General features: G+C 58.3%; 96 protein-coding genes and 4 pseudogenes (1 of these 100 cut by a window edge). 46 read left to right on the forward strand and 54 right to left on the reverse strand.

Annotated elements, in window-relative coordinates; all coding sequences use genetic code 11:
- On the forward strand, positions 1-629 hold the 3' portion of the coding sequence (locus ACA063_RS13970) for an SDR family oxidoreductase (protein ID WP_497666348.1). The gene continues 118 nt to the left of window position 1, outside the view; the window shows 629 of its 747 coding nt (coding positions 119-747); its start codon lies off the left edge, out of view; it ends in the stop codon at positions 627-629.
- 89 nt (positions 630-718) lie between these two features.
- Here the strand turns inward: ACA063_RS13970 and mapR are convergent, their stop codons facing one another.
- From mapR to ACA063_RS13985, 3 genes are all read right to left on the reverse strand, one after another.
- Positions 719-2,128: a GntR family transcriptional regulator MpaR gene (gene mapR / locus ACA063_RS13975; RefSeq protein WP_497666349.1), complete on the reverse strand. Its 1,410-nt coding sequence runs from the start codon at positions 2,126-2,128 to the stop codon at positions 719-721.
- Between the two features lie 182 nt (positions 2,129-2,310).
- Entirely contained in the window at positions 2,311-3,741 is a 1,431-nt protein-coding gene (gene ccoG, locus ACA063_RS13980; protein ID WP_497666350.1) for a cytochrome c oxidase accessory protein CcoG, read from the reverse strand.
- Between the two features lie 195 nt (positions 3,742-3,936).
- The gene (locus ACA063_RS13985; RefSeq protein ID WP_497666351.1) at positions 3,937-4,170 is read right to left on the reverse strand and encodes a DUF3203 family protein; all 234 of its coding nucleotides are present in this window, start codon (positions 4,168-4,170) and stop codon (positions 3,937-3,939) included.
- A 123-nt stretch (positions 4,171-4,293) separates the two neighbouring features.
- On the opposite strand from ACA063_RS13985, the gene ACA063_RS13990 reads away from it, so the two are divergent.
- On the forward strand, positions 4,294-4,797 hold the full coding sequence (locus ACA063_RS13990) for an MgtC/SapB family protein (RefSeq protein ID WP_497666352.1): 504 nt from the start codon (positions 4,294-4,296) through the stop codon (positions 4,795-4,797).
- Between the two features lie 156 nt (positions 4,798-4,953).
- On the opposite strand, the gene ACA063_RS13995 is transcribed toward ACA063_RS13990, so the two are convergent.
- Entirely contained in the window at positions 4,954-5,112 is a 159-nt protein-coding gene (locus tag ACA063_RS13995) for a hypothetical protein (protein ID WP_194693208.1), read from the reverse strand.
- A gap of 214 nt (positions 5,113-5,326) precedes the next feature.
- Here ACA063_RS13995 and ACA063_RS14000 point away from each other — a divergent pair, with 214 nt between their 5' ends.
- The 3 genes from ACA063_RS14000 (at position 5,327) to glgB (ending at position 13,069) form a co-directional block, all read left to right on the forward strand.
- A complete protein-coding gene (locus ACA063_RS14000; RefSeq protein ID WP_497666353.1) occupies positions 5,327-7,324 on the forward strand; it encodes an alpha-1,4-glucan--maltose-1-phosphate maltosyltransferase in 1,998 nt (665 codons plus the stop codon).
- Between the two features lie 169 nt (positions 7,325-7,493).
- Positions 7,494-10,835, forward strand: coding sequence for a maltose alpha-D-glucosyltransferase (treS, locus tag ACA063_RS14005; RefSeq protein WP_497666354.1), 3,342 nt, complete (start codon positions 7,494-7,496; stop codon positions 10,833-10,835).
- A 2-nt stretch (positions 10,836-10,837) separates the two neighbouring features.
- On the forward strand, positions 10,838-13,069 hold the full coding sequence (gene glgB / locus ACA063_RS14010) for a 1,4-alpha-glucan branching protein GlgB (RefSeq protein ID WP_497666355.1): 2,232 nt from the start codon (positions 10,838-10,840) through the stop codon (positions 13,067-13,069).
- Between the two features lie 101 nt (positions 13,070-13,170).
- Here glgB and ACA063_RS14015 read toward each other — a convergent pair whose 3' ends face one another.
- The 13 genes from ACA063_RS14015 to glgA all read right to left on the reverse strand — a co-directional run bounded on the left by ACA063_RS14015 (position 13,171) and on the right by glgA (position 32,764).
- A complete protein-coding gene (locus ACA063_RS14015; protein WP_497666356.1) occupies positions 13,171-14,244 on the reverse strand; it encodes an autotransporter domain-containing protein in 1,074 nt (357 codons plus the stop codon).
- 436 nt (positions 14,245-14,680) lie between these two features.
- The gene (locus tag ACA063_RS14020) at positions 14,681-17,344 is read right to left on the reverse strand and encodes an autotransporter family protein (RefSeq protein WP_497666357.1); all 2,664 of its coding nucleotides are present in this window, start codon (positions 17,342-17,344) and stop codon (positions 14,681-14,683) included.
- A 102-nt stretch (positions 17,345-17,446) separates the two neighbouring features.
- Positions 17,447-18,247: an endonuclease/exonuclease/phosphatase family protein gene (locus tag ACA063_RS14025; protein ID WP_497666525.1), complete on the reverse strand. Its 801-nt coding sequence runs from the start codon at positions 18,245-18,247 to the stop codon at positions 17,447-17,449.
- 158 nt (positions 18,248-18,405) lie between these two features.
- A complete protein-coding gene (locus tag ACA063_RS14030; protein WP_497666358.1) occupies positions 18,406-19,164 on the reverse strand; it encodes a PIG-L deacetylase family protein in 759 nt (252 codons plus the stop codon).
- A gap of 147 nt (positions 19,165-19,311) precedes the next feature.
- Positions 19,312-19,911, reverse strand: a complete 600-nt coding sequence (locus ACA063_RS14035; protein ID WP_497666359.1) for an SAM-dependent methyltransferase — start codon at positions 19,909-19,911, stop codon at positions 19,312-19,314.
- Positions 19,908-20,666: a PIG-L deacetylase family protein gene (locus ACA063_RS14040; RefSeq protein ID WP_497666360.1), complete on the reverse strand. Its 759-nt coding sequence runs from the start codon at positions 20,664-20,666 to the stop codon at positions 19,908-19,910. The genes ACA063_RS14035 and ACA063_RS14040 overlap by 4 nt, the downstream gene beginning before the upstream one ends.
- Positions 20,663-21,652, reverse strand: a complete 990-nt coding sequence (locus tag ACA063_RS14045) for an acyl-CoA dehydrogenase family protein (protein ID WP_497666361.1) — start codon at positions 21,650-21,652, stop codon at positions 20,663-20,665. The genes ACA063_RS14040 and ACA063_RS14045 overlap by 4 nt, the downstream gene beginning before the upstream one ends.
- Position 21,653: 1 nt before the next feature.
- On the reverse strand, positions 21,654-23,813 hold the full coding sequence (glgX, locus tag ACA063_RS14050) for a glycogen debranching protein GlgX (RefSeq protein WP_497666362.1): 2,160 nt from the start codon (positions 23,811-23,813) through the stop codon (positions 21,654-21,656).
- A 342-nt stretch (positions 23,814-24,155) separates the two neighbouring features.
- Positions 24,156-24,497 carry a DUF2934 domain-containing protein gene (locus ACA063_RS14055; protein WP_497666363.1) on the reverse strand — a complete coding sequence of 114 codons (342 nt, stop codon included), beginning with the start codon at positions 24,495-24,497 and terminating at the stop codon, positions 24,156-24,158.
- A gap of 21 nt (positions 24,498-24,518) precedes the next feature.
- A complete protein-coding gene (locus tag ACA063_RS14060) occupies positions 24,519-27,296 on the reverse strand; it encodes a malto-oligosyltrehalose synthase (RefSeq protein ID WP_497666364.1) in 2,778 nt (925 codons plus the stop codon).
- Positions 27,293-29,371, reverse strand: a complete 2,079-nt coding sequence (gene malQ, locus ACA063_RS14065; protein ID WP_497666365.1) for a 4-alpha-glucanotransferase — start codon at positions 29,369-29,371, stop codon at positions 27,293-27,295. The genes ACA063_RS14060 and malQ overlap by 4 nt, the downstream gene beginning before the upstream one ends.
- Positions 29,368-31,164: a malto-oligosyltrehalose trehalohydrolase gene (gene treZ, locus ACA063_RS14070; RefSeq protein ID WP_497666366.1), complete on the reverse strand. Its 1,797-nt coding sequence runs from the start codon at positions 31,162-31,164 to the stop codon at positions 29,368-29,370. The genes malQ and treZ overlap by 4 nt, the downstream gene beginning before the upstream one ends.
- A gap of 13 nt (positions 31,165-31,177) precedes the next feature.
- Positions 31,178-32,764 carry a glycogen synthase GlgA gene (gene glgA, locus ACA063_RS14075; RefSeq protein ID WP_194693195.1) on the reverse strand — a complete coding sequence of 529 codons (1,587 nt, stop codon included), beginning with the start codon at positions 32,762-32,764 and terminating at the stop codon, positions 31,178-31,180.
- 562 nt (positions 32,765-33,326) lie between these two features.
- On the opposite strand from glgA, the gene ACA063_RS14080 reads away from it, so the two are divergent.
- The gene (locus ACA063_RS14080) at positions 33,327-34,139 is read left to right on the forward strand and encodes a crotonase/enoyl-CoA hydratase family protein (RefSeq protein WP_497666367.1); all 813 of its coding nucleotides are present in this window, start codon (positions 33,327-33,329) and stop codon (positions 34,137-34,139) included.
- Positions 34,140-34,145: 6 nt separating this feature from the next.
- Entirely contained in the window at positions 34,146-34,976 is an 831-nt protein-coding gene (nudC, locus tag ACA063_RS14085) for an NAD(+) diphosphatase (protein ID WP_497666368.1), read from the forward strand.
- On the opposite strand, the gene ACA063_RS14090 is transcribed toward nudC, so the two are convergent.
- From ACA063_RS14090 to ACA063_RS14100, 3 genes and pseudogenes are all read right to left on the reverse strand, one after another.
- Positions 34,944-35,723 carry a TSUP family transporter gene (locus ACA063_RS14090; RefSeq protein ID WP_497666369.1) on the reverse strand — a complete coding sequence of 260 codons (780 nt, stop codon included), beginning with the start codon at positions 35,721-35,723 and terminating at the stop codon, positions 34,944-34,946. The two genes, nudC and ACA063_RS14090, sit on opposite strands and share 33 nt — an antisense overlap.
- Positions 35,724-36,022: 299 nt before the next feature.
- Complete coding sequence (locus ACA063_RS14095; protein WP_497666370.1) at positions 36,023-37,177, reverse strand: MalY/PatB family protein; 1,155 nt, start codon at positions 37,175-37,177, stop codon at positions 36,023-36,025.
- Positions 37,178-37,552: 375 nt separating this feature from the next.
- Positions 37,553-37,828 (reverse strand): annotated as a pseudogene (locus ACA063_RS14100) (class I poly(R)-hydroxyalkanoic acid synthase); the annotation flags it as partial.
- A gap of 127 nt (positions 37,829-37,955) precedes the next feature.
- Here ACA063_RS14100 and ACA063_RS14105 point away from each other — a divergent pair.
- The 3 genes from ACA063_RS14105 to ACA063_RS14115 all read left to right on the forward strand — a co-directional run bounded on the left by ACA063_RS14105 (position 37,956) and on the right by ACA063_RS14115 (position 40,628).
- Complete coding sequence (locus ACA063_RS14105; protein ID WP_497666371.1) at positions 37,956-39,044, forward strand: AI-2E family transporter; 1,089 nt, start codon at positions 37,956-37,958, stop codon at positions 39,042-39,044.
- Between the two features lie 117 nt (positions 39,045-39,161).
- Positions 39,162-39,848 (forward strand): glycosyltransferase family 2 protein, encoded by a 687-nt coding sequence (locus ACA063_RS14110; protein ID WP_497666372.1) that lies wholly within the window; start codon positions 39,162-39,164, stop codon positions 39,846-39,848.
- Positions 39,849-40,001: 153 nt separating this feature from the next.
- Positions 40,002-40,628: a dTMP kinase gene (locus ACA063_RS14115; RefSeq protein WP_497666373.1), complete on the forward strand. Its 627-nt coding sequence runs from the start codon at positions 40,002-40,004 to the stop codon at positions 40,626-40,628.
- Positions 40,629-40,786: 158 nt separating this feature from the next.
- Here ACA063_RS14115 and glgX (ACA063_RS14120) read toward each other — a convergent pair whose 3' ends face one another.
- Positions 40,787-42,961 carry a glycogen debranching protein GlgX gene (glgX, locus tag ACA063_RS14120; protein WP_497666374.1) on the reverse strand — a complete coding sequence of 725 codons (2,175 nt, stop codon included), beginning with the start codon at positions 42,959-42,961 and terminating at the stop codon, positions 40,787-40,789.
- A gap of 367 nt (positions 42,962-43,328) precedes the next feature.
- Positions 43,329-43,841: an acyloxyacyl hydrolase gene (locus ACA063_RS14125; RefSeq protein WP_497666375.1), complete on the reverse strand. Its 513-nt coding sequence runs from the start codon at positions 43,839-43,841 to the stop codon at positions 43,329-43,331.
- 660 nt (positions 43,842-44,501) lie between these two features.
- Here ACA063_RS14125 and ACA063_RS14130 point away from each other — a divergent pair.
- Together ACA063_RS14130 and ACA063_RS14135 are read left to right on the forward strand one after the other, a co-directional pair.
- Positions 44,502-45,386 (forward strand): manganese catalase family protein, encoded by an 885-nt coding sequence (locus ACA063_RS14130; protein ID WP_497666376.1) that lies wholly within the window; start codon positions 44,502-44,504, stop codon positions 45,384-45,386.
- Positions 45,387-45,694: 308 nt separating this feature from the next.
- On the forward strand, positions 45,695-46,552 hold the full coding sequence (locus ACA063_RS14135; RefSeq protein ID WP_497666526.1) for a ZIP family metal transporter: 858 nt from the start codon (positions 45,695-45,697) through the stop codon (positions 46,550-46,552).
- A gap of 89 nt (positions 46,553-46,641) precedes the next feature.
- On the opposite strand, the gene ACA063_RS14140 is transcribed toward ACA063_RS14135, so the two are convergent.
- The gene (locus ACA063_RS14140; RefSeq protein WP_497666377.1) at positions 46,642-46,896 is read right to left on the reverse strand and encodes a DUF6555 family protein; all 255 of its coding nucleotides are present in this window, start codon (positions 46,894-46,896) and stop codon (positions 46,642-46,644) included.
- 688 nt (positions 46,897-47,584) lie between these two features.
- Here ACA063_RS14140 and ACA063_RS14145 point away from each other — a divergent pair.
- Positions 47,585-48,022: an HhH-GDP family DNA glycosylase gene (locus ACA063_RS14145; RefSeq protein ID WP_497666378.1), complete on the forward strand. Its 438-nt coding sequence runs from the start codon at positions 47,585-47,587 to the stop codon at positions 48,020-48,022.
- 45 nt (positions 48,023-48,067) lie between these two features.
- Here the strand turns inward: ACA063_RS14145 and ACA063_RS14150 are convergent, their stop codons facing one another.
- A complete protein-coding gene (locus ACA063_RS14150) occupies positions 48,068-49,891 on the reverse strand; it encodes an NAD(P)-binding domain-containing protein (RefSeq protein ID WP_497666379.1) in 1,824 nt (607 codons plus the stop codon).
- Between the two features lie 244 nt (positions 49,892-50,135).
- Here ACA063_RS14150 and ACA063_RS14155 point away from each other — a divergent pair, with 244 nt between their 5' ends.
- Complete coding sequence (locus ACA063_RS14155) at positions 50,136-52,031, forward strand: sigma-54-dependent Fis family transcriptional regulator (protein WP_497666380.1); 1,896 nt, start codon at positions 50,136-50,138, stop codon at positions 52,029-52,031.
- A 2-nt stretch (positions 52,032-52,033) separates the two neighbouring features.
- Here the strand turns inward: ACA063_RS14155 and ACA063_RS14160 are convergent, their stop codons facing one another.
- Positions 52,034-52,429, reverse strand: a complete 396-nt coding sequence (locus ACA063_RS14160) for a RidA family protein (RefSeq protein ID WP_497666381.1) — start codon at positions 52,427-52,429, stop codon at positions 52,034-52,036.
- A 140-nt stretch (positions 52,430-52,569) separates the two neighbouring features.
- Between ACA063_RS14160 and ACA063_RS14165 the strand changes: the two genes are divergently transcribed.
- Positions 52,570-53,484 (forward strand): LysR family transcriptional regulator, encoded by a 915-nt coding sequence (locus tag ACA063_RS14165; protein ID WP_497666382.1) that lies wholly within the window; start codon positions 52,570-52,572, stop codon positions 53,482-53,484.
- A 47-nt stretch (positions 53,485-53,531) separates the two neighbouring features.
- Here the strand turns inward: ACA063_RS14165 and ACA063_RS14170 are convergent, their stop codons facing one another.
- Positions 53,532-54,455, reverse strand: coding sequence for a LysR family transcriptional regulator (locus tag ACA063_RS14170; RefSeq protein WP_497666527.1), 924 nt, complete (start codon positions 54,453-54,455; stop codon positions 53,532-53,534).
- A gap of 203 nt (positions 54,456-54,658) precedes the next feature.
- On the opposite strand from ACA063_RS14170, the gene ACA063_RS14175 reads away from it, so the two are divergent.
- The 3 genes from ACA063_RS14175 to ACA063_RS14185 are packed head-to-tail and all read left to right on the forward strand — an operon-like array spanning position 54,659 to position 56,289.
- Positions 54,659-54,871, forward strand: a complete 213-nt coding sequence (locus tag ACA063_RS14175) for a tautomerase family protein (RefSeq protein WP_194693165.1) — start codon at positions 54,659-54,661, stop codon at positions 54,869-54,871.
- Positions 54,871-55,524, forward strand: coding sequence for a DsbA family oxidoreductase (locus ACA063_RS14180; protein ID WP_497666383.1), 654 nt, complete (start codon positions 54,871-54,873; stop codon positions 55,522-55,524). The genes ACA063_RS14175 and ACA063_RS14180 overlap by 1 nt, the downstream gene beginning before the upstream one ends.
- 51 nt (positions 55,525-55,575) lie before the next feature.
- Positions 55,576-56,289, forward strand: coding sequence for an SDR family NAD(P)-dependent oxidoreductase (locus ACA063_RS14185; protein WP_497666384.1), 714 nt, complete (start codon positions 55,576-55,578; stop codon positions 56,287-56,289).
- Positions 56,290-56,419: 130 nt separating this feature from the next.
- On the opposite strand, the gene ACA063_RS14190 is transcribed toward ACA063_RS14185, so the two are convergent.
- From ACA063_RS14190 to ACA063_RS14225, 8 genes are all read right to left on the reverse strand, one after another.
- Positions 56,420-57,760 (reverse strand): OprD family outer membrane porin, encoded by a 1,341-nt coding sequence (locus ACA063_RS14190; protein ID WP_497666385.1) that lies wholly within the window; start codon positions 57,758-57,760, stop codon positions 56,420-56,422.
- Between the two features lie 211 nt (positions 57,761-57,971).
- A complete protein-coding gene (locus ACA063_RS14195) occupies positions 57,972-59,144 on the reverse strand; it encodes a M20 aminoacylase family protein (protein WP_497666386.1) in 1,173 nt (390 codons plus the stop codon).
- A 4-nt stretch (positions 59,145-59,148) separates the two neighbouring features.
- On the reverse strand, positions 59,149-60,438 hold the full coding sequence (locus ACA063_RS14200; RefSeq protein WP_497666387.1) for an MFS transporter: 1,290 nt from the start codon (positions 60,436-60,438) through the stop codon (positions 59,149-59,151).
- 329 nt (positions 60,439-60,767) lie between these two features.
- Positions 60,768-61,691, reverse strand: coding sequence for a LysR family transcriptional regulator (locus tag ACA063_RS14205; RefSeq protein WP_497666388.1), 924 nt, complete (start codon positions 61,689-61,691; stop codon positions 60,768-60,770).
- 40 nt (positions 61,692-61,731) lie between these two features.
- Entirely contained in the window at positions 61,732-62,658 is a 927-nt protein-coding gene (locus tag ACA063_RS14210; RefSeq protein WP_497666389.1) for a helix-turn-helix domain-containing protein, read from the reverse strand.
- A 179-nt stretch (positions 62,659-62,837) separates the two neighbouring features.
- Entirely contained in the window at positions 62,838-63,380 is a 543-nt protein-coding gene (locus ACA063_RS14215) for a VOC family protein (protein ID WP_497666390.1), read from the reverse strand.
- The gene (locus ACA063_RS14220) at positions 63,377-65,269 is read right to left on the reverse strand and encodes an oxidoreductase (protein ID WP_497666391.1); all 1,893 of its coding nucleotides are present in this window, start codon (positions 65,267-65,269) and stop codon (positions 63,377-63,379) included. The genes ACA063_RS14215 and ACA063_RS14220 overlap by 4 nt, the downstream gene beginning before the upstream one ends.
- Before the next feature lie 118 nt (positions 65,270-65,387).
- Entirely contained in the window at positions 65,388-66,290 is a 903-nt protein-coding gene (locus tag ACA063_RS14225; RefSeq protein WP_497666392.1) for a LysR family transcriptional regulator, read from the reverse strand.
- A gap of 362 nt (positions 66,291-66,652) precedes the next feature.
- On the opposite strand from ACA063_RS14225, the gene ACA063_RS14230 reads away from it, so the two are divergent.
- The 8 genes from ACA063_RS14230 to ACA063_RS14265 all read left to right on the forward strand — a co-directional run bounded on the left by ACA063_RS14230 (position 66,653) and on the right by ACA063_RS14265 (position 77,401).
- Positions 66,653-68,071: an alginate export family protein gene (locus ACA063_RS14230; protein WP_497666393.1), complete on the forward strand. Its 1,419-nt coding sequence runs from the start codon at positions 66,653-66,655 to the stop codon at positions 68,069-68,071.
- A gap of 52 nt (positions 68,072-68,123) precedes the next feature.
- Positions 68,124-69,839 (forward strand): arylsulfatase, encoded by a 1,716-nt coding sequence (locus tag ACA063_RS14235; protein ID WP_497666394.1) that lies wholly within the window; start codon positions 68,124-68,126, stop codon positions 69,837-69,839.
- On the forward strand, positions 69,829-70,725 hold the full coding sequence (locus ACA063_RS14240; protein ID WP_497666395.1) for a formylglycine-generating enzyme family protein: 897 nt from the start codon (positions 69,829-69,831) through the stop codon (positions 70,723-70,725). The genes ACA063_RS14235 and ACA063_RS14240 overlap by 11 nt, the downstream gene beginning before the upstream one ends.
- 183 nt (positions 70,726-70,908) lie before the next feature.
- Positions 70,909-72,249: an MFS transporter gene (locus ACA063_RS14245; RefSeq protein ID WP_497666396.1), complete on the forward strand. Its 1,341-nt coding sequence runs from the start codon at positions 70,909-70,911 to the stop codon at positions 72,247-72,249.
- Positions 72,250-72,425: 176 nt separating this feature from the next.
- A complete protein-coding gene (salA, locus tag ACA063_RS14250) occupies positions 72,426-73,709 on the forward strand; it encodes a salicylate 1-monooxygenase (RefSeq protein ID WP_497666397.1) in 1,284 nt (427 codons plus the stop codon).
- An 80-nt stretch (positions 73,710-73,789) separates the two neighbouring features.
- The gene (gene catA / locus ACA063_RS14255) at positions 73,790-74,728 is read left to right on the forward strand and encodes a catechol 1,2-dioxygenase (protein WP_497666398.1); all 939 of its coding nucleotides are present in this window, start codon (positions 73,790-73,792) and stop codon (positions 74,726-74,728) included.
- 48 nt (positions 74,729-74,776) lie between these two features.
- On the forward strand, positions 74,777-75,922 hold the full coding sequence (locus ACA063_RS14260; RefSeq protein ID WP_497666399.1) for an NAD(P)-dependent alcohol dehydrogenase: 1,146 nt from the start codon (positions 74,777-74,779) through the stop codon (positions 75,920-75,922).
- A gap of 27 nt (positions 75,923-75,949) precedes the next feature.
- On the forward strand, positions 75,950-77,401 hold the full coding sequence (locus ACA063_RS14265) for an aldehyde dehydrogenase (protein ID WP_497666400.1): 1,452 nt from the start codon (positions 75,950-75,952) through the stop codon (positions 77,399-77,401).
- A gap of 91 nt (positions 77,402-77,492) precedes the next feature.
- On the opposite strand, the gene ACA063_RS14270 is transcribed toward ACA063_RS14265, so the two are convergent.
- The 3 genes from ACA063_RS14270 to ACA063_RS14280 all read right to left on the reverse strand — a co-directional run bounded on the left by ACA063_RS14270 (position 77,493) and on the right by ACA063_RS14280 (position 80,909).
- Positions 77,493-78,767 carry an MFS transporter gene (locus tag ACA063_RS14270; protein ID WP_497666401.1) on the reverse strand — a complete coding sequence of 425 codons (1,275 nt, stop codon included), beginning with the start codon at positions 78,765-78,767 and terminating at the stop codon, positions 77,493-77,495.
- Between the two features lie 59 nt (positions 78,768-78,826).
- On the reverse strand, positions 78,827-79,981 hold the full coding sequence (locus ACA063_RS14275) for an acyl-CoA dehydrogenase family protein (protein WP_497457294.1): 1,155 nt from the start codon (positions 79,979-79,981) through the stop codon (positions 78,827-78,829).
- Between the two features lie 61 nt (positions 79,982-80,042).
- On the reverse strand, positions 80,043-80,909 hold the full coding sequence (locus ACA063_RS14280; RefSeq protein WP_497666402.1) for an IclR family transcriptional regulator: 867 nt from the start codon (positions 80,907-80,909) through the stop codon (positions 80,043-80,045).
- Between the two features lie 237 nt (positions 80,910-81,146).
- Between ACA063_RS14280 and ACA063_RS14285 the strand changes: the two genes are divergently transcribed.
- From ACA063_RS14285 to ACA063_RS14310, 6 genes are read left to right on the forward strand one after another with little or no spacing between them, the layout of a single operon-like run.
- Positions 81,147-81,932, forward strand: a complete 786-nt coding sequence (locus tag ACA063_RS14285; RefSeq protein WP_462037436.1) for an enoyl-CoA hydratase — start codon at positions 81,147-81,149, stop codon at positions 81,930-81,932.
- Positions 81,933-81,935: 3 nt separating this feature from the next.
- Positions 81,936-83,465, forward strand: coding sequence for a 3-hydroxyacyl-CoA dehydrogenase (locus ACA063_RS14290; RefSeq protein WP_497666403.1), 1,530 nt, complete (start codon positions 81,936-81,938; stop codon positions 83,463-83,465).
- A gap of 24 nt (positions 83,466-83,489) precedes the next feature.
- Entirely contained in the window at positions 83,490-84,692 is a 1,203-nt protein-coding gene (locus ACA063_RS14295; protein WP_497666404.1) for a 3-oxoadipyl-CoA thiolase, read from the forward strand.
- 24 nt (positions 84,693-84,716) lie between these two features.
- Complete coding sequence (locus tag ACA063_RS14300; protein WP_497666405.1) at positions 84,717-85,955, forward strand: CaiB/BaiF CoA transferase family protein; 1,239 nt, start codon at positions 84,717-84,719, stop codon at positions 85,953-85,955.
- A gap of 59 nt (positions 85,956-86,014) precedes the next feature.
- Positions 86,015-86,779 (forward strand): electron transfer flavoprotein subunit beta/FixA family protein, encoded by a 765-nt coding sequence (locus ACA063_RS14305; protein ID WP_497666406.1) that lies wholly within the window; start codon positions 86,015-86,017, stop codon positions 86,777-86,779.
- Between the two features lie 16 nt (positions 86,780-86,795).
- A complete protein-coding gene (locus ACA063_RS14310) occupies positions 86,796-87,725 on the forward strand; it encodes an electron transfer flavoprotein subunit alpha/FixB family protein (protein WP_497666407.1) in 930 nt (309 codons plus the stop codon).
- A 50-nt stretch (positions 87,726-87,775) separates the two neighbouring features.
- On the opposite strand, the gene ACA063_RS14315 is transcribed toward ACA063_RS14310, so the two are convergent.
- Entirely contained in the window at positions 87,776-89,644 is a 1,869-nt protein-coding gene (locus ACA063_RS14315) for a sigma-54-dependent Fis family transcriptional regulator (RefSeq protein ID WP_497666408.1), read from the reverse strand.
- Positions 89,645-89,955: 311 nt separating this feature from the next.
- Here ACA063_RS14315 and ACA063_RS14320 point away from each other — a divergent pair, with 311 nt between their 5' ends.
- The 7 genes and pseudogenes from ACA063_RS14320 to ACA063_RS14350 all read left to right on the forward strand — a co-directional run bounded on the left by ACA063_RS14320 (position 89,956) and on the right by ACA063_RS14350 (position 97,028).
- Complete coding sequence (locus tag ACA063_RS14320) at positions 89,956-90,756, forward strand: SDR family NAD(P)-dependent oxidoreductase (RefSeq protein WP_497666409.1); 801 nt, start codon at positions 89,956-89,958, stop codon at positions 90,754-90,756.
- Between the two features lie 139 nt (positions 90,757-90,895).
- Complete coding sequence (locus ACA063_RS14325) at positions 90,896-92,575, forward strand: flavin-containing monooxygenase (RefSeq protein WP_497666410.1); 1,680 nt, start codon at positions 90,896-90,898, stop codon at positions 92,573-92,575.
- Positions 92,572-94,020, forward strand: a complete 1,449-nt coding sequence (gene gabD, locus ACA063_RS14330; protein ID WP_497666411.1) for an NADP-dependent succinate-semialdehyde dehydrogenase — start codon at positions 92,572-92,574, stop codon at positions 94,018-94,020. Before ACA063_RS14325 ends, gabD begins: the two co-directional genes overlap by 4 nt.
- 112 nt (positions 94,021-94,132) lie before the next feature.
- Positions 94,133-95,459 (forward strand): annotated as a pseudogene (locus ACA063_RS14335) (carbohydrate porin).
- Between the two features lie 59 nt (positions 95,460-95,518).
- On the forward strand, positions 95,519-96,301 hold the full coding sequence (locus ACA063_RS14340) for a (S)-acetoin forming diacetyl reductase (protein WP_497666412.1): 783 nt from the start codon (positions 95,519-95,521) through the stop codon (positions 96,299-96,301).
- A gap of 74 nt (positions 96,302-96,375) precedes the next feature.
- Entirely contained in the window at positions 96,376-96,699 is a 324-nt protein-coding gene (locus ACA063_RS14345) for an iron-containing alcohol dehydrogenase (RefSeq protein ID WP_497666413.1), read from the forward strand.
- 5 nt (positions 96,700-96,704) lie between these two features.
- Positions 96,705-97,028: a hypothetical protein gene (locus ACA063_RS14350; protein ID WP_497666414.1), complete on the forward strand. Its 324-nt coding sequence runs from the start codon at positions 96,705-96,707 to the stop codon at positions 97,026-97,028.
- A 68-nt stretch (positions 97,029-97,096) separates the two neighbouring features.
- Here the strand turns inward: ACA063_RS14350 and ACA063_RS14355 are convergent.
- The 6 genes and pseudogenes from ACA063_RS14355 to ACA063_RS14380 all read right to left on the reverse strand — a co-directional run.
- A pseudogene (locus ACA063_RS14355) lies at positions 97,097-97,330 on the reverse strand (S-(hydroxymethyl)glutathione dehydrogenase); the annotation flags it as partial.
- A 14-nt stretch (positions 97,331-97,344) separates the two neighbouring features.
- Entirely contained in the window at positions 97,345-97,695 is a 351-nt protein-coding gene (locus tag ACA063_RS14360; protein ID WP_497666415.1) for an ArsR/SmtB family transcription factor, read from the reverse strand.
- Positions 97,696-97,722: 27 nt separating this feature from the next.
- Positions 97,723-98,706 carry an LLM class flavin-dependent oxidoreductase gene (locus ACA063_RS14365; RefSeq protein ID WP_497666416.1) on the reverse strand — a complete coding sequence of 328 codons (984 nt, stop codon included), beginning with the start codon at positions 98,704-98,706 and terminating at the stop codon, positions 97,723-97,725.
- Between the two features lie 35 nt (positions 98,707-98,741).
- On the reverse strand, positions 98,742-99,548 hold the full coding sequence (locus tag ACA063_RS14370; RefSeq protein WP_497666417.1) for a sugar phosphate isomerase/epimerase family protein: 807 nt from the start codon (positions 99,546-99,548) through the stop codon (positions 98,742-98,744).
- A gap of 15 nt (positions 99,549-99,563) precedes the next feature.
- Positions 99,564-100,364: a sugar phosphate isomerase/epimerase family protein gene (locus ACA063_RS14375; protein ID WP_497666418.1), complete on the reverse strand. Its 801-nt coding sequence runs from the start codon at positions 100,362-100,364 to the stop codon at positions 99,564-99,566.
- Complete coding sequence (locus ACA063_RS14380; RefSeq protein WP_497666419.1) at positions 100,361-101,377, reverse strand: LLM class oxidoreductase; 1,017 nt, start codon at positions 101,375-101,377, stop codon at positions 100,361-100,363. Before ACA063_RS14380 ends, ACA063_RS14375 begins: the two co-directional genes overlap by 4 nt.
- Positions 101,378-101,534: 157 nt before the next feature.
- Here ACA063_RS14380 and ACA063_RS14385 point away from each other — a divergent pair, with 157 nt between their 5' ends.
- The gene (locus ACA063_RS14385) at positions 101,535-102,416 is read left to right on the forward strand and encodes a LysR family transcriptional regulator (protein WP_497666420.1); all 882 of its coding nucleotides are present in this window, start codon (positions 101,535-101,537) and stop codon (positions 102,414-102,416) included.
- 76 nt (positions 102,417-102,492) lie between these two features.
- On the opposite strand, the gene ACA063_RS14390 is transcribed toward ACA063_RS14385, so the two are convergent.
- Genes ACA063_RS14390 through ACA063_RS14400 form a run of 3 tightly spaced genes read right to left on the reverse strand, consistent with a single transcriptional unit; the run spans position 102,493 to position 104,418 of the window.
- Positions 102,493-102,894 (reverse strand): DoxX family protein, encoded by a 402-nt coding sequence (locus ACA063_RS14390; protein WP_497666421.1) that lies wholly within the window; start codon positions 102,892-102,894, stop codon positions 102,493-102,495.
- 17 nt (positions 102,895-102,911) lie between these two features.
- Positions 102,912-103,583 carry an alpha/beta hydrolase gene (locus tag ACA063_RS14395; RefSeq protein ID WP_497666422.1) on the reverse strand — a complete coding sequence of 224 codons (672 nt, stop codon included), beginning with the start codon at positions 103,581-103,583 and terminating at the stop codon, positions 102,912-102,914.
- Positions 103,576-104,418, reverse strand: coding sequence for a DODA-type extradiol aromatic ring-opening family dioxygenase (locus ACA063_RS14400; RefSeq protein WP_497666423.1), 843 nt, complete (start codon positions 104,416-104,418; stop codon positions 103,576-103,578). Before ACA063_RS14400 ends, ACA063_RS14395 begins: the two co-directional genes overlap by 8 nt.
- A gap of 148 nt (positions 104,419-104,566) precedes the next feature.
- Here ACA063_RS14400 and ACA063_RS14405 point away from each other — a divergent pair, with 148 nt between their 5' ends.
- The gene (locus tag ACA063_RS14405) at positions 104,567-105,466 is read left to right on the forward strand and encodes a LysR family transcriptional regulator (RefSeq protein ID WP_497666424.1); all 900 of its coding nucleotides are present in this window, start codon (positions 104,567-104,569) and stop codon (positions 105,464-105,466) included.
- An 18-nt stretch (positions 105,467-105,484) separates the two neighbouring features.
- Here the strand turns inward: ACA063_RS14405 and ACA063_RS14410 are convergent, their stop codons facing one another.
- The 4 genes from ACA063_RS14410 to ACA063_RS14425 all read right to left on the reverse strand — a co-directional run bounded on the left by ACA063_RS14410 (position 105,485) and on the right by ACA063_RS14425 (position 108,919).
- Positions 105,485-105,835: a hypothetical protein gene (locus ACA063_RS14410; protein WP_497666425.1), complete on the reverse strand. Its 351-nt coding sequence runs from the start codon at positions 105,833-105,835 to the stop codon at positions 105,485-105,487.
- Between the two features lie 464 nt (positions 105,836-106,299).
- Positions 106,300-106,680 carry a hypothetical protein gene (locus ACA063_RS14415; RefSeq protein WP_497666426.1) on the reverse strand — a complete coding sequence of 127 codons (381 nt, stop codon included), beginning with the start codon at positions 106,678-106,680 and terminating at the stop codon, positions 106,300-106,302.
- Between the two features lie 1,268 nt (positions 106,681-107,948).
- Positions 107,949-108,449: a CinA family protein gene (locus tag ACA063_RS14420; protein ID WP_497666427.1), complete on the reverse strand. Its 501-nt coding sequence runs from the start codon at positions 108,447-108,449 to the stop codon at positions 107,949-107,951.
- Between the two features lie 119 nt (positions 108,450-108,568).
- Positions 108,569-108,919, reverse strand: coding sequence for a KGG domain-containing protein (locus ACA063_RS14425; RefSeq protein ID WP_497666428.1), 351 nt, complete (start codon positions 108,917-108,919; stop codon positions 108,569-108,571).
- 263 nt (positions 108,920-109,182) lie between these two features.
- Here ACA063_RS14425 and ACA063_RS14430 point away from each other — a divergent pair, with 263 nt between their 5' ends.
- Positions 109,183-109,740: an ATP-dependent Clp protease proteolytic subunit gene (locus tag ACA063_RS14430; RefSeq protein ID WP_497666528.1), complete on the forward strand. Its 558-nt coding sequence runs from the start codon at positions 109,183-109,185 to the stop codon at positions 109,738-109,740.
- 94 nt (positions 109,741-109,834) lie between these two features.
- Entirely contained in the window at positions 109,835-112,006 is a 2,172-nt protein-coding gene (locus tag ACA063_RS14435; protein ID WP_497666429.1) for an ATP-binding protein, read from the forward strand.
- Between the two features lie 64 nt (positions 112,007-112,070).
- On the opposite strand, the gene ACA063_RS14440 is transcribed toward ACA063_RS14435, so the two are convergent.
- Complete coding sequence (locus tag ACA063_RS14440) at positions 112,071-112,466, reverse strand: EAL domain-containing protein (protein WP_497666430.1); 396 nt, start codon at positions 112,464-112,466, stop codon at positions 112,071-112,073.
- A gap of 97 nt (positions 112,467-112,563) precedes the next feature.
- Between ACA063_RS14440 and ACA063_RS14445 the strand changes: the two genes are divergently transcribed.
- The 3 genes and pseudogenes from ACA063_RS14445 to ACA063_RS14455 all read left to right on the forward strand — a co-directional run bounded on the left by ACA063_RS14445 (position 112,564) and on the right by ACA063_RS14455 (position 113,372).
- Positions 112,564-112,821, forward strand: coding sequence for a hypothetical protein (locus ACA063_RS14445; RefSeq protein ID WP_497666529.1), 258 nt, complete (start codon positions 112,564-112,566; stop codon positions 112,819-112,821).
- 42 nt (positions 112,822-112,863) lie between these two features.
- A pseudogene (locus tag ACA063_RS14450) lies at positions 112,864-112,994 on the forward strand (carbamate kinase); the annotation flags it as partial.
- Between the two features lie 15 nt (positions 112,995-113,009).
- Positions 113,010-113,372 (forward strand): DUF5064 family protein, encoded by a 363-nt coding sequence (locus ACA063_RS14455; RefSeq protein WP_497666431.1) that lies wholly within the window; start codon positions 113,010-113,012, stop codon positions 113,370-113,372.
- A gap of 96 nt (positions 113,373-113,468) precedes the next feature.
- Here the strand turns inward: ACA063_RS14455 and ACA063_RS14460 are convergent, their stop codons facing one another.
- Together ACA063_RS14460 and ACA063_RS14465 are read right to left on the reverse strand one after the other, a co-directional pair.
- Entirely contained in the window at positions 113,469-114,680 is a 1,212-nt protein-coding gene (locus tag ACA063_RS14460) for a type II toxin-antitoxin system HipA family toxin (RefSeq protein ID WP_497666432.1), read from the reverse strand.
- The gene (locus tag ACA063_RS14465; RefSeq protein ID WP_497666433.1) at positions 114,680-115,024 is read right to left on the reverse strand and encodes a helix-turn-helix domain-containing protein; all 345 of its coding nucleotides are present in this window, start codon (positions 115,022-115,024) and stop codon (positions 114,680-114,682) included. Before ACA063_RS14465 ends, ACA063_RS14460 begins: the two co-directional genes overlap by 1 nt.
- Positions 115,025-115,343 lie beyond the last annotated feature (319 nt).

The following is a 115,343-nucleotide window of genomic DNA, read 5'->3' on the forward strand; positions in this document are numbered from 1 at the left end:
CGCATAACGTGCTCGAACAGGTGCGCGCCCTCGGTGCTCAAGCCATCGCGGTACGCGCCGACGTCAGCATCGAAGATGAAGTGATCGGCCTCTTTCATCGGGTGGACAACGAGCTGGGCCGGGTCACCGCACTGGTGAACAACGCCGGTACTGTCGGGCACAAATCCCGGGTCGATGAAATGTCCGAATTTCGCATTCTCAAAATTCTCAAGACCAACGTCATGGCGCCGATCCTCTGCGCCAAGCACGCGATCCTGCGCATGTCGCCCAAACATGGCGGGCAGGGCGGCAGCATCGTTAATGTATCGTCGGTGGCCTCGCGCCTGGGCTCGCCTAACGAATACGTTGATTACGCCGCTTCCAAAGGTGCGCTGGACAGCTTTACCATCGGCCTGTCCAAGGAAGTGGCGGGTGAGGGGATTCGCGTGAATGCCGTACGCCCCGGCTATATCTTCACCGACTTCCATGCGCTGAGTGGCGACCCGGATCGAGTCAGCAAACTGGAGTCGGGCATTCCAATGGCTCGCGGCGGACGGCCGGATGAAGTGGCGGAGGCGATTGTGTGGTTGCTGTCGGACAAGGCTTCGTATGCGACGGGGACGTTTGTTGATCTGGGCGGCGGGCGGTAAGTCCTGAAGATCAAAGATCGCAGCCTTCGGCAGCTCCTACAGGTACTCAATACCCTGTAGGAGCTGACGCAGGCTGCGATCTTTTGATGTTAAAACGACCGCACGATCCGCCCCAACGTTTCCATCGCCTTCTCGGCCGCTTCATCCCAAGGGCTGCCATAGTTCAGCCGGATGCAATTCCTGAAGCGCTGGGTCGGTGAAAATATCGGCCCCGGCGCAATGCTGATGCCTTGCGCCAGCGCCATCTGAAACAACTTCAAAGAATCCATCTGCGCCGGCAGTTCCAACCAGAGAAAGTACCCGCCGGCGGGCTGACTGACCCGTGTCTGCGCCGGGAAATAACGGGCAATGGCGGCGAGCATCGCGCTTTGCTGTTCCTCCAGGGCATAGCGCAATTTGCGCAGATGCCGGTCGTAACCCCCATGTTGCAGGTAATCGGCAATTGCCGCCTGGGCGGGCATCGACGCACACAGCGACGTCATGAGTTTCAGCCGTTCGATTTTCTGCGCGTAACGCCCGGCCGCGACCCAGCCTATGCGATAACCGGGTGCGAGGCTTTTGGCGAAGGAGCCGCAGTGCATCACCAGGCCCTCGGTATCAAACGCTTTGGCCGGCTTCGGCGCGTGTTGGCCGTAATACAGTTCGGCGTAGACATCGTCCTCGATCAACGGCACCTGATGTCGGCGCAGCAACTCCACCATTTCCTGTTTCTTCGCCTCGGGCATGGTCGCGCCCATGGGGTTCTGGAAACTGGTCATGCACCAGCACACCTTGATTGGATGCCGTTCCAGGGTCTGCGCAAGGACGCCGAGGTCGATGCCGTCGCGCGGGTGCACGGGAATTTCCACCGCTTTGAGTTTCAGGCGTTCAAGGATCTGCAGGCACGCGTAGAACGCCGGCGCTTCGATGGCTACCAGGTCGCCGGGCTCGGTAACGGCTTGCAGGCACAGGTTCAAGGCTTCCAGGGCGCCATTGGTGATCAGCAGTTCTTCCATGGGCAGCATCAGGCCGCCGACCATGTAGCGCAACGCGATCTGACGGCGCAGGTGCGGATTGCCCGGCGACATGTCGGTGACCACCATGCGCGGGTCCATGTCCCGCGCCGCACTGGACAGGGAGCGTGATAACCGTTGCAGCGGAAACAGCGCCGGGCTGGGGAATGCCGAGCCAAAGGGCACGGTGTTCGGGTCTTTGATCGAGTCGAGCACCGAGAACACCAGTTCGCTGACGTCGACTTCGGTGGATTCGTTGACCTGACTGCTGATCACCGGCTCGGAAAACGGGCTTGGTGCATGGGCGTTGACGAAGTAGCCAGAGCGCGGCCGGGCGCGGATAAGGCCGCGGCGCTCCAGCAGGTAGTACGCCTGGAACACCGTCGACGGGCTGACACCATGGGTCTGGCTGGCGTAGCGCACCGAAGGCACCCGTTGGCCGGGGCCGAGAACGCCGGAGCGGATCAGTTCAGCGATGTCGTCGGCGAATTTTTCGTAGCGTTTCATCGAATGCCCGAATTGAAATTGTTCATATGACCCGGTCCTTTGTGGCGAGGGAGCTTGCTCCCGCTCGGCCGCGCAGCAGTCGCAAAAATGAGGGGTGTTGCCAATATATTTTGGGCTGCTTCGCAACCCAGCGGGAGTGAACTCCCTCGCCACAGGGGATCGTGCGTCTGCATGTTAAGGGATCACCGATTCATCGGCGCTACAAACCGGCTTTTGGCCACGCTATAAATCTGCGGTTCATCGCTGTCGACAATCTTGAAGCTGATGCTCTGCGAACTGCTGCTCGGGCGTTCTGTCGTCATCGCCACCGATACCGGCACATCAACGATCTCGCCGGGCGCCAGGCTCAGTTCGGTCTTGCCCTGGAGCTGGAAACCATCGCCATCGACCAGGGTCAGCCGGTAATCCTGACGCTGCTGGGTCTTGTTGATCACCTTCAAGCTGTAGATGTTCTCGATCTGACCCTGGCTGTTTTCACGGAACAGGCCCCGGTCTTTGCTCACATCCAGCGATACCATCGGCCGCTCGACCAGCGCGAGGGCGAGGGCGCCGATCATCACCAGCAGCACCGCCGTGTAGCCGATCAACCTGGGGCGCAACAAGTGCGTCTTGCCGCCTTGCAACTCGTGCTCGGAGGTATAGCTGATCAGTCCACGGGCATAGCCCATTTTGTCCATGATCGAATCACAGGCGTCGATGCACGCCGCGCAGCCAATGCACTCCATCTGCAAGCCATCGCGGATGTCGATGCCGGTCGGGCAGACCTGCACGCACACCTGGCAGTCGATGCAATCGCCCAGGCCGACGTCGGCAGGTTTGACTTCACGTTTGCGCGGGCCACGGTTTTCGCCGCGAGCGACGTCGTAGGAAATGGTCAGGGTGTCCTTGTCGAACATCACGCTCTGGAACCGCGCATACGGGCACATGTGCATGCACACGGCTTCACGCAACCAGCCGGCGTTGATGTAGGTGGCACCGGTGAAGAACAGCACCCAGAACAGGCTGACACCGGCCATTTGCAGCGTCAGGAGCTCTTCGGCCAGTGGCCGGATCGGGGTGAAGTAACCGACAAATGTCAGGCCCGTGAGCAGGCTGATCGCCAGCCACAGCGTGTGCTTGGCCGAGCGGCGCATGAGTTTGTTCAGCGTCCAGGGAGCGGCTTGCAGTTTGATCCGCTGGTTGCGTTCGCCTTCGGTGATCTTCTCGCACCACATGAAGATCCAGGTCCAGGAGCTCTGCGGGCAGGTGTAGCCGCACCACACCCGGCCAGCAAACACGGTGATTGCGAACAGGCCGAACGCAGCAATGATCAGCAGCGCTGACAGCAGGATGAAATCCTGGGGCCAGAAGGTCGCGCCAAAAATGTGGAATTTGCTTTCGGACAGGTCCCACAGCACCGCCTGGCGGCCACCCCAGTTCAACCACACCGTGCCAAAGAACAGCAGGAACAGAAAACCGGCACCGGTCAATCGCAGGTTGCGAAACAGGCCGGTAAAGCTGCGGGTGTGGATCAGGTTGTCGCTGGACCGGGCCTTCATCTTTGGACGCGAAGGCTCATAGGTCTGTACAGGCGGGATGCTTTCTACGGTTCGGACGGGAATTCTTTCGCTCATGGTCTTTCGCTCATCAGCCTCCATCAGGCCGGAGCACTATGAGCGTCGATCTGTTTGCATAACAGACTCAGGTATCGCAATAAAAAGCGGATCAGATGAGCCCTGATCCGCTCCCTGCGACAAGTTGAAGCATCCGCCACAGCGGGACATCGACGCCTATATCAGCCGTCTGTGAGCGTTGTTGATCAGCGTCAGCTAAATCACCGAATCACTGTCGGTCGCCTTCAAATGCTTACGACCATCCACTGCGCCTGCTACGGTCAATGCGTCGGCTTCTGCTTCGGTGATGTAAATGCGCTGGCCATTGAGCTCCACCGCCGACATGGCTTTGTCGGAGTCGGTGATCACGGTGACGTCGGGGCACAGGCGAATTTCCTCGCCGTTCTCGAGGGTGAAGAAGCAAGTCTGATTTTCGATGCGCACGGTCATGGTGATGTCCTTTTTTCTGCGGGGGTTCTCTAGCATTAGGGCGTCAGTCGTCGGCATCGTTCGGTGCAACCGATTAATGGTCGGCGCGGTCCATCGTCTAGACCAATTCACAAGGACAGCCGCATGAACGCGTGGTGGCATGAAGTATGGGTGACCCTGCAAGCGGAATTCGCCGACATTGGCGACGCCGCACAATTGACACGAATTACCGTGAGACTGGTGATTGCTGCGCTGTTGGGCGGCATTCTCGGGTTTGAACGCGAGCACAAGGGCAAGGCCGCCGGGGTTCGCACCCACATGCTGGTGGCCTTGGGCGCGGCACTGTTTGTGTTGGTACCGCAGATGTCCGGTTCTCAGGCCGACGCGATGAGCCGGGTGGTGCAGGGGGTGATTGCCGGGATCGGTTTTCTGGGCGCCGGCACCATCCTGAAAAACACCGAAGGCGAGGAAGGCCACGTCAAGGGCCTGACTACCGCCGCCGGGTTGTGGATGACCGCTGCGATCGGGGTGGCCGCGGGGATGGGGCGTGAATCCACAGCGGTGCTCAGTACGTTATTGGCGTTGGCGATCTTCAGCGTAATGCCGAGGATCGTGAAGCTGCTGGATAAGGACCGTGATGAGCCGTAGGACGTTGTGGCCTTGTAGGACCCTGTAGGAGCTGTCGAGTGAAACGAGGCTGCGATCTTTTGATCTTGCGTTTAAAAAAAACAAAATCAAAAGATCGCAGCCTCGTTTCACTCGACAGCTCCTACAGGAGTTACAGGAGTTACAGGAGTTACAGGTTCAGACAATCACAGGCGGCATGGTCTCTGGCGGATCTTCCCGAGGTGGCGGGGTGGTTCCAGGCGGTTCTTGTTCGGGAACTGGCTCAGGCTCGGTCGGTGGGATCGTCGGATTGTCGATGTTCGGATCGGGCGTTTCAGCAGGGATTGGAATATTCATCGTTCAAGCTCCAGTGGCACATGGCGTGAGTCGTGCTTAAGTCTGTTGACCACCGGACAAATGATTTGATTCCCGTAAACACCCATGCGAATCAGCGTGAACTTTAGCGGCGCAGGTCGCTCGGAACTTAGTGAGTTCATTTCAGGGCTGAGCGCTTTGCGCGAACGTCGACCCAGCACAAGAGCGTCCATGGGGCGTAAAGGAGAGATGCTCGATGACGATCGAAAAACCTAACGAGCTGAGTTACAACCCGCACATTCCGCTGTCGCAGGCTTTGCTACTGCCGCGTATTGCCATTGAAGACACCATGCCGACCCTTGATGGCGGCCAGTTCGCGGTCAAGGCCGTCGTCGGGCAGGACGTGGTGGTGACCAGCAAGGTATTTGCCGACGGTCACGACAAGATGGCCGTGCGGGTGCGCTGGCGTGCTGAAGGCGATGAGCAGTGGCACTCAGCGGTCATGGGCGAGCTTGGCAATAACGGCTGGCAAGGCCAGTTTCGCGTGGAACGCCAGGGCCGTTACGTCTATTGCATCGAGGCCTGGATCGACCAGTTCGCCAGCTTCTGTTACGAGCTGGAAAAAAAGCACACCGCACGGGTGCCGGTCAGCCTTGAGCTGCAGGAAGGTCGTACGCACGTTCAACAAGCAGCCGAACGCTCGGAAGGACAACTGAGCGAAGCGCTGGCCGCCTTGCATCATGAACTGTCCGGTCTGCTCGAAACCGAGCAGGTCGCCCTGTTTCTGCACCAACGTAGCGCCGACCTGATGGCCCAGGCCGATCACCGTGCTTTCGTCAGCCTCAGCCCGGAATACCCGCTGGACGTTGAGCGCGAATTGGCGCAGTTCGCCAGTTGGTATGAATTGTTCCCCCGTTCGATCACTGACGATCCGGCACGCCATGGCACCTTTAATGACGTGCATTCGCGGCTGCCGATGATTCAGGACATGGGGTTTGACGTGCTGTACTTCCCGCCGATCCACCCCATCGGCCGCAGCCACCGCAAAGGCCCGAACAACTCCCTGACCGCCGGGCCCAACGATCCGGGCAGCCCGTACGCCATCGGCAGCGCCGAAGGGGGGCACGAAGCCATTCATTCGGAACTGGGTACCCGCGAAGATTTCCGTCGGCTGGTCGCCGCGGCGGCGGATCACGGGCTGGAGATTGCCCTCGATTTCGCGATCCAGTGCTCCCAGGATCACCCGTGGCTCCAGCAGCATCCGGGCTGGTTCAACTGGCGTCCGGACGGCACGATCAAGTACGCCGAGAACCCGCCGAAAAAATACCAGGACATCGTCAACGTCGACTTCTATGCCGCTGACGCGATCCCGAGCCTGTGGGTCGAACTGCGAGACATTGTGGTGGGTTGGGTCGAGGAGGGCGTGAAGATCTTCCGCGTCGATAACCCGCACACCAAACCGCTGCCGTTCTGGCAATGGTTGATTGCAGACGTGAGAGCGCTGTACCCGGAAGTGATTTTCCTCGCAGAAGCTTTCACCACCCCGGCGATGATGGCGCGGTTGGGCAAGGTCGGCTACTCCCAGAGCTACACCTATTTCACCTGGCGCAACACCAAGTACGAGCTGTCGACCTATCTGACCGAGCTCAACGAGTCGCCGTGGCGCGAGTGCTACCGGCCAAACTTCTTCGTCAACACGCCAGACATCAATCCGGCGTTCCTGCACGAATCCGGTCGCGCCGGTTTCCTCATCCGCGCAGCGCTGGCGACCATGGGCTCCGGTCTGTGGGGCATGTACTCGGGCTTCGAGCTGTGTGAATCGGCACCTGTGCCGGGCAAAGAGGAATACCTCAACTCCGAGAAGTATGAGATCCGTCCGCGGGACTTCAATGCGCCCGGCAACATCATTGCCGAAATTGCCCAACTCAACCGGATTCGCCGGCAGAACCCGGCGCTGCAGACGCACCTGGGCTTGAAGATCTACAACGCCTGGAACGACAACATTCTGTACTTCGGCAAACGCAGTGCTGACGGCAGCAATTTCATTCTGGTGGCGGTGAATCTTGATCCGCATAACGTGCAGGAAGCGAACTTCGAGCTGCCGCTGTGGGAGATGGGTTTGCCCGACGACGCCCATACCCAGGGTGAGGACTTGATGAGTGGCCATCGCTGGACCTGGTACGGCAAGTATCAGTTCATGCGCATCGACCCGGCGCACCAGCCGTTCGGGATTTGGCGGATTTCTACGTCGTAACTACACCGCCGCACCCCTGTAGGAGCTGTCGAGTGCAACGAGGCTGCGATCTTTTGATCTTTAAAGTCAAAGTCAAAAGATCGCAGCCTGCGGCAGCTCCTACAGGGTAGGCCGGTGTATTGCGGGTGCTGCGCTCAAGTGGCTTTAATGAATTGAACAGGAGTTTCAAATGGCGAAGAAACCCAAGGCAGCCACTTTTATCAAGGACCCGCTCTGGTACAAGGATGCGGTGATCTACCAGGTACACGTTAAGTCTTTTTTCGACTCCAACAATGACGGGATCGGCGACTTTCCCGGCCTCATAGCCAAACTTGATTACATTGCCGACCTCGGCGTCAACACCATCTGGCTCCTGCCGTTCTACCCGTCCCCTCGGCGCGACGATGGCTATGACATCGCCGAGTACCGTGGCGTGCACCCCGACTACGGCACCATGGCCGATGCCAGGCGGTTCATCTCCGAGGCCCATGAACGCGGTCTGCGGGTGATCACCGAACTGGTCATCAACCACACATCCGACCAGCACGCCTGGTTCCAGCGCGCCCGCAAAGCCAAGAAAGGTTCGGCGGCCCGGGACTTTTATGTGTGGTCGGATGACGATCAAAAGTACGACGAAACCCGCATCATCTTTCTCGACACCGAGAAGTCCAACTGGACCTGGGACCCCGTGGCTGGCCAGTATTTCTGGCACCGGTTCTATTCCCACCAGCCAGACCTGAATTTCGACAATCCGCAAGTCATGAAAGCTGTGCTGTCCGTGATGCGTTACTGGCTGGACATGGGCATCGATGGCCTGCGCCTGGATGCCATTCCTTACCTGATCGAGCGCGACGGCACCAACAACGAGAACCTGCCCGAGACCCACGACGTCCTCAAGCAGATCCGCGCCGAGATCGACGCCAACTACCCGGACCGCATGTTGCTGGCCGAGGCCAACCAATGGCCGGAAGACACGCAGTTGTACTTCGGTGACACCGACGCTGAAGGCCAGAATGGCGACGAATGCCACATGGCGTTCCACTTCCCGTTGATGCCGCGCATGTACATGGCGCTGGCCCAGGAAGACCGTTTCCCGATCACCGATATCCTGCGCCAGACCCCGGAAATTCCGGCCAATTGCCAATGGGCGATTTTCCTGCGTAACCACGATGAACTGACGCTGGAGATGGTCACTGACAAAGAGCGTGACTACCTGTGGAACTACTACGCCGCCGACCGTCGGGCGCGGATCAACCTGGGTATCCGCCGACGCCTGGCGCCGCTGATGGAACGCGACCGTCGTCGCGTGGAGCTGCTGAACAGCCTGTTGTTGTCGATGCCTGGCACGCCGACCTTGTACTACGGCGATGAAATCGGCATGGGCGACAACATTTACCTCGGCGACCGCGACGGCGTACGCACGCCCATGCAATGGTCGATCGACCGCAACGGCGGCTTCTCCCGCGCCGACCCGGCCAGCCTGGTGTTGCCGCCGATCATGGACCCGCAATACGGCTATCTGTCGGTCAACGTTGAAACCCAGGCCGGCGACCCGCATTCGCTGCTGAACTGGACCCGCCGCATGCTGGCTGTGCGCAAGCAGTCCAAGGCGTTTGGTCGCGGCACGTTGAAAATGCTCTCGCCCAGCAACCGGCGGATCCTGGCTTACACCCGTGAATTCACCGGGGAGGATGGCAAGCACGAAATCATCCTCTGTGTGGCCAACGTTTCGCGCAGTGCGCAAGCGGCGGAACTGGACCTGTCGGCCTACGTCGGCATGGTGCCGGTGGAGATGCTGGGCGGTAATGCCTTCCCGCCGATTGGCCAGCTGAATTTCCTGTTGACCCTGGCCCCTTACGGCTTCTATTGGTTCGGCCTGGCCGCGGAGAATCAGATGCCCAGCTGGCACGTCGAACCGGCGCAAAGCCTGCCGGACTTCACCACACTGGTGCTCAAACACCGCATGGAAGAGTTGCTCGACGCGCCGACCCGCGACACCCTGGAGCGAGGGATTCTGCCGAACTGGCTGCAAAACCGTCGCTGGTTTGCCGGTAAAGATGCCGCCATCGATCAGGTCAGGCTGGCCTACGGCGTGCGCTTCGGCGATGCCCAGCACCCGGTGTTGCTCAGCGAAATCGATGTCACCAGCAACGGCCAGACCAGCCGCTACCAACTGCCGTTCGGCTTTATCGCCGAAGATCAGGTCGGGCCTGCATTGCCGCAACAGTTGGCACTGGCTCGGGTAAGACGTGGGCGTCAGGTCGGCGTCATCACGGATGCATTCGCCCTGGAGAACTTCATTCGTGCGGTCCTGCAAGGTATGCAGAACAACTCGGTATTGCCCTCGGAAGCCGGCGAGATCCGCTTCGAACCGACCCCCGAATTGGCCAAGCTGGGACTCAACACAGAGTCCGAGGTGCGTTACCTGTCTGCCGAGCAATCCAACAGTTCGGTGGTGGTTGGCAAGAGCCTGGTGCTCAAGCTGATTCGTAAAATCGCCTCCGGCGTGCACCCGGAACTGGAGATGAGCGCTTACCTGACCAAGGCTGGCTTCAGCAATATTTCGCCGCTGCTGGGTTCGGTGATTCGCCGTGATACGCAGGGTGAAGACACGCTGCTGATGATCGCCCAAGGCTTTTTGAGCAATCAGGGCGACGCCTGGGAATGGACCCAGAACAACCTCGAACGGGCATTGCGCGACGAACTGGCGGAAGCCATCTCCGAGCAGGAGCAACATTACAACGCGCTCGGGGAGCTGAAAGATTTCGCCGGCATGCTGGGTCAGCGATTAGGCGAAATGCATCAGGTGCTGGCAGCGTCCACCGATGACCCGGACTTCGCACCGCACATCACCACGCAGAAAGAAGCCCTCGCATCGGCCAAGGATGTCGCGGCCCAAGTTGAGCACTCACTGAAGTTGCTCAAGGAGCATCAAAACGAACTGAACCCCGAAGACCAAGCGCTGGTCAGTCGTTTACTGGACAACAAAAAGGCGATCCTGAGTCATGTTCAGGACCTGGGTAAAAAGTCGGCCGGTGGTTTGCGCATCCGAGTCCACGGCGATTTGCATTTGGGTCAGGTTCTGGTGATCAAGGGCGATGCATACCTGATCGACTTTGAAGGCGAGCCGGCGCGGCCATTGCATGAACGACGGGGCAAGCACAGTCCATATAAAGACGTCAGCGGCGTGTTGCGCTCATTTGATTACGCAGCGGCGATGACGATCAATGTGCACAACGTCGACAACACCGAAACTGCGCAAGCTGCGCGCACGCGGGTTGCCGATCGTTATTTGAGTGAGGCAAAAATCGCATTTATCGACGCCTATCGGCGAGCGGCAGCTAGTCTTGCTCATGCGTGGCAAGATCCTGAAGGCGAGGATGCTGCGCTGGCGTTGTTCGGTCTGGAAAAGGCCGCGTACGAGGTGGCCTATGAGGCTGAGAATCGCCCGACCTGGCTGCCCGTGCCGTTGCATGGTTTATATGGATTATTGAGTGGGCTTAAACCCTTTTCCGATCTTGGTGGAGAGTAGTCATGAGTTTCTCGAACAAGGAACAGGGTCACGCTAAAGAAGCGCTGCTGCCCTCATCGCGGGACATCGACGCGCTGGTGCGCGCCGAGCATCTCGACCCCTTTGCAATTCTGGGCCCCCACGGCGATGGCACCGGCGGGCAATTCATTCGGGCTTATCTGCCAGACGCCTTGAGCGTGCAGGTCATCGCCAAGGACTCCGGGGAAGAACTCGGCAACCTTGAAGCGACCCAGACGCCTGGATTGTTTGTCGGCCATTTCGACCGGGCTCAGCCGTATGTGCTGCGCACCCGCTGGGCCGGTGGCGAGCAGGTGTCGGAAGACCCTTACAGCTTCGGCCCGTTGCTCGGCGAGATGGATTTGTACCTGTTCGCCGAAGGCAATCACCGCGACCTCAGCAGCTGCCTCGGTGCGCAGCTGAAGACGGTTGATGGCGTCGATGGCGTGCGATTTGCCGTCTGGGCACCGAATGCCAAGCGGGTGTCGGTGGTCGGCGATTTCAACAATTGGGACGGTCGTCGTCATCCGATGCGCCTACGTCATCCTACCGGTGTCTGGGAGTTGTTCATCCCGCGCATGCAGGCCGGTGAAGCCTACAAATACGAGATCCTCGGTGCCCAGGGCATTCTGCCGCTCAAGGCCGATCCGATGGCGCTGGCAACCTCGCTGCCACCGGACACTGCGTCGAAAGTCGCCTCACCACTGAACATCGACTGGCAGGATCACGAGTGGATGCAGGCGCGGGGCGAGCGTCAAAAGCCGAGCGCGCCGTTGTCGATCTACGAATTGCACGCCGGTTCCTGGCAGTGCGAACTGGACGATCTGGGTGAAGTCGCCCGTCAGTACACCTGGCATGAACTGGGTGAACGGCTGATTCCTTACGTCAAGGAACTGGGCTTCACCCACATCGAACTGATGCCGATCATGGAACACCCGTTCGGTGGTTCGTGGGGCTATCAACTGCTCTCGCAGTTCGCCCCGAGCGCCCGCTACGGTTCGCCGGATGATTTCGCCGCCTTCGTCAATGCCTGCCACCTAGCGGATATCGGCGTGATCCTTGACTGGGTTCCGGCGCATTTTCCGACCGATACCCACGGCCTGGCCCAGTTCGACGGCACTGCGCTGTACGAGTATGGCAACCCACAGGAAGGCTTCCATCAGGATTGGGACACGCTGATCTACAACCTCGGCCGCACCGAAGTGCACGGTTATATGCTGGCGTCGGGGCTGCACTGGCTCAAGCATTTCCACGTCGATGGCCTGCGTGTCGATGCAGTGGCGTCGATGCTGTATCGCGATTACTCGCGCAAGGCTGGCGAGTGGGTACCGAACCGGCATGGCGGTCGCGAGAACCTGGAAGCCATCGACTTCCTGCGCCACCTTAATGACGTAGTCAATCTCGAAGCGCCGGGTGCGCTGGTGATCGCCGAAGAATCCACTGCGTGGCCGGGTGTGAGCCAGAGCACGCAACAGGGCGGCCTGGGTTTCGATTACAAATGGAACATGGGCTGGATGCACGATTCACTGCATTACATCCAGCAGGACCCGGTCTACCGCGGGCATCACCACAACGAGCTGAGTTTCGGCCTGGTGTATGCGTGGTCCGAGCGTTTCATCCTGCCGATCTCCCACGATGAAGTGGTGCACGGCAAGCATTCGCTGATCGACAAGATGCCGGGTGATCGCTGGCAGAAATTTGCCAACCTGCGGGCGTACCTGAGTTTCATGTGGTCGCACCCGGGCAAGAAATTGTTGTTCATGGGCTGCGAATTCGGCCAGTGGCGCGAGTGGAACCACGATCAGCAACTGGACTGGTACCTGCTGCAGTACTCCGAACACAAGGGGGTGCAGAAGCTGGTGGGTGACCTGAACCGGTTGTATCGCGAAGAACCGGCGATGCACGATCAGGACGACGCGCCGCAGGGGTTCCAGTGGTTGATCGGCGACGATGCGATCAACAGCGTCTATGCGTTCCTGCGCTGGAGCAAGGACGGGCGTCCGGTATTGGTGGTGGCCAACTTCACCCCGGTGCCACGTCAGGGTTACCGCGTGGGCGTGCCGTTCGCCGGGCGCTGGACCGAGGTCATCAACAGTGACGCGGCGATGTACGCCGGTTCCAACTACGGCAACGGTGGCGGGGCGTTTACCGAAGAAGAACCGAGCCACGGGCAGCCGCTGTCGCTGGGCTTGAACCTGCCGCCGTTGGCGGTGTTGATTCTGCGGCCGGAGCTGTAAATCAAAAGATCGCAGCCTTCGGCAGCTCCTACAGGATCGGGTTAACACACCGTCAATGTAGGAGCTGCCGCAGGCTGCGATCTTTTTTCAATGCCAACCGCTCACCAGCGCATCCGTACGCCCAGGCTGCCGATCAACCCGTTCAAATCGTTGTCATCCACATCACTGCTGTAATCGGCGCTGACGTACAGACTCACCACCGGCGTCACCCTCGCCACCAGACCCAATCCCAACTCCACCGTCGATGAATTGCGGCCGCTGCTGATCTTGTCGACCTGATCGAGGGTCACCGTGTTGCCGGTATACACCGTGTGCCACAGGTTGGTCCGAACATAGGGTTCCACGCCCAGGCCATTGATGTCGTAGCTCCCTTTCAATCGTGCACCGACCCGGCCGCTCCAGGACGTCAGGTCGCTGGATGATGCGTTGCTCGATCCGGCGTAGGGCGTGTCCAGGGTGATGCGCTGATTGATCAACTGCGCCTGGGGTTCGACCACCCAGTTCTCACTCACTCCGATCGGGAAGCCGCCCTCAATCGACAACGTCACTGCGCTGCCTTCGGTAATCTGCCGGGCGCCCTGTTCATTGCGGCTGAAACCGTTGACCCGGCCGCCACTGGCAGACAAATCCACATGCCAGCCTTGTGGGCCGGTCAGGCTCCAGTACGCGCCAAGGCTCTGGCCTTGCAGGTTGAGGGTGTCGGTGGCGGGATCCGCCAGGGCACGGCTGGTCAACAAACCGTTGCTGTTGCCCTGGAACTGGGTGGTGCCGCCGATCAGCCCGACCCGCTGGGTATGACCGCTGCTGCTTTGCAGCGTCAGGATCGCCGGGCCTTTGAATTCGGTGCCGCCAGAGAGTGACGAGCCTTGGGCCATAAAGTCGGTTTGAGCCTGGCGCGAAGGTTGGCCGTAGAGTTGATCCCAGGCGGAGGGTGCTGCGTCTTCAATCGTGAGGCGTGAACTTCGTACATCGTCAGCGGGGCTGAACTGGCCTGGGTAGGGGGCGGTAATGGAAATAGCAGGTAGTGACAGCACCGGTACGTCCTGGCGATACCAGGGCAGCGTTTCATCTTCGGCAGAGCCTGCCTTCACCTCCATGGATGAACACAGCAGGATTGAGCTTGAAACGGTGCAAAACGTGACTTTGATCTCTTGAGGGGTGAGTGAAGTTCTCATGGTGGTCTACCTTGCAATCGCATGCGCTATCTCGCTTTGGCGTCTCTCCTACCCCGAATGAGGGGCGACCGAATGGAGTAGGCAAGCCTCTGACCGCCCGTTTAGTCGGGTGTCTGGAGGCTTTAACCTGGTGGTATTTCCGGGGGTAGTACCGTGTAGCTAAGAAGACCCATGACGTTGCGTCAAGAAAATGGCCGATAAATGGTAGGGTTAATTTAACGCCGTCAAGTGTCTGATTTATGTCGTTGATCTAAGTACTTGTTTGTACATGACATCGTCAAAAAAACCCGCGCCAGAGCGTTTAAATGATGGTTGCCAGCTAACCCTGACCCCCACGTTACCTGACAAACCACGCAGGTCCTGGCTGTCAATACTGCTGCTGTAGTCTCGCACTGGCGACTAGACACGGGACACGGATAGCTGTCGTATCAAATCACTACCAGCTCATTCTCAGGCCCAGGTTGCCACTGACCCCTTCCAGATCATTGGTGTCCAGTTGGGTGGTGTAGTCGACGCTCCCATACACACTGACGCTGGAAGAAAGTTTCGCGACAATCCCTGCACCGATGTCCGCCGACGATGATTTGTGCTCACTCTTGATCCGGTCGACGCCGTTGTAGGTAACGGTGTCGTAGCCGTCAAAGGTGTGCCAGGCGTTTACCCTGAAATAGGGCTCAAGGGGAACGTTGTTTGCCAGATATCGGCCTTTGAGGCGGGCGCCGAGCCGGCCCGTCACGTAGTCCTGTGAATCAAATGACACGTCGGAAATACCGTCATTCTGGTTGTCCAGATCGATGCGTTGATTGATCACTTGCGCCTGGGGTTCGATCACCCACTTCTCCGACACGGGAATGGGATAGCCCGCCTCCAGCGACAAGGCAACGGCATGCCCTTCGGTGTCCATTTTTACCCCACGCTCGGAGCGGTTGTCGCCGTCCAGACGTGACCACATCGCTACGGCATCAACGTACCAGCCGGCCGGGTCAGTCAATGTCCAGTAGCCACCAAAGTGATCACCGTCGAGTTTTACCCGACCTGAGCGGCGGTCCTGAAAGCCTTCGGCAAAACCGTCGACATCGCCTTGCAGGTGACTGTGGCCGACAAACAATCCAAAGCGTTGCAGCTGTCCCCCGCTGGTCTGCGAGGCGTACAAATCATGACCGATCTGAAAACCCTGGAGCGAACCGTCGAAGCTCGGTGCCGCGGTGCCGGACCAACTCTTTTGCAGGTTACTGCCATAGACGCGGCCCCAGCCTGCGGGGACGGCATTGGTTTCGGTGAGCAGACTCTGCTCGCCCTGGCGCTCGTGGAACGTGCCCAATGCTTGCAGCGTCATCAATTGAGCGGCAGGGATGACCACCGAGTACACCGGCACTTCCAGGCGATACAACGCAATCGGGGCTGCACCGGCCACCGCGGCAGGAATCGGTGGAGTGGTGGCGGCGGGCGTCGGGGAGGTCTCGGCGGCAATCTGCGCGGGTGCAGGGGCGGCTGGCTCGACGGGGGCAACAGGTCGAGCGGTTGGCGGTTCGACCGCAGGCTCATCCGGGTCCACCACCGGCGCAGGTTGCACAATGGGCGGCGGCGCAGGCGGTACGACAGGGGGTGTCACCACGGGCGGGACGGTGGGCGGCGCGACGGCGACGACCGATGAACGCAGGTACCAGTTGTTCTCTGAACCCGCCGTGACGCCACCCTTGAACAGGTAGTACTCATAGGCCCCGGCCGATAGCGAACCTTTCAATGCAAAGGCATCGCTGCTGCTGACGGCGCCGTTTTGCGCCTGCACCACTTCGATACCGTTCTGTTGGGTCAAACCGCCCAGCCCACCCAGGTTAGTCACCCCCAATTGGGTATTGCCGGTGATGCCACCCTGGGACACCACCAGTTTGTCGCTGGCTGAGCTGTCGTCACCCAGCACGGCTTGCAGCAGCAATTGCCCGTTATTGCCGACGTAGTTGCCGTGGACCGTCAAGGTGTCGGTGGCACTGCTGCTGTTGCTGGTCATGTCGATGATGCCGGCGTTGTTCAGCGTTGCCAACTGGCCTGCGGTATAGGGGCGGATGTTGCCTTGCGTCACCACCAGGGTGCTGCTGCCGTCTATGGAAAAAGTCCCGGTACCGGTCGCGCTGTCCCCAAGGAAAAAATCTCCGGCAAGGTCAAATCGCGAGTTGTTCGTAAGGTTGACGCTTTCCCAGCCGATGTACCGGGCTGCATTCGCAGAAGAGGTGTTGTTGAAGGTCAACTGGTCGGTACCCAGGCCGCCGTCGATGGAAGGCGTGAGGCTCAGCAGGCTTTCACTCAGGCCGCTGAGCAGCGCAGTATCGTTGCCGTCACCCATGAGCACCGCTGATTTTATTTGCCCGCCACTCCAGTTGAACTTGTCATCGCCGACGCTGGCGCGGATCTCGCCTACGATCTCGCCGCCGCTGACGGTGATGCTGTCGTTGCCGCCGCTGACACTGATGTTGCCACCGATTCTGCCGCCGGAGACGATGATGGTGTCGGTGCCGAAACCGGTCACCAGGTTGCCAAGGATTTGCCCGCCAGACAGGTCGAAGATGTTGTTGTCGAGCTTCATGTCGACACGACCGATGGTGCCGTTAGTCATCTTCGCCACGTCGCCGTCTTCGAACGCACCGACAATGTTGCCCCCGGTCATCAGAAAGGTGTCACGACCGTCGCCTTGGGCCAGGGACCGAATCGTCCCGCCGCTCATGAAAAAATCGTCGATGCCATTGCCTTGACTTACCGAGCCGATGATCTGCCCGGCCGTGATTCGCATTGTGTCGACGCCGTCACCCTGGTCCAGATTGCCGGCGAGGGTGCCCGAGTTCATGTCCACACTATCGCTGCCGGCGCCGAAGGTGACGTTGCCGTTGATTTGGCCGGTACCGTTGGCAGGAAAGGTCAGAGAGTTGTTGCCGAGCAGGTCGGTCAGCGGTCCGCTGGTGGCGCTGTCACAGACGTAATTGTCGTTGCCTGCGGAGGGAGTGAGTGTGCAAGCGGCTTGGGCATTCACCGACCAGCCGATGCAAAAACAGAGGGGAACAGCGCAAACGCTAAAGCGGTACTTGGGCCGTGCTGTCGAAAAATCCATTCTCGTCTCCGCGTGGTCATTAGCATCAACAACAACCTATCAAGAGTTCCAAAAGGAAACTACTGACACAATTGACAGGTCGTGCTGATGAATTCCCGCGTATCAAAGATGTACTTCTACCGCCAACGGCAGGTGATCCGACAAGTGCGTCCAGGGTTTGTGACCCAGTATTCGCGGTTCATGGCTGCTGGCATTACGCAGGTAAATCCGATCCAAGCGTAGTAGAGGAAACCGTGCCGGGTAAGTTTTTGCGGGGCGGCCGTGGTGGCGCTCGAAGGCTTCATGCAGATAATCGCGACGGGCGAGGGCGGCATTGCCTTGCAATTGCCAGTCGTTGAAGTCGCCAGCGATGATCACCGGCGCATCGTCAGGCAGTGATTCGAGCAACTGGCAGAGGAGTTGCAGTTGCAGCTGGCGATGGCTTTCCAACAGGCTCAGGTGCACACAGATGGCATGGACTTCGGCGTGTCCCGGAACGTCCAGCACACAATGCAGCAAGCCGCGACGCTCGGGGCCCGTGATCGAGACGTCGAGGTTGCGGTACTCGCGAATGGGGTATTTGGAGAGCAGCGCATTACCGTGGTGGCCATCGGGGTAGACAGCGTTGCGCCCGTAGGCAAAATCGCTCCACATGCTGTCGGCGAGAAATTCGTATTGCGACGTTTGCGGCCAGTTATTGAACCGGGAGGAATGGCGCTCGTGTTCGCCGACGACTTCCTGCAAAAAAACCAGGTCCGCTGAGGTACTGCGCACGGCTTCACGGAGTTCTGGAAGAATGAAACGTCGATTAAGTGCGGTGAATCCTTTGTGGGTATTGACCGTCAATACGCGTAGCCGATGAACGGCCGGCGGGGTGTTCAACGGCACCGAATCGATCGCCTGCCGCGTTGGATCACTGGTCACGTTCATACCTCTGAGTCGGCTTCATATGTATGCGACTGATGTGCGTGGGATCAGTTCAGCCTGAGTTCCGTATCAAAAGATCGCAGCCTTCGGCAGCTCCTACATGGGGCGCGTTTCTACGGTAAGAGCTGCCGAAGGCTGCGATGATCTTTTTATCTTCAGACAAACACAATCTCGTACGGCAACCGCATGCGTTGCAGCAGCACCCTGGGCAGCAGGGGGGCGATGCCGATGGCGGGTTCGCCGTTGAGTTGACTGGCGTAGGCGTGAGTGGCGTGGCTTTTGCGCGCGACGGTCCAGCTGTCGAGGCGGACTTTGCGAGCACGGTGCCAGGGGATTTGTTCGCGATCCCGCAGGGGCCGATGCCACGCCTGAATCGGTACTTCGTTGAACGTCGCACCGAGCATTTTTGCCGCCCGGGCACTGGCACGGCTGACCGTGTCGTGGTCGCGATTACTGTCCTCGCTCCAGGTGCTGAACACCACGTCGCCGGGGCGCAGGTAACGCGCAATAAATTCGGTCAATTGAGCTTCCTGCTCGGCCAGGGCGTTGTCGGTAAACCCGCCGCGCACCCATTTCAGGCTGTGCATGGGCAATCCGAGCCGGCGCAGCGCTTCGACGCTTTCTTGGGAGCGAAACACACTCAGGCGTTTCTCCGACCACTGTTGCGACCCCGGCTGGCTGTTGCTGCCATCGGAAATCGAGATCAATTGCAAGGGATGGCCCAAGGCACTGAGCAATTGCAGCAGGCCACCGCACATCATCACTTCATCGCCGGGGTGGGTCGAGATGACCACTGCCCGCGCGCCCGGTGGGACGAGGGTTTCGGTATTGATGACGGGAATGTTGTCCAGTTGCGGGGCGCCGTTCCAGATCTGTGCAGGCGGGCTGTTTTCGCTGGTGGAGGCAGATTTCATCGCAATGACATCCTTGTTGTAGGTGTATGAACAATGTCGGCGCTCCGTACCCTGGATTGCCGCGGGAAGAGTATTGCTCATGTCTGGCGATTCGTCGCGTCGATGTTCTATCCGGTACGTTTTATTTCGCGCTGCCCATCCGATCGATTAACGCAGTCCCTCCAGCGCCGCCACGGAACGGGGTTCGCGGCTCCAGACTTCCAGCAGAAAATCCGCCTCCTGATGCAGCACCAGTCGCGGCAAATGCAACTGTTCGTGCAGCAAGTCATGCACCTGCCGCGCGTTCAACGGGCAGCCATCGATGGGCGGACGCCAATGGCAGGCGAGGAGCTGGCCATCGGCAGTCAGGGATTGCCCGGCCTTTTCGATCAGCCGCTTGAGATCTTCGGCGTCGAGGTAATAACCCACCTCGCTCAGCACGATGAGGTCGAACTGTTCTTCCGGCCAGTCATTGGGCAAGCGCCCCTGACGGACTTCGGCGTGGTCAAACAGACTCAGGCGAGTCCGCGCCAGCGTGACCGCCGCGCTGGCCGTGTCGCAACACAACAGGCGGTCGCAGCGCGTCGCCAGATCAGCACTCAGTTCACCGTTGGCACAGCCTGGCTCGAAAATGGCGCGGTACCGGGGGCGGGGTAATGCCGCCAGGGTGATTGCGCGCTTGCGTTGTTCATACCAGCGGTCGCGGAACGCCCAGGGGTCATCGTTGCCGGCAAACAGCCCGTCGAAATAGCGATCCTCTACGCTCATAAAAACACCACCTCAAAAGGTTGCAGCAACCGGTCCAGTACAAACGGCGCCAGTACCGGCGGCAAGCCGACCTGGGGATCACCTTCCAGCTGGCTGGCAAACGCATGAATGGCGTGACGTTTGCGCGCTACCAGCGGCGGGTCCAGCAGGATCTTTCGCGCCCGATGCCACGGCACGCCGCTGTCTTCGGGGGTCGCCCAATGCCAGGTCCACACCGGCAATTCGTGCAGCGTGGCCCCGACGCGTTGCGCTGCCTCGGCACTGGCGCGGCCTACGGCTTCGTGGTCGCAATGGCCATCCTCGCGCCACGTGGTAAACACCACATCCTTGGCGCGCAGATGGCGCTCGATGAACTCGACCAGTTCCGTCTCCCGTGCCGCCACCTGGCTGTCGGCAAACCCACCGCGCAGCCATCTCAAACTGTGCAATGGCAGACCCAGTCGGCGTAGCGCTTCGACGGACTCCTGCGGGCGCACCGTGCTGAGCCGTTCCACCGGCCAACGCTCGGAACCTGGATGGCTGGCGCTGCCGTCAGTCACCGAGATCAGCTGCAACGCCCGACCCGCCTGCGCCAGCAATTGCAGAAAGCCGCCGCAGCCGAGTATTTCGTCGTCGGGGTGCGGCGCGATGATGACCGCCCGAGCGCCTTCAGGGACCAGTTCAAGAATATCGACGGTGGCCAGTTGTGCCAGGTGGCGAGAGGTCTGCCACAGGTGCAGTGGCGTGCCCTGGCCGACGATTGGATTGGTCTTCATAGCGTCCAGGTCCCTTGGATGATTGTTTGCCCCAGCGCCGCAAGATCGCGCTCGGCATGGCTTTGCCGCAGGAACACCGGCAAATCGGCAATGAGGCGGGCAAATTGAGGGTCCTTGCAGTACGGGGCGGCACCCAAAGCACGGCCCACGTGATGGATGACCTGCTCGGCGGCGTTTTCCACGACGGCGCGAGCGCGCCGGGCTAACAGCTCGGCATTGTCGTGGGGAGCGGCGTCGATGGTCGATGCGCTGAGCCGCAGCACTGAAGCCGCGCCGTACAACGCGCTGTCGACGGCACCCAGGTGGGCGAGGGCATGGGGTTCTTCGCGGTGAGCGCAATGGGTGCGCAAGCGTTCGGCGAGGCTGCAAGCGGCGCCATACCAGCACGCCGCGATACCGATCCCGCCTTGCCAGAAACCGGGGCGTTGCAGGTAGTCCCCGGGGTTGCCGATGGCTTGCGCCTGCGCGCCATCGAATAGCACTTCGACACTCCCGGTCGCCGCCATACCCACCGCCTGCCAGCCTTGATCCGTGACCGTCACACCGGGTTGATTCAGTGCGACCGCGACTAACTGCTGGCGATCCTGCTCATCCCAGGCGGTCAGCAGCGCGTGGCTCAACACCCCCGCACCCGAACACCAGGCCTTGCGACCGGTGAGCACTGCCGATGAACCTTGCACCGCCACACTTACCCGCGCGTTGGGCGGTTCGGCGGCCCACATGCCCCAGGTGCTGGAAGGCGGGGCAGATGCACCGAGTTGCGCAAGGATCGCCAGTGCGTCGGTGTGCCCCTCGTACAACTTGCACAGCCCCAAATCATGCCCGCCAACTTCGGCCAGTCGCTGGAATCGCTCCAGCGTCTGGCCGCTGCCGGGTAATGGCAGCTGATCAAGCCCGGCTTCAACCAGCTCGCGCAGGCACTGTCCTAGTGCCTGCGCGTTGGCATGATCCATTGCCTGCCGATCAAGAAAAGTCTTGAGGTCCATTTCACTCTTCTTCCTCACGCTGCAGTTCGAACAGCAGCAACGAGCGGCCGGTGACGGAGTATTCATGGCCGAACTCGAAGCGCTCCTGACCTCGGATCGAGGGTTGGTTGGTGTCGATCATGCAGGTCCAGAAACCGCCATCCGGCACTTCCGGCAAGGTGAAATTGACCACGTCGTGGTGCGCATTGACCACCAGCAACAGCGTGGCGTCCGCGCCCTTGCGGCGTATTCCTGTTTCCTGAGCGCGGCCGTCGAGCAGCATGCCGAGGCAGCGACCGTGGGCTTCTTCCCACTGTTCAATGGTCATTTCACTGCCATCGGGTGCCAACCAGGTCACGTCCTTGACGCCAATGTCCTCGTTGTAATTACCCACCAGGAAACGCCCGCGACGCAGGATCGGGTAGGCCAGGCGCAGCTTGATCAGGCGTTTGACGAATTTGAGCAACGCCTTGCCGTCTTCGCTGAGGTCCCAGTTGACCCAACCGATTTCGCTGTCCTGGCAGTAGGCGTTGTTATTACCATCCTGGGTGCGGGCGAATTCGTCGCCGGCGACCAGCATCGGCGTGCCCTGGGACAGCAGCAGCGTGGCGAAGAAGTTGCGCATCTGCCGCTGACGCAGCTCGTTGATTTCCGGATCGTCGGTCGGGCCTTCGACGCCGTGGTTCCAGGACAGGTTGTTGTTGCTGCCGTCCTGATTGTTCTCGTCGTTGGCTTCGTTGTGCTTGTCGTTGTACGACACCAGGTCATTGAGCGTGAAGCCATCGTGAGCCGTGATGAAGTTCACCGACGCATACGGACGTCGACCTCGCTGGTTGAACATTTCGCCGGAGGCCGTCATGCGGCTGGAGAAATCGGCCAACTGACCGTCGTCGCCTTTCCAGAAGGCGCGTACGGTGTCGCGGAATTTGTCGTTCCATTCGACCCAGCCCGGCGGAAAGCCACCGACCTGATACCCACCGGGGCCGCAATCCCAGGGTTCGGCGATCATCTTCACCTGGCGCAGTACCGGATCCTGGCGGCAGGCCACCAGGAAGCTGTGGCGCTCGTCAAAACCGTCATGGTAGCGCCCCAGAATCGTCGCGAGGTCAAAGCGGAAACCGTCCACGTGCATTTCCGTGGCCCAGTAACGCAGGGAGTCGGTGACCATTTGCAGGACGCAGGGGTGGCTCAGGTCGAGGGTGTTGCCGGTGCCGGAATCGTTGATGTAGTAGCGCTTGTCATCTGGCATCAAGCGGTAGTAGGACGCGTTGTCGATGCCGCGCATGGACAGGGTCGGGCCCTGTTCATTGCCCTCGGCGGTGTGGTTGTAGACCACGTCCAGAATCACTTCCAGGTTCGCTTCGTGCAGGTGCGCAACCATTTCCTTGAATTCGGCGATCTTGCCACTGGCCAGGTAACGCGGGTCCGGGGCGAAAAACGCGATGCTGTTGTAGCCCCAGTAGTTGGTCATGCCTTTGTGCAGCAGGTGCTGGTCGTTGACGAACGCATGGATCGGCAGCAGCTCGACGGACGACACGCCCAGTTTGCGGATGTGTTCAAGGACGTCATCAACCATCAACCCGGCAAACGTACCGCGTACATTTTCGGGGACGGAGGGGTGACGCATGCTGATGCCGCGAACGTGGGTCTCATAAATGATGGTCTTGTCCCACGGCACACTGACTCGATGGTCGTGGCCCCAGGTGTGAGCCGGGTCGATCACTTTGCACTTGGGCACAAACGGTGCGCTGTCACGCTCGTCGAAGCTGAGGTCGGCGTCGGGGTGGCCAATGGTGTAGCCGAACAAGGCTTCGGACCATTTCAACTGGCCGACCAGTTGCTTGGCGTACGGGTCGATCAACAGTTTGTTGTGGTTGAAACGATGACCGTTAGCCGGGTCGTACGGACCGTACACGCGGTAGCCGTAAATCAACCCTGGATGGGCGTCGGGCAGGTAGCCGTGGTAGATCTCGTCGGTGTACTCGGGCAACTCGATACGCTCGAGTTCGACTTCACCTGAGTCATCGAAAATGCACAGTTCGACTTTGGTGGCATTCGCTGAAAACAAGGCAAAGTTGACCCCCAGGCCATCCCAGGTTGCACCGAGCGGGAAGGGCAGGCCTTCACGAATTCGCGAGGCCTCGGCGTGAGGTTCTGTCGCGGGTTTTTTCGGACTGGTCATATTTGCTCCTGCAAAATGGGGGGCGGTAGCGTCATAGGGTGCTGGCTCTGTTGGGCGAGCCCTATGGTGAAGTGAATTCTCCCTGCTGGGAGTGAACCCTGTGGCAAGGGGATTATCCCTGCGTGGGGTAACTCCTGTGGCGAGGGGATTTATCCCCGTTGGACTGCGAAGCAGGCCTAAGTTTTTAGGGCGGCTTCGCCACCCAACGGGGATAAATCCCCTCGCCACAGGACCCATTCCCACAGTGGAATGTGGGGTGTTTTTGTTCTTTTTTCAGGGTAAACAAGCCCTGTGTGGCGAGCGAGCTCGCCACAGGTTCAGACAGGTCAACGATGTCTAGCGTCAGACCGCGGGTTTTTTCGTGGTTTTCGGTTTTTTCTCGACAGCTTTTTCGCCTGGCGGAATCACCGAAGAAGCCGCTGCGGGCTTGGCCTTGGCCGCTGCCTTGGGCTTCGCCGCCGGCTTGATGTCGAGCTTTTCGTCAAGCTTGCCATTGGGTTTAGCTGTCTTGCTGGCGGCGCCCTTGCTACCGCCTGCTTTTGGCGCCTTGCTCGGGGCCAGGGCTTCTGCCTCGGCGAGCTTGCGAGCCATCTCCCAGTGACGGGCTTCCTGGCCCTCGGGTTTTCCTTCCGACTCCCAGATCTGATAGGCAAATTCTCGAACGCGTTTATCGTCGGTACTCATCGCTATGCTCCTGAACTGAACTCAAGCTTGGGTAGAAAATTGGATAAAGAGATTGACCGGGAAATCCCCCAGCGCGGCGCTGATGTTCAGCTCCCTGTTTTTTGTGACTGCTGTGCTGGAAAAAAGTCCATTCAGATTTTCGTTGGATGACTCGAACGGTAACTTGACCCGCGTGTCGCCCCACTGCGGCGCATCAATGCGCGGTTCGGCACCGTTTTTCAGCAATGGCGCGCAGCGAATCGGCACGATCACGATGGCTCGTTTACCCGCCAGTTCGCGAACGAATGCGAGTACCCGGTGCGCCTCGCTCCCGACCACTTCGAGCGCCTGATAAGAACCCCGGGCAAACAGTTCGGCATGCTCGGCCCGCAGGTTCAGCGTATTCGTGATCAGCGCTTGCTTGACCCGCCCGTCCCGCCAGTTCGCCAGCAGGTCAGTCAGGTCCAGCGGTTGTTCCAGCGACTGTTGCCGGCTGAGGTAATCCACGGGCCGGCGATTGTCCGGATCCACCAGGGTGAAGTCCCAATAGTCGTTGCCCTGGTACAGGTCCGGCACGCCCGGCACGGTCATGCGCAGCAAGGTTTGCGCCAAGCTGTTGAGTGCACCGGGCGCGGCAATGGTCTGAACCGCTTTACCCAGGGCAGAACGCAGCAGCTCACCGTCAGGACTTAACAGCAGGCGTTCGATGAATGCCTGGGTCGCGTTTTCATACGCGTCGTTCGGCGCGCTCCAGCTGCTCTGCAACTTGGCTTCACGCAACGCCTTTTGTTGCCACTGCCACAAGCGTTTGGCGTATTCCTCGAGGGCCGGACCATCATCGCTGCGCAAGTCCAGCGGCCAGCTGCCGAGGATGGCTTGATAGAGGATCAGTTCGTCACCCGTGGAAGGCATCAAATCGTCGTTGCGCAGCGGGCGGGCGAGGGCTTGCCAGAGCGGAACCTGTTCGGCGTACCAGGCACTGCGTTCACTGAGCACCGCAAGGCGCGCGCGGGTGTCTTCACCGCGTTTGTGATCGTGGGTGGCGGTGGCCAGCAAGTTGTCCGGGAAGGCTTCGAGGCGATCGACGCAGACCTGGTGGAAGCCAGTGACCGGCGCGCTGAACTGTTCGGTGCTGAACCCCACATCGTTACGCGACAGCAGCACGGCCGAGCGGTAGAACGCGGTGTCTTCCACAGCCTTGGCGGCGGCGGGCGAGGTCAGTTGCTGGAAACGCACACAGGCATGCTTGAGGATCTTGCGCGAGCGACCGATCGGACGTTCACGCCACGGCTTGCCACCCAGCCATCCGGCCAGGCAATCGAGCACCGGCCAATCGGCTTCGCCCAGGGTTTGTCGAGCACCGTCCATGGCCTGCTGGAAAAACACATCGTCTTCGCTGGAGCGTCCCCGGGGGCTGATGTAGGTGCGGTACACCGGGAAGTGCACGATCAATTCCTGCAACGCTCGACGAATCGCGCCCAGGGTCAGGTCGCGGGTCATCAGGTCGTCGCGGGCCACTTGCAGCAAGGCCTGGGCGACGCTTTCGAAGTCGCCGGCCAACGAGCCGTTGAGGATCTGCGCCCGCGCAAGCTTCGCTTCCTGACCGAAGTCGGCAGGGCGTTCGCTGTAGCGGTTCCACAGATCACCCAAGGTCTGAGCGCCTGCGGGATCGTGTTGCAGCAGCGACAACTGGTTCATGAATTCATAGCCGGTGGTGCCATCCACCGACCAGTCGCGGTGCAGGGTTTCCCCTTCACCGAGGATTTTCTCGACGTAGATCGGCAAGTGCCGATCCGGCGACAGGCTGTCGACACGGCGGCGCAGTTTGCGGCAATAGCCCCGAGGGTCGGCGAGTCCGTCGATGTGATCGATGCGCAGTCCGTCGATCAAGCCCTCGGCCACCAACTCGAATATTTTCGCGTGGGTTTCCTCGAACACCGCTGGACGCTCGACACGCAAGCCACCCAGTTCGTTGACATCGAAAAACCGCCGCCAGTTGATGTCGTCCCCCGCGGTGCGCCAGCTGGCGAGGCGATAACTCTGGCGCTCCAGCAGTTGGTGCAAGCGCTGGAAACCTTCCGGTGTCAGCGAGTCGTAGGCTTTGAGGTTCTGTTCAATGCGCTGGAGGACAGCCGGATCGCTCGCCAACTCGCGCAGCTCCGCCTTTAAAGGCATCGCCAGGCTGTGAGCGTCCGTCTGATAGCTCAGCGTGCTGAAACGGTCGGCCAGTGATTTGAGCGAGTCATCATCCGTCTTGAGCAGTTCACCGTAACTGGACGGGCAGATCGGGAAGTGGTGGTCGTAATGCTCGACATGGAACGAACCGCGCTGCGCATCGAATCGCAGGGGCAGGGTGCCGTCCTGCAACGCGACGCCGTAGTCGCTGCCGAGGAAAGGCAGCAGCAACTGGCCTTCCATCAACGGGTCGGGGGAATGCCACTGGATGTCGAAAAACTCGCCATAAGGGCTGAGCCGTCCCCATTCCAGCAAGTCCAGCCACCAGGGGTTATCGCTCCCGCCGACTGCCATGTGGTTGGAGACGATGTCGAGAATCAGCCCCATGTTCTGTTCACGCAAAGCCGCCACCAGCCGGCGTAATGCGGGTTCACCGCCCAGCTCCGGATTGACCGCCGTCGGATCGACCACGTCATAACCGTGCATTGAGCCGGCACGCGCCGCGAGCAACGGCGAGGCGTAGACGTGACTGATGCCCAGTCGGGCGAAGTACGGCACCAGGGGCACCGCTTGATCCAGGGTGAAGCCTTTATGAAATTGCAGTCGCAGCGTCGCGCGCAGCGGTTGGATTGATCGTTGAGTCATTGGTCGCGCTCACCCGCTTGAAGTCGCGCACAGGCGAGCAATTCCAGGCGCCGGGCGGCGTCTGGATCATCCAGTAGCGTTTCGCTGTCGCCAGGAAAACGCCGGCACCAGTTGGGGTGGGTGTTGGTGGTGCCGGGCAGGTTGGCCTGCTGTTCGATGCCCAGGGCATCTTCCAGCGGCAGCAACACCAGCGGCGCACGGGTATGGCCGAGGAAACGCACGCTGGCGTCGAGCACCTGATCGGTTTCATGGGACTCTTCACGGAAGTTCTGCGGGTCCTCCTGGAAGACACGACGCAAGCCTTCGCGCTCGCGTTCACGGTGCTGGCGCCATTCGATTTCACCGTTGGCGTCGGTCAGGCCGAGTCGGGCGTTCCAGTCGATGTCCCGTCCGTGCCACCAGCCATTGAGCGTCGGCAGATCATGGGTGCTGGTGGTCGCCAGGGCGTTGTCCGGCCAGTCCAGGATCGATTTGAAGTGTGCGTTGTCTTGCTCGAACAACAACACCCGCATGCCGAGGATCGAGCGCGCGATGAGTTTTTCCTGAAGCCCGTCCGGCACCGTGCCGAGGTCCTCGCCGAGAACGATGGCCTGGTGACGGTGGGATTCGAGTGTCAGCAACCGCAGCAGATCGTCGACCGGGTAATAGAGGTAGGCGCCATCGGCAGGCGATGCTCCATTAGGGATCACCCACAGCCGCTGCAGGCCCATGACGTGATCGATGCGCAAACCGCCAGCGTGGGCGAAATTGGCGCGGAGCATTTCGATGAACGCGCGGAAGCCGTTGCGCACCAGCCCCTCAGGCGAGAATGCGGAAATCCCCCAGCCCTGGCCACTGCGATTAAGAATGTCCGGCGGCGCACCCACGGTCAGGGACGCGAGCAGTTCATCCTGGCGACCCCAGGCCTGACTGCCGCCACCGTCGGCACCGACCGCCAGATCGGCGATCAGGCCAATGCTCATGCCGCTGCTGCGGGCGGCGGTCTGCGCACGCTCCAGGCATCGGCTGATCAGCCACTGACAGAAGGCGAAGAAACCGATGCGTCCCGCGTTTTCTTCGGCGAAATCGGCGAGCGCGGCGCTGCGTGGATCGCGCCATTGCTCGGGCCACTCGCGCCAGTCGAGCTGTTCGCCCTTGGCGGCGCGAGCCTCTTGAATGGCTTCGAAGCGACAATGGTTTTCCAGCGCCTCACCGCCGGCATGCCGGAAGCTGCTGAAGTCGGCATGCAGCGGGTGTTCACCCTGGATGAAGCCTTCATACAACGCCTGCAGCAGACGATGCTTGACCTCTGCAGCAACCGGCCAGTCGATCAGCGGCAGTTCTTCCAGGTGCTTGAGCTCAGCTGCGAGGCCGGTGGAATCAATGGCGGTACGCATCGCCCGTTCGCCGAGGATCGCGCCAGGTGCCGCATACAGGCTGTTTAGAAACAAACGGCTGGACGGCGAATACGGGCTGTAGCGCTGGGTGTCGCTGCTGAACATCGCATGCAGCGGGCTGATCGCCAGCGCCTCGGCACCTCGTTCACCGGCGACACGGGCCAGATCTTCCAGTGCCTGGGTATCCCCGAAACCACCATCACCCTTTCGGCGCAGGGAATAGAGCTGCACGCTCAGTCCCCAGGCCCGCGGAATCGGGCTGTCCACGGCATCGCCGACGCTGTAGCAACGAGCGGGCGCCACGGCCAGGGTGAATTGTTGTCCGTCGATGCTGACGTGCTGGTAACCCACGGGCACCAGGCCGGGCAACATCGCTTTTGAGTCGAGTTTCAGATGGAGCCGCGATCCGTCTTCGAGGTGGATTTCACAGGGTGTCTGAGGCTCGAAGTAATGCGCCAGGTCGAGCGAGGCACCGAAATCCACGGTGAGCATCGGTGGCAGGTGGCGGGTCAGTTGCACTTCCTGCAACTGAAGCAGGCTTTCATCAATTTCCTGCGCGCTGCTCGCTGGGTGGCCGAGGCCGGTCAGGACATTGCGTAATACCGAGGGGGCGACCTTCTGCGGGCGGCCGTTGGCGTCGATCCAGTCGACCGCCAGGCCGGCACGGCTGGCCAGTATTTCAAGTTGCGCATCACTCATTGGCGCTCTCCATCCGGGGGTAGCAAAGGGGCTGCGGCCTTGAGATTGACTAGCGCGCAATACGGGGCGAGTTGGCCCTTGTCCAACAGGCTGGCGGATTGCGCAGGGTGTTCGAACAACAGCCTGCCACCGGCCTGTGGAGTGTGGACCACCGGCTTGTCGCTGAGGTTCAGGTCAATGCGCAGCTCACTGCCGTCGCCCAGTTGCCAGCGCGCCGACACCGCGCCTTTCGCCAGCACATCGGCACCCAACGGATGGGTCCCCGCCAGGTGGGCAACGATGTGCTGATGGCGAATCTTCAACAGTTGTCGATACAGCTCGTAGATGGCGGATTGCCGATTTGCCGTCAGGTTCGGACGGGAGGCTTCGAAGGTCTGTTGTGCGTTGGGGTCGGGAATCCGTTCACGTTTTTCCGGGTCGGCGAAGGCGTCGAACGCGGAAAACTCGTTGCGGCGGCCTTCGCGCACCAGCTCTGCCAGTTCGCCGTGGTGGCTGGTGAAGAACAGGAATGGCTCCTCGGCGGCAACCTCGTCGCCCATGAACATCAACGGGATCATCGGTGACAACAGCAACAACACGGTCGCCGCTTTTAACGCCTCTGGATGGGTCAGTTGGTGCAGCCGTTCGCCAAAGGCGCGATTGCCGATCTGGTCATGGTTCTGTAAAAACAACACGAACGCACTGGTCGGCAAATGCCCGCTGGGCTCGCCGCGCGCTTCACCGTCGCGATTGGTATGGCCCTGGAACACGAAACCCTGGCTCAGGCAACGCGCCAGTTTTTCCGTGGGGTCGTCGGCGAACTCGGCGTAATAGGCGTCGGTCTCACCGGTCAGCAGCACGTGCAAGGCGTTATGGCCGTCGTCGTTCCACTGCGCGTCGAAGCCTTCCTGCAGCAGGCTGGCCTGGTTGTGCTCGTTCTCGACCGTCAGCCACACATGCCGCGCCGGGTCTGTCTGCTGGCGGATGCGCTCGGCCAGTTCCTGCAGGAAATCCGGGCTTTCGATGGCGTGTACCGCGTCGAAGCGCAACCCGTCGAAGCGGTACTCCATCAGCCACATCAACGCATTGTCGATGAAGAAGTCACGTACTTCGCGTCGCTGGAAGTCGATGGCCGCGCCCCAGGGGGTGTGCTTGTCTTCGTTGAAGAAACCCTTGGCGTAGCGATGCAGGTAGTTGCCGTCCGGGCCGAAGTGGTTGTAGACGACGTCGAGAATCACCGCCAGGCCGTGGCCGTGGGCGGTATCGATCAGGTGTTTGAGTTGTTCCGGCGTGCCATAGGAGGACTGGGGTGCATAGGGCAGTACCCCGTCGTAGCCCCAATTGCGGTCGCCGGGAAATTGCGCCAAAGGCATCAGTTCGATGGCGGTGATGCCCAATTCTACGAGACGCGCCAGGTGCTGTTCGACGCCACTGAAGCCGCCAAGCGCACCAACGTGCAATTCGTAAATTACCGCCTCGTTCCAGGGCCGCCCTTGCCAGGCGGTGTGTTGCCATGGGTAGGCGAGGGGGTCGACCACCACGCTGTGCTCGTGGAGGTCGCCGGCCTGGGCCCGGGAAGCCGGGTCAGGCACTTGCAGTTCACCATCAATGTTGTAGCGGTAGCGCGTGCCGGCGGGGCAACGCGTTTCGATCACGAACCAGCCATTGGCCTGAGACAGTAGCGGCAAGGATTTTCCATCTTCCAGTTCGACACTGACTTCACGTGCGTCTGGCGCCCACAAGGCAAAACGCGTGTGCTCTGCATCCAGCATCATTGCGCCGTGGGGCCAGGTTTCAAGGGTCCGTAACGGCATCTATGAAAACCTCTTACTGTTTGTGCGACTTTCCTAGCGCTTTGGCGACTAGCTGTTCGTAAAGTTCGGCGTAGGGTTCGACCGCCTTGCACCAGTTGAACGGTGCGGCCATGGCACGGCAACGCATGGCGTTGAGCAGATCGGGGTAGGCAAACACCTTGAATGCGCGGCTCAGGGCTTCCTGGTAACTCTCTGCCGTTGATTCGTCGAAGAGGAAACCGGTTACGCCGTTTTCAATGGTGTCGGCCAGACCGCCGGTATTGCGTGCCACCGGTAACGATCCGAAACGCTGGGCGTACATCTGACTCAAGCCGCAAGGCTCGTAACGCGAAGGCATCAACAGGAAGTCGCTGCCGGCGAACATACGCCGGGCGTCGGTCTCGTTGAAACCGATACGCACGCCAATCTGGCCCGGGAAGCGCAGAGCGAGTTCACGCATGGCTTGCTCTTCTTCGGGCTCGCCGCGACCGATAATCGCAATTTGACCGCCGGATTTGACGATGTATTCGGACACCGCTTCCGTCAGGTCCAGGCCTTTCTGGTAGACCAGACGCGAGACCACGGCAAACAGCGGGCCCTGCGAATCGGCAAGGCCGAACAGTTCGCGGACATGGGCCGCGTTAACCGCCTTGCCTTCCCAATCGCCAATGCTGAAAGGGCAGAACAGGTGCGGGTCGGTGGCGGCATCCCAGCTTTCGTCGATGCCGTTGGGAATACCACTGAGCAGGCCTTGCTGGGTCTTGGCGGCGAGAAAACCGTCGAGGCCACAGCCGAAGTCCGGCGTGGTGATTTCCTGGGCGTAGGTCGCACTGACGGTCGTGATGTGGCTGGAGTAAGCCATGCCGGCCTTGAGGAAAGACATCTTGCCGTAGAATTCCATGCCTTCTTGCTGCAAGGCGTGGTTGGGAATGCCCAGCTCAGGGCAGGAGCCCAGACTGGTCACGCCCTGGTAGGCGAGGTTGTGAATGGTGAACAGCGTCGGGGTCCGCTGTCCGCGCCAGTGCATATAAGCAGGCGCCAGGCCGGCAGGCCAGTCATGGGCATGGACCAGGTCCGGGCACCAGTGGATTTGCGCGAGGTTGGCGGCGATATCGGCAGCTGCCAGACCCAGGCGGGCGAAACGAATGTGGTTATCCGGCCAGTCGCGACCGTTGTTGGCGCCGTAAGGCGAACCCTCGCGCTCGTAGAGCTCGGGGCAAATCAAGACGTAGATGACCAGACCGTCGGGCATGTCCATGCGCCCGATCTTGCAGGGCGGCAGCGCCGCGTGGCCGCCCAGTTCGCCAATGATGTGAATCGGGTTTTCACTGTTCAGCACCTGCGGATAGCCAGGGATCAACACTCGCACATCATGCAAATGCGCCATGGCGCGGGGCAGGGCGGCAGACACGTCACCCAAACCACCGGTCTTCACCAGATCGGCAATTTCCGAGGTGACGAACAGCACGCGTTTCTTATTCGGATTCTGGCTGGTGACCGGTGTCAGCGGTCGGGCGCTGGGCACAATGACCGATTGCGCAGCGGGTGCACTCACGGCGCTCGTATCGCCGACCTGCTGATGAGCACGTTCTCCCTGAATATCTAAAGCCGCACTGATCATATGAATCTCCCGTGTTGTTGATCTAATTCTAGGTCTGGCACCAACGGTGTTCGGTGGCCTGTCCCTGTGGCCGGGCGCAAACGCGCTACGCATCGGTGAGCAAACGCTGCCAATGCGTTAAAGCAGAATGGCTGGAGGAGGTATTGCAAGGATCGAACCAGTCGCAACGCCCCCGTCTTTAAGCTGACCTGCCGCGTGTCGCAAAAGTTTCTTCTATTTTCCCCAACCGTGACCGACCGGTTTCGACCGGCGAAACTGAGTCTAGGCCAGAACCTAGAGCGGGCCAGCCCAGCCGGGTAAATTGTTCGACAATCGTATTCAGAGGGTAACGAACGAAGCCCTTCGCAGGGAGATTGCACCGACGAAGGGCAGTTTTATTTTTCGTGCTGCCTCATAAAGTGACTGGCGAGTCACAATAGTGGGCGATGTGTGACAGTTTGTTTGCACTGTTGTGGTGCGATCACCCAAGTCCCGCATTTGGCCGAACCACTGCCTTACTGCCGGGCAGGCGGCCTTGGTATAGTTCCGGCCTCAATTTTTTACCCGGTAAAGGATCACTGCCATGTCTCAGTACACCGCGTTCGCCGTCGAACTGGTTGATAAAGTCGCCCATGTGCAGATCAATCGGCCAGAAAAGATCAACTCGATGAATGCGGCGTTCTGGACCGAGATCATCGAGATCTTTCAATGGATCGATGACACCGATGAAGTGCGCGCGGTAGTGATCAGCGGCAACGGCAAGCATTTCTCCTCCGGTATCGACCTGATGATGCTGGCCGGTGTGGCCAATGAACTGGGCAAGGACGTTGGGCGCAATGCGCGTCTGTTGCGGCGCAAGATCCTCGCCCTGCAAGCGTCCTTCAATGCCGTCGACAATTGCCGCAAACCGGTGCTCGCGGCGATTCAGGGCTATTGCCTGGGCGGTGCCATCGACCTGATTTCCGCGTGCGACATGCGTTACGCCGCCGAAGACGCACAATTTTCGATCAAGGAAATCGACATCGGCATGGCCGCCGACGTCGGCACCCTGCAACGCTTGCCGCGCATCATCGGTGACGGCATGCTGCGTGAACTGGCTTACACTGGTCGCTCGTTTGGTGCCGAGGAAGCACGCGGCATGGGCCTGGTCAACCGCGTCTACAACGACAAGGACAGCCTGCTGGACGGCGTGATGGGCATTGCCCGCGAGATCGCCAGCAAGTCGCCGATCGCCATCACCGGCACCAAGGAGATGATCAGCTACATGCGCGATCATCGCATCGACGACGGCCTCGAATACGTCGCCACCTGGAACGCCGCCATGCTGCAATCCACTGACTTGCGCGTGGCCATGGCCGCCCATATGAGCAAACAGAAACCCGAATTTCTGGATTGATAAAACATGACTTCACGCTGGACCACTGCAGTACTGGATACCGATCAACCCGGCGGCTGGTGCGTTGCGCGCAGCCCTGAGGGCTTTCTGTTCGATGACAACGGTGCGCTGTTTCCACGGGAGTGGCTCAAGCGCCAGGACCTGTCGATTCTGGCCGAGCATGGCATCGGTCATCTGGACGGCGAGCCGGTTTACCTGCTGGAGCTGCATAGCCACAGCGAAGTGCCGGGCTGCAACTGGAAAGACTTGCGGGCCTTCATGCTTGAGGGCGACCACACGCTGTACAAGGTGCTGGGTTATGCCGCGCAAATTGGCACCTGGGCGCGCGAGCATCGCTTCTGCGGCAACTGCGGTCAGGCGATGGTGCAAGTTCCCCGCGAGCGAGCGATGTTTTGCGCGCCCTGCAACCTGCGCAGCTACCCGCGGATTTCGCCGAGCATGATCGTGCTGATCACCCGAGGCGATGAAGTCCTCCTGGCGCGCTCCCCGCGTTTCGTTACCGGGGTGTACAGCACGCTGGCGGGGTTTGCCGAACCGGGCGAATCAGCCGAGGAGTGCCTGATTCGCGAGGTGCGCGAAGAGGTGCAGATCGAGGTCAGGAACATCCAGTACCTGGGCAGTCAGTGCTGGCCGTTTCCGCATTCCATGATGCTGGGGTTTCACGCCGAGTACGCCGGTGGCGAAATCGTGTGTCAGGAAGACGAGATCGAAGACGCCCAGTGGTTCAACGTTCACGACTTGCCGCCGTTGCCCGCGTCTCGCTCGATTGCCCGTTACCTGATCGACGTCTATGTGGCGCGGCGCTTAGGCCACGCTGAACCAGTGTTGCCAGGCTAACCGCACGGTCAAGCCCAGCACCACGGTGATGAAAACCGGGCGAATGAACTTCGCGCCGCCGCTGATGGCGGTGCGAGCTCCGAAAAACGCGCCGACCATCACTGACAGGCCCATGCTCAGGCCGATGATCCAGTCCACCTGCCCGGAAAACACGAACACCGACAGCGCTGCGATGTTGCTGACGAAGTTCATGCTGCGCGCCACGCCGCTGGCCTTCACCAGGTCGATGGGGTACATGAGCATACTGCTGACAGTCCAGAACGCGCCCGTGCCAGGGCCGGCAATGCCGTCGTAGAACCCGAGGGTGAAGCCCTGGGTCGACTGCCACTTCTTCTTGATCGGTGCGTCGCTGTCCAGCGGTGCCTTCGGCGTGCCGCCGAACAACAGGTACAGGCCGCAGGCGAAAACGATCACCGGGAGCATTTTGTTCAGCCATTCTGCCGGGAGGTAGTGCGCAACCACTGCGCCCGTCAACCCGCCGATCAGGGTGCCGACAATGGCGTGCACCCACTGCCTCGGATGAAACAGCTTGCGCCGATAGAAGGTGAGACTGGCGGTGGCGGAGCCGAAGGTCGAACTGAGTTTGTTGGTGCCCAACACCAGATGCGGGGGCAGGCCCGCGGTCAGCAAGGCGGGCGTCGTCAACAGACCACCGCCACCGGCAATGGCGTCGATGAATCCGGCTATAAAGGCAACGAAGGCCAGAATGGCCAGGGTAGTGAGGTCAACGCTGAGTTCAAAGGGCATGGAATCGGCTTATTCGGCAGGGCGCAGAACGGGGCTGCAAAAGAGGGGCGACATAGTACCCAATAACCCTGTGGTTTGCTTGGCGACCCAGCCCCCTGTAGCAGCTGGCGAAGCCTGCGTCCGGCTGCGCAGCAGTCGTTAAACCTGGCGATCAGATCCATTCTGACCCACCGCGTTCACTGGATTTACGACTGCTGCGCAGCCGGACGCAGGCTTCGCCAGCTGCTACAGGGGTTGTGTGTTTTCGCCGGATAATGCGGCAGTGGTCAGGGTTGTGTGGGCGGTGGATTGCGGGAGGGTCAGGCCTTTAGGTGGCGCAAGCTGCGTTCCATCCGTGCGATTCCTTCTTCCAGCAATGAACGCGGGCAGCCGAAGTTGAGGCGCACGAACTGTTGGTGTTGATCACCGAAGTCCAGGCCCGCGCTCAAACCGACCTTTGCCTGTTCCAGGAAAAACTGCTGCGGATTGTCCAGGCCCAGGGCCGAACAGTCGAGCCACGCCAAATACGTGCTTTGCGGCACATTCATGGTAATGCCCGGCAACCGGGTGCGAACGGCGTCGACCAGGTAATCGCGGTTGGCTTGCAGGTACGTCTTGAGCTCTGCCAGCCAGGGCGCGGCTTCGCTGTAGGCCACACGTGTCGCTTCCATGCCCAGCGGGTTGACGCTGTCGACCATGCCGCAACGGGCGTGGTTGACCCGCGCGCGCAACGCCGGGTCCTCAATGATCATGAACGATGTCTTCAGCCCGGCAATGTTGTAAGCCTTGCTGGCGGACATCAACGTGATGGTGCGGCGGGCAATGTCCGGGCTCAGGGAGGCCGTCGGAATGTGCACGCGACCGTCGAAGCACAGCTCGGCATGGATTTCGTCGGAGATGATCCACGCGTCCTGCGCCAGGCAGATCTGCGCCACCGCTAACAGCTCTTCGCGAGGAAATGCCTTGCCCAGCGGATTGTGCGGATTGCTCAAGAGCAGGGCGCCGCCACCTTGCAACGACTGGCGCAACGTATCGAGAGGAGTGGAATACGTGCCGTCTGCCTGGGCGACGAACTCCAGCTCAACCTTGTTCAGCCCCCAATGACCGGGTGCATGGCGCAACGGCGGGTAATTCGGCACCTGAACCACGACGTTCTGCTGAGGCTCGATCAGCGCATTCAGCGCCATGTTGAACCCCGACTCGACCCCCGGCAGAAAGATCAGTGCCTGCGGATCAACACGCCAGGCGTATTTGTTCCATAAGTCGGCAACAATGGCTTCGCGCAGATCATCCTGGGAAACGCTATAACCGAGCAGTGGGTGCTCAAGACGTTTTTGCAGCGCCTGAACAATGACCGGTGGCGCAGCGAAATCCATGTCCGCCACCCACATCGGCAGCACGTCAGCCGGGTAGCGACTCCATTTGGTACTGCCAGTGTTGTGGCGATCGAACACCTGATCAAAATCGAAGGTCATGCACAGTCTCATAGCAGGCTGGATTGAGGATGAGGGCCATGATAATCGCCTGAGCCATTGGGAGCGAGCGGCTTGGGACAGGGGGGCTTGATAGCCAATCCAGTTTTGAAGTGCGGTGTTCACCCAGGTACTTGCTTAACCTGTGGAAGCTGAGCTTGGTCCGGGCGGCGTTCCGACGGTGGCGGCCTGGCAGGCAACAACTTTCTCCCAGATGCCCCCAGATCAAACTGTAGGAGTGAGCCTGCTCGCGATGACGGTGTCTCAGGCAACGATGATGTCGATTGAACTCTGCTATCGCGAGCAGGCTCACTCCTACAAGGGTTGTGTGTTGGATGCAGGTTTTGTGTTCGCTGCCGCTCCCTCGGGAAGTGGAGGTTATTGCTTTACATAACGCCCCGGTGCCGGCTCCAGTGCCGGGTAGTGGGCATTGCCGATCTGCGTCGCTGATGGCTCACGCTCGCCGGCGTGTTCAGCCAGCCAGACAAACCAGTCATTCCACCAACTGCCGCTCTGTTGCCGGGCATCCTTGAACCAGAGTTCCGGATCTTCAGTGACCCGGTCATTGATCCAGTAATGACGTTTTTCGCGGGCCGGTGGATTGATGACTCCGGCGATGTGTCCCGACGCGCCCAGGACGAAACGCGTGGTGCCGCCATGGCCATCGCCGCCGAGCTGATCGATCCGTTGAAATTACGCTGACCCCTCGCGCTTTCAAACCAACGTCTATGCTGGGCTAACCGCTTTACCGAGCGTTGACCCGATCAGCATGGAGGTTTTTATGGTGCCCTCACCGATAAACGAAAAGGCGTTCGCCCGCACTTTGCTCGATGTGCTGATTCGTGCGGGACTGATCACTGTTCTGGTGCTGTTCTGCTTCGAGATCTTCAAGCCGTTCCGTGACCTGCTGCTGTGGTCGTTGATCCTGGCGATCACGCTTTACCCCCTGCAGACCTGGCTGATGGGACGACGAGGGAAAAAACCCGGCTATGTGGCGACGCTGATCGTCGTGATCGCCATTGTGATCTTGATGGTGCCGATTTACCTGATGGGGACTTCGATTGCCGACTCGGTCGAGCACGCCATGGTTGTCGTCAAGGAAGGCGGTTTCCATGTGCCGCCGCCGGCTGCATCCGTGGCCGACTGGCCCTTGGTGGGCAAACCGCTCTCTGACCTGTGGTTGCAGGCTTCAACCGATCTTCCCGACCTGACCGCCAAATACATTCCGCAAATCAAACACGTCTCCTTGGCCCTATTGAGTAAGCTTGCCGGTGTCGGCATGGGTTTTCTGATGTTTATTTTCGCCTTGATCATCGCCGGCATCTTCATGGCCCACGGTGAAGCCGGCAGCCGCAGTGCGGTGCAGATCGCCTCGCGGCTCAACGGTCCGATCAAGGGCCCGAAAATCGCCGAACTGTGCACCGCAACCATTCGCGCGGTCGCACTCGGAGTGGTCGGCATCGCCTTTATCCAGATGCTGCTGGTCGGACTTGGCTTCGTGTTCAAAGGCATCCCCGGCGCCGGCCTGCTTGCATTGGCCGTGTTGCTGCTCGGCATCATGCAATTACCGGTGAGCTTGATCACGATCCCTGTGATTGCTTTCGTCATTGCCACTGAAGGCGCCACCACCGGGACCATTACCTTCTCCATTTACGTGTTCGTTGCAGGCCTCGTCGATAACGTGCTCAAACCCTTGCTGTTGGGGCGCGGTGTTGATGTACCGATGCCGGTGATACTGATTGGCGCGCTGGGTGGCATGGTCACCAGCGGGATTATCGGGCTGTTCATCGGGCCGGTGGTGCTGGCGGTGGGGTATCAGTTGTTTTGGCAGTGGGTGCAGGATCGTCCGGAGGACGCAGGCACGATTTAACCGTAGACAGGCGCGTTGGCCAGGTGTGGCTGGGCGCCTCACATTCTTTAAACCTTCTGATAAAGCACAGTGTCGATAACTGGAGACCACACACTTTGCCGGAAAGAGGGAACGTCAATGATCGGCGTTGTGATACCAGCCCATAACGAAGAAAAACACATCATCGCCTGCCTGTCGTCCATCCTGATTGCCGCCAGGCATCCGGGGCTTTTGGGGCGGGAGGTCAGGGTGGTGGTCGTTCTGGACGACTGCTCGGACGACACGGCCCGCCTGGTCTGTGGAATGGACGTCAGCACGGTCAATGTCTCTTTTCAGAACGTCGGCAAAGCCCGGGCGACCGGGGCTGAAGAATTGCTCAGCGCCGGCGCGCAATGGCTGGCGTTTACCGATGCCGACACCGTGGTGCCACCTGACTGGATCGCCCGGCAACTCGACTTCATGGCTGACGCCGTGTGCGGCACGGTCGAAGTGGACAGTTGGAGGGAGCATGGGGAATCGGTTCGCACGCAATACCTGGAACGCTACCAGTTTATCGAGAATCACCGGCACATCCACGGCGCCAATCTGGGCCTGAGCGCCACTGCGTATCGCGAGGCCGGAGGTTTCCAGCATCTGGCGGCCCATGAGGACGTTCATCTGGTGGCGGATCTTGAAAAAATCAGCGCGAATATCGTGTGGACAGCGACCAACCCCGTCGTGACCAGTGCACGCAAGGATTTCAAATGTCGCGGGGGATTTGGCGAATATCTGGCTTCGCTGAGTGTTCAGTTGGGGTCGGCTAATGTACTGTCCCCGCCACTTTGAAACTTTGCTCAAGCGCAACGCAGCGGGAAATAGCGCTCTGGGTTTGACCTCGGTTTTCTCCGCCCCCTTGGTTAGTTGATGTCGTTAAGGAAGCAAGATGCAATCGCACGATTCGAGCGTTGGAAAAACCGTCATTCAACCGTTCTTTGAAGCATGAATCGTTCGCTGTTTGTTTCGCTTGATGGGCCCAAGGGCACCGGCAAAACCACACTGTTGGAGGCCGTGACGAAAGCGCTGAGGGCAGACAACAAAAAGGTCATCCGACTGTGCGAGAAAAAGAGCGATCCCTACCGGGGTGAAACCATGGCCCTCGTTAACACGCTCGCCAGAAATCCCGGTCGGGATCTGGAGTGGGCGGTTTGTGAGCGCTTTGCGGACAGCCGGGCCTGGATTTCCCGGCACGTGCTGCCTGAACAGCCAGCTGACAGCATCATCCTGATCGATCGCTGGTACCCCTCTGACGCCGCGTTTCGCCGGCTCGTCCCGTTTGCAGACATTCTGCAGTTGAATCTTGATCGAAACGTGCAAGTGCCCGACCTGCATGTCGGCGTTGTCACCGACCCTGAAATTTCATGGGCGAGGGCCGCGGCACGAACCCGTGGATTGGGCAGTACGGTGATCCATAACCTGGAAGAGCAGGTCGCTTGCACCCAGGCGTTCGAGCGAGCGGTTGCGGATCAGGGCTGGGTGTTATGTCGTAATGAAGGGACGATCGAAGAGGCAACGGCGCAGGTGGTTTCGGAGATTTACGGCGTCCTTCGGGCTTCGCAAGACCTGTAGCAGCTGGCGAAGCCTGCGTTCGGCGACGCAGTCGTCGTGGAACCATACGTTGCGGTGTGTCAGGAATACCGCGTTTACAGGTTTTACGACGACTGCGTCGCCGAACGCAGGCTTCGCCAGCTGCTACAGGGGGATCGTGTTTAGGCCTGGTTGAGTGCCTACTTCCTTCTTTTAGTCGCCGGTTTTTTCAGTTCGAACATCAGCACTGAACGCCCGGTTACCTGATACTCATCGCCGAAAGAAAACAATTCGCCCGGGTCGAGATCTGCCTGGTTGGTATCAAGTTCAAGCACCCATTGTTTGCCCTGGGGGACTTCCGGGAGCTTGAAACTCACCACATCGTGGTGCGCGTTTACGATGATCAGCAGCGAATGGTCGACGCCCTCACGGCGAATGCCGCTGGTTTGAGTGCGACCGTCCAGCAGGATGCCCATGCAACGATTGCTGCCGTCTTGCCACTGCTCCATGCCCATTTCTTCACCGTTCGGCTGGATCCAGCTCACGTCTTTCACACCCAGGCCTTCGTCATACTCTCCGGTGAAAAAGCGGTTGCGACGCAGCAGGGGATAGCGATTGCGCAGATCGATCAGGTACCTGACAAACTCCTGGAGCTCGCTGCTTTTCTCACTCACGTTCCAATCGACCCAACCGATCTCACTGTCCTGGCAATAGGCGTTGTTGCTGCCACCTTGGGTGCGAGCGAATTCGTCGCCGGCCAGGAGCATGGGCGTGCCTTGGGAAAGGAACAGCGTGGCCAGGAGATTGCGCATCTGCCGATAACGCAGCTCGATGATCGCAGGGTCTTCAGTCGGCCCCTCGACACCACAGTTCCACGACCTGTTATCGGAGTGCCCGTCACGGTTGTCTTCGCCATTGGCCTCGTTGTGCTTCTCGTTGTACGAGACCAGGTCATTCAGGGTGAAGCCATCGTGGGCCGTAATGAAGTTTACGGAGGAGGCGGGCTTGCGGCCGCGTCGATTGAACTGGTCACCCGAGCCCAAAAATATCTTGGCAAAGTCACCGAGCATTTCGTCGTCGCCTTTCCAGAACGCACGGGAGATGTCCCTGAACTTGTCGTTCCACTCCATCCAGCCGGGCGGGAAATTGCCGACCTGGTAACCCCCAGGGCCGCAGTCCCATGGTTCGGCAATCAGCTTCACCTTGGCGAGCACCGGGTCCTGGCGACAGGCATCAAGGAACCCGCCACCCTCGCTGAACCCGTCTGGTTCCCGAGCCAGGATAGTGGCCAGGTCGAATCGAAACCCGTCCACGCCCATCTCCGAGCTCCAATACCGCAAGGAATCGGTGACCATCTGCAAGACGCAAGGATGGCTCATGTTGAGCGTGTTGCCGGTACCGGTGTCATTGATGTAATAGCGGGCGTCGTCGGGCATCAATCGGTAGTAGCTGGCATTGTCGATGCCCTTGAGTGACAGGGTAGGGCCCATTTCATTGCCCTCGGCGGTGTGGTTGTAAACCACATCCAGAATCACTTCCAACCCCGCCTTGTGGAAACGCGACACCATGACTTTGAATTCGCCGATGGACTGTCCGGCCATGTAGCGAGCATGGGGAGCAAAGAAGCCCAGCGTGTTGTAGCCCCAGAAGTTGCGCAGGCCTTTTTCCAGCAGATGATTATCATCGAGGAAATAGTGCACGGGCATCAATTCCACCGATGTCACACCCAAAGAACGGATGTATTCAACGACATCATTTTGATGAAAGGCCGCAAAGGTGCCGCGTTCAGATTCCGGCACCGAGGGGTGGCGCATGGTGAAGCCGCGGACATGGGTCTCATAAAAAACCGTGTTTTCCCATGGCACATTCGGCTTTGCCGTATTGCCCCAGGTGAACGCAGGATCGATGACTCGGCAGCGAGGCATGAACGGTGCGCTGTCACGTTCATCAAATGACAAATCGCCGTCCTCATGGCCGACGGTATAGCCGAACAAGGCATCGTCCCATTTCAGCTCACCGGAGATCTGCTTGGCGTACGGGTCGATCAACAGTTTGTTGTGGTTGAAACGATGACCATTGGCCGGCTCGTAAGGGCCATGCACTCTATAGCCATACAGCGTCCCAGGGCGGGCGTCAGGCAGGTACCCATGCCATATTTCGTTGGTGAATTCCGGCAGCACGATGCGCTCGATTTCTTCCTGGCCGTCCGCGTCGAACAGGCACAGTTCAACCTTTGTGGCATTGGCGGAAAAAATTGCAAAGTTGACACCTGACCCGTCCCACGTCGCGCCGAGCGGATAGGGCAGGCCCTCGCTGACGCGGCTGGCGGGACGTTCCTGGCTTGATGCACTGTCGCTCGCTGTTTGATCAGACATGATCAAGCACTCCGAAGAAGAATTAGGTTGGATGAATGACCAACGCGGTCTATCGATAGAAGCCCGGCGCGCGCAACAGTTCAGGATATTTGCAGGGCTTGTGCTGCGTACTCGACGCGGCACCTTCCTGGATCGCGACCTTCGGGCTTATCGATCCATGGGTTGCAATTCGTCTTGAGCATTGACGTCGTTATGCGCTTACGCATTGAGTGAGCAAACACTGTGGCGAGGGGATTCATCCCCGTTCGGCTGCGAAGCAGTCGTAAAACCAGCAACTGAGGTGTATCAGGTACACCGCGTGTGATGGTTCAACGACTGCTGCGCAGCCGAACGGGGATGAATCCCCTCGCCACGATTCACTTAACACTCAAATAGAGTGGCTATAAAACAACGAGTAGGATTCAATACCATCGTTCGGTTGTTTAATGCCGGCATTGGAATAGTGAATGGCTCTTACACCGACGCGCTGTGTATCGCCAATCTTCAAACCTGCGCCGAGCCGATCTTCAAAGTTGAAGGACGATCCAAACTGCTGATCACCCGCACTCGTTCCGGAGAACAGGGCGACACCTATACCTGCTTCAATAAACGGCTTGATATTACCTTGGCCGAACTCGTATACAAACACCGGCGCGAAAGACAAGGAGTGACGGCCGCCAGCTTCCTCTCCCGATTCCCAGTAGGTGTAACCCAAGTCCCAGTAACCCGTTAACTTGCCAGTAGAACTTTGCATCCAGGATTTATCCCAGTCGAAACCCAGGCCCGCTCTGGCCGTCATTCCGCCTTGACTGGTTGCGCCAATGGCACCGGACAATTCAGCGGCCTGTACGCCCAATGTCATACAGGAAAGTAGCAGTGCAGCAGTCACTAATTTTTTCATCTTGTCTGTTCGTATTGGTTTAAGTTCTGGATTAAAAAGGTGCCGTTGCCCCTTGTGCACGATCAGGCAAAACGGTGTTTAAAAGGTTCAAAAAATCTCGGAAAAATAATTGTTCTACAATGCAACTAGTTCTTAACTAGCGCTCGTTAGAGTTCATTAATTAACAATGTACTAAATAGATAGCGATACAGCGCTCAATCTTCATCCACGAGTTCTTAGTTCGGCTTCTGCAGTTCATTGCCCGCGTGTTTATCGTCTGAATTGGCGCATCGAAGGGTGTGAAAATAGCCGGATTTTCGTCCAGCGATGCCGCAATGGGCAGGGAGTTTTTCGCTGATTTCGCTGCCACCGGACGATTTCCGCGCAGAACGAAAGCGTCTGCCTATCGTAAAGAATGTCGATCAACTGGCCGGTTTCCCGTAAGGATTTTGGCGAGACAGCGGTTGAGATGAACGAGCCCGTAAAAGTTTTAAGTCAGGGGCCGGATAGCCGACGACTGGGGATCAATCAGCCCGAACGGCAGTAGCAAACGCCGTCTGTCGCGAGTTACCGATCTTTATAAAATTTTCGAAAGGGCATCGCCTTCACATGACTGTGGGCGTCGCATTCGGTGAATCACCTAATGAGTATCGGCGCCTTTTAGGCCTGAGGAGATTCGTCATGTTTTTACATAACAAGCGACTTCAATACACCGTGCGCGTGGCCCAACCTAACCCGGGGTTGGCCAATCTTTTACTTGAACAGTTTGGCGGGGCCCAGGGTGAACTGGCGGCTGCGTCGAGGTACTTCACCCAGGCGTTGGCCGAAGATGATCCAGGCAGAAAGGATCTGCTGATGGACATTGCTACTGAAGAGCTCAGTCATCTTGAGATCGTAGGATCGATCATCGTGATGCTCAACAAGGGCGCCAAAGGTCGATTGGCCGAAGGCGTTGAAGAAGAAGGCGAGCTGTACCGTGCGATCAATGGTGCGGGAAACGACTCGCACATCACCAGCCTGTTGTACGGCGCCGGTGCGCCGCTCACCAACTCCGCCGGCGTGCCATGGTCTGCCGCTTACGTTGACACCATTGGTGAACCTACCGCCGATATGCGCTCCAATATTGCCGCTGAAGCACGGGCCAAGATTGTGTACGAGCGGCTAATGAACGTCACCGATGATCCAGGCGTCAAAGAAGCGCTCGGGTTTCTCATGACCAGAGAAATTGCGCATCAGCTGTCCTTCGAAAAAGCCCTGCACTCCATTCAGCCCAACTTCCCCCAAGGCAAGCTGCCAGGCATGCCTGAATTCACCAACGTGTATTTCAACATGTCCCAGGGCGCAGAAAGCATGCGTGGGCCATGGAACGAAGGTGACGACTGGGATTATGTGGAAGAGCCAGCCCCTGCAGTCGACGGTGGGGATGGCACTGCCAGTGTCGAGTTGAGTGCAGAAGATGAAGAACTGCTGATGGCTATGAAAGCTCGAACGATGTCTGATCCGGAAAGCAATCCCATCACAGGGGCCGATCTGGGCGCAGGTGCCCAAGGGCGTGAAGACTCATGATGACGTGCACCGCACGCCACGAAGGCGTGCGGTGTTTCTGTTCTTCAAACAACGAGGTGAATGAAAATGAATGCACATTCCAAGGGCGTTTCTTCGGATTCGGCAGAGGGCTTTTCCTTACTGTTCAGCAGCACGGCACTGTCCTTTGAGCGAGAAGCAAAGCGCATGTCGAAGCAAATCCTGACAGCGACATCGAGCAACTCTCGCAAGCGTTTCAATGGTAAGTAGGAGGCCACATGTCTGAACCATCATCGCCTGACAAAACATCATGGAGCTCCGGGTTTGACCTGGAAAAAAGCGGCGGTTGGATGGGTATCGTTTTCTGGTCAACGCTGGTCGGCGTCAGCGTGCTGTTGCTGATCAGTGGATACAGCGCCTTTACCGGGGCGAATCGGGTCAACCTGCACTATGCCTTTCTTGGGGGCTTGTCCGGTTTTGGCGCGACGGCACTCGGTGCCGTGGTAGCGGTGGTCCTGCGCGATATCACCGCACGGACTCAAGACACCATGCTGGGCTTTGCGGCCGGCATGATGCTGGCTGCGAGCTCCTTCTCACTCATCCTTCCAGGTATCGAAGCGGCCCGGGCTATTTGCGATAACAAGCTGTTGGCCGCGTGTGTCGTGGTGGCCGGATTGGGGTTGGGTGTCGCACTGATGATTGGACTGGAGCGGTTTGTCCCCCACGAGCATCTGGAGAGCGGACGCAAAGGCCCGGACGCTCAGCGCTTCAATCGCGTATGGCTTTTCGTCCTGGCCATTACGCTGCATAACCTGCCCGAGGGCATGGCCATCGGGGTCAGTTTCGCCAACGGGGATATGAAGGTGGGCTTGCCGTTGACCACGGCAATCGCCATTCAGGACATTCCGGAAGGCCTTGCTGTTGCGTTGGCGTTGCGAGTGACCGGCATCTCCACACTGCGCGCTGCGTTAATCGCTGTCGGTTCAGGATTGATGGAGCCTCTAGGGGCAGTCGTCGGCCTTGGCATTTCTTCAGGTTTTGCGCTGGGTTATCCCGTTGCGTTAGGCCTCGCCGCGGGCGCGATGATCTTTGTGGTCTCCCATGAGGTTATTCCCGAGACGCACCGTAACGGTCACGAAACCTACGCGACGTTGGGACTGATGCTGGGGTTCGGGGTCATGATGTTTCTTGACACGGCATTGGGTTGAGGCGAACGCATCCCGTCGATCGCCTCAAAGAAACGCGCTGACTCAGGGATGCCATCCAGGCTGCCCAATGTCGTTTGAAATGTACGCACTCATGACGTTGAAACCTCCGTCCAGTCCAGAGTCGCGGAAGCGCGCCACCTGACGTCAGTCACCCCATATTTTTCAGCCATGGGTTTGGACACGACCTTCAGCGGCGGTCGTCCTGGTTTGGGTATGGGCGCTAATCCTGCATCACAACTCGCCCAATGCCAGGCGTCCACATTGCGCATCGTCTTCGCCCGGATGATGAAGGACTTCGGCTCGCCGTGGAGCTTGTATTCAATGACGAAAAGATCAGTGTTCATGAGGTCCTCCTTATGCTCATGGACAAAAGAGTGAGTGCGTCAAAAAAAATTCAAAACGTTTTCGAGGTAATCGCAGGCGCCTGAGTTTTTTGGCCTTTCCTGTTTTTTTGTCATCAGCAAACGTCTTCTTTGTGCAGCATTTGAACCTCTGGTCATCCCCTGTAAACCTAATCCGGGGTCCTGGTCGGGGGAGGACTATCACCCTGGAAAGTAGGCATCGAGTTCACTGCCCGATCACGCCGAATGCGTATGGATACGACCTGTTTGTACTGAAAGCGTCAGCGCAACGAACTTCATCCATTGTTTTTAGTCGATCAAACACGAGCTTCATCAGAGTAACCGACAGGTGTCCGTTCGTGGGCTGTTGCAAGCGACACACGAAGTGTCGGGTACCGCTATAAAAAAGGTGATGAAGATGAATTGTCTTATCTGTGTAGGTGTCGCTCAGCGCATTCAATGCGCAGGCCCATGGGAGGAAAGAGACTGTCCGGACTGCGGGCGCTACCGGGTTTCGGATGAGCTCATCTTGACGCTGATGGAGCAGGGACAGATTTTCGACGTGAGTAAAACCAGAAGCTGGCTGGCTAGCCAGCGTATCGATGGATTCATTCCGTCAATAGAAGTCCATGAAGCGTTGCTCGTACCTTGATTGTGCGGGTCGCTGCCTCCTGCTTGAAGAGCGTGCCTAATGTCGACAATCATCAGCGCGACGGATCTGCACATCAGACTCGATGACGCGAACGAAGAAGGTTTGTTCAAGTGGTTGATCGCCAGTTTTCTGATGGGCAAACGCATTCAGGGACCGATTGCCGCCAAGGCTTATCAGGTTGTCGTCGATAAACATCAGCGCGATACGCCTCGAAAACTCGCCAACTGCACGCACCGCGAATTGGTTGCGATGCTCGGTGAAGCGCATTACGTGCGATACGACGAAACCACGGCGTCGCGCTTACTGGCATTGGCTCATAAACTCAACGATGAGTACGCTGGAAAAGTCGGCAACATCGTAAAGGCCAGCACTAATCGTAAGGAGTTCGAAAAGCGTCTTTGCGCCTTCGAAGGGATTGGTCCCAAAACCGTCGAGATTTTCATGCGGGAGGCGGGAAAGGTTGTTTTCTGCGATTGAGACAAGTGGGGAGAGGCGCCCAACCACGGCTGGGCGCCATTGGGCTCAGCCCTTGTGGTGACTCTCCGCCAGCCCGTAGACAGAAGTGTCGATGCCTTCGAAGCGCGCTTTCAGCTGCAGCGCCAGATACAGCGAATAATGCCGTGACTGATGCAGGTTGCCACCGTGGAACCAGAGGTTTGCCTGCTGTGTCGGCTTCCACATGTTGCGCAATTCGCCCTCGTACGGACCAGGATCATTCGTGGTCCCGGAACCCAGGCCCCAGCAGCGACCAACCTTGTCAGCGACTTCCTGGGAAATCAGCTTCGCCGCCCAACCATTCATGGAACCATAGCCCGTGGCGTAGACGATCAGATCAGCCGGCAGTCGGCTGCCGTCATTGAGCAGGACGGCGTCTTTTTCGATGCGCTCGACACCCAGGCCTCGCGCGCTCTTGAGCTTGATCGTGCCATTAGCGATCAGTTCCGAGGCGCCGACGTCGATGTAATAACCCGAACCACGGCGTACGTACTTCATGAAAAGACCCGAATCGTCGTCACCGAAGTCGAGCATGAAACCGGCTTTGGCCAGACGCTCGTAGAACACCTTGTCACGCTCCTTGATGGCGTCAAAGACCGGTTGATGAAAGCCCGGCATGACCTTGTACGGGATCGAAGCGAAAAGCATGTCGGCCTTGTCCGTGGTCAACCCCGTCTCCAAGGCATCTTCTGAGTAGAGCCCGCCGAAGACGAGGTCCATCAAACTGTCGGAGCGCACGATGTGGGTGCTCGAACGTTGCACCATGGTCACCTCGGCGCCGTTCTCCACCAGGTCGGCGCAGATGTCGTGAGCCGAATTGTTCGCACCGATCACCACCGCGCGCTTTCCACGCCAGGCGTCTCCACCGGGATGGCGGCTGGAGTGATGTTGCTGACCCTCGAAAACTTCGGCACCCGGATACTTGGGGATGTTTGGAACGCCTGACATGCCGGTGGCGAGGATCAACTGGGCAGGCTGCAAGGTGACGGGCTCGTCATCGCGCAGCACTTCAACCTTCCAGGTGCCGCTGTGGTTATCAAAGCTGGCGCTTACGCATTCCGTACGCGGCCAAAAATTCAGCTCCATGACTTTGGTGTACATCTCCAGCCAGTCGCCGATCTGGTCTTTCGGTGTGAAGACGGGCCAGTGATCGGGGAAGGGCAGGTAAGGCATGTGGTCATACCAGACCGGGTCGTGCAGGCACAGCGACTTGTAGCGACCGCGCCACTGATCGCCGGGACGCTCAGCCTTATCGACGATTAGCGTTGGCACGCCCATTCGCTTCAGCCGTGCAGCGAGGCCCAGCCCACCCTGGCCACCGCCCACGATCAGGCAATAAGGTTGGGTGGTGATGCCCAGCGACGCTTCTTCATCCCGTCGACGCTCCAGCCAGTTGCGTTTGTCGGCGTGGGCGTGACCATGATTGGCCCCCATCGGACGGCGGCGACCGCTGGGTTCTTCAAAGCCTTTGAGTTCGCGCATGGTCGTCAGCAGCGTCCAGCACAGGCCATCCCTCAGGCGCACGTAACCTTTACCTCGCGCCGCATCGGTTTCCAGGCTGATCCAGCCTTCGAGCACGCCGTCCTTCAGCGTCGCCTCACCTTCCACTTTCCACCCTGCAGGGCGAGTCTGGTCGAGGCGTGTTTCAAGCATGTCGCGCAGGGCAGGTTTGCCTTCCAGGGTTACCAGATTCCAGCTGAAAAGCAGCAGGTCGCGCCAGTAACACTCGTCGGCAAACAGTTCGAGTGCGCCGTCCACATCACGTTGGGCGAGGCGCTGACCGAGGTGTTCTACCCAAGCCGCAAGCTGTTCAGTCGGCGTTTGCACAGGTGATTCGATAGCGATGTTCATGAGCTCTCCCGTTCTTGTTGTTTTTGTAACGACTGACACCATGGCAAGTCCCGGGCCATCTTCTTGAAAGCCGCGTTGCAGAGCGGCTGCTGGCGTTTGGTTGAAGCGTTGGCTCGAAACACTGTCACGAATTCGGGAATGGCGGATGACAGAGTGTCACCCGGCGCAAAAAGCGCTCGTGGCGGTCTTTTCATATAAGCTGCGATCAGCCCCCGTGTCCTAAAAGCAGCGGAGAACAAGAACAATGAAGCCGGCCTTGATCAACGCCCATGCACAACAAGTGCTCCAAGCCGTGCAGGGTAGTATTGCCAGCCACAGCGCTGCTGCTGACCTGGCTATCACGCGATCCTGGCGCCGCTGCCTGGATCAGTATCAGCTCGATCCCGCCAGCCGCCGCGCGCCTAATGTGGTTGAACAACCCCGTTTGCAGGATCACCGTGCGCCACTGGAACACATCATTGCCGAGGCGCATTGGCAGATGAGCAGTTTGCACCAGCAGCTCGGGCGTGACGGCCACGTGGTGCTGCTCACCGATGCTCGCGGTGTTGCGATCGACAGTGTGTTCAACGAGTCCGAGCGTACCGAGGTCCAGCGTTCCGGGCTGTGGCTTGGCTCCGTCTGGAGCGAGGATTACGAAGGTACCAATGGTGTCGGCACCTGCCTGGTCGAGAGGCAGCACGTCACCATCCGTCGTGATGAACATTTTCGTGGCAAGCACGTCGGCTTGACCTGTTCAGCCAGCCCTATTTTCGATGCGAGCGGCGAGTTGCTCGCGGTGCTGAACCTCTCTTCGGTGCGGGAGGAGCACAGTCTTCAGAAACACTTCCAAGCCATGGCGCTGACCAACCTGTCAGCCAAGTTGATCGAGAGTTGTTTCTTCCTGGGGCATGATCCTCAGCGATATTTACTGCGGTTTCACCCTGAGGCAGGCTTCGTCGGGCTGTTGGGTGAAGGCCTGCTCAGTTTCGACGAGAGTGCCCGTATCTGTTCAGTCAATCAGGCGGCGCTGGACCTCTTGGGCCTCAACCGCGATCACTTGGTCGGGCAATCGCTGACAACGCTTGTGCAAACGCCCATCGAACAGATGATGAGTCAGGCCAGCGCACAGCCGAGTGTCTGTTGGCCTGTGCGTCTGGTTGACGGGCGTTTGTTTTACGGACAGTTGCGAGAGCCCTTGCGCCAGGCACCGTCCGTCATTCCTGCGATCGCCAAAATCGACGACGTGCGCGTGTGCCTGGAAGACCCGCGTTTGCAACGCGGTTTTGCTCGTGCGCTGCGGGTTCTGGAGCGTGACGTTCCGGTGTTCTTGAAAGGGGAGACCGGCACCGGCAAAGAAGCCTTTGCCGCGGCACTGCATCGCGCCAGCACACGCGCGAACCAGCCTTTTGTGGCGATCAATTGCGCGGCCATTCCCGAATCGCTGATCGAAAGCGAGCTGTTCGGCTATCGCGGCGGCAGCTTCACCGGCGCCCGCAAGGACGGGATGATCGGAAAGCTTGAGCAGGCACATGGCGGCATTCTGTTCCTGGATGAAATCGCCGATATGCCGCTGGCGTTACAGACCCGCTTTCTGCGCGTGCTGGAGGAACGGCAGGTCGTGCCGCTAGGGGGCGCGACGGCAAAACCCCTCGACGTGCGCCTCATCAGTGCCAGCCACCAGGATCTGCAGGCGTGTGTCGCTGATAAGCGTTTTCGCGAGGATCTGTTCTATCGGGTTGCCGGATTCGCCGTGGCGCTTCCGGCGCTGCGGGATCGTTCGGACAAAGGCCGTTTGCTCGACCTGCTGCTGCGCGAAGAGGCGGCGGGTGCCAGGATTCGGCTGGACGCGGGCGTTAGAGAGCGCTTGCTGACGCAGCCTTGGCCGGGAAACGTCCGGCAGCTGCGTACGTGTCTGCGCACCCTGGTCGCGCTGGCGTTGGAGGGGCGTGTGACGATGGACGATTTGGCGGAGTTGCTGCCGCCAGAGTCGCCGGCCGTCGCGATGGCTGAAAACCCACTGGGCGTTTCCGAGCGGCAGACGCTGCTGACGTTGATCGAGGCGGAACACTGGCATATCGCCCGTGTTGCCGCTCGCCTGGGGATCAGTCGAAATACGCTCTATCGCAAACTGCGCCATCACGGTATTTCACGACCTGGGTGAATCTACTGGGGGAGCTTGGCGATCACCTTGATCTCGAAGTCGAAGCCGGACAACCAGGTCACGCCGATAGCGGTTACTGTCGGGTAGGGCGCTTCGCCCCAGTAATCGGCCGCTACTTCCCAGATGGTTTCGAATGTCGAGCCGGGGTCGACCATGAAGATGGTCGCGTCCACCACATCCTCGAAACTCCCGCCGGCTTCGGCCAGGATCGCGTTGAGGTTGGCGAAGGCCAGGCGAACCTGTGCTGCGAGGTCCGGCTCGGCCGAGCCATCCTTGCGGCTGCCTACCTGACCGGATATGAACAGAAAACCGTTGGAGCGAATCGCCGGCGAGTAGCGATGGAGCTCGTACAGTGCATGCCGGTCAGGCGGGAAAACGACGTCACGTTTGCTGGTCATTGCAGACTTCCTTCGGGGCCATCGCGGCCCGCTGTTTACGATGGAACCACTGTAGAAAGATGACCCACCGCAATAAACAGGCAACGCTGGTCATGACTGTTTGTAGAATCCAAACTATCCAGACCCGAGTGAGGCGTTAAATGGACCGGTTCGATGCAATGCAGGCCTTTGCCCGAGTGGTGGAAACCGGCAGCTTCACCAAGGCGGCAGCCACCCTGCACATGAGCAAGACCACCGTGACGCAGCTCGTTCAGCAACTGGAAGCGAGGCTGCGCGTACGCCTGCTCAACCGCACCACCCGCAAGGTCAACGTCACCGCCGATGGTGCGGTTTACTACGAGCGCGTCATCAGGCTGCTGGTCGATATGGACGACGCCGAGACCAGCTTGTCCAGCGCGTCGATGACACCGCGCGGACGGCTACGGGTGGATGTACCCAGTCCGCTGGCGCGAATGCTGCTGATACCCGCCTTGCCGGGGTTCTTTGCACGCTACCCGGAAATCCAGCTGAACCTGGGCGTGAGCGATCGCATCGTCGACATCATTGGTGAAAACGTCGACTGCGTGGTGCGCGGCGGCGAGATCACCGATCAGTCACTGGTGGCAAGGCATGTGGGCGACCTGCAGCTCGGCATCTATGCAGCGCCCGGCTATTTGCGGCACTTCGGTACGCCGGAGCACCCCCGTGAGCTGGAGGAAGGCAGGCACAGTACTGTTGGCTTTCTGTGGTTTCGTACCGGCAAATCCTTGCCGTACGCGATGCAACGGGGGGAGGAACGTATCGAGGCCCAGGGCCGCCCGCAACTGACGGTCGACGACGGCAACGCGTACCTCGCCGCCGGCCTGGCGGGTCTGGGCATGCTGTGGCTACCGGAGTACATGGCCAAACCGCACCTGGCCAGCGGCGAGCTGCTGCCGCTGTTCGAGGACTGGCACATGGCGCCAATGCCCATGTATCTGGCATTCCCGCCGAATCGCCACGTCAGTGCCAAAGTGCGGGTATTTATCGATTGGGTCATGGATTTGATGGCCGAACATGCGCCGGTCGTTAGATGAATCAGGCGCGAACGCACAGGACCGGCTGCGCAGACTACCGCCCTTGCTCAGGTCGCCGTCCAGTCAGTTCGATACTGCAGCAGAAAGTCGACGAATGCCCGGACCCGCTGAGGAACGTAGCGGCCATGGGGGTAAAGAAGCGTGTAGGGCCTGGAGCGGCCATTGTAGGGTTGGAGTACCTCGACGAGGGTCCCGTCGGCCAGTTCTCGCTCGACAATGAATTGGTAAGTCTGGAAGAGACCAGCACTGTGTTTGGCCAGGGTAACGCCGCCCAGCACATCATCCGAACAGCAATATCCGCCCTCAGCGAAGATCTCACGTTGTTTGCCCTCGACGTTGAACAGCCATGAGATGCGTCGACCACTGCTGGGCAGTTCAAATTGAATGCATTCGTGAGTGACGAGATCATCCAGCGTCGTTGGCGTGCCTGCCTTGGCCAGGTATTCAGGTGTCGCGACCACCACCAGTTTTGCGTCTTCGAGCAAGCGGGCAATCAGGTTCGAGTCCGGTTGAGCCCGGACCCGAATCGCCAGATCATAGCCCTCCGCCACAAAGTCGATATTTCGGTTACCCAAGTGGATATCAACGGTGACATCGGGATAAAGCGCTCGAAATTTCGGCAGAAGCGGCAGGATTCGGTGGTGCCCGTACGTGGTAGGGAGACTGATGCGCAGCCGTCCTGAAGGCTTCGATTGAGCGCCCATGACTTCTTGTTGCGCTTCCACCAGTTGAGTCAGGGCTTGTCGGCACTGTTCGTAGAACACCCGCCCCGGTTCAGTCATCCGGATGCTGCGCGTGGTTCTCACGAACAGGCGTGATCCCAAGCGCTCCTCAAGACGCAAAATCGAACGGCTTACTGCCGCAGGCGTAACACCGGCTACCTGCGCTGCTGCCGTAAAACTGCCCGTTTCCGAGGCGAGGCAAAACAGCTCGATGCTTCCAAGCTGCAGGTCATCAAAATGGCGCTTCATATTAATCACACTGAGTATTGGGCGAAGTGCGCGAAAGCATAACGTTGAGCCATGGCCCTGCAAAGGTTGCAACGACCCGATTCATTACATCGCGTCACAAATGATGTACCCGGCCTCGCATTTATTCATTCAAGGCAACCTTCTAAAGTTCATTCCACTTGCCGCCTCATCATGCCGATGGGGAGCGAACTGGAGACTCTCCCATGCCTTTCATCAGTGTTCGTATTACCCGCGACGGCGTGACCAAAGAACAGAAAGCTCAGGTCATCGCCGAGATCACCAAAACAATGGAGACCGTGCTCAACAAGGATCCGCACCTGACGCATATCGTGATCGAGGAAGTGGATACCGATAACTGGGGCTACGCTGGAATAACCACCACCGAATACCGCAAGTCGCTGGCGGAGCCCACGTAATGAAGCCCGTCAGAGTTGACTTTGTGTCGGATGTCGTGTGCCCCTGGTGTGCGCTTGGCGCCACGGCCTTGCAACAGGCCATCGCCAATCTTGCCGGCGAAGTCGTCGTCGAGCTGACGTTTAAACCCTTCGAACTCAACCCGGATATGCCGGCCGAGGGTGAACACGCAGTCACACACATGATGCGCAAGTATGGCCGCAGCGCCGGGCAAGTTGCCTCGCGTAATGACATGGTGATCGCCCGCGGCAAGGCCATCGGCTTTGAGTTCGACCTGGCAAAACGCAGCCATTTCTACAACACCTTCGATGCTCACAGGCTGTTGTTCTGGGCGGCGCAAGAAGGTCGACAGATTGCGCTGAAGAACATCCTGCTAAAGGCGTATTTCACCGACGGTCAGAACCCCAGCGACCATGAAACTCTGGTGCGCCTGGCCGGTGAAGCGGGACTTTGCGCCGATCGCGCCCGGCAAATACTGGGCACCGGCGAGTTCGCTACCGACATCAGTGAGCTAGAAGGTTTTTACCTTCAACGCGGCATCAACTCGGTCCCGGCCATGGTGCTGAACGGTGGTCATCTAGTGTCCGGATCACAGTCGGTCGAGGAATACGAACAGGTCCTCAGGCAAATGGCGCGAGAGTCCACGGCAGCCTGACGGCCCAACTTTTCCATTGAAACTACTTTCATCTTCTATCGAGGAATTATCATGAGCCATTCAAAAAAAGTCGTTGTAGTTACTGGCGCATCCCAGGGTCTGGGCGCAGGGATCGTCGAAGGTTTTCGTCAACTCGGCTATCAAGTGGTTGCGACTTCGCGCTCCATCAAACCGTCATCCGATCCGGACATCCTGACCGTCGCAGGTGACATTACCGATCCGGCTACTGCCGAGAAAGTCATCCGCGAAGGCGTAGCGCGTTTCGGCCGCATTGACACTCTGGTGAACAACGCCGGCATCTTCCTGGCCAAGCCGTTCACGGCCTATACCCGCGAAGATTACGTAAACACCGTGGCCACCAACATGGGCAGCTTCTTCCACATGTCGCAGCAGGCGATTGCCCAGATGGAGAAACAAGGTGAGGGTGGACATGTGGTCAGCATCACTACAACGCTGGTCGATCACGCCATCGATGGCGTGCCATCGGTGCTGGCGTCGCTGACCAAAGGCGGCATGAACGCCGCAACCAAATCCCTGGCGATCGAGTACGCCAAGCGCGGCATCCGCGTTAACGCGGTATCGCCGGGCATCATCAAGACCCCGATGCATGGTGAGGAAAGCCACGCCGCTCTGGGCAGCCTGCATCCGGTCGGCCACATGGGCGAGGTGCAAGACATTGTCGGGGCGGTGCTGTACCTGGACAGCGCCAACTTTGTCACTGGGGAAATTCTGCACGTGGATGGAGGCCAAAGCGCCGGTCACTGATGGAAACCGCGCGTACCGGTTCAGCAAACAGGTGATCCTGTTGATGCTGCGGCCCAATCCCACTGACCGTTAACCGGTCAGTGGGATTTTTTGGTCATTGGGAAACCGCTCGCCAAAGTCAGGTGATCACCTAGAACAGCTTGATCGGTACATTGACGATAAGCCTGAACTCATCAAGATTGCCTTCCAATTGATATTCACTGGCACGGTGCGATGAATAGCTGGTGATCAGGCTGATGTCCTTGAAGGATCCGGATTGCAGGGTGTAGCTGGCACTGACGCCCACTTCATAGTGGCTTTCACCCTGTTGCTTGAGTACCGAGTTGTAGATGCCATTCGGGCCACCGTTGTAATGACTGCCGTCGATGCCCATGCCCTTGATGTACCAGAGCGTCGTCTTGAGACCTGGTAGACCATAAGCGACCCAATCGTTGTTGTAGAACACTCCGATCGAGTGCTCATTGGGGCCGTTGAAGAAGGACATCATGGTATTGGGCAGGTTGATGGCATTGGATTCGAAAGGATAATCGAAATACTCGTCACCCTTGATTTTCTGCAGGCCGATCTTCAGCGAGTGGTTGCGCCATTGGGGCGTGACACTTAGACCGTAGGCTTGCTGGTCGATTTTGCCGGCGATTTCTTGGCCATTCGACCGGGTGTTATAGGCGTCCAGTTGCACATCGACGTTAACGGGTCCCCAGTTGGTTTTCTTGCCCAGACCCAAATACTCTCGATCCCAAATATCGTCGAAACGAGAGACATAAACACTGCTGCGCCAGCCAGTTGTCGACACATAGTCGGCTCCGGCGTACGCGTTAAAGTCACTGGTCACCAGAGGCGAACCGTAAGTGGGGCTCAAGTCCTGGCTTCCGGCTCCGGTACGCGGCGAGCCCTTGTCAAAATAACCAGACTTGATCGTCAACCCTTCGACGTCATGGCTTTCCAGGGACACCCCACTGAACGATGAAGGCAAGGTACGGGTGTCGGTGTAGGACATCATCGGTGTCCTGACTTGCTGCCTGCCCACCTTGAGCAGTGTGTCGGCGACTTTGAACTTCAGCGCCGCGATGCCGAGCTTGCTCCAATCGTCGACCACATCGCCGTCCTGGTTCACCAACAATCGATTACTGCCGCCTGCCGCCGCTTCTCGGCTGCGCTCCAGTGCCACCGCCGAGAAGGTCGAAAGATCCAGCCCAAACTTCACCGGCCCTTGCGTAAAACCGGAGACGAAGTCGAGTCTGAAACCTTCCAGCCAGGCAGTACGGTCACGCAACTTGCGTACTCCCTCAGGTGATTGCAGTTTGAAGTAGGTGGCCTTGTGGCCGACCTCGTGTGAGTACCACTGACGGGCATTAAGCGTCAGTGAGCTGTCTTGCAGGAAACCTTGTTCCTGAGCATGGATCTGGGAAGTACAAACTGTGACCGCCAGCGAGCCGACGGTGAATAACGCCAAATTACCTGTGCGATACATAGACTTTGCCTGTTGTTGTTTTTAGGGCAGATAAGAAGAAAGTCGCCGAGTCATCGTTATGGAGTTATCAGGCGGGCAGGGCGTGGCCCGACTTGTCCACCAGGCAGCAGGCGGCCTGGTGGTGGTCGTTCAGATGGTTGGTAGGTGGCTTAGGGGGTCGAGCATTTCGAAGTCATCAAGCAGCGAAGAAGACGGCCCCAAGCCTGCGGAATCAGGTGAGATAGTCCCTCACTAATTTCAGCCAGCAGTCGGAGCCGATGCGAATCAACTCGTCATTGAAGTCGTAGTGGGGGTTATGCACGGAGCAGCCATGAAACTCGCCTTCGCCGTTGCCCAGGAAGAAGTAGCAGCCGGGAACCTCAGTCAACATCCACGCGAAGTCTTCTGTCGCCATGATCTTCGCAGCGTGCGGCAACAAGTGGCCGGGCTTGAATAGCGGCTCCAGGCATTGGCGAAGCATCTCCGTCTCCTCCGCCGTATTGACGAGCGCCGGCGCCAGTTGCGTGGTTTCAAGTTCGATTTCGACGCCGAACATCTGTTCATGACCTTGGGCGATTTCCGCCAGGCGCTGATTGATTTTGCGTTCGGTCTGCCCTGTGTCAGTACGCACGCTGATCAGCATCGATGCCGTGTCGGGAATGATGTTGTAGACGGTGCCAGCCTCGACCATGCCGATGCTGATCACGGCGTATTCATCAACGCTGAGATTGCGCGACTTCACTGTCTGGATCGCGTTGATCATGCTGGCCAGCACCGGTATCGGATCGACAGCGCGTTCGGGCATTGCGCCATGACCGCCGCGACCTTTGATCAACACACTCACGCATTCCGAAGAGGCCATGGTCGGACCGGCCTGGACCACAGCGGTGCCGAGCGGTATTCCCGGCAAGTTGTGCAAGGCAAAGATCGCGTCACAAGGAAAGCGTTTGAAAAGACCGTCATCCATCATGGCCTTGGCGCCGCTCAAGCCTTCCTCGTCAGGCTGGAAAATCAGGTTGAGCGTGCCATTGAAGTCGGGCGACTGAGCGATTCGCCACGCTGCAGCCAGCAGGATAGCGGTATGGCCATCGTGGCCGCAGGCGTGCATGCGTCCCTGGATTCGGCTGGCATGGGCGAAGCGGTTTTTCTCCTGCATCGGCAGGGCATCCATGTCGGCACGCAGGCCCAATCGGTGGGTGCCGCTGCCTCGACGCAGCACGCCGACCACGCCATGTCCACCGATGCCGCGATGAACTTCGTAGCCCCAGTCTTCGAGCTTGCTGGCCACCAACTCGGCGGTCAGCGGGGTGTGTGCGCCCAGTTCAGGGTTCTGGTGGATGTCCCGGCGCAGCTGGATAAAAGCATCCAGGTCCAGTTCGCCAACGGTTTGAGTCAATGCATTCATCAGGTCACTCCCGACCAGGGTTTTCGGGGAATACAGCCAGGCAGGCCAAACTGATGGCGCCGCCGGCGAGCAGGTACAGCGCTGGCGCCTGGGGGGTATCCAGAGCCGTCGTGAGCCACGTGGCGATCAATGGAGAGAAGCCGCCGAACAAGGTGACCCCGAAGCTGTAGCTGACTGCGGTGCCCAGCGCGCGGCGATTTTTTGGAAAGGCTTCCATGATCAGGGCGAAGAACGCCCCCGAACCGATGCAGCCTGGCAGTACCAGAATCGCGATGACGAACATCGCCACAAACAAATTGGTGCTCAAGCTGAGCAAGTAGAAGGCTGGCCACGCCAGTAGCACGGGCAGGGTTATCGTCCAGACCAGCAGCTTCTTGCGCAGGCCATGGCGATCGGCAAAGCGACCGGCCAGGGGCGTGATGACAGCCAGGCAGGCACTTGCTACACAGGCGATAACCAAGGCACTACGTTGCGGGTAGCCCAAGGTGACCGTCAGGTAGGCGGGCATGTAGAAAATGAACAGGTATATGCCAATGGTGGCGCTGGCCATCAGGCCGATCGCCAGCAGGGTGTGGCGCAGGTCGATGTGATCGCGCAGCCGACCGTCGCGTTTGGTCGGTTGGGCTTCGTGGGTTTCCGGCAGGAAGCGACGGATGTACCAGCCTAGCGGACCGATGAGCAGCCCCAGTAAAAAGGGAATGCGCCAGCCCCAGTTTTCGAGGTCCTCGGCACTCAACGTGTTGTTTAGCAGTAAACCGAGTCCGGCACCTACCATGGCGGCGTAGCCTTGGCTGGCTGCCTGCCAGCTGACGTTACGACAGCGGTTTGCCGTTGCACTGGACTCCATCAGATACACCGACGCGGTCCCGACTTCACCTCCCGCAGAAAAGCCTTGCATGAGGCGGCCAGCCACCAGCATCAACGTGCCGAACAAGCCAATGTCCTGATACGACGGCGCGAAGGCAATCATCGCAGTGCCGACTGTCATCAGGCTGATTGTGAGGCTCAACGCCGCTTTGCGGCCACGGCGATCGGCGAAGCGCCCAATCACCACAGCACCCACCGGGCGCATGAGAAAACCCACGCCGAAGGTGGCTAAAGACATCAGTAGCGATGCCGTTGCCGACTGCGCAGGAAAGAAATTCTTTGCGATCACGACTGCGAAGAAACTGTAAATCGTGAAGTCATACATCTCCAGGGCATTACCTAGAGCGCAAGCGACTGTGGCTTTCCTGGAACCGTTCACGGGTGGAGCAGCGGTGCAGGGGAGAGGGGGCGCGTGCAGAGTAGTCATCGATTTTTCCTGTGACAGTTTTATTGTTGCCCGAATATCCGGCAAACACTGCCACTGCGCACTTGCGCTTTTGTTCGATGATTAACCGTTAGTTATGATGCTTGGCCGCCCAAGCAGAAGAGGGTGTCAATTGGGTGCGATATTGCCCGATTATCGATCACGCGCACTGTTTGATGGCAGTGAATCGGTCGTCGCATCAGGCTGCGGAGCGGACAATTGCAGGGTTTCAAAGCAATAATCGTGAGGCAATGGTCGCTGCCCCCCGGAAACGAGCCAGACTTAACCATTAGGCATATCGTTGCAGTTTTCTTAAGTTTGTCGAGTCCGCGTTAGCGCGAGGAGTCCATTGACTGATTCTCGGAGATCACGTCCTTGATCGCGTAGTAAAGGTCGCGAGCCGTCGTTGTCAGAGCGTTGCGATCAATACACACCAGGTAGATGGGGTACTCGGGGATGATTTCTTCGATATTGACCTGTATCAGGTCTTCATTGAGCGCCTTGGGTAGCGTATTTGCCATTCCGGCTTCGCTGAGCGTCATGAATGCATCGGCGTGGTGCAATAGATCAAGCGCCAGCAATACCGATGAACACTCGGTGATCCGTTGCGGTGGAGGAATCTCGTTATCTTCGAACATTTGATAGAACTGAGATGAGTGATCGTCGATGGCATCGAGGCTGATCCAGTTCGCAAACTGCAACTGGCGCAGTGAGCGGGAGTGGCGCAGAGGATTGTTTTTTCGACAGACCACCACTCCCTTCATGCGGCTCAACGCTTCCCAATCCAGGTTAAGTCTCTGCGTATGCTGTTGCGAGGTGATAGCGAAATCCAGCGTACCGTCCCGCAGGCGCTGTAGCATCTGGTTGGGACGAAGGTCGACCAGGCGGATGCGAACGCGCGGATTCTTCGTCTGGAACCCAGCGATGCATTCTCCCAACCCCTTGAGCACAGATGTCAGCGAAGTGACACCGACGGTGACCTCACCGACCTGCATATCCCTTATGTTTTCCGCCTCCAGTTGCAGGCGTCGCATGCTCTCGACGGTCAACTGTGCATGGCGAATGATGCGCCGCCCTTCATCGGTGAGCGACATTCCCCTGTGAGAGCGCTGCAGCAGAGCCAGGCCCAGTTCGCTCTCCAGGTCTTTGATTGATCGGCTGATGGCTGGCTGAGTGACATGCAATATTTGGGAGGCTTCACTGATACTTCCGGTTTGGTGGATAGCTACCAGTGCCTTGATTTGATGGAGTTTCACTTAACGACAGGTCCTTGCAGTGCGACGAAGGTGCTGCACGTTACTGCAAGGCCGAGGAGCAAAAAAGCCTGGAAACGTTTTTCTCTCGATACTGCTTGGGTGTCATGAACAGTTTTTCCTGGAACAGTCGGGTCATGTGGCTTTGGTCCGAGAACCCGCAATCCATGGCGACAGCTTTCAACGGAACATCGCGCACCGTGGACAAGATCCGCTCGGCCTTTTTCAAGCGACGCGACTGAACGTATTGATGGGGCGAGACCCCGTACACAGCCCCGAACACACGCACAAAGTACGACGGGCTCAAGTCGACGATGGCGGCCATGTCTTTTACCGTAATGGAGCAGGACAGGTGTGAATCGATGAATTGCTGAAGCTGGTCGCGTTTGATGTTCGTCAGGCGAGACGCGTGCTCGCTGTCTCTCAGGTCACACCGCACATACTGGCGCAGCAGATGAACGCATATCTGTATTTCCAGCGTCTGGGCGAAGATGCTGCTGCCCGGCTCGCCACTCAAGCATTCCATTTCATAGGTTGCCATGAGCCTGGATAGTTTCGCGTCGTTGACCATGGGGCAGTGATCGACAAAAACACCCTCCACATCCTGCTGAAAAACTTCGTTGGCGACCTTCGTCATCATCGCTTGCGAAATGTAGATATGACTGACCTCGATATCGTTCATCCAGTACCACCTGGATGATTCGCCTCGAGTCAAAATGGTCACGTCGTCATCGCCAACGGACCATTTTTGCCATTGCTTGCCATCATGGAAACCAAGATTGGATGTTCCCGATTTCCACCTCACCAATTCGTAATCGCGCATGCAGGGGATGCTGACTTCGGTTTTGTCAAAGCGATAGCCCCGGATCGACATGCCGGTATCTGGCGCCGTGTCGACGGTACCTTTGAACGTTACTTCACCAGGAATAACGTCCAGCATTTTTTCAGGCGTTAGCAAGATAGCACTCATCAGAACTCCCTTTTTATTTGTGTTGGTAGTGGAGTTTTTTCCAGCATTCAGCATTTTTGGGGGTGTTGATGGCGCAGCGTTGTCACATTGAAAAAACTAACACATCCTTCAAGTTTGTAAGCAAAACAGGCTTGCCATCGATCGGGGATTTTTCATCCGTTCGTCTGACAAGCCTTTTCTTACTTTACCTGGATTTCGTGGTCACTCGGATCGGTCGAAGCCGGTCGCCATCGGCGCAGATGAGTGTGACGCTCATAGGCCTGCGCCGATGGGTAAGTCACCAGTTCTATCGTGCTCCCCCAGGGCGTGCGGGTGTAGACGTAGCGATTACCTTCCCCTGCGTCGCCACCCGGGAGGTCGCCAGGTCGGCTGAGCAGAACGCCGCCAGCCTTCTCCAGTCGATTGGCGGCGTCGTCGATATCGTCAACGTAGATGCAGATGTGCTGAATACCCAAATCGCTGGGAACCACAGGCTGCGACTGCTGCACCCCAGTGTAGGAAAACAGCTCCAGGTTGGGGCCGTTACCCAGGCGAAGCATGCGGATTGCGGTAATCACAGCACCGTGTGCGATGCCGAGTCCCACCTCAACCTCAGGCCCCCCCAAGGGCGCGTCGAGCATGTCGTAAAGCGTCTCGGCGCCAAAGGCATCGACGAAGAATCGGGTCGCCGCTTCCATATCCGGAACGGTAATGCCTACGTGTTCGATCGCGCGAACGTTCATGACAACTCTCCTATTTTCGCTGCCGCCCAATATCCGGACTGGGTTGCCTCATACATCCGCCCGCCACGGGACCTCGTCCCGATGCTATGGACGCGAATGTCATCGACGCACGCCTGCAGGACAGTCGAGGCATGGCGCGCAGTCGCCATCACCACGTAGCCGTCATCGGGCGCCGCGCCTGCTGTACTGATCGATACGTCCAGGCACTTTAGAAGGCCGGTGAGATGGTCGCGCTGCATATCATTGGTATCGACACCCACTCCAGCGGGTGAAACAAGGCTGACCTTTTTACCTTGCTCGGCCATCCAAAGGGCGGCAAACATTGCAGTCTCGGTTTCACCAAAGACGGTGAGTTCGTCAGCGGCAGGCAGGTCGCCGTTTGCCAGCAGGTCGGCCACATCCGGACCGTGATCCTGTGCAACGGTACCGGTCGCCAGCAGTACGGTGTCCCACGGGGTCAAGTCGAAGTCAGTTGCATCGGTATTGAGGTGTACTTCGACGCCCACGCGTTCGAGTTCGCTCTCGTAAAACTGGATCATGTTTTTGACCTCCATACGAAACGGGCTCGCAGCTGCCCAGGCATGGAGTTGACCGCCGATGCGATCCGCTTTCTCGACTAACCGCACACTGTGTCCGCGCTCAGCGGCCAGGATCGCGGCCTCACAGCCAGACGGCCCTCCACCGACGATCAGCACGCGCTGTTGTTTGGAAGCAGGGCGGCGAGCCTCACTCGCGCGGCGTTCCTGGCCGAGAGTAGGGTTTATCACGCACTGCGTGCCCTTGCCGTTGAACATCCACCGTGAGATGCACTCATTGACCGCAAGGCATCGGCGGACACTCTGCGGTTGTCCGAGCCGTGTCTTGTTAACTGTTTCGGGGTCCGCAAGCCCGGATCGACCCAAGGCCACAAAGTCGAGCTCGCCATCGGACACGGCTTGCGCCATCTCGTCGAACAGCCAGGTGAGACGACCGACTCCGATCACCGGGATCGAGACACGCTGTTTTACCAATTTGGCGTAGTTGACCAGCGATCCTGGCGCGACCATGGGCAGCAACGTCATTGCAGTGTCGTAGTTCCCGGCACTGACATCCAGGGCGTCGACGTAAGGCTCAAGCATTTCGCAAAAGTTCAGGCCATCCTCCAGAGAGAGGCCGCCCTCATAGGGTTCCATCACGCTTAGGCGATACAGGATAGGGAAATCCGCGCCGACCTGTTCACGTATCCCGCGCACCACGTCGAGGGCGAAACGGGCACGGTTCTCCAGGGAACCGCCCCAACGGTCGGTGCGTTTGTTGGTGAAAGGGGAGAGAAACTGACCGAGCAAATAGCCATGTGCGCCGTGCAGCTCAACGGCATCAAAACCAGCAGCCACGGCGCGCCGGGCACCCTGGACGTACTGGTCGATCAGCCCGGGAATTTCATGTTCTTCGATGGCTCGCGGCGGAGTGCCGAAGGCGCTGGTGATACCTGCTGTCGGCGCGAGCGGCGGTTCGTTACGTTCCGTGTTGCCTTGAGAGTTCTGGCGCCCGGTGTGGTGCAATTGCACCGCAATTTTCGCGCCTTCGCCGTGGACGGCGTCAACCAGATTGCTGAGTCCGCCAATAAACCTGTCATGGTCGATCCGCATCGGGTGGCCCGCCGTGCGCCCGACTTCCCAATCGATAGAGGTGTTCTCGGTGATGATCAGACCAACCCCTCCACGGGCGCGGGCCCGATGGTATTCGATGAGCTTGTCGTCTACCTCACCGAAGGTGCTGGCGAACTGAGTGAAGATCGGCGCTTGCACAAAACGGTTGCGCAATTGCAGGGTGCCGATCCGCCCGGGCTGGTAGAGCGCCGCGGCAGGGCTGTCTGAAGCCACAAGATTTCGGATGTCTGGGTGTGCCATTGCCATCTCCTCATTATTTTTTTTTGAGGGTCGAGCATGGAGTGAGAGCCGGCAGGAGTATTGAACGTTTATGCCGAGGTGTTGAAGAATCCTGCTTTGGCGTCGCGGCTCAGGCGCCTTAATCAGAAAACAACTCAAACATCAGCTGGCGAAGCCAACGATTGGCAGGATCCTTGTTATAGCGAGCATGCCAGAACAGGTTTATTTCGATGTTTGGCAGCTCAACTGGCGTCGGTAGCACCGCGAGCCCGAAGGGTTGTTCGCAGCTGCTGGCGAACCGTTCAGGGACGGTTGCCATCAAGTCGGTGCTTTGAAGAATGTGGCCGACGGCGACGAAATGGGGAACCTCCAGACGTATGTTTCGCTCGATGCCGGCCCGCGCCAGAAACGTATCGACTTCGCCGTGCCCGGTGTTCGCCGCTACGACGCGAACGTGGTCATAACTGCAAAAACGCTCCAGCGTCAACGGTTCCCTGGTAGCGGGGTGGTCCTTGCGGCACATGCAGACATAGCGATGGTGAAACAGGCGCTGCTGAAAAAATCCGGCTTGCAGGTGGGGCAGCAGTCCAACAGCGAGGTCGATCGCACCGTTCTGCAGCCCTTCGGCCAAGGTGTTGGAGGTGTTGCGCAGTGTGCTGATCGAACAACCCGGAGCGCGCTCAGCCAGCGCGTCCATCAGCCGTGGCATGAAGTAGATTTCACCGATATCGGTCATCGCCATCGTGAACCTGCGATTACAGTTGAGCGGGTCAAACGTGTCCTGTCGGCTCAGTGCATCACGCAAGGTCTGAATGGCCAGTGCAACCGGTTCAGCCAACTGGCGGGCATAAGGCGTGGGTTCCATTCCTTGATAAGTGCGTACAAAAAGCTCGTCGTTCAAGGCGACGCGCAGTCGCTTCAGTGCATTGCTGACTGCGGGCTGAGTCAGCTCCAGGTTATCCGCTGCCGTCGACACCCTGCGGTCAATCAGCAGCTGGTTAAACACCAACAGCAGATTGAGATCCAATTCACGTAATTCCATACCGCCTCGTGCAGATTGCGCGCTCATCAAGGGCTGAAAATCTTTGCCCGCCTTGGGTCTGCAGCGCTTTGAAATTGCCGTTGCATGACCCAAGCCTAACAAGTGCCAGTCCGCCCCGTCCATTGCAAACACAATGGAGCTTTGCTTGGCACAAAGCTTTATTCACGTTCGAAATAGTGGGTATTCGTATCACTGCATTTATCACAGCTGATCGCTTGTCCATCATCAATCCTGTGCCGTTGAGCGCACGGCCGTCAGCACAACGGTTCAGTTCTGCAGGAGTGCAGATTGATATTTACATGGGCTGAATGAAAGGACCCGGACACCCGTAATTGCAATAACAAAAATAATAAAGGCTTTGCATGCACATAAAAACTAGCGCTTTGGTTCACTGCTCAATTCCGTGCTTTTTGGTGGCTGCATCAGCATCGTTCGCACACGCTGATGACACCGTAGTCCTTCCGCCAGCCGCTAGTATTCCCTGGGCGGACAATCCCGTTTATCTCGCAGATCCTGAAATACGCAACTCGGATTTTCTCGGGCACATTCGTTATATACCCTTGTCGGATAACGCCAAGGACTACTTGTCTATTGGTGGTGAGGTACGCTACCAATATCAAGACTATGAACATGCGCTATTAGGCGTTGGCGGAGCGAGTAACCCCAACAGCATGCTGCAACGCTTGAGAATCAGCGGTGATCTCAACTTGAGTAATGGTTTGCGGGTGTTTGCTGAACTGGGCGATAACCGTGAGTTTGAGGCAGAACGGGTCAGCCGATTCAATCGCGACAAGACCGATGTTCAGCAGATGTTTGTTGAGCTGACGTCCGGTGATTCCGCCTACGGAACCGTTCAACTGCGCGCCGGCCGATTCGTGATGCCGCTTGGGAGCATTCGATTGGCCGGTCTGCGTGAGGGCGCGAATGTCCGATACACCTACGATGGAGCCAAAGTAACCTGGACCACGCCGTCAAAGTCCCGTTGGGAGCTGTTCTCCGTCAGCCCCACTCAGATTGATCCGCTGAAGTTCGATGATCAACGCGATAAAACCCAGGACTTTTCCGGGTTGTATGGCACCAATGTGTGGAGTCCGGCAGGCAGCCAGGTCGACCTGTACACCTACACGTTCGGGCGCGACAGGGCGACCTACACCAGTAGCACCGGCAGCGAGCGACGCAACAGCTATGGCGCGCGTTTTTACGGCCAGCAGTCGCAGTGGGATTATGACCTTGAAACAGTGCTTCAAGGCGGCAGCAGCGCCGGGCGCAGCATTCGCGCCTGGGGGGTAATGTCCCAGGCCGGTTTCACCTTCAGTGATGTGAAATATTCGCCGCGACTCGGTTTCCGGGCAAACGCATTCAGTGGCGATGACGATCCCAACGACCATACGCTGGGCGATTTCGTTGCCCCTGCGCTTGCCTCCGGCCTGGTATTCACCGATGCGAATTGGTTCACCGCCACCAACATGATCAATATCGCGCCCGTCGTACTTTCTCTGAAGTTTTCCCAGAACGTAAAAGCGGAAGTCAACGTTGACTATCTGATGCGCGAGAGCACCAAAGACGGCATTTACTATTTGCCGACCAGCGCGCCTTATGCGCCGAACCAAGGTGATGCGCGGCATGTGGCCACGAATACAAACTTTATCCTCGATTGGCGACTGAACAGGTTCACCACTGTGCATGCCATGTATACCCACGTGCAGGCGGGCAGGGCGCTGGAGGATATAGGTGGCACCAGTACTGACTATTTCGGGGTGTACACCCAGTTTGTATTTTGACGGGCGATCGGATCCTGAGCCGGTCAGATAAAATAATAAACGGAGACATGTCATGCGTGATGTATTCAAACCCAATCCAATCTGCTCTTTGGCGCTGGCAGCTGGCTTGAGTCTTCTAACGATTCCAGCAAGTTACGCCGCGCCAATCGATGTAAACACGAAGCCCAACATCGTATTGATTGTTGCCGATGACATGGGCTATTCGGACTTGAGTGCCTTTGGCAGCGAGATTCAAACACCGAACATCGATGACATCGCCAACCAAGGCGTAATCTTCAGTAATTACCACACGGCACCGACCTGTTCCCCCACACGCTCGATGCTGATGAGCGGGACCGATAACCACATCGCAGGTGTCGGCACCATGGCCGAGCTCGTTCTTCCGGAACAGAAGGGCAAGCGTGGTTATGAAGGGTACCTGACCGATCGAGTGGTCGCTTTTCCCAAGTTGCTGCAGGCCAATGGCTATCGCACGATGATGGTCGGCAAATGGCATTTGGGCAAAACCCCGGAACTCAGCCCTGTGGCGCGAGGATTTGATCAGTCCTTCGCCCTCATGGAAGGGTCGGCTGACCATTTCACCCAAGGCGGAACCACGGATAAAAATCCCAAGGCGACCTACAAGCTCAATGGCAAAGAGATAGAGCTGCCGAAGGACTTTGGTTACTCATCCGATTACTTCACCACCACGGGCATTCAACAAATCGGCTCACAGAAAAAAGATAAACCTTTTTTCGCCTACCTGGCCTACACCGCTCCCCACTGGCCATTGCAAGTCCCGGCGGCGTACCAAGAGCGGTATCGGGGGTTTTACGATAAAGGGTATGCCTCTGTCGCACAGGCCAGACTTCAGCGGATGAAGGCCAAGGGCCTGGTTGCCGAAGACGTGCAGATCAACCCGGGACCCGACGTCTGGCCTGGTTGGGACAAACTGTCGGCCAAGGAACAGCAGCTGGAAGCGCGGCGGATGGAAATCTACGCCGGCATGATCGCCAACCTTGATGACAACGTCGGGCGTTTGGTCAAGCACCTGAAGGACACCGGCCAGTACGACAATACGGTGTTCGTGTTTTTCTCCGATAACGGTGCGGAAGGCAGCAACCCCGAGGACGTGACGCCAGACAATCCCAAGTGGATTGCCGAACACTTCGACAACTCACTCGATAACATTGGCAAACCCGGGTCCTTCAGTGGCTACGGCCCCAACTGGGCGCGTGTCAGTTCAACGCCTTTCAGAATGTACAAGGCCTTCACCTATGAGGGTGGCATCCGCACAGCCGCATTCATCAAGGGACCGGGCATGCGTCACGGAGAAATTTCCGATACGTACATGAGTGTCAAAGACATCGCCCCTACGTTTCTTGAGCTTGCACATATCGAGCACCCCTCCGTCAGCGATGCCAGTGTTGCGAAAATGCAGGGACGCTCAGCGCTGGGCTTTTTGAGAAAGGACACAGCCACTGTTCATCCCGCAGAGGAGGTCCAATGCACCGAGTTGTTCGGACGTGTCGCGTTGCGCCAGGGGAACTGGAAAATGACCTTCAGTAATGCGCCGTGGGGCACTGGCCAATGGGAGCTGTTTGATATCCGCAAAGATCCCACCGAGTTACACAACCTGGCGGCTCAAGAACCACAGGTCACTCGCTCGTTGTTAAGCCAGTGGCAGGAATGCCAGGCGCGCAACGGGATCGAATGGGATACCGATCTGGCCACGAAAATTCGATTCGGCAATGAGATCAAACATTACGAGACGGCTGATGAACAATAACGGGGTCGATCGCCACGGGGCAGCACTGATCAGCATTCCTCAAGGTCGGTTTCTGATGGGATCTCAAGATCATTACCCTGAAGAAGGCCCCGTGCGCTGGGAGGAGGTCGCAGGGTTTGCCATGCATGCCACTCCCGTGACCAATACCCTGTTCGCCGCGTTTATCGCTGATACGGGTTATGTGACCCAGGCCGAACGGACCCTGGCGCCTGAAGACTATCCCGGTGTGGCACTGAACATGTTGCAGCCAGCATCCCTGGTGTTCATGCCTCCCGACTTCCCCGTCAAACTGGACGACGTCAGTCGCTGGTGGTCATTGGTCCCTGGCGCCGACTGGCGTCACCCACTTGGGCCCGACTCGAATCTGCAAGGTCTGGAACAGCATCCGGTAGTTCACGTGGGTCTGGAGGATGCGCAAGCCTATGCCCACTGGGCGGGCTGCCAACTGCCCACCGAAGAAGAATGGGAATTTGCCGCTTGGGGAGGCCGAACAGGTAGCGAGTTCGTCTGGGGGGATCAACTGGTTCCGGATGGTCGCCATATGGCCAACCTCTGGCAGGGCGATTTTCCCTGGCGCAACCTCGCCCTGGACGGATTTGACCGAACCTCGCCTGTGGGCGCATTTCCCGCGAATGGATACGGTTTGCTGGACATGATCGGTAATGTCTGGGAATGGACAACCACTCCATTCAGCAAGGCCGGGCAGGGCGGCGGAAAGCCTTCCTGCTGCGCCGGCAGCGGTAACGAGAAGGAAATGAGGGTGCTCAAAGGGGGGTCACATCTTTGCGCCCCTGACTACTGCCAACGCTACCGCGCACCTGCTCGATCACCTCAGGCAAAAGACACGACGAGTTCTCACATCGGCTTCAGATGCATACGTCGATGACTTCTATTCAGCCCCGCAATACTGCCTATTCGCCTGGCTGCATTTATCACGCTTGATCGTTTGCCCGTGATCGAAACCATGCCCGCTCCTGAATGCTCTGCGTCACACTATTCATTGGGCACCGCGCAATTCCCGGAGGCGTAGATCTTCCGGCTCTATAACAATGACAAGAAGAGCGATGCCATGCGTACGATTGATGTATCAGCCCTGATTGACGGGGCACGTTTCAACGCCTTCCATGCGCGCGTGCTGTTCTGGTGCGCGCTCATCATCATTTTCGACGGTTATGATCTGGTCATCTACGGGGTCGTCTTGCCCTCGTTGATGACTGAATGGGGCCTCAGTTCGTTGCAGGCAGGTGCGTTAGGTAGTTGTGCGCTGGTGGGCATGATGCTGGGGGCGTTGTTTTTTGGTTCTTTGTCGGACCGGATAGGTCGACGTAAAACCATCATGATGTGTGTCGCCATCTTCAGTGCAGTGACCGCGATCAACGGTCTGGCGCGCAGCCCCGAGGCTTTTGCGTTATGCCGATTCATCGCCGGCCTTGGCATCGGCGGAGTGATGCCCAACGTTGTCGCGTTGATGAACGAGTATGCGCCGAAAAAATCCCGAAGCACGTTGGTCGCGATCATGTTCAGTGGCTACTCGTTAGGCGGCATGCTATCGGCCAGCCTGGGCATGGTGTTGATCCCGCAATGGGGATGGCAGTCGGTGTTTTATGTTGCGCTGATTCCGCTGTTGGCCTTGCCATTGCTAATACGACAACTGCCGGAGTCGATGGATTTTCTCCTGCGTACCGGGCAGACCGTCAAGGCCCAACACCTGTTGGCACAAGCCGAACCCTCTTATGCGCCTACCCCAAATGACCAGTTGAATCAGATGGTCGCCAAAGGCACGAGTGTGTCGATTGCGCAGTTGTTCCAGGACGGACGCAAGTTGAACACCTTCATGCTGTGGTTGGCGTTTTTCTGTTGTCTGCTGATGGTGTATGCGCTGAGTTCATGGCTGCCAAAACTCATGAGTGCTGCAGGCTATGGATTGAACTCCAGCCTGGCGTTTCTGGTGGCGCTAAACCTGGGCGCGATAATCGGTGCGGTGGCCGGTGGATGGCTGGGAGACCGGGTCGGTATCGCCAAAGTCTTGTTCGCGTTCTTCAGTTGCGGCGCGTTAGCCCTGAGCCTCTTGGCGCTCAAGGCGCCGTTGCCGGTACTGTACTTTCTCATCGCCATCGCCGGAGCGTGCACCATCGGCACGCAGATCCTGGCCAACGCCTGCACGGTGCAGTACTACCCCGCGCACATAAGGTCGACAGGGCTTGGCTGGGCGATGGGCGTCGGGCGCACCGGCGCCATCATTGGCCCGTTGCTGGGCGGCGCACTGCATGCCTCATCACTGCCGTTGCAGGCGAGCTTTCTCATCTTCGCAGTACCAGGTCTGATCGGGGCCGTCGCTATTCTGGTTTTTCTGATCCAGACCTCCTCAGGCCGTCAGGCCGCTTCGTCCAGGCAAAGCGTGTCGCAGTAACGATTGCAGCAAAAGGCGAGCGCAAGGATGGGCTCGTATCGCCAATGAATGCTCGTCCCGGAGAGTAATATTCACACTCATGATGGGATGTATGGGTGTTGCGGTATTTATCAATAGCGCTCAGATGACGATGATTTGGTGACTCCAATAACAATCAGCCTCATGGGTAACGTGCTATGCAAACCTCTCAATCCAAATTGCACATCGGTATTGTCGGCGGCGGTATTGCCGGCGTGGCTTTGGCCCTGGACCTGTGCCGTCATTCCCATCTGAGCGTGCAGTTGTTCGAAGCGGCTCCAGCCTTTGGTGAGGTCGGAGCAGGTGTCTCCTTCGGCGCCAATGCCGTCCGTGCCATCGCAGGTCTGGGTATTGCCGAACCCTACCGCAAGATTGCCGACCAGACGCAAGACCCCTGGCAGGACATCTGGTTTGAATGGCGTCGTGGTGAAGATGCCGGTTACCTGGGCGCCAGCCTGGCCGAAGGGGTAGGGCAGTCTTCAGTACATCGTGCTGACTTCCTCGATGCGCTGGCTAGCCAGTTGCCCGAAGGGATCGCCCAATTCAGCAAGCGCGCCGTCAGCGTGGAGCAGGATGCCGACCAGGCTCGCGTCGTGTTCACCGATGGCACTGAGCATCGTTGCGATTTGTTGATCGCCGCGGACGGAATCAAGTCATCGATTCGCGATCATGTGCTCAACGGTCTCGGCCAACCCCTCGTGGCGCCGCGTTTCAGTGGTACCTGCGCCTACCGTGGGATGATCGACAGCGAACAGCTGCGCGCGGCGTACAGAGCCCGGGGTGTCGATGAGCACCTGATCGACGTGCCGCAAATGTACTTGGGGCTTGATGCACATATCCTCACGTTCCCCGTCAAACAAGGTCGGCTTATCAACGTTGTGGCCTTCATTTCCGATCGCAGCCGCCCTGATCCAACCTGGCCGAGCGACTCTCCGTGGGTGCGCAATGCTACCCAGGAAGAAATGCTCTCTGCCTTCAATCATTGGGGAGACGCTGCACGGGTGCTGCTCGAATGCATTCCGGCGCCCACGCTTTGGGCGCTGCATGAACTCGATGAGCTGCCAGGCTACGTACACAACCGCGTGGGACTGATCGGCGATGCAGCGCATGCCATGTTGCCCCACCAAGGCGCTGGCGCAGGTCAGGGTCTGGAAGACGCCTGGCTGTTGGCGCGACTGCTGGCCGATCCGCAGGTCTTGTCCAGTCAGCCGCAAGCGGTGCTCGCGGCTTACGACGCCATCCGTCGTCCACGTGCCTGTCGCGTGCAGCGCACCTCTTGGGAAGCCGGGGAGCTGTATGAAATGCGCGATCCAGCCGTCGCAGATGACGAACAACTGCTGGGTAAAACCCTCGCCGAGCGTTTCGACTGGTTGTGGAATCACGATATGCAGTCCGATCTTCAAGAGGCTCGCGCCCAGTTGGGTTGGCAAGCACTCGCTTAACGACTTGAATCGACCTGCGCGGAGGGAGCATCCAGCGGCTCTCTTCGTTCATGAATACCAATAAGATCCGGTGAATCAAAATGACCGTAAAAATTTCTCAACTGCCGTCTTTGCAGCAATTCTTCCGCCAGGCCTCGGGACTGGACAACAACGAAGGTGATCCACGCCGCAAGCAGATCGTTTTACGCCTGCTGCAGGAAGCCGCCCGAGTGATCGAAGATTTAGAGATCAGCGACGACGAATTCTGGGGCGCGGTTGATTACGTCAACCGACTGGGTGCCAGGAACGAAGCAGGTTTGCTGGTCGCCGGACTTGGCATCGAACACTTCCTTGATCTGCTGGCGGATGCGAAGGACGCCGAAGCGGGCCGGACCGGAGGCACGCCACGGACCATCGAAGGCCCGTTGTATGTCGCAGGGGCTCCAATGAGTGAGCATCAAACCCGAATGGATGACGGGAGCGAGGACGGTGTCGCAACGGTGATGTTTCTGGAGGGGCGCGTCACCGATTTGACGGGGCAGCCAATCGCGGGAGCCACCGTGGATTTGTGGCAAGCCAACACGCAAGGCAACTACTCCTACTTCGACAAGAGCCAGTCCGACTTCAACTTGCGTCGCCGGATTCTCACTGACGCCAATGGGTGCTACCGGGCTCGCAGCATCGTGCCTTCGGGCTACGGTTGCGATCCAACGGGCCCCACGCAGGAGTGCCTCGATCAGTTGGGCCGTCACGGGCAGCGACCTGCGCATATCCACTTCTTCATTTCCGCCCCTGGGCATGAACACCTGACCACGCAGATCAACTTGTCGAATGACGAGTACCTGTGGGACGACTTCGCCTATGCAACACGTGACGGACTGATCGGCGAAGTCAGCTTTGTCGATGACGAGGAACGGGCCGCAGCCAAGGGCGTGGCCGGGCGCTTTGCCGAGATGACGTTCAATTTCAGCCTGCGTGCGGCCGTGAACGAAGCCGCCATCCATCGCAGCCAACGCCCGCGAGCTTTGCAGCCTGCCTGATACGCCGCCGTTTTTTCGACTTCGACGAACTACTGCAAGGAGACAACAATGTCCCAGAACGATGCACCATCGATGAAAGTCCGTGCCGCCGTGCTACGCGCCTCGGGATCCCCATTGGAAATCGAGGACGTCTTGCTTGAGGCGCCTCGGCCAACAGAAGTGCGCGTCCGTGTGGTCGCCACAGGCGTTTGCCACACTGACATGGTGGTCCGGGATCAATTGTTTCCTACACCACTGCCCATCATCCTTGGCCATGAGGGTGCGGGTGTGGTGGATGCGGTCGGTTCTGCGGTCACCACGGTACAACCGGGCGATCACGTGGTGATGACCTACATGTCCTGCGGCCTTTGCCTGCCTTGTGAAACGGGTCACCCGGCACACTGCACGCATATGCACCCGCTGAACTTCGGTGGCGGCCGACTCGATGGCAGTTCCTCCGCTTGCGGGTGTGGCAACAACCACGCTATCCACGACCATTTCTTCGGCCAGTCCTCCTTTTCGACTTACACGATCGCCAATGAGCGCAACGTGGTCAAAGTCTCGAAACAGGCACCACTGGAACTGTTGGGCCCCCTGGGTTGCGGCATCCAGACGGGCGCAGGTTCAGTGCTCAATGCACTCAAGGTGGAAGCCGGATCGAGCTTTGCCGCCTTTGGTGCGGGCGCGGTCGGACTGGCAGCGGTCATGGCAGCGAAGGTCGCCGGCGCTACGACCATCATTGCAGTGGATGTCACCCCGAGTCGCCTGGAACTGGCGCGCGAACTGGGGGCTACCCATGTCATCAACAGCCGCGAAGAAGATCCGGTTCAACGTATTCAGGCCATTACCCAGGGCGGTGTCAATTATAGCCTTGAATGCTCCGGTCGTTCCGAAGTGCTTCGTCAGGCGATCGACGCACTGACCACACTGGGCACCTGTGGCATCGTCGGCGCCACCAAAATGGGCACCGAAGTGGCCTTCAATATCAACGACGTGATGATTCCCGGTAAACGGATCATGGGCATCGTCCAGGGCGATGTCGTTGCCAACGCCTTTATTCCAAAGCTGGTTGATCTGTATCTGCAGGGCCGATTCCCCTTCGACAAACTGTGCAAGTTTTACGCGTTCGAGGAGGTGAACCAGGCGATGGCCGACAGCGAGCGCGGTGTCACCATCAAACCGATCCTTCGCATGCCAGTCCCTGCTTCGGTCTGACTTTTTCCATTTCCAGAGGAACCCGCAATGACCGTTCAACTCGTGATAGACAATCAAAAACTCGACGCCTCCAATGGCAAGACTTTCCAGCGCGTCGATCCGCTCAGCGCTGCGACTGTAAGCGTAGGTGCAGCTTGCAGCGTCGAGGACGCCATCCGTGCCGCCGAATCTTCCGAGCGCGCCTTCCGGACGTGGTCCAGAACCGGCCCAACCGAGCGCCGACGCATACTGCTGGCGGCAGCTGATGCCCTGGAATCGAAAATGGCGCAATTCTGCTCGGTCATGGCCGAGGAGATTGGCGCTTCGCAACTGTGGGCACAATTCAACGTGGGCGCATCGGCCAACCTGCTGCGTGAAGCGGCGGCCCTGACCACGCAAATCAAAGGCGAAACCATTCCTACCGACAAGCCAGGCGCACTGTCGATGACGTTGCGCCAGCCGGTGGGCGCGGTACTGAGCATCGTGCCCTGGAATGGTCCGGTCATCCTGGGCGCACGCGCTATTGCCTACCCACTGGCGTGCGGCAACACGGTGATTTTCAAAGGTTCGGAAAGCAGCCCACGTACGCATGCGTTGCTGGCGGAAGCGTTCTACGATGCTGGTCTGCCTGCGGGCGTGTTGAACTTTCTGATCAGCGCGCCAGAGGACGCATCTGCCGTGACTGAGGCGCTGGTAGCGCATGACATTGTGCGTCGAGTGAATTTCACCGGCTCGACCAAGGTTGGCCGCATGATTGCCCAGACCTGCGCCAGTCATCTCAAGCGCTGCCTCCTGGAGCTGGGTGGCAAAGCCCCTTTCATTGTTCTGGATGACGCGGATATCGAGGGGGCAGTCAACGCTGCCGTTTTCGGAGCATTCCTTTACCAGGGACAAATCTGTATGTCGACCGAGCGTTTCGTGGTCGATGAAGCGGTTGCCGACCAATTCGTTTCCCGTTTCGCAGAACGCGTGCGGTCGCTGGAGACCGGCGTGCCATCTACGACTCCAAGCTGCGTGATTGGCCCGATGATCAGCCAGGGCTCTGTGCAACGGATCAATCACCTACTCGACGACGCCATTGGAAAGGGCGCTGACATTGTTGCTGGCGGCCTGGCGGAAACTGCCTTGATGGGCCCGACACTGGTCGATCGGGTGACCCGTGAGATGTCGATCTACGACGAAGAGACCTTTGGCCCGGTGACAACGATCGTCCGGGTGAAAGGCGCCGAACAGGCGCTGCAGGTGGCCAACGACACCGCCTACGGTCTTTCGTCCTCAATATTCAGTCGCGATGTCACACGGGCATTGGAGTTGGCCGGCCGACTGGATGCCGGCTGCGTACACATCAACGGCGCCACTGTGCAAAACGAGCCGCAGGCTCCCTACGGTGGCATGAAGAAGAGCGGCTATGGACGCTTTGATGGCAGCGCAGTCATCGAGGAGTTTACCGAGGTCAAGTGGGTTACGGTTGAACCCTCTAACCAGCCTTATCCCTTCTAAAATTGAAACCGGCGCGTAATGCGCCGGTTTTTTTTGCCACTTGGGTACCACCCCATAAGCGCACCGCCAGGCTTTCAGGGACAACAAAGCGCTACTGCTTTTGAGGGTCGAACTGCTTATCCCTGATAAACAGCGCTGGAATCACGCCACAGATGAAGTAGGCCGCGCCCATGACCAGAAAACCCACACCTATCGAACCATGGGAGGCGAGAAAGCCGATAGCGGCCGGAGCAATGGCTGCCCCCAGACGCCCGATATTGTAGGCACCGCCCACGGCAGATCCACGAAATTTGGCTTCGAAGCTTTCGGTCATGTACGTGGCGTTCACGCCGTAGGGAATACCGTACAAAAAGCCGAACACCACCAGCATCCAGAGTATGTTTTCCTGGCTTTGGAACAGCACGATCACTGGCAGAAACACCGCCGTTCCCAGTGCGCCAAAGGCGAATACGCTTCTACGTCCAACGCGGTCGGCAGCCATGCCAGCGAGAATTTTGCCGAGGATCATGGCGGTATAAGTGCCTACCATGTAACCGGTCATGGACTTTAGGTTCATGCCCAGCTCACTCTCCAGGTAGGTTGGCAACCAGTTGTTCACGCCGTAGTAGCCGAACTGCAAGAAACCGGCAGTCAGCGCCCAGCAGAAAAACATCCGGCGCGCCAGGGGATCGCTGAAAACCTGCTTGTACATGCTGTCACGCTTCACCACTGACCCCTGACGGATTCCCGCGAGTTTTTCTTTGGCTCGCTCGGCCTGGGCGTTGATCCAGGCCTGTGGTTCCGGTACGAAACGTTGCATCACAAGAGCAAGGATCACCGGGATGATCGCGATGTAGAAAAGCCAGCGCCAGCCGTGGATCGGCAAGATCCAGCCAGCCAGCAAGGTCGCGACAATGTAGCCCACAGACCAACCGGCCTGGAGGGTGCCAAGCACCGTGGTGCGATATCGGGTTGGGACGTACTCGGACATCAAGGTGTTGCACGCTACGTAAAGCGCGCCGATGCCCAATGAAGCCAGAAAGCGGACGGTCGCGAACTGCCAATAGCTGTGCGTCAGGCCCAGGGCGGCAGTGCCTATGGAAAACAGCAAAATGCTCCAGACCACGGTTTTCACTCGGCCGAATCTGTCGCACGCCCAGCCACCGTAGATTCCGCCGATCGCCATCCCGGCTAAGGTGAAACTGCCCAGGCTGCCGGCCTCTACGTTGGTGAGGCCAAACTCAGCCTTCAGGCTATTGAGGCTATACGACAGCAGCATCAAATCGGCGCCGTCGATTAATAAGCCGAGAAAACAAAAAATAAACACCAATACCCAAGTACTGGTCTTGGCGTGCGCAGTCGCGCTTGCCTGAGCAGCGGTGTGCATAAAATCACCTTTATTGTATTTATTGGAGTGGAGCTGGCGTAGGGGGGAGGGCGTTTGCCTTAGCCTTGAGCGTCGCGAATCATGTTTCGCGCAATCACAATCTGTTGGATCTGGGTGGTGCCTTCATAGATGCGGAACAGGCGCACATCCCGGTAGAAGCGCTCAATGGCGTATTCGCTGACGTAGCCGGCGCCGCCATGGATCTGCACGCAGCGATCGGCAACGCGCCCGCACATTTCCGTAGCGAACATCTTGGCGCAGGAGGCTTCGGTGCTCACGTTATGGCCATCATCGCGCTTGCGGGCAGCATCCAGGACCATGCAGCGGCTGGCGTAGATTTCCGCTTTGCTGTCGGCCAGCATCGCCTGGATCAGTTGGAATTCGGCGATGGGTTTGCCAAATTGTTTGCGTTCCAGCGCATAGCGCAGGGCATCATCGAGCATTCTCTCGGCTGCACCCACGCTCAAGGCCGCAATGTGCAGGCGGCCTTTGTCGAGGACTTTCATGGCGGTCTTGAAGCCCACGCCTTCGACGCCGCCGATCAATTGGCTGGCCGGCACGCGAGCGTTTTCAAAGATGACGTCACAGGTGTGTGCGCCTTTGTGGCCCATCTTGTGGTCGGGCTTGCCCAAGGACACACCGGGTGTACCGCGCTCGACGATAAACGCGCTGATACCGCCAGCGCCCTTTATTTCGGTGCTCGTACGAGCCATTACGGTATAGATGCCGGCATGGGGCGCGTTGGTGATGAAACGCTTGGTGCCATTAAGGATGTAACTGTCGCCATCCCGCACGGCACTGGTCTTGAGCGATGCGGCATCAGAGCCGGCATCGGGTTCAGTCAGGCAGAAGGAGCTGAGCAGCTCGCCACTGGCAAGCTTGGGCAGGTACTGCTGTTTCTGCTCTTCAGTGCCATCCAGGAGAATACCGATGGAGCCAATCCCGTTGTTGGTGCCGATATAGGAGCGAAATGCCGGGGATGTACGCCCCAGCTCGAAGGCGATATTCACCTCTTCCTCCATCGTCACGCCCAGCCCGCCAAACTCTTCCGGCAGCGTCAGGCCGAACAGCCCCATGGCCTGCATTTGCTCGACGATGTCCTGGGGAATCGCGTCGGTGTCAGCCACCTCATTTTCGCGAGGAATCAGCACTTCGCCGACAAATTGGCGAAGGGAGTCCAGCAGGATTTGCAGGGTTTCGGTATCACGGATCATGTGCGCTCCTAACGCTCGCAGGCGAGCGGTGCTTTTATCAGGGCGCCGTTACTCCGTTGCGTCAGCGAGCAGCGGCACCAATGTTGTTAACCATATTGATCAGGCGAGGCCCGATATCGTCCATCAGTCGTTCACGCGGCAGCTGAAAACTCGGCCCGCCGCAGTTGAAGGTCAGCAACCCGTACTGCGGATGCAGCAGCGGTACCGCCACCGAGTTCACGTCGCGATGCCACTCGCCGATCGACAAGCAAAAGCCATAGTCGGCGTAATCCCTGAATGCTCGGTCCAGCCCCTTGCGAATGGTTGGCCAGTGCTCCGATTCACGCTGGCGGATGTGGTCAAGCAAAAACTCCCGCTCGGTTTCGGGCATTGCCGCCAGGCAAGCGCGGCCTACCGAACTCTGTGCCAGTGGCAAGTAACTGCCGGTCTGGCGGCGCATGGTCATGTTGCCCTGACCCTGAACCACATCCAGATACACCATCTGCAGGCGATCGCGGGATGCCATGGCGACGGCCGCTTGCGCATGGTTGGCGAGCTCCTCCATCAACGGATGGGCCACCGTGCGAATCGCCAGGTTCGACAGCATGGCGTAGCCAAAACCCAGCACCCCGACATCCAACTGATACTTGCCGGAATGCACTTCACGTTTGAGGCAACCCAGGCGCATCAATGTATTGGTCAGACGCGTCACAGTCGGCTTGGGCAGGCCCGTCATGCGTGCCAGCTCTTGATTACCCAACACGTTGTCGCGTGGAGTAAAGCAGCGCATCAATTCCAGCCCGCGTGCCAGCGCCGTTACGAACTGGCCGCTGTTTTCGTCGTCGCTCAATGCGCTGGCGGGGTCGAGCATGCCCATCTTCAGTAACCCGATTTCCTCCGCTCCCGTTGTCGTGTCGGCGGCCTGTTGATCTGCCTTGATGCGAGCCATGGTAGAACTCCAATTTAAAAAAATGCAAGAAAATAAAACGCGGTTTCGTCTAGCGAAATTGTATGCGCTGGCGTTTTAAAAACCAAGTGCCTTGTGTAGAGCGATCAATGGCTAGTGTTTGCTGGGGATAAAGCAGTTTTTTGTTTTTTCTGTTTACAGGCCTTTGAAAGAATCCCTATGATTGATTGCAATTACGGAATCCAGTTTCGCCTGACGAAACTGCAATAAGAGGCTGATATGAACTCCCATCCAGAGCCTGTCGTGCATCTGCACATTCAAGACGATGCGGTCGCTGTCGTGCGCATTGAACGGCCCGAAGTCAAGAACGCACTTAACAGCGCCGTTCGCGAACAACTGGCCGATATCTTTCGCGCCTTGGCCGGCAATGGCAGCGTGCGGTCAATTGTTCTCACCGGCGGTGAGCAGTGCTTCGTTGCAGGAGCCGACATCCGCGAATTTGCTCAGGCCAGCCCTGTCGAGATGTATCTACGCCACACGGAACTCCTGTGGGACGCCATTGCTCGCTGCCCCAAACCGATCATCGCCGCAGTGAATGGGTTCGCCCTGGGCGGCGGCTGCGAACTGGCGATGCACTGCGACATTATTGTGGCGGGCCAATCGGCACGCTTCGGCCAACCCGAGGTGAAGCTAGGCCTTATGCCGGGAGCCGGTGGCACTCAACGGTTGATCCGCGCTGTCGGTAAATTCCAGGCGATGCGAATTGCACTGACAGGATGCCTGGTGCCCGCGCCGGAGGCACTCGCCATGGGCATGGTCAGCGAAGTGGTCAGTGATGAGCGCACATTGCCCCGGGCACTCGAGCTGGCAGCGCAAATAGCCGCGTTGCCGCCTCTGGCAGTCGCGCAGATCAAAGAAGTCATGCTGCTCGGTGCCGACCTGCCTCTGGACAGCGCATTGGCATTAGAACGCAAGGCGTTCCAGTTGCTGTTTGATTCCAGGGATCAAAAGGAAGGCGCCAATGCGTTCCTTGAAAAACGCCAAGCTATCTTCTCTGGAGAGTGACCCATGACACGTGAAATAAAACGAATGGCTGTCGTGGGCGCGGGCGTCATGGGAACGGGTATTGCCCAGATTGCGGCTCAGGCCGGCGTTGAGGTCATGCTATTCGACAACCGTGAAGGCGCCGCGCAGATCGCTCGCGAAAACCTGCAACAGACCCTGGACAAGTTGGTGGCCAAAGGAAAAATTTCGGCCAGTGATGCCCACGCAACCCTTGAACGTCTGCGTGTTGCCAGCGCATTGACTGATCTCAGCGACGTTGACGTAGTGGTGGAAGCCATCATTGAACGCCTCGATGCCAAGCAAGCCTTGCTCGCCCAGCTTGAGGCCGTTGTTCGCGACGATTGCATTCTTGCCACCAATACTTCCTCGCTATCAGTCACCAGCATCGCTCGCGAGTGCCGCAAGCCTGAACGTGTGGCGGGGTTTCACTTTTTCAACCCGGTGCCACTGATGAAAGTGGTGGAGGTCATTGATGGCCTGGCCAGTGATCCTCGCGTCGGTGACAGTCTGCAGGCATTGGCTGCGCGGATGGGGCACTGCGGGATTCGGGCCAAGGACACTCCCGGCTTCATCATTAATCACGCGGGGCGCGCTTACAGCACCGAAGCCTTGCAGATACTCAAGGAAGGCGTCGCTGAGCCGGCCGAGATCGATCGCATTCTGCGCGAAGGCCTGGGTTTTCGCATGGGGCCGCTGGAGCTGTTCGACCTGACGGCACTGGATGTTTCCCACCCAGTGATCGAATCTATTTATAACCAGTTCTACCAGGAACCCCGTTATCGGCCCGCCGCGCTGACCCGCCAAATGCTTGAGGCCGGCTATGTAGGGCGTAAGGTTGGACGCGGTTTTTATCGCTATGCCAACGGCCAAATGGTCGACGCGCCGCATCCCCAGTCCGTGCCCGTCGTGGAGGCTATGCCACCGGTGTGGCTGGGTACCGAAAACGATGCCGACCGTGCCAGCCTCGGCGCATTGCTGGAACAACTGGGCGCCCAGGTAGAACAGGGCGGCACTCCTTCCGAAGCTGCTCTTTGCCTGTTGGCGCCCTATGGTGTGGACGCAACACGCGCGGCGCAACGTTTTAGCGTAGACCCGACGCGCACGGTATGTATTGACCCGCTGCTGGATTGCACCCGCTACCGCACGCTTATGCTCACACCGGCAACTCGCACCGATATGTGCCAAGCCGCTCATGCGCTGTTGGCTCGTGACGGTGTGGGCGTCAGCGTGATCAATGACAGTGTCGGCTTCGTCGCTCAGCGAGTGCTGGCGCTGATCATCAACCTGGCGGGCGATATCGTCCAGCAGCGCATTGCCAGCGTTGAAGATCTGGATGAAGGCGTACGCCGTGGGCTGGGTTACCCGCAGGGCCCGCTGGCCTGGGGCGACAGTGTCGGCGCTCAGCGCGTGCTGACCATCCTCGAACGCATGACCGAACTGACCGGTGACCCACGTTATCGCCCCGGCCCTTGGCTGCGCCGTCGCGCGGCGCTCGGCCTATCGCTGCGCCACCCGGAACCGACACTGACCTGACCTTTCAACGCTTAGGAAACTGCCATGCTCGATGCTTATATTTTTGCGGGGTTACGTACGCCTTTCGGTCGCCATGCGGGCGCACTCGCGCCGGTACGGCCTGACGATCTTGCAGCCCATGTCATTCGCGAACTGCTTGCGCGTAATGCCATCCCTGGCGACGCTATCGAGGACGTCATCCTCGGCAATACCAATCAGGCCGGCGAGGACAGCCGCAATATCGCGCGTCACGCGGCAATGCTTGCCGGGTTGCCGGTCACTGTACCCGGGCAGACGGTCAACCGATTGTGCGCCAGCGGACTGGCTGCCGTGATTGATGCAGCCCGCGCAGTCACTTGTCACGAAGGTGAGCTGTTTGTAGCGGGCGGTGTAGAGAGCATGTCGCGCGCGCCCTTCGTCATGGCTAAGGCCGAGGCCGCCTACAGCCGAGATTTTACGGTGTACGACAGCACCATCGGCGCGCGTTTTCCGAATCCGAAAATTGTTGCGCAGTTTGGTAATGACACCATGCCGCAGACCGGCGACAACGTGGCGCAGGAATACGGCATCGACCGTGAGCAGGCTGACGTTTTCGCAGCCCGTTCGCAGGCCAAGTACGAAGCCGCGCGCGAAAGCGGGTTCTTTGACGATGAAATACTGGGTGTCAGCGTGCCCACTGGCCGTAAAACCCCGCCCAACCTTGTGGAGCACGACGAGCACCCGCGCCCGCAATCTGACCTCGCGGCCTTGAGTCGTCTGCGACCTCTGCACGAGGGTGGGGTGGTCACTGCCGGCAATGCGTCAGGTGTCAACGACGGCGCCGCAGCGCTGCTGATCGGCACGCGTGCCGCAGGCGAGCGGCATGGCTTGGTGCCCATGGTGCGTATCCTGTCGAGCGCGGCTGCAGGTGTCGCGCCTCGCATCATGGGTGTCGGCCCGGTCGAGGCCATTAATAAAGCGCTGGCACGGGCAGACCTGACGTTGGCGGACATGGACATTATTGAAATCAACGAAGCATTTGCCAGCCAGGTTCTGGGTTGCCTCAAAGGGCTCGGCGTGGCGTTCGACGATCCTCGTGTCAACCCCAATGGCGGCGCGATCGCGGTGGGCCATCCATTGGGCGCCTCCGGTGCGCGCCTGGCGCTCAGCACTGCGCGAGCGTTGCAGCGCAACGGCAAGCGTTATGCCGTGGTCAGTCTGTGTATCGGTGTTGGCCAAGGGCTGGCGATGGTGATCGAGCGTGTGTAATCGCTCAAGCAGAGGTGAAATGACATGGGTGCTTTGACTGGATACCGCGTACTCGACTTGAGCCGAGTGCTTGCAGGCCCTTGGTGTGGGCAAACGCTGGCCGACCTGGGTGCCGAAGTGATCAAGGTCGAACGGCCGGGCGTAGGCGACGATACCCGTGGTTGGGGGCCGCCATGGATGACAGGCCAGAGCGATGAGTTGACCTCTGAAGCGTCGTATTACCAATCCACTAATCGCGGCAAGTTATCGGTAGCGTTGAATCTGGCCAGCCCTGAAGGGCAGCAATTGGTGCGTGCGTTGGCGACCGATTGCGATGTGCTGATCGAAAACTACAAAGCCGGCTCCCTGGCCAAGTACGGGTTGGATTACGCCGCGTTGTCGCAGCTCAATCCGCGACTGGTGTATTGCTCCGTCACAGGCTTCGGGCAGACTGGCCCGCGCGCGACCGAACCAGGTTATGACTTCATCGTGCAGGGCATCGGCGGGCTGATGAGCATTACCGGCGAGCGCGATGACTTGCCCGGTGGCGGCCCGCAGAAGGTCGGCGTGGCCTTTTCCGATCTGATGACCGGCCTTTATTCTACAGTTGCCATACAGGCGGCGTTGCTCAGCCGGGAAAAAACCGGTGCAGGCCAGCACATCGATATGGCGCTGCTGGACGTGCAGGTTGCAACCTTGTGCAACCAGAGCCAGAACTACCTGGCCTCGGGCAAACCACCGGGGCGTTACGGCAATGCTCACGCCAATATCGTGCCTTACCAGGTGTTCCGTGCCAGCGACCAGGACTTCATCATCGCCTGCGGCAACGACTCGCAATTCGTCGCGCTATGTGACGCCATCGGGCTGGCGCACCTGCCTGCAGACCCTCGCTTTACACGTAACGCCGACCGTGTGGCCAATCGCGAAGCGATCATCGAGATCTTGTCACGGCACTTCCTTGAAGGGCGTGCACAGGAGTGGATTGACCTTGTCCATCCGCGTGGCGTGCCGATCGGTGCGATCAACAGCATCGCCCAGGCCCTGGATGAACCTCAGGTCAAGGCACGCAATATGCTGGTGAAGATTCCACACCCGCTGAAGGCGGACTTCGTGACAGTCGGCAGCCCGATCAAGATGTCCGGCACGCCGGTGGAATACTTGCGTCCGGCACCGATGCTTGGTGAGCACACGGATGAAGTGCTTAAGCGTCGACTGGGGCTGGATGACGAGCGTCTGGCGCAGTTGAAGGCCAGCGGCGTGATCGAGCAACTGGGCGAGCGCTGATCTTTCTCCCCGGTATGCCGGTGGCGTGTCGGGTTCAATATTTGGTTATGGAGTTATCCATGAAAGTCCTGGTAGCCATCAAGCGGGTGGTCGACTACAACGTGAAAGTTCGCGTCAAGGCGGACAATTCCGGGGTCGATCTGGCCAACGTAAAAATGTCGATGAACCCATTCTGCGAAATCGCAGTGGAAGAAGCCGTACGCCTGAAGGAACTCTCTATAAAAGAAGGTCGCGTTGCGACTGAAATCGTCGTGGTTTCCATCGGCCCGTCCACCGCTCAAGAGCAACTGCGCACCGCGCTGGCTCTGGGTGCCGACCGCGCCATTCTCGTCGAATCCGCCGAAGATCTGACGTCCCTGGCCGTTGCCAAGCTGCTCAAAGCTGTTGTCGACAAGGAACAGCCTCAGCTGGTGATCCTCGGCAAACAAGCCATCGACAGCGACAACAACCAGACTGGCCAGATGCTTGCGGCATTGAGCGGTTACGGTCAAGGCACGTTCGCGTCCAAAGTTGAAATCAGCGGCGACAGCGTTGCCGTGACTCGCGAAGTCGACGGCGGCGCGCAGACGGTTTCCCTGAAACTGCCGGCGATCGTCACCACCGACCTGCGTTTGAACGAGCCGCGTTATGCGTCCCTGCCAAACATCATGAAAGCCAAGAAGAAGCCTCTTGAAGTGCTGACTCCGGACGCTTTGGGCGTTTCCACCGCCTCCACCAACAAGACCGTGAAAGTCGAAGCGCCGGCTGCACGCAGCGCGGGTATCAAGGTCAAGTCGGTGGCTGAACTGGTCGAGAAACTGAAAAACGAAGCGAAGGTGCTTTGAGGTTAAGGAGCCACAAATGACTATCTTGGTTATTGCAGAACACGACAACAAAGTAGTAGCTCAGGCCACTCTGAACACCGTGGCTGCCGCCGCGAAAATCGGTGGTGACATCCACGTTCTGGTTGCTGGCCAAAACATTGGTGCCGTGGCTGAAGCCGCTGCAAAAATCACTGGCGTGGCTAAAGTGCTGGTAGCCGACAACGCTGCCTACGCTCACCAACTGCCGGAAAACGTTGCCCCTCTGGTAGCAGAGCTGGGCGCTGACTACAGCCACATCCTGGCTGCCGCGACCTCCAACGGCAAAAACATCCTGCCGCGCGTTGCCGCTGCACTGGATGTTGACCAGATCTCCGAGATCATCTCGGTAGAAAAGGCCGACACCTTCAAGCGTCCGATCTACGCCGGTAACGCCATCGCTACCGTTCAATCGAACGCTGCAGTGAAGGTAATCACCGTACGTGCCACCGGTTTCGACCCGGTGGCCGCTGAAGGCGGTTCGGCTTCGGTTGAAGCGGTTGCTGCTGCTCACGACGCTGGCATCTCCAGCTTCGTTGGTGAAGAACTGGCCAAGTCCGATCGTCCGGAACTCACCGCTGCCAAGATCGTCGTTTCCGGCGGTCGCGGCATGCAGAACGGCGACAACTTCAAACACCTGTACGCGCTGGCCGACAAGTTGGGCGCTGCCGTGGGTGCTTCCCGCGCCGCGGTCGACGCAGGTTTTGTGCCGAACGACATGCAGGTCGGTCAGACCGGCAAGATCGTTGCTCCACAGCTGTACATCGCCGTCGGTATCTCCGGCGCGATCCAGCACCTGGCTGGCATGAAAGACTCCAAAGTGATCGTTGCGATCAACAAGGACGAAGAAGCGCCGATCTTCCAGGTGGCCGATTACGGCCTGGTGGCGGACTTGTTCGAGGCCATCCCAGAGTTGGAAAAAGCCCTTTAAGCTCTAGATGACAACACCAGGCGTCCGGTACAGGCGACGCCTGGTGAATACTAATTGTAGGAGCCTTTGCCCGGCATTTTTATCCCGTGCAGATTAACCTTGCGATACAGGGTTGCACGCGAAATCCCCAGTTCCTGCGCTGCCAGTATCGGCTTCCAGCGGTTGCGCACCAGCGTATCGATCAAGGCCTGGCGTTCGGGACTTCCAGAGACGGTGTTCAGCCCTTTGGTTGGCGCACTCACGCTCAAGGTCGACGGCAGATCCTCCACCCCAATCACCTGGCTCTTGCACACTGCACAGGCGTAGCGCAGCACATGATGCAACTGCCGCATATTGCCGGGCCAACTGAAGTTCAAAAGCATTTCCAGCGCGGCTTCGCTCAATTGCAGTCGCTCACCAGAGCGTTTGCATTCTTCGTCCAGCAGCTTGGTGACCAGGGCCAATTTATCCCTGCGTTCGCGCAGCGGCGGAATATCAAAGCGCGCGCCGCTCAAGCGAAAGAACAGGTCTTCACGAAAGTCGCCGGTTTCGACCAATGTGGCGATGTCTCGGTGGCTGGCGCAGATGATCTCGATGTCGATCGACTGCGGTCGAGCGCCACCCAAGGGGGCCACCTCGCCCTCGCTCAAGACCCTGAGTAGACGTGTCTGTAAGGTAAGCGGCATATCGCCGATTTCATCCAGAAACAAAGTACCGCCGTCAGCCTGGATCAGAAGCCCGCGCATGCCTTTGCTGGACGCGCCCGTGAACGCGCCGGCGGCGTAGCCGAACAGTTCGCTCTCAATCAGGTTCTCGGGTATCGCCGCGCAGTTGATGGCGACGAAGGGCTTGTCGCGTCTTTTACTGGCCGCGTGCAGCTGCAATGCAAAATGCTCTTTGCCTGCGCCGGTTTCACCCTGCAGCAATACCGGGAGCCCTCGATCTTTCACCCGTACAGCCAGTTCCAGTGCGTGTGCGACTTTGGGGTCGAGTGCTGACGCCAGGCTGCCTTGCACGGGTACGCTGAGGGGGCGGCGGGGGACTTTGAGGCGCACGTGCAGCCCCATCGACGGTAAGTAGTGGATGCTGTCATCACCGGCTGCAGGCAATTGCGCAGTTAAAAAGGCCTCGTCGATATGCGCGGGGATCCTGCCACAGCGCTGCAACAACAGCCGTCGCGCGGCAGGGTTAAGCGCCGCGATCCGGCCATCACGGTCCCAGGCAAACAGGCACTGTGGCTGACTGTCGACGTAGCCGGGCAGGGGGTGTGCACGCAGCACCCATAGGTCTTGAGTGCTGTACATGAAGTAAGCATTTTCAATGTCGTTGGCACTCTGGATGACCATTTGCCGGATCAGATGCTGGCTGCGTCGATCATCGGGCGCGCGCACCGAAGAGACATCCAGCACCGCCAGGATCTCACCATTGGGGGCAAATACCGGCGCTGCCGAGCAGGTATTGCCGATGAACGCTGCGCGAAAATGGTCATGCTTGTGCACGGTGACTGGCAATTTGTCGATCAGCACGGCGCAGACAGCCGTAGTACCTTCTTCGCTTTCCGACCAGCAGGTACCCACGTCCATGCCAGAGCGTCGGTATTCGCTGCGCAGGGTTGATTCGATTCGGTAATCCACCGTGCAGCCAAGCGTGTCGGTAAGCATCACGCAGTAATCGGCATCACGCACACGGCTGTGCAGTCGCGAAATTTCGTCGGCAGCCAGGTGCAGGAAATCATCAACCCGCTCGCGGTGTTCGTTGAGCTGATGCGCCTCAAGAACCCTGGGGCCATGCATTGAGCCAGGGTCGAGATTGTAATACTGAACCGAGCGGCGCCAAGAGTCGAAGATGACATTCGGCACGGGCAAGGTCGGAGCCCGTTCGGCCGTGCGCAGCACGCGATTTACATGCTCGACATGAACCTTTGACAAGCCAGAGGACATGGTACCTCCGAAGATTGGATCTTATTTTTCTGTGAGGCCCATTAAAGGCGGTCTAACCGTCCCCTTCAAGCGGTATCGGCTGGCAGGTCCCGGTGAGACATAACATCTCATTGTTCGCAGCAGGACCTGAGGACAGGGAGACGTAATGTGTTAGATCGGCCGCGCGTGACACGCAGAATTCAAATCTAAAAACCCTCTATCCCGGACCTTTCAGCCTGGTTAGTCGATCTTGGCATTTGACTTGCTCTGACTGTTTCAGCGAGCCGCATGAGACGGCTGTTTCTCACAACAATAATGAACAGAGGCATCACATGAGCCAATTCAAAGCTGTCGATTTCTCCCTGGCAGGCAAAGTCGCCCTGGTGACGGGTGCCGGTCGAGGCATTGGCCAAGGCATCGCACTGAGCCTGGCCCACGCTGGCGCTGATCTGGTACTCGCCGACTACGACATCAATATCGCCGAAGAGGCGGCTGCCAATGTTCGCGAACTGGGTCGACGTGCGGTCGCCGTGCAAGTGGATGTCAGCCAGGCCGAAAGTGTTGCCAGCATGATCGAGCAAGTCAGGTCGGCGTTTGGCCGCTTGGACGTCGCCGTCAACAATGCGGGCGTAGTCAGCCTCGGCCGGGTCGATGAGTTAGCGGTCAGCGAGTGGGACCGCATCATGAATATCAATGCGCGTGGCGTCTTCTTGTGCTGCCAGGCCGAACTCAAGCTGATGCGCGAGCACAAGTTCGGCCGCATCATCAACCTGGCTTCGATTGCCGGCAAAGTCGGTTTCCCGGACCTCTCCCACTACAGCGCCTCCAAGTTCGCCGTGATCGGTTTTACCAACGCCTTTGCCAAGGAAGTTGCCCGCGAAGGCATCACGGTTAACGCCCTTTGCCCAGGTGTTGTGGGCACCGGCATGTGGCGCGGTGATGAGGGACTTTCCGCACGCTGGGCGCAACCGGGCGAAACCGAAGTGCAATCCTGGGAGCGGCATCAGTCCAGCCTGTTGCCCCAAGGGGAAGCGCAAACCGTGGAAGACATGGGCCAACTGGCGGTTTACCTGGCCTGTGCCCCCCATGTCACCGGCCAGGCAGTTGCCGTCGACGGCGGCTTCTCGCTTTAGTTGAAACCGCGGGCCTGCCCTGGCCCGTCAAGCACCCATTGAAGATACGTTCCCGGAGCGCTCGCCCAGGGAAACGGATACGGCTTGCCTGCAGTTTGGTTCACCTCTGCGGGCGCACTGATCGAAACAGGAGAACATAATGACAACTACAGTTCTGGCTAAACGTTCCGTTGGCACCGACGTTATCAACTACGACGCCATTGTGATCGGCGCAGGTTTCGGCGGCATTTACATGCTCAAGAAGTTACGCGATGAATTGGGCTTGAAAGTGCGCGCCTTCGACAAGGCCGGTGGCATCGGCGGTACCTGGTTCTGGAATCGCTACCCCGGCGCGTTATCCGACAGTGAATCGTTTGTCTATTGCTTCTCCTGGGACCGCGAACTGTGCCAGGAATGGGACATCACCACACGCTACCTGACCCAGCCGCAGATCCTGTCCTACCTGAACCACGCAGTGGATCGCCACGACTTGCGCCGCGACATCCAGCTTGAAACAGGGATTACCGCCGCCGTGTTCGACGAGCAGAGCAGCCGCTGGCTGGTCTCGGCCGATGACGGTCATCAATACAGCGCCAAGTACCTGGTGACGGCGCTGGGCCTGTTGTCGGCAACGAATGTACCCAAGATCAAAGGCGTCGACCAATTCGAGGGGCACATGTATCACACCGCCAACTGGCCGGCTGATGCTGTGCTGGAAGGCAAGCGCGTGGGTGTGATCGGCACGGGTTCGACGGGTTGCCAGGTCATCACCGCGCTCGCACCGACAGTCGGCCACCTGACCGTGTTCCAGCGCTCTGCGCAGTACACCGTGCCGGTGGGCAACGGCCCGGTCAGTCGCGACTACGTCGAAGACATCAAGCGCAACTATGACGCGATCTGGCAGGAGGTGCGTTCCTCGCGCTTGGCGTTCGGCTTCCCAGAAAGCGACATTCCCACCATGAGTGTGGATGCTGCTGAACGCAAAGCCATCTTCCAACGCGCCTGGGACGGTGGCGGCGGTTTCCGCTACATGTTCCAGACCTTCAACGATATCGCCACCAGTGAAGAGGCCAATATCGAGGCGCAAAACTTCGTCCGCGAGAAAATCGCCGAGATCGTCACCGACCCGGAAACCGCACGCAAGCTCATGCCACGCGACCTGTACGCCAAGCGCCCGTTGTGCGACAGCGGCTACTACGCCACCTTCAATCGGGCCAATGTGTCGCTGGTCGACGTCAAGGCCAACCCGATTGAGGAGATTACTGCCAAGGGAATTCGTACGGCAGATGGCGTCGAGCACGAGCTTGATGTGCTGGTGTTTGCCACCGGTTTTGACGCCGTAGACGGTAATTACAAGCGCATCGATATTCGCGGCCGCGATAACGTCTCGATGAAGGATCACTGGGCTGACGGCCCATCGAGCTACCTGTCGGTGGCCACCGCCAAATTCCCGAATATGTTCATGATCCTGGGGCCTAACGGTCCGTTTACCAATCTTCCGCCGACGATTGAAACCGAAGTGGAGTGGGTCTCCGATCTGGTGGGGTTCATGGAGCAGAACGAGTTGGCCTGCGTGGAACCGTCTGCGCAAAGCGAGCAGGAATGGGGCAAGACCTGCCAGGACATTGCCGATCAGACGCTGTTCGCCAAGACCGAGTCGTGGATCTTCGGCGCCAATATCCCCGGCAAAAGCAACAAGGTTTATTTCTACATGGGTGGTTTGGGCGCGTTCAGCGAACAATTGGCAGCGGTCAAGAACGATGACTATCGGGGCTTCAAATTCAAGGCCGTGAGCATCGATCAGACGCAATCGCGCCGCGCTACGGAGCTCCTGAAATGAAGTTGAACAACCCTCGACTCTTGCGTCACCAAGCCTATATCGACGGTGAGTGGCTAGCCGCCGACAACGAAAGCATTATTACCGTGGTCAATCCATCGACGGGGGTGACCGTCGGCCAGGTGCCACGCATGGGCAAGGCCGAAACACGCCGTGCCATCCAAGCGGCCGAGCGCGCGCTGCCGGCCTGGCGTGAGCTTTCTGCGAAGGCCCGCGCCAATGCGTTACGACGTTGGTACGACTTGATTATCGAAAACCAGCACGATCTGGCTCACATCATGACCCTGGAGCAGGGCAAGCCGCTGCCTGAAGCGCTGGGTGAAATTGTCTTCGGCGCGTCCTATATCGAGTGGTATGCGGAGGAGGCGAAGCGGGTCTACGGCGATATTATTGCGGGCGCAACGGACAAACGCTTGTTGGTCATCAAACAGCCTGTGGGTGTTTGCGCTGCGATTACGCCATGGAATTTCCCCAGCGCAATGATCACCCGCAAAGCCGGGCCGGCGCTGGCCGCCGGTTGCACCATGGTCATCAAACCTGCCTCCCAGACGCCGTTCTCGGCATTGGCGCTGGTGTACCTCGCCGAACAGGCGGGCATTCCCAAGGGGGTGCTGTCGGTGGTCACGGGCGCCGCGGCAGAGATTGCCGAGGAGCTGACCAGCAACCCGGTGGTACGAAAGATTTCCTTCACGGGGTCTACCGAGATCGGGCGCCAGATCATGGAAAAATGCGCCCACGACATCAAGAAAGTTTCCCTGGAGCTTGGCGGCAACGCGCCCTTTATCGTGTTCGAAGATGCCGATCTGGATGCTGCCGTTGAGGGCGCACTCGCTTCGAAGTTTCGCAATGCCGGGCAGACCTGCGTCTGCGCCAATCGCCTGTATGTGCATGACAACGTGTACGACGCCTTCGTCGACAAACTCGCATCAGCGGTGGGCGCTCTGAAGATTGGCGATGGTTTTACCGATGGCGTCACTCTTGGGCCGCTGATTGATGGCAAGGCCGTCGCCAAGGTGCGCGAGCATATCGAGGATGCCTTGGCCAAAGGGGCCAAGGTGGTCCAGGGCGGTGGTGCGCATGCCCAGGGCGCCAATTTCTTTGAGCCCACCATCCTGGTGGACGTGCCGGACACCGCTCGGGTCGCCAAGGAAGAAACCTTCGGGCCATTGGCGCCGGTCTTCCGCTTCTTCGACGACGCCGAAGTCATCGCTAAAGCCAACGACACCGAATTTGGTCTGGCGGCGTATTTCTACACCGCAAACCTGAGCCGGGTGTTCCGTTTGGGGGAGGCGCTGGAGTACGGGATCGTCGGGGTCAACACCGGGATTATCAGTTCCGAAGCCGCACCGTTTGGTGGGGTGAAGGCATCGGGTATCGGCCGGGAAGGCTCCAAATACGGGTTGGAGGATTACCTGGAGATCAAATACCTGTGCCTGGCCGGCATTTGAGCTGTAGCTGCCCACTGTTCAACTGATTGCTTTCTTGAGTGACCGCAGGAGCGTTGCCCTGCGGTCCAGTCAACGACGTGTCGTAAACAAAAAAACAATAGGGTAAATCGACATGAACATCGCTTGGAAATTGCCGATGGGGCTCGGGCTCCTGTCATGCATCGCCGTGCCTGCATCCGCCGACGACGCTTCCTCGAAATGGGGCACCGGAGATTGGGGAGGGGTACGCAGTGAGCTGCTGGAGCAGGGTGTTGACGTGTTCGTCGGTTACGTCGGTGAAGCCGCCACCAATGTTCACGGGGGTTATGACCATGACCGCACGGCGCGTTACACCGCGCAATGGGCACTGGGCACTCACCTGGACCTGCAAAAATTGCTGGGCTGGAATGACGCCGAGTTCCAAGTGCTGGTAACTGAACGCAATGGCAACAACCTCTCCAACGATCGCGTTTCTGATCCCCGCGCGCCACAGCTCAGTTCGGTGCAAGAGGTGTGGGGCAGGGGGCAGACCTGGCGCCTGACCCAGATGTGGTACCGCCAGAAATTTTTCGACAGCGCCCTGGATTTCAAGTTTGGCCGCGTGGGCGTCAACGAAGACTTTGCCAGCTTTCCATGCGACTTCCAGAGCCTGTCTTTTTGCAGTGCACCCATCGGAAACGTCGCCGGTGATGTCTGGTACAGCGGGCCTGTGAGCCAGTGGGGCGGGCGGGTGCGCTATAACCTCGATGAACACTGGGCGGTGCAGGTCGGGGTGTAAGAACCCGTCGAACCTCAGCATCGGCAACGGCTTCAAGCTCAGTGGCAGTGGTACCAAAGGCGCGTTGGTGCCGGTGGAGGTCATCTGGAAGCCATCAGTCGGCAACGAAGCCTTACCCGGTGAATACCGCCTGGGTTACTACTACAGCACTGCCAACGCCAACGATCTGTACGACGACGTCAACGATAACCCTCAGGTGTTGACCGGCCAGCCGCCAAAGTCGCGCAGCAGCAAACATGGCGCCTGGATCATTGGTCAACAGCAGCTTACTGCCCACAACGGCGACGCCTCACGCGGCTTGAGCGTGTTTGCCAGCCTGACCATCGACGACAAGGCCACCAGCGGCATCGAGAGTTTCCAGAATATCGGTGCGGTCTACAGAGGCCCGTTTGATGCGCGGCCCAACGATGACATCGGCTTGGGCATCGCACGCCTCAAGGTCAACGACGATGTCACCAGGCGCCAGCGCCTGATCAATGACAGCACGGGCATCAGCGACTACGACGATCCGCAGTACGTTCCAGTGCAGCACAGCGAATACAACATCGAACTCAATTACGGCGTACACGCGACCAACTGGCTAACCGTGCGCCCGAACGTGCAGTACGTGCGTAACCCAGGCGGCGTCTACGAGGTGGACAATGCCTGGGTTGCCGGTGTGAAGCTGCAGGCGAGCTTCTGAACCTGGGCAGATGTGTGAGCAGTCTTTAACCCCCATCACTAATAAGAAGGAACACCAGAATGAGTAAGTCCTTGGGAAAAGTTGCTTTTGTAACCGGTGCCGGTCAAGGGATCGGAGAGGCCATTGCATTGCGCTTGGCGGCAGATGGGTTCGCCATAGCCTGCGCCGATATGAATCTTGAAACAGCCGATCAAGTGGCTGAAAAAATCAGGAAAACGGGTGGCAAAGCCCTGGCGATAAAGGTCGATGTAGCCGATCGCGAGGAAGTGTTCAAAGCCGTGCAGGCAGCGGTGGATGGCTTGGGTGACCTGCATGTGGTCATCAATAACGCAGGCATTGCGCCAATTGCTCCAATCGAAGCTATTACGCCAGAGATCTATCGGCGAACGTTCGACATCAACGTGGGTGGTGTTCTCTGGGGCATACAGGCGGCAGTCAACGCGTTCAAGGCGTTAGGTCACGGTGGCAAAATCATCAGTGCTTCCTCGCAGGCGGGCCATATCGGCAATCCCGACCTGGCGGTGTACGGCGGGACCAAGTTTGCCGTGCGTGGCATCACCCAGACAGCGGCCCGGGAATTGGCTCACCTGGGCATTACGGTAAACGCCTACTGCCCTGGCATCGTGAATACACCGATGATGCGCAAGGTCGCCCAGGACGTGGCCGATAACGCCAATCAAAGTATTGAATGGGGGATGGAACAATTTGCCCAACACATCACTTTGAAGCGACTTTCCCAGCCCGAAGACGTGGCGGCCTGCGTTTCGTTCCTGTCCGGACCTGACTCCGACTACATGACCGGTCAGGCCGTGATCATTGATGGCGGGATGGTGTTTAACTGATTCGTCATCAGCGCAGAGGAACGCTCAAGCGTGCACACGTTGAGCGTTTTGCGCATGCGACGTGAGGGAATGAGATGACTATTACCAAAGGCATTGCATCGCCGGCCAAATTTCTGGTCCAGGCCGATGCGCTGGTGGATTTAGCGATACATGGCAAAGCCTTCGGGGCCGATGCCTATTTGATCTGCGATCAATTTATCGTCGGCCGGGTTCATGAGAAAGCGATGCCGGGGTTCAAAAACGAACAACGCGCGGAGCTGGCCGTGTTTGGCGGGCAGTGTTCCGACAGTGAAATCAACAGGCACGTGGAAGCAGCGCGTGGGGCGGATTATGTCGTCGGGATAGGTGCCGGAAAAACCCTGGATACCGCCAAGGCGGCGGCACCTATAACGGGATGACCAATGTGCATGATCTGCACGGCGCACATCACGGAGAAAAGGTCGTGTTCGGCCTGTTCACCCAGCTCGTGATGGAAGCTGCGCCTATGGCTGAGATTGAGGAGGTGGTGGACATTGCGATGGCCGTAGGTTTACCCCTGACGCTTGAAGACTTGGGGCTCAAACACTTCAAGGAAGCGGAGTGGAGAAAAGTCGCCGAGTTGGCCTGCGATAAAAACGACACGATGCACAACATGCCTTTCACGGTGACACCGGAACTAGTGTATGACGCGATCGTGGCGACTGACGCATTGTTGCATGGGTTCAAGCGACAAAAGGCAGTGCACTAGCCTCTTCATTGGGCACCCGTTTTTAGGCGTCCATAGCGCTCAAACGGGTTGGCGCCGTCAATCGGTTAGACGAAAGGCGCCAGCTCGATTTCACCTTTCATGGCGTCCTTAACTATTTTTGGCAATTGCGTGCGGCGTTTGACGTCGCCGAACGCAGAGCCTTTCCATGCGCGGCCGGTAACAAGCTGGAAGGGACAAGTGGAAATCTCCTGGCCCGCTCCAGCTACACCGATGACGATGGATTGCCCCCAACCACGGTGCGAACTTTCCAGCGCAGCACGCATGACATTCACATTACCGATGGCTCTGCGTTGTCCTACCCCTGCATACCCGAACTGCCAAGCTGATCCCTGAGCCGGGCAGCGAGGTGCCCAAGCGTTGCCTCGTTGCGTGTGAAAAAATGAAAGGGGCCTGTCTTGCGGACATCGACCAAGGCGACCTGCTTGAGTACTGCCAAATGCTGGGACACTGTCGATTGGGACAGGCCGCAACGTTGCGTGATCTGCCCAACGCTTACGCCCCGTTCCACCTTCCAGTCCTGTTGCGGGAAATACACCAACGGCGCCTTGAGCCATTTCAGGATGTCCCGTCTCAGCGGGTGAGCAATCGCGCGCATGGCGGCATCGAAGTCAGGCGAGGGGCACGTCCTCTGTTGTTTCTCACGCATGGCTTACCCCCCTCACTGCAGACTGAATCAACCCAGCATGTCGGCAAGGGATTCGGCGATCAGTTGATAGGATCGGCAGCGAGCCTTGGCGTCATAAATACGCGCATCAATGATGATTTCATCCACCTGGGTCGTTGTAATGAATTGGCGTAGCCAACTGCTGACGTCGTCCTGGTCACCTGTCGCCGTGCACAGCATCGCCTGATTGAGCGTGTGCCGATCAATGTTCGTAAGCGTATCCATAAAACCCTCCGAGGGATGGGGTAACGGGCCTGCTTTTCCGGCGTACAGGTTGCACACCCACTGCCGGTGAGAGCTCGCGATGTAATCGGCTTCGGCCCGTGAGGGGGCAGCAAAAACATTGACACCTGCGATCACATAGGGCTGCTTGAGCGTCGCTGATGGGCGGAACGAAGTACGGTAGTGCGTAATTGCATCCATCAAGAAGCGCGGCGCGAAATGCGAGGCGAATGCATAAGGTAGCCCCAGCTTTGCGGCAAGGTCTGCGCTGTTCATGCTCGAGCCCAGAAGCCAGAGTGGTACGTCGTGGGTTCCGGGAATCGCCCGGACCGGCTGATGCCCGTTGTCTGCCAGATAGTCCTGCAAGTGTTGAATGTCATGCGCGAAGTCCCGTTCCGATGCGTCACCGCGCAAAGCGCGGATCGCCGCCCCGGCTGAACCCGGTGCTCTACCGATACCCAGGTCGATGCGACCTGGGAACAACGTGGCCAATGTGCCGAACTGCTCGGCCACCATCAACGGGGAGTGGTTGGGTAGCATGATGCCGCCTGAACCCACGCGCAGGGTGCGAGTGGCCGCCGCCAGATGCTGGATGAGCAGGGTGGTGGCCGAAGACGCGATGCCCGGCAGGTCGTGATGCTCGGCGACCCAATATCGTTTGTAACCATAGGCTTCCACATGTCGCGCCAGTGCGACCGCGTCATCCAGCGTGTCGGTGAAGGTTTTACCCTCGCCAATCATCATGAGGTCAAGCACAGAGAGGGCAGTCATTGCAGGCTCCTTTTTCATATCAGGTGGAGAGGGCATTACAGCGATGAAAAGTCCGACCAATGCGGATGGCGCTCCAGGCGACGATCAATATTGCGAAGGGTCGCCAGGCAGCGTTGCAGTTTCAGGTAGATATCGCCGCCGTAGTCCCAACCAAGCACGCCAATGCTGCCTGTGTATCCGACACTGTTCAGCGCCGCGACCACGGCAAAGTTGTCCAGCTCTCCACGGTCAACCGGCTCCATGGTGGCCACGCCGCCCCAGCCCAGTTCGCTGAGCGCGCTGCCTGACAGTACGACTTGCATCAACCAGGGTTGCATGGCTTCAAGACGCTGGTGAAGTTCGCCTTCCTGACTGGCGTACCAGTGATAGCCGTTAAACGATGCTCCCAGGCGCGGGTGAGCGAAGTATTCGCAGATCTGCACCACTTGAGCCGTGGTCTGGGTGACGTGGTGAAGATGCGGATACAGAGCGATTCTTAAGCCGCGTCGTTCTGCGATGGGCAGCAGCGACTCGATGAACCGCATGATGGCCGGACTGCCGTTGACTGAGGTCTGGATCGCCAGTTCGATGAGTTCGACCCCTTCGACGCTTTCGATGATGCGCCGAATAAGGTGATCATTGCGGCCTTCGTGCAGCACCAGGTACAAGCCTTCGACGCGCAGGCCGTGCTGCTCACTAACGCGCGGCAGCAGGCGCAGGTCGGTCAGCGGCGTGCCGCCCCAGGCCGAAACAGTGAGACCGTCATAACCGAGTTCGGCGAGCATTTCGCACTGTGACTGAAAGGCATAAACGCCCATTGAAGAGTAAAAAAATGAATCGAGTGCATGGACACGATGGGCCACGGTCTATCTCCTCGCCTAGCGTGGCGTCTCGGACAATAAGGCCCATTCAGGGTGTAGGGCCAGGCGTTGCTCCATGGAGCGATATGCCGTGGCTGAACGGCTCAGGTTGCCGTAAACGTCGCCTCCCATACTTTGCCATCCCAGCACGCCGACACGACCCGTAAAGCCGCGGCGTTCCAGAGCGCCCAGCAGGACGAAATTATCCATCTCGCCTTCATCAAGCGTTTCGATGGTCGCCAGCCCGCCCCAACCCAACGGAGAACGTCGTGTTCCGGCAATGTTCACGTGCTGGAGCCAAGGCCACATCGCATCAAGGCGTTGTTCCAGGGCTTGTTCTTCAGTGGCGTACCAGTGATAACCGTTGAACACGATATTGAGCAGGGGATGGTTGAATTCCCGGCACAGTGCGACGGCTTCCGAAGTCGTTTGCATGCCGTAGCGTGCGTGGGGATAAAGGTTTATGTGCAGGCCTCTGCGCTCACAGATAGGCAACAGGCGCTCAAGCATGCGGCGGTCAAAGTCCGTGACTTCATCCCCTGAATGCAGCGCCAGTTCAATGGTGGTGCAACCCTCAATGCTCTCGAAAACCTGGGTCACGAACGATTCGAGGCCCTTGCGGTAGATCAAGTAGACCGCGCCCACGTCAAGGCCCCAGGTCGGTTTGACTTGGGGAATCGACTTAAGGTCTTGGCTCCACGCAGACATCGTCAAGCCTTGGTAGCCAAGCTCGGCGAGCATTTCGCACTGTGCGGCCAGAGGATAGGTGCCCATGGCGGTCTGGAAGATGAAATCCATGTGGTGAAGGGCGTGTTTCATTCGGCGGCCTGCGTAGGTTGAGAGGCAATGGGGAGGGCAATGCTTGGAAAATGCGGCAGGAGGTATTCAGCCAGTTCATCGATGACTTCAGCGGCAGGGCGGCGTTGTGGTTTGAAGTGCAGGGCGACATGACCCACCCCCTGATCCTGCTGGCGTTTCCAATGCTCTATCAGCGCATTGCGCCCGGCGCGCAGCACGCGTCCCGCCTCAACGGGATGGTTCGGATCGCGATCCAGATCAAACAACGTGCCGTAGCCGTAGGGTTTGTGCACCTCGTTGCCACAGACGGCGTGCCAGCGCTCGATCACCTGGGGAATCAACGCAGGGTTGGAGGTGTAGGAAAGAATCCCGTCAGTGTGCTCACCGATCCATTCCAGCGACTGACCCGCGTGGCCGACGATAAGGGTTGGCAAGCGCGCCCCGACGGGTTTGGGGATCAGGTCAATTTCACCGTTCAACTGGCCATAAAAACGCGACGTATGCTTTGCCCAATGGCTTTGCGTGGTTGCGCGGATGATGCCCAGTGCATCACGGAAGCGGTCGGCACGGTTTTCAAAATCCAGCCCGAAAGCCGGGTATTCGATCGGCCGGTCACCGGTGGCCAACCCCAGAATGAATCGCCCGCCCAAGAGCTGGTCCACGCTCGCGGCCTGCTTGGCAACAATCAGTGGATCGCGCAACGGCAGGACGATACCCGCCGTACCAATCGCAATTCGCTTGGTCACGGCAGCCAGGTAGCCTGCATAAACCAGTGGATCGAGGATCTGGCCGACGTCCCCGAAATTGGGGTCATAGAACGGCACATCGCGCAGCCAGATCGCGGAAAATCCGGCTTCGTCTACGCGTTGAGCCATCTGCGCGTGATCCTGCAAGGTGGGGCCAGGGCTATTGGGGTAGCTTTCCAGCGGGGCAATGAAACCGAAGGTCAAATGCCCCGGTTTGAATACGCGGGCATAGCCAGGGTGTTGCTGAAGCTCCTGGGCGATTGTGTGCGCGCGAGGTTGAGAGGTCATCGGGGTACGCTCGTATTAGCGGATGGCGGTGACGTTGAAGGCGAGAAGCACCCATAAAGTCACGATGGAGGGGACTATAAGCGGTATGATTGGAAAGAAAAATAGGATGTAATTCCGATCATTTGTGAAAATAACGCTCAAGTAGGCGAGGTTGTTCATGGATCATTTCGGCGCGCTCAGCGCATTCGTTCAGGCGGCGCAGACCCGCAGCTTTACTGAGGCCGGGCGCAGGATCGGGGTGTCTTCCTCGGCCGTTGGCAAGGCCGTCGCGCGGCTTGAGGAAGAGTTGGGCGTGCGGCTATTTCATCGTTCCACGCGGGCGATTACCTTGACGGCCGAGGGCAGCCTTTTTCTGGAGCGTTGCCAGCGGATTTTTGCCGAATATGAAGTCGCAAAGCGAGAGCTCACGCAGGCTGCAGGCAACCCACAGGGCAAGTTACGCCTCGGTTTGCCACAGCTCGGCATGCGGTTGATGCCGCATTTGATTGCGTTTCAGCAAGCGTATCCGGAAGTGGAATTGGAGCTGGAGTTCAGTGATCGCTTGGTCAATGTGATCGAGGAGGGCTTCGATGCGGTGATGCGCATCGGCGAAGTCGACGATTCCCGACTGATGATGCGTAAGCTCAACGGCTACAGTCACCGGTTGGTCGCATCACCAGACTACCTTTCGCGTCGGGGTGTACCTTTGCGGCCGGCGGACCTTTCTGATCATGCTTGCCTGCGGTATCGCTATCCCACCAGCGGTAAGCTTGATCCCTGGCCGCTGGTAACGAAGAAAGGGCAAGACACGCTGGAGCTGGGGCAATCGGCGACGTCAAACGCGATTGAAGCCTTGCTGGCAATGGCGCAGGCGGGGCAGGGTATCGCCTGTTTGCCCGACTTTTTTATCGAGGACGCCATCGCGGCTGGGCGCTTGGTGCCGGTGCTGGATCGATATATCAGTGATCACCGCACGTTCAGCATCCTGTGGCCGTCCAGCCGACAGCCGCTGCCCAAGATCAAGGCGTTTGTCAGCTTCATGGCGTCACGCCTGACGTGAGCACCGCCTGTGCCCCAAACGCAGTTGCCGGCGCATTGAGTTTCCAGGGCGCCGGCAGCTGTTACGTGTGTCTCAATCAAGCATTCTTGGATGGCTTGGCCGCAAAGGCGCCTTCACCCAGCAATGCAACGACCAGTGCGGTCACGCTCAGGTAGATTGGATATTCCCAGCCGCCATTGGCGTTGCTGAAGCTCCAGCCGTTGCCGAAGTGCACGGTCGCCGCGACGAATAGCTGGACCACTGCCAGTGCGGCTACCCAGCGTGCATAAACACCTAACACCAGCATCAAGCCGCCGATCACTTCGAACGCCATTACCGGATAGGCCAGGAAGCCTGGGAAGCCGATGGACTCGAAAAAGCCTGCGGTGCCGGCCGGGGTAAACACCAGCACTTTGGTCAAGCCGTGGGCGATGAACATGATGCCCAGCGCCAGGCGCATTACGAATGCGGCGTAGGGTGCAGTGCGGGAATCAATCATGGTGTAGCTCCTTTTATTTAGTTGGGAAGGGACAGCGTGTGGCTCAGCCATTGAGAAAGGTCGGCCAGTTCTTCACCGATAATCTCGTGGGCCATGTTGTAGAAATGGGTTTCGTGCTTGACGCCGATTCGATCCAGCCAGGCATCTGCCTCGTTCGCCCAGTCCACCGGCAGGACGGCGTCCTCGTGACCGTGGGCGATGAAGGCCGTGACCGACTTGAGGCGCTCGGCTGAAGCGATCCGAGGGGCAATCTCGCGCAGAATGCGACCGCTCAATATGGCAAACCCCGCCACCAGCTCAGGTTCAGTGACGCCCAGGCTCGCACTCATGATGCCGCCCTGGCTGAAGCCTGCGATTACCGTCGGCAGGGCGGGTAGCGCTTCGATAAACCGCTGCAACAGCAGGCGGCTGGCTTCCGCCTGTTCCTGGTTGAAGGACGGGCCGATGCTGGTGAAGTTCACCTGGTACCAGGCAAAGCCTTGCGGGCCAACCTGCAAGGGTGCGCGAACCAGAATGACTTCCAACTCTTCGGGAAGCGATTTGACCAAAGCAGCAAGATTGCCCTCGTTCGAGCCCACACCATGCAGCAGGATCAGGCGACCTTTAGGCGTGAAGGTGCTGCAGCCTTTGCGGAAAAACAGACCGGTTTGTGGTTCGCGGGCTGCGTCGGAAAATGTAGTGTCACGCATGGTCGATAGTGCCTTGGATCAGTTGAGTAGGTTCGTGGCCGTTGGACGGGGCCGAGGAGAACAAGTAGCTGTCCATTGCCAGCACACCGTAGGTCACGCCACCCTCCAATACCTGCGTCTCGTAGCCTTCTCCGGCTGCGCCCAGAGCGATCAGCAAGGGCAGAAAGTGTTCATCGGTAGGGTGAGCCCGCTCAGCCGACGGCGCGTAGTGCTTGAAGTCCAGCAATTGCTCGGTGTTACCGTCTTGCAGGGTTTTAGCGGTCCACGCGGCGAACGCGTCGACATAGGCGGCGCTCTCGCGGGTGGCTCCGCGGAACTCGTACAAGTTGTGAGTCAAGCTGCCTGACGCGACGATCAATACATTCATGTCTCGCAGCGGCTTGAGCGCATCACCCAGCTTCCAGGCCTGACGGGTGTCCAGACTGGCCGGCATGGAGACCTGGACCACCGGGATATCCGCCTCGGGTGCCAGGTACAACAGCGGTACCCACGCGCCATGGTCCAGGCCGCGTTGAGCGTCCAGTCGCGACTGCCAGCCGGCTGCTTGTAACAGGTCTACGATGTGCCCAGCCAGGGTGGGAGCGCCCGGTGCGGGGTAGCTCAGTTGATACAGTGCGTCGGGAAACCCTCCAAAATCATGGATGGTTGCAGGCGCGGTGCTCGCCGTGACAACGACTTCGCCGCGTGTCATCCAATGCGGAGAGAGGACGACGATAGCGTCAGGTCGCGGCAGCTCGCGACCGACCTGAGCCAGGCGGGGACCCGCCAGGCCAGGCTCGATGGCGAACATTGGAGCACCATGAGACACAAACAGCAGGGGGAACGGGGTGTTCATGGTGGAATGCTCCGAAGGAGTTGTTAGTTAAGGCAGACAAGGTGGATGTGCCACGTTGGTGCTTGTTTCGACGTGATCAGGTTATAGCTTGTGAATTTGAGATAAATAAGGCCGAATGTGATGGATAGTTCCAGTAAGTGAGACAGTGATGGACAGAGCGTTGGAGATGCAGGTGTTCTGCACGGTGGTCGATAAAGGTACTTTTGTAGGCGCGGCCGAACCGCTCGAAATGTCCAAGGCCGCTATCTCGCGGTATGTGAGTGCCCTTGAGGAGCGATTGGGCGCGCGGCTGTTGCATCGCACCACCCGCAAGCTTTCGCTGACCGAGGAGGGTCGGCAGTTCTACCATCAGGCACGAGAGGTGCTGGCCCTGTTGGATCAGGCAGAGGAGGCTGTATCGTCCGCTGCGCCGGAACCCAGCGGTGTTTTACGAGTGAATGCGCCGGTCAGTTTCGGCGTTCTGCACCTTGCGCCGCTGTGGGGAGTGTTCATGAACACCCACCCGAATGTGGAGTTGGATATCAGCTTGAATGACCGTTTGGTGGACTTGGTGGATGAGGGCTTCGACGCAGCGATACGCATTGCGCGCATGGAGAATTCATCCCTGGTGGGGCGGCGGCTGGCTGGTACACGTATGCGCCTGTGTGCATCCCCCGATTATCTGGCAAGTCATCCGCCGCTGCGCACCTTGGCGGACCTGGCTGAACATGGCGTCATTGCCTATACCAACTTTGCGACTGGCAATGAATGGCCGTTCGACGGGCCCGACGGTCGCGTCAGCGTGCGCACCCGCTCGAGCGTGCGCTGCAATAATGGCGATACGTGCCGCAGTATCGCCCTTGCCGGCGGCGGCATTGCCCTACAGCCGAGCTTTATGGTCGGAGAGGATTTACGCAGCGGAGCCCTGGTGGAAATCCTGCCTGAATACCACTCCATCGAGTTGGGCATCTACGTCGTTTATCCGACTCGCAAGCACTTGGCGAGCAAGGTGCGGGCGCTGATCAGCTTCCTGACTGAACGTTTTGCCCATCCCGAATGGGAGCGTTAGCGCTTTTAGCGGCACGCATCAGGATCGTTGCAAAAAGTCCCCAACCCAACTAGTTGGCGGATTCTTACAAAACGCTAAAAACGCCTCAGCATCAAGGCGTTTGAGTTGTGTGATCGGCTTTTTTAGAACATTCAACGACCATAACAAGAGCCGCTCGACTTGACAGCGATAGGTGCTAAAAGTCAGGGGGTTTTCCGCATAATGCCGCAGATATGCGCGCGCGGCCAGGTACCCGTCGACAGCAAGAAGCTCTTCATCGAAGCTTTCCAAGTAGTCATTGACGCTGCGTATAGATGACCTACCCAAAGTAAAATCCTGATCTACAAAATCATCATGGGATTCAAAAAGTGGGTAGGTGGAAATGGTCATACACGCAGCAACCCAGCACGAATGAACGGCCTGACGAGAACTTCCTATTCTGACTGTTCTAGGAAGTTTCAATCCTCCCTTCCCAGTCGAGCATCTCTTCAAGCCGACATTACAGTTAATCGGAAACCCAATACTACCGCCATCTTTACAGCCCCGCAACTATCCACCTTCTATCTGACAACTCACCTTCATTGCTTGACACTTTCAAGGATCTTGCTTATGCGCACGCGAGCATTCATCCTCATGTCGAACCCTGCAACTATGAGCCCTCGACAATAACCGTCTTTAGTTGGCGCGCCGCGCGCCGACAATTAAAGTCGTATGTTTTAAAACATAGAGATAATAATGGCAGGAAGCTTCAGTCACGAATACGGGACAGCAAAGCCAGGCAATTTTAGCCATATATTAATTGATCCGTTCCACGATCGGATTTTCCTCCTCGGTTTTTGTCCTTAATGCGTGAATTAAATCTTCCATTCGGATTTTGTCCTTAATTCGCCCAAATAGATGAATGCCCCGTCAGCAGGGGCTTCGCCCGGTAAAGCAGCGCCCAAGCGTTGCGGTTTTTGTCCTGAATTCGTCAAACGAGCGCTTCGGGACAGGCCGCAGCTCAAGACATCCCAGATTTCGGTGGGAATGCTGCCACGGCAGCTCAACGTTGAAGAAAAATGCTGAAGGCCCCGAAAGTAGCGGCCTGCAAGCTTGGAAACCTGAATTGAAGGCCCTAAACGAATCGCGACGGTCACCGGCCAGTTTTCTGTTTTTGTCCTGGATTCGCAAAGTAGGCCGGCGACTCGGTTTTTGTCCTCATATCTCAAAAAGCCGGCTAGAGGCCCCGGTTTCATTGGGTTTCGATGGCCCCGAAACGTCGCGCAGTTTCGGTAGCAGTGTCCGCAATTACGCGATATCGAAAGAAACGCCTCATACAATCGTCTGAATACGATTCCGTAAAAATCAATAGGTTAGATAATACATGCCTGCTGACCAGTGTCCTGATTTCGTTAAAAAAAGTGAGTTTTTGGCACAGTACAAGTGGGCTGAACGCCTTTATTCACAAGGCCTCCAGAGCAACGATCGCTAGTTTTGTCCTCGTTTCGCAACGGTCACAGCGGAGTCGCAAGGTTGTCGGTGATCTGGATCAGTAATCAGCTCTCAGACACATAATTTAACATAATATACATTACACGTAATATCAGGTTACAAGATTAGCCCGGTTGCACGCAGATCTGGAAGCCAGCTTTTCACCTTCAGAACCAGATTCTGTACATAGGCGTTTTCATCATCCATCTCTACATCGCTCGCTGATGATCAGCAGACCTACGCTCGTTAACTGACAGATTACACCTATCCGAAAACCATCCTGACTTGAAGTCTCTATCTAATCTTTTTGCCTTCGCCGAAATACCTGGCTGACGTTCCGCGTAGCTAACTCGGAAAAGACTCCCGACTCTGGCTATGCGTGCACCGTGTTTAGATTCACAGAGTCGTTTGTTTGAAACAGCTTTTGATGGACAGCCTGTTGTTTACAACATGACTATCGGCATATGCACGGCATGCACGTCGCTGTGTGAAATCTGCAGCACTCAGCATGGCGCTCGTGCGCATATTTCAAGTACTGCCATACGCAGGAAAGACATGCTGGGCAATCTTCATGCAGATGTGGAATGTTCAGGCGCGTACCTGCGATTGGCGGTGAGAGCATTTCCTGCCAGCCAACACCTTGTAGGCCGGTTACAGTGTGTTTGGATGTCTGATCAGCAATCTGACTTGTTCCTTACGCTAATTAACAAGTCAGAAAGCCAGTTTAGCTAGGGTTCTAAACCCCGGTTTTGACCTGGTCTGCCTGGCGTTCCAAGGGCCTAAAACGCTCCGTATCGCTGCTTAATCATCAGGAATTGCGGACTGAAACTTCAACGTTTATCATCATTTTCCTTTTTCTGTCAGCCACGACTGCAATCATCAGTTAGATCCACCCTCCCCCTATCTATGAAGATCGTTAGCTAACTACACTAAACGGCTATTTAGTAGAATTATGTTTTATTGGAAATACCCGCCCTTCAAAGGTATCTCGGCTCTGATAACCCATTGACGAATTTTTATTGATGAGATATCCCTACCCTCGCTCACCATCCAACGCCCGGCGATGGAATTTCGGCAACTGATCTAACGCGAATTCAGCGGCTTGGAGTTGTACCTCGCAACGTGTACCAAAGAAGCGATGTTCGCCACTGAACAAGCTGCGCCCTCGCTTGGATTGAAAGGCCCAGGCGAAACAAATGGTACCTGCGGGAATACCGTCGACATCCTCGGGACCGAGGATTCCGGTCGTCGCCACTGCGACATTCGCAGTGCTGTCATGCAACGCGCCCAATGCCATCTCCCGTGCTACTTCACAACTGGTCAGATTGAAGGTTTCAATGGTAGAGGCACTGACCCTCAATAGACGCTGTTTGGCCTCAGGGGAATAGACCACGTAACCACTTTCGATCAGTTCTCCGCTTCTTTCGATCTCGGACAGTAGCGTGACAATCTTCCCGGCCGTACATGATTCAGCCGTGGTCAGCAAAAGAGAGTGCTCGCGTAAATAATTAACCGTCTGAGCGGGAATAGACATAGAACTGTTCCGCCAAGGTGATGATCGATAAGTCAAAAAATCTGTTACGCGTTTACCGTTTGATCTACGAACCTAAATCAAGCCCCGAAAGGTTCGGGGCTTGATGAAGTCAGCGGGCATCAGGGTTTGTGTCCTCCACCTCCACTCATCCCGCCGTCTTTGCGCCCCATATCGGATGATTCGTCATCGGCAACATTGCTATCGCGTCCGCCGCTGGACGACTGATCTGGCTTGCGGGACTGTTGTCCGCCTAAAGCCTGGCCACCTTTCTGGCCTGGTTTGGACATGTCCTGTTTATCGTCGGCGAACTCCCCTCCCCGATTCGTACCCTGTCCGCCTCCGGACATGCGATCACTATCACGGGATTGTTGGTGCCCGCCTGAAGCTTGGCCACCTTTCTTGCCGGCCTCTGAAGCCTTGTCCCGGTCAGTAGAAAAATTGCCTGGTTTATCGTTTCCTGAATTGGCCATTTTCGTTCACCTCTACATCGTTGGCACGAGCAAGAGCTCGTCTAATTCGGAGGACGCACACAACAGAAAGTTTGAACGAAAATACAGCACTCGCGACGAGTGGATTCACGCGGATGGTTCCATCGAAAAAACCCGCATACGACTGACGGCTCATTGCCGTCCATCGTCGCAGCCTTACGCCGACTTTCATGCCAAAGCCTCGATATTTACTAGACTTGATAATTCGTAGAAACCCTCCACGCATTGCCCACGGAGGTCAGCTGATGACAGAACACATCGTGCATTTTCACTGCCAGATCGATCAGGGAACCACTGAGCGCTTCCGCGACTGTTGCCTGGAAGCCATTGATCAAGGCGCTACCTCCTTGCTCCTCAATCTTTCAACAAGCGGAGGCAGCACCAACTTTGGCTTCACTCTCTACACATTCCTGAAATCATTGCCGGTACCGCTATGCGCGATCAACGCGGGCAACATCGAATCAATGGGCATCATTATGTTTTTGGCGGCTGGCCGCCGTATCACCTCGCCCCATTCACGCTTCCTGATTCACCCGATGAATTGGTACTTCAGCCAAAAATCAGTCGATCATCAGCGCCTGCGTGAATACCTGTCGAGTCTCGACAACGATTTGGCGCGATACGTCCAGATATTCATGCTCGAAACCGCCGCGGCGGCGACCAAGCTCGACATCTTTCATTGCCTGTCAGCGGAAGAAAAAGTCATCGCCGCGCACGAGTCCATGGCCTACGGGATTGCTCATGAGATGAAGCAGATGGTGTTCGCTGAAAATGTCAAACACTGGAAAATCAGCGGCAACTGAAGCGTTGTTCTTTAGGCGAAGGCGCACCGATCAGGGAAATTGAACCTGGGCTGCGCTTAGGCCTCGGATACTAAAACCCCTCATTGGTGAACCTATGACAATCGAGGACACGTTACTTCGCCAACGCAAAGTGCTTGCCAAATTTGGCGAGCTTGCCTTGGCGTCAGATGACCTGGAACACATCCTTGATGAGGCCTGTCGATTAGTCGGCGATGCCCTCGAAACCAATCTCGCCAAATTTATGCTGCTCGAAGGAGATGGCATCACATTCTTCGTGAGAAATGGCGTGGGTTGGGCGCCCGATGTCGTTGGGAAGGTTCGGGTAAAAGCATCTGAAGACAGTCCGGAGTTGTACTCCCTCAATACCCATGCGCCCGTCGTCTCGACAAATATTGCGACGGAAACACGTTTCCGTTATCACGACTTTCAGAAAGAAAACGGGGTAAAAGCCTTCGTCAATGTTTTAGTCCATGGCGCCAAGGGTGACCGCCCCTTTGGAATCTTCGAGGTTGATAGTCGCACTCCCCGTCAGTTTACAGACAGCGATATCGACTTCCTCCGGGGTTACAGCAACTTGCTGGGCGCAGTGTTGAAGCGTTCAAACGCCCAGGAAACCATGCGATTTACGGAACAAAGATTGCGTGAAAGCGAGCGACATTACCGCATCGCAGCCGAGTTGAATCCGCTATGGCCCTGGTCTGCTGACAAGGATGGCAATCTTCTCTCTATTGACCCACGCTGGTATGAATACACCGGATTGTCACCTGCTCAAACATTGGAACGCGAATGGGCCAACGCCGCTTACCCAGCGGATCAAGTGTCAATCGCCGCGCTTTGGAATCAGTCACTGGGCACGCTGCAGCCCTTCGATTTACAAATACGCTTGCGAAAACATGCTGGCGATTACCGTTGGTTTAGAGTTCGGGCGCTATGCAGTTTCGATGCCGCCGGACAATGCGAGCAATGGTATGGCACCTTCGAGGACATCGACGAACGGGTACAGCTGGAAAGCGCACTGCGAGAATGGAATGACTTGCTCGAAGACCGTATCGCACAACGTACCCAGCAACTTGAGGACGAACAGCATGAGCGTGCCGTGATGGAATCCAAGCTCCGGCAAAGTCAAAAAATGGAAGCCGTCGGACAACTGACAGGAGGCATAGCCCATGACTTCAATAATCTGTTGGCGGGTGTCATGGGTAGTCTGGAGCTGATGCAGCGACGCATAGATGCTGGCCGTTTTTCCGACCTGGCTCGTTTTAACGCCTTGGCGATGACCTCTGCTTCTCGGGCGGCGGCGCTAACGCAACGTCTTTTGACGTTTTCTCGTCAGCAATCACTCGAGCCCGAACTATTGGAACCTCGCCAAGTAGTGGCCGGCCTTGAAGACCTCATTCGTCGTACAGTCGGGCCCAGCATCATTGTCGAGTGCTCATTCCGTGCAAACGATCGCATCAGGTGCGACCTCAACCAGCTGGAGAATGCCCTGCTCAATCTTGCGATCAACGCCAGAGACGCAATGCCTGAAGGAGGTGCGATTGATCTGGAGGTCGATCGATGCGTCATGGATGAAGCAACCTCCTCCGACAAAATGTTGCCACCAGGGGCTTATGTGAGCATCTCCGTCACAGATACAGGTACTGGCATCAATCCAGACATCTTGTCGCGCATATTCGACCCGTTTTTTACGACCAAGAAGATTGGTGAAGGAACAGGATTAGGCCTTTCGATGATTTACGGGTTTACCCAGCAATCAGGTGGCCAGGTAAAAGTTCACAGCAGTGTGGGTGTTGGAACAACGGTGACCCTGTATTTTCCAGTCGACAATTCGCCTCCTGATGACGCTCAGAAAGCCTCGGACAAGTCTCATCAGCCAGAACCATTCGGCAATAATGAAACTGTTTTGCTGGTGGACGACGAAGCGGTCGTTCGGCAGACAACATCAGAGCTTTTATCCGAAATCGGTTATCGCGTTATAGAAGCCGTGGATAGCGTGTCGGCGATGAAGCAGGCGGAAAATATCGAGCATCTGGATTTACTGCTGACCGATATAGGCCTCCCTGGATCAATGAACGGAATCGGTTTATCGGCCGAACTCAGGGCCAGGTATCCGAAACTTAAAGTGCTTTTTATCACCGGCTTTGCGGGCGGCGCGAGATTGGTCACGGTCGATGCAACTACCGGGATTCTAACCAAGCCCTTTAGTCTGAATGACCTCAGGTCGCGTGTGAGCGCGTTGATAAATTCATCTCCTGATAGCCCTTAGCGCCCGGTCCATACAGGCCAGGACTTTGTTGATCATTTGCTGATCCGGCATTAAGGAGCGGTAATTACACCTGCGCGGGCTGGCTCAGGAATGCTTCGATTTCTGCATAGGGCATCGGCTTGGCAAAGTAATACCCCTGAGAAATATCGCAGCGACTGCCCTTCAGGAAATCCACCTGAGACGCCGTTTCCACGCCTTCGGCGACCACCGTCAGGCTGAGGTGATGGGCCATGGAAATGATGCCTTGGGTGATCGCTGCATCGTGATGGTCGGTGGCGATTTCCAAATGCATCGGCGAAATATTCACGGCCATCGAGATCCCCGTGATGCCCTGCTCGCCTAGCTGGCGCAGTTGCGCGCAGGCCGTATCGAGTACCCAAAGGCTCAGCGGGATGATCTGACCACTGTCCTCTGCCACCGGCACAAATACCGCGGGCATCACGTTTTCCTGATGCCACACATGAAAAAAGTTGAACCGCTTTTCGACGCGCTCGCCTAATGATCAGCTTGTGGAAAATTCCCATAGGCAATTTGCCAACAACGGCATACTCCGAGAGGTGGTCAACGTGGCTAAAGACGATAAGAAAACCAAAGGTGAAGCTTCTAAAGCCAGCAAGGACATGAAAGACAAGAAGGCATCACCGGCAAAGAAATCAGCGGCGGCCTCGGCTCTTTCGAAGTCTTCTGAAAAGAAAGACAAGAAAAAAGATGCCGAACCGAAGAAGTCTGCAAAAAAAGCTGATAGCAAGCCAGAAAAGGCCAAGAAATCAGAGAAATCAGAGAAGGCAGACAAACCAGCGAAGAAGAAAAAGTGACATCCTCTATCTGCTAGGGCTTTACGCCCTAGCTTTTTAACGCAGGCAGCCTGCGAATTCGCACGCCATACTGGAAAAGTCACGGTGATTAGCTCACTGGCGCACTCGAAGCGATCGTCCAGGCCACGGCCGGCACGCGTATCAGCACAGCGACACCGGGCATTACCTACTGATAAGGAGAGACGTCCATGGCAACGTTTGAGCCAGGTCACTTGCACATCGAGCGACACGCGCTGAACAAGGAGGATGTCAGTTACAACCTGTGCATCGACTATGAAGTCGCTACGGATCCCAAGGACGGCAAGGGCATGCAGTTCACTATGCACGGCACCATCCAGGACAAGGCGCTGACCGAGACTTTTTTTCTGCCCAAGGATCAGGCCTACAACTTCGCCAGCAACGTCACGAAAATTGCGGAGAAGTACGGAGTTCCGAAGGCGCAGAGCAGCATTGCTTCGATCCACACGCACTATGACGCCATGTTCGAAGACGTGCGATCTCAGTTGGAAATGAAGTCGGGAGACCCCGTCGACATTGAGCGTCTGGAGTAAATCGATATTGGGTCGAGGTTATCCATCGAGGCCGCACGAGAAGACCGCGTGCGCCCTCCCCCAATGATCAATGGCACCTGATGTCGAGGGCGCGAGTTAGCGCATTCGCGCTGTACTCACCGTTGCCCGAACCCTCTCCAGCTCTTCGCCGCGCAACCACTGCGCGTAATAGTCTTTCAGCTCCTCTTCCCAGCCGATGACCTCGTCCAGCAACTGTTCCGCGTGGTCGCGGGTCAGCGCAAAGTGTGTGTGATGGCTGAGCAGGTTGGCGCGACTGATCTGGTTGCCGTCGCGGCCAACGGCCATGGACAGGGTCTGCGCAGCCCCCTCATCGACAATCGGCAACACGTCGTACATCGGCGAGAGCCGCCATTGTCCCGCGAGCCAGATGATCGAGTGGTTGCGCGGATGGTCGTCGCTGTTACCCGCCAAGGCGTTGTAGCACATGCGTTTGAACAGCTCGTGCAGATCGACATCCGGGACACCGCGCCGGCGCATTTCATCGGCCACTGCCGCGTAACGCCAGTCACGGTGGTACTGCTCGTTCCACTCCGAATCGAGCAAGGTGAGCGCACTGAGCATCGGGATGCGCCTGGCGCCGTCGGCCAACGGTGTACGGTCGAAGCGCTCGATCAACAGGGTCGAGGGCGTTTCGGCGTGCAGCGCAGTCTTGGCGACGTTCATTCCCTTCGAGGCGGCGAACGTCATGCAGGCGTATTCGATCGAGGGGAAATCGTACTGATCGAACCGGTCTCGCGGCTTGGCCAGAATCAACATCCCGTTATCCTGCAACGTGCGCTTGGGCCGCGCACCGCCCAACGCGGAACGCTGGTGCCGGATGTTGAGCATCGCGACCGACTGATCGTCCAGTTGGCCGTCATACACCGCTTCGCACGCTTCTATGAATTTCGCCAACCCTTTCAGCGTCGGTACCGGACCGTCGCCCAGACCGGGTGCGGGAACCGTCGCTGTCCCGGCCAGCAGGTTGCCGACGCGGTCGTTGTTGGGGGACTTGAGCAGAAACTCGATCGGCGCCAGCACTTGACCGAACGCGCGCTGGAGCAAGCGCTCGCCCCATCCGTCCGGCATGGCATCATTGATAAAACCGGGTATGCCGCGGTTCTTGGTAATGCCCCTGAAGGCCTCGGCGCGCAGGGGATAGTTGACCGGATCCGGGACCCAGCCACCTCGCTCTACATAGTCAGGGGCATAAATGAATTCGCCAGACTTCCGCTGCAGCGTCAGCCTGCCAAGGGTCAGCATCTCTGCGGTGTCCGGGTGCTCCATGTAGATGTAGGCACGGGACATCAGAAATCCTCCGCTTTGGGTTTCGGCAAACGCACGCGCTTGGAGGCGATGCTCTGGTAGGCATCCTCATCCGTCACATAGCGGGCGACCTGCGAGGTGGTTTCGATGCCTTCCAGCGAGTGGAAAACGGTTTCGTTAATGCCCAGGCGCCACAGGACGAGCATGAACGATCGCAGGTCGACAAGCGCCGATCCGTTCTCGATTTTGCGCAGCGTGTGTTCGGAAATGCCCAGGCTTGCCTTGAAGTCAGCTTGGCGCAGGCCCAATGCCAGACGTCTCGATTTGACCAAAAGGCCTATTTTGCTGAGCGTATCGGCACAGGACACAGGGAAAAAATCGTTCATAAAGCACACCACGATGAGCGTTATCTATCTTAAGGCTAACCATACCACGTATTATCAGACTGAACATGTATGGTTAATATTAACGGTGGTAGCCATTAAATAAAATAAGACTCACCCTGGTTGGTGTTATCAGCCCAACCAGACGACTAAAGTGGTGGCCGTTCTGCAAGCCGTCCAGCACCTGCACGCTGGCTTTTCACATCTGTGGCTACTATACAATTCTGCGCCAGCAACCTTTCTGCCATGGAATGAGCAACCTCGATGACAGGACGGCTGGAATACGTGGGTCACCGCTGGCGGTACCGATTTCCAATCAACC

The organism is Pseudomonas sp. LBUM1643, assembly GCF_059716215.1.

Coding starts and splice junctions, on each gene's coding strand:
- mapR (WP_497666349.1), bottom strand. CDS start 2,128: ATGAAACGCTACGAAAAATTCGCCGACGACATCGCTGAACTGATCCGC.
- ccoG (WP_497666350.1), bottom strand. CDS start 3,741: ATGAGCGAAAGAATTCCCGTCCGAACCGTAGAAAGCATCCCGCCTGTA.
- ACA063_RS13985 (WP_497666351.1), bottom strand. CDS start 4,170: ATGACCGTGCGCATCGAAAATCAGACTTGCTTCTTCACCCTCGAGAAC.
- ACA063_RS13990 (WP_497666352.1), top strand. CDS start 4,294: ATGAACGCGTGGTGGCATGAAGTATGGGTGACCCTGCAAGCGGAATTC.
- ACA063_RS13995 (WP_194693208.1), bottom strand. CDS start 5,112: ATGAATATTCCAATCCCTGCTGAAACGCCCGATCCGAACATCGACAAT.
- ACA063_RS14000 (WP_497666353.1), top strand. CDS start 5,327: ATGACGATCGAAAAACCTAACGAGCTGAGTTACAACCCGCACATTCCG.
- treS (WP_497666354.1), top strand. CDS start 7,494: ATGGCGAAGAAACCCAAGGCAGCCACTTTTATCAAGGACCCGCTCTGG.
- glgB (WP_497666355.1), top strand. CDS start 10,838: ATGAGTTTCTCGAACAAGGAACAGGGTCACGCTAAAGAAGCGCTGCTG.
- ACA063_RS14015 (WP_497666356.1), bottom strand. CDS start 14,244: ATGAGAACTTCACTCACCCCTCAAGAGATCAAAGTCACGTTTTGCACC.
- ACA063_RS14020 (WP_497666357.1), bottom strand. CDS start 17,344: ATGGATTTTTCGACAGCACGGCCCAAGTACCGCTTTAGCGTTTGCGCT.
- ACA063_RS14030 (WP_497666358.1), bottom strand. CDS start 19,164: ATGAAATCTGCCTCCACCAGCGAAAACAGCCCGCCTGCACAGATCTGG.
- ACA063_RS14035 (WP_497666359.1), bottom strand. CDS start 19,911: ATGAGCGTAGAGGATCGCTATTTCGACGGGCTGTTTGCCGGCAACGAT.
- ACA063_RS14040 (WP_497666360.1), bottom strand. CDS start 20,666: ATGAAGACCAATCCAATCGTCGGCCAGGGCACGCCACTGCACCTGTGG.
- ACA063_RS14045 (WP_497666361.1), bottom strand. CDS start 21,652: ATGGACCTCAAGACTTTTCTTGATCGGCAGGCAATGGATCATGCCAAC.
- glgX (WP_497666362.1), bottom strand. CDS start 23,813: ATGACCAGTCCGAAAAAACCCGCGACAGAACCTCACGCCGAGGCCTCG.
- ACA063_RS14055 (WP_497666363.1), bottom strand. CDS start 24,497: ATGAGTACCGACGATAAACGCGTTCGAGAATTTGCCTATCAGATCTGG.
- ACA063_RS14060 (WP_497666364.1), bottom strand. CDS start 27,296: ATGACTCAACGATCAATCCAACCGCTGCGCGCGACGCTGCGACTGCAA.
- malQ (WP_497666365.1), bottom strand. CDS start 29,371: ATGAGTGATGCGCAACTTGAAATACTGGCCAGCCGTGCCGGCCTGGCG.
- treZ (WP_497666366.1), bottom strand. CDS start 31,164: ATGCCGTTACGGACCCTTGAAACCTGGCCCCACGGCGCAATGATGCTG.
- glgA (WP_194693195.1), bottom strand. CDS start 32,764: ATGATCAGTGCGGCTTTAGATATTCAGGGAGAACGTGCTCATCAGCAG.
- ACA063_RS14080 (WP_497666367.1), top strand. CDS start 33,327: ATGTCTCAGTACACCGCGTTCGCCGTCGAACTGGTTGATAAAGTCGCC.
- nudC (WP_497666368.1), top strand. CDS start 34,146: ATGACTTCACGCTGGACCACTGCAGTACTGGATACCGATCAACCCGGC.
- ACA063_RS14090 (WP_497666369.1), bottom strand. CDS start 35,723: ATGCCCTTTGAACTCAGCGTTGACCTCACTACCCTGGCCATTCTGGCC.
- ACA063_RS14095 (WP_497666370.1), bottom strand. CDS start 37,177: ATGACCTTCGATTTTGATCAGGTGTTCGATCGCCACAACACTGGCAGT.
- ACA063_RS14105 (WP_497666371.1), top strand. CDS start 37,956: ATGGTGCCCTCACCGATAAACGAAAAGGCGTTCGCCCGCACTTTGCTC.
- ACA063_RS14110 (WP_497666372.1), top strand. CDS start 39,162: ATGATCGGCGTTGTGATACCAGCCCATAACGAAGAAAAACACATCATC.
- ACA063_RS14115 (WP_497666373.1), top strand. CDS start 40,002: ATGAATCGTTCGCTGTTTGTTTCGCTTGATGGGCCCAAGGGCACCGGC.
- glgX (WP_497666374.1), bottom strand. CDS start 42,961: ATGTCTGATCAAACAGCGAGCGACAGTGCATCAAGCCAGGAACGTCCC.
- ACA063_RS14125 (WP_497666375.1), bottom strand. CDS start 43,841: ATGAAAAAATTAGTGACTGCTGCACTGCTACTTTCCTGTATGACATTG.
- ACA063_RS14130 (WP_497666376.1), top strand. CDS start 44,502: ATGTTTTTACATAACAAGCGACTTCAATACACCGTGCGCGTGGCCCAA.
- ACA063_RS14135 (WP_497666526.1), top strand. CDS start 45,695: ATGGGTATCGTTTTCTGGTCAACGCTGGTCGGCGTCAGCGTGCTGTTG.
- ACA063_RS14140 (WP_497666377.1), bottom strand. CDS start 46,896: ATGAACACTGATCTTTTCGTCATTGAATACAAGCTCCACGGCGAGCCG.
- ACA063_RS14145 (WP_497666378.1), top strand. CDS start 47,585: ATGTCGACAATCATCAGCGCGACGGATCTGCACATCAGACTCGATGAC.
- ACA063_RS14150 (WP_497666379.1), bottom strand. CDS start 49,891: ATGAACATCGCTATCGAATCACCTGTGCAAACGCCGACTGAACAGCTT.
- ACA063_RS14155 (WP_497666380.1), top strand. CDS start 50,136: ATGAAGCCGGCCTTGATCAACGCCCATGCACAACAAGTGCTCCAAGCC.
- ACA063_RS14160 (WP_497666381.1), bottom strand. CDS start 52,429: ATGACCAGCAAACGTGACGTCGTTTTCCCGCCTGACCGGCATGCACTG.
- ACA063_RS14165 (WP_497666382.1), top strand. CDS start 52,570: ATGGACCGGTTCGATGCAATGCAGGCCTTTGCCCGAGTGGTGGAAACC.
- ACA063_RS14170 (WP_497666527.1), bottom strand. CDS start 54,455: ATGAAGCGCCATTTTGATGACCTGCAGCTTGGAAGCATCGAGCTGTTT.
- ACA063_RS14175 (WP_194693165.1), top strand. CDS start 54,659: ATGCCTTTCATCAGTGTTCGTATTACCCGCGACGGCGTGACCAAAGAA.
- ACA063_RS14180 (WP_497666383.1), top strand. CDS start 54,871: ATGAAGCCCGTCAGAGTTGACTTTGTGTCGGATGTCGTGTGCCCCTGG.
- ACA063_RS14185 (WP_497666384.1), top strand. CDS start 55,576: ATGAGCCATTCAAAAAAAGTCGTTGTAGTTACTGGCGCATCCCAGGGT.
- ACA063_RS14190 (WP_497666385.1), bottom strand. CDS start 57,760: ATGTATCGCACAGGTAATTTGGCGTTATTCACCGTCGGCTCGCTGGCG.
- ACA063_RS14195 (WP_497666386.1), bottom strand. CDS start 59,144: ATGAATGCATTGACTCAAACCGTTGGCGAACTGGACCTGGATGCTTTT.
- ACA063_RS14200 (WP_497666387.1), bottom strand. CDS start 60,438: ATGACTACTCTGCACGCGCCCCCTCTCCCCTGCACCGCTGCTCCACCC.
- ACA063_RS14210 (WP_497666389.1), bottom strand. CDS start 62,658: ATGAGTGCTATCTTGCTAACGCCTGAAAAAATGCTGGACGTTATTCCT.
- ACA063_RS14215 (WP_497666390.1), bottom strand. CDS start 63,380: ATGAACGTTCGCGCGATCGAACACGTAGGCATTACCGTTCCGGATATG.
- ACA063_RS14220 (WP_497666391.1), bottom strand. CDS start 65,269: ATGGCACACCCAGACATCCGAAATCTTGTGGCTTCAGACAGCCCTGCC.
- ACA063_RS14225 (WP_497666392.1), bottom strand. CDS start 66,290: ATGGAATTACGTGAATTGGATCTCAATCTGCTGTTGGTGTTTAACCAG.
- ACA063_RS14230 (WP_497666393.1), top strand. CDS start 66,653: ATGCACATAAAAACTAGCGCTTTGGTTCACTGCTCAATTCCGTGCTTT.
- ACA063_RS14235 (WP_497666394.1), top strand. CDS start 68,124: ATGCGTGATGTATTCAAACCCAATCCAATCTGCTCTTTGGCGCTGGCA.
- ACA063_RS14240 (WP_497666395.1), top strand. CDS start 69,829: ATGAACAATAACGGGGTCGATCGCCACGGGGCAGCACTGATCAGCATT.
- ACA063_RS14245 (WP_497666396.1), top strand. CDS start 70,909: ATGCGTACGATTGATGTATCAGCCCTGATTGACGGGGCACGTTTCAAC.
- salA (WP_497666397.1), top strand. CDS start 72,426: ATGCAAACCTCTCAATCCAAATTGCACATCGGTATTGTCGGCGGCGGT.
- catA (WP_497666398.1), top strand. CDS start 73,790: ATGACCGTAAAAATTTCTCAACTGCCGTCTTTGCAGCAATTCTTCCGC.
- ACA063_RS14260 (WP_497666399.1), top strand. CDS start 74,777: ATGTCCCAGAACGATGCACCATCGATGAAAGTCCGTGCCGCCGTGCTA.
- ACA063_RS14265 (WP_497666400.1), top strand. CDS start 75,950: ATGACCGTTCAACTCGTGATAGACAATCAAAAACTCGACGCCTCCAAT.
- ACA063_RS14270 (WP_497666401.1), bottom strand. CDS start 78,767: ATGCACACCGCTGCTCAGGCAAGCGCGACTGCGCACGCCAAGACCAGT.
- ACA063_RS14275 (WP_497457294.1), bottom strand. CDS start 79,981: ATGATCCGTGATACCGAAACCCTGCAAATCCTGCTGGACTCCCTTCGC.
- ACA063_RS14280 (WP_497666402.1), bottom strand. CDS start 80,909: ATGGCTCGCATCAAGGCAGATCAACAGGCCGCCGACACGACAACGGGA.
- ACA063_RS14285 (WP_462037436.1), top strand. CDS start 81,147: ATGAACTCCCATCCAGAGCCTGTCGTGCATCTGCACATTCAAGACGAT.
- ACA063_RS14290 (WP_497666403.1), top strand. CDS start 81,936: ATGACACGTGAAATAAAACGAATGGCTGTCGTGGGCGCGGGCGTCATG.
- ACA063_RS14295 (WP_497666404.1), top strand. CDS start 83,490: ATGCTCGATGCTTATATTTTTGCGGGGTTACGTACGCCTTTCGGTCGC.
- ACA063_RS14300 (WP_497666405.1), top strand. CDS start 84,717: ATGGGTGCTTTGACTGGATACCGCGTACTCGACTTGAGCCGAGTGCTT.
- ACA063_RS14305 (WP_497666406.1), top strand. CDS start 86,015: ATGAAAGTCCTGGTAGCCATCAAGCGGGTGGTCGACTACAACGTGAAA.
- ACA063_RS14310 (WP_497666407.1), top strand. CDS start 86,796: ATGACTATCTTGGTTATTGCAGAACACGACAACAAAGTAGTAGCTCAG.
- ACA063_RS14315 (WP_497666408.1), bottom strand. CDS start 89,644: ATGTCCTCTGGCTTGTCAAAGGTTCATGTCGAGCATGTAAATCGCGTG.
- ACA063_RS14320 (WP_497666409.1), top strand. CDS start 89,956: ATGAGCCAATTCAAAGCTGTCGATTTCTCCCTGGCAGGCAAAGTCGCC.
- ACA063_RS14325 (WP_497666410.1), top strand. CDS start 90,896: ATGACAACTACAGTTCTGGCTAAACGTTCCGTTGGCACCGACGTTATC.
- gabD (WP_497666411.1), top strand. CDS start 92,572: ATGAAGTTGAACAACCCTCGACTCTTGCGTCACCAAGCCTATATCGAC.
- ACA063_RS14340 (WP_497666412.1), top strand. CDS start 95,519: ATGAGTAAGTCCTTGGGAAAAGTTGCTTTTGTAACCGGTGCCGGTCAA.
- ACA063_RS14345 (WP_497666413.1), top strand. CDS start 96,376: ATGACTATTACCAAAGGCATTGCATCGCCGGCCAAATTTCTGGTCCAG.
- ACA063_RS14360 (WP_497666415.1), bottom strand. CDS start 97,695: ATGCGTGAGAAACAACAGAGGACGTGCCCCTCGCCTGACTTCGATGCC.
- ACA063_RS14365 (WP_497666416.1), bottom strand. CDS start 98,706: ATGACTGCCCTCTCTGTGCTTGACCTCATGATGATTGGCGAGGGTAAA.
- ACA063_RS14375 (WP_497666418.1), bottom strand. CDS start 100,364: ATGAAACACGCCCTTCACCACATGGATTTCATCTTCCAGACCGCCATG.
- ACA063_RS14380 (WP_497666419.1), bottom strand. CDS start 101,377: ATGACCTCTCAACCTCGCGCGCACACAATCGCCCAGGAGCTTCAGCAA.
- ACA063_RS14385 (WP_497666420.1), top strand. CDS start 101,535: ATGGATCATTTCGGCGCGCTCAGCGCATTCGTTCAGGCGGCGCAGACC.
- ACA063_RS14390 (WP_497666421.1), bottom strand. CDS start 102,894: ATGATTGATTCCCGCACTGCACCCTACGCCGCATTCGTAATGCGCCTG.
- ACA063_RS14395 (WP_497666422.1), bottom strand. CDS start 103,583: ATGCGTGACACTACATTTTCCGACGCAGCCCGCGAACCACAAACCGGT.
- ACA063_RS14400 (WP_497666423.1), bottom strand. CDS start 104,418: ATGAACACCCCGTTCCCCCTGCTGTTTGTGTCTCATGGTGCTCCAATG.
- ACA063_RS14405 (WP_497666424.1), top strand. CDS start 104,567: ATGGACAGAGCGTTGGAGATGCAGGTGTTCTGCACGGTGGTCGATAAA.
- ACA063_RS14410 (WP_497666425.1), bottom strand. CDS start 105,835: ATGACCATTTCCACCTACCCACTTTTTGAATCCCATGATGATTTTGTA.
- ACA063_RS14415 (WP_497666426.1), bottom strand. CDS start 106,680: ATGAAACCGGGGCCTCTAGCCGGCTTTTTGAGATATGAGGACAAAAAC.
- ACA063_RS14420 (WP_497666427.1), bottom strand. CDS start 108,449: ATGTCTATTCCCGCTCAGACGGTTAATTATTTACGCGAGCACTCTCTT.
- ACA063_RS14425 (WP_497666428.1), bottom strand. CDS start 108,919: ATGGCCAATTCAGGAAACGATAAACCAGGCAATTTTTCTACTGACCGG.
- ACA063_RS14430 (WP_497666528.1), top strand. CDS start 109,183: ATGACAGAACACATCGTGCATTTTCACTGCCAGATCGATCAGGGAACC.
- ACA063_RS14435 (WP_497666429.1), top strand. CDS start 109,835: ATGACAATCGAGGACACGTTACTTCGCCAACGCAAAGTGCTTGCCAAA.
- ACA063_RS14455 (WP_497666431.1), top strand. CDS start 113,010: ATGGCAACGTTTGAGCCAGGTCACTTGCACATCGAGCGACACGCGCTG.
- ACA063_RS14460 (WP_497666432.1), bottom strand. CDS start 114,680: ATGTCCCGTGCCTACATCTACATGGAGCACCCGGACACCGCAGAGATG.
- ACA063_RS14465 (WP_497666433.1), bottom strand. CDS start 115,024: ATGAACGATTTTTTCCCTGTGTCCTGTGCCGATACGCTCAGCAAAATA.